The organism is Bariatricus sp. HCP28S3_A7 (assembly GCF_052066375.1).
Lineage (GTDB): Bacteria > Bacillota > Clostridia > Lachnospirales > Lachnospiraceae > Allocoprococcus.
Window position 1 is genome coordinate 173,014 of sequence record NZ_JBQHSG010000001.1, and the last position, 98,031, is coordinate 271,044.

The 98,031-nt window shown below is 44.8% G+C and carries 99 protein-coding genes, 1 tRNA gene, 3 pseudogenes and 1 riboswitch (1 of these 104 only partly in view); of the genes and pseudogenes, 91 read left to right on the top strand and 12 right to left on the bottom strand.

The window, feature by feature from the left end; translation table 11 throughout:
* The 26 genes and pseudogenes from ACTNA4_RS00855 to ACTNA4_RS00980 all read left to right on the top strand — a co-directional run.
* A protein-coding gene (locus ACTNA4_RS00855) for a peptidoglycan recognition protein family protein (RefSeq protein WP_427806384.1) crosses the window boundary here: on the top strand, positions 1-570 show its 3' portion. 156 nt of this gene lie to the left of the window's left edge; the window shows 570 of its 726 coding nt (coding positions 157-726); the start codon falls outside the window, past its left edge; the stop codon is at positions 568-570.
* Between the two features lie 85 nt (positions 571-655).
* Positions 656-1,213: pseudogene (locus tag ACTNA4_RS00860) on the top strand (shikimate kinase); the annotation flags it as partial.
* The gene (locus ACTNA4_RS00865) at positions 1,206-1,712 is read left to right on the top strand and encodes a YqeG family HAD IIIA-type phosphatase (protein WP_441028225.1); all 507 of its coding nucleotides are present in this window, start codon (positions 1,206-1,208) and stop codon (positions 1,710-1,712) included. The pseudogene ACTNA4_RS00860 and the gene ACTNA4_RS00865, both read left to right, overlap by 8 nt.
* A 326-nt stretch (positions 1,713-2,038) precedes the next feature.
* Entirely contained in the window at positions 2,039-2,935 is an 897-nt protein-coding gene (locus ACTNA4_RS00870) for a LysR family transcriptional regulator (protein ID WP_441015949.1), read from the top strand.
* A 64-nt stretch (positions 2,936-2,999) separates the two neighbouring features.
* A complete protein-coding gene (aroD, locus tag ACTNA4_RS00875) occupies positions 3,000-3,761 on the top strand; it encodes a type I 3-dehydroquinate dehydratase (protein WP_427806382.1) in 762 nt (253 codons plus the stop codon).
* A 132-nt stretch (positions 3,762-3,893) separates the two neighbouring features.
* Positions 3,894-4,457, top strand: coding sequence for an elongation factor P (gene efp / locus ACTNA4_RS00880; protein WP_427806381.1), 564 nt, complete (start codon positions 3,894-3,896; stop codon positions 4,455-4,457).
* Positions 4,458-4,720: 263 nt separating this feature from the next.
* Positions 4,721-5,551: a DUF5688 family protein gene (locus tag ACTNA4_RS00885; protein WP_427806380.1), complete on the top strand. Its 831-nt coding sequence runs from the start codon at positions 4,721-4,723 to the stop codon at positions 5,549-5,551.
* An 87-nt stretch (positions 5,552-5,638) separates the two neighbouring features.
* Positions 5,639-5,710: transfer RNA gene (locus tag ACTNA4_RS00890), tRNA-Arg, on the top strand.
* Between the two features lie 160 nt (positions 5,711-5,870).
* Entirely contained in the window at positions 5,871-6,473 is a 603-nt protein-coding gene (locus tag ACTNA4_RS00895; RefSeq protein WP_427806379.1) for a hypothetical protein, read from the top strand.
* Positions 6,474-6,553: 80 nt separating this feature from the next.
* Entirely contained in the window at positions 6,554-8,320 is a 1,767-nt protein-coding gene (gene argS, locus ACTNA4_RS00900) for an arginine--tRNA ligase (RefSeq protein WP_427806378.1), read from the top strand.
* 61 nt (positions 8,321-8,381) lie between these two features.
* A complete protein-coding gene (locus ACTNA4_RS00905; protein ID WP_427806484.1) occupies positions 8,382-9,536 on the top strand; it encodes an alanyl-tRNA editing protein in 1,155 nt (384 codons plus the stop codon).
* A gap of 108 nt (positions 9,537-9,644) precedes the next feature.
* Entirely contained in the window at positions 9,645-14,180 is a 4,536-nt protein-coding gene (gene gltB, locus ACTNA4_RS00910; RefSeq protein ID WP_441028158.1) for a glutamate synthase large subunit, read from the top strand.
* Between the two features lie 12 nt (positions 14,181-14,192).
* Positions 14,193-15,692 (top strand): glutamate synthase subunit beta, encoded by a 1,500-nt coding sequence (locus ACTNA4_RS00915; protein ID WP_441015958.1) that lies wholly within the window; start codon positions 14,193-14,195, stop codon positions 15,690-15,692.
* 263 nt (positions 15,693-15,955) lie between these two features.
* Complete coding sequence (locus ACTNA4_RS00920) at positions 15,956-17,113, top strand: NlpC/P60 family protein (RefSeq protein ID WP_441015961.1); 1,158 nt, start codon at positions 15,956-15,958, stop codon at positions 17,111-17,113.
* Positions 17,114-17,230: 117 nt separating this feature from the next.
* On the top strand, positions 17,231-18,106 hold the full coding sequence (gene ispH / locus ACTNA4_RS00925; protein WP_427806374.1) for a 4-hydroxy-3-methylbut-2-enyl diphosphate reductase: 876 nt from the start codon (positions 17,231-17,233) through the stop codon (positions 18,104-18,106).
* Positions 18,087-19,175, top strand: a complete 1,089-nt coding sequence (gene rpsA / locus ACTNA4_RS00930; protein ID WP_427819218.1) for a 30S ribosomal protein S1 — start codon at positions 18,087-18,089, stop codon at positions 19,173-19,175. Before ispH ends, rpsA begins: the two co-directional genes overlap by 20 nt.
* Before the next feature lie 211 nt (positions 19,176-19,386).
* Positions 19,387-20,706 carry an electron transport complex subunit RsxC gene (gene rsxC / locus ACTNA4_RS00935; protein ID WP_427806372.1) on the top strand — a complete coding sequence of 440 codons (1,320 nt, stop codon included), beginning with the start codon at positions 19,387-19,389 and terminating at the stop codon, positions 20,704-20,706.
* A 30-nt stretch (positions 20,707-20,736) separates the two neighbouring features.
* Positions 20,737-21,708 (top strand): RnfABCDGE type electron transport complex subunit D, encoded by a 972-nt coding sequence (locus ACTNA4_RS00940; RefSeq protein ID WP_427819219.1) that lies wholly within the window; start codon positions 20,737-20,739, stop codon positions 21,706-21,708.
* Positions 21,708-22,310 carry an RnfABCDGE type electron transport complex subunit G gene (locus ACTNA4_RS00945; RefSeq protein ID WP_427806370.1) on the top strand — a complete coding sequence of 201 codons (603 nt, stop codon included), beginning with the start codon at positions 21,708-21,710 and terminating at the stop codon, positions 22,308-22,310. Before ACTNA4_RS00940 ends, ACTNA4_RS00945 begins: the two co-directional genes overlap by 1 nt.
* Positions 22,303-23,004 (top strand): electron transport complex subunit RsxE, encoded by a 702-nt coding sequence (gene rsxE / locus ACTNA4_RS00950; RefSeq protein WP_427806369.1) that lies wholly within the window; start codon positions 22,303-22,305, stop codon positions 23,002-23,004. Before ACTNA4_RS00945 ends, rsxE begins: the two co-directional genes overlap by 8 nt.
* Before the next feature lie 12 nt (positions 23,005-23,016).
* Entirely contained in the window at positions 23,017-23,592 is a 576-nt protein-coding gene (gene rsxA, locus ACTNA4_RS00955) for an electron transport complex subunit RsxA (RefSeq protein WP_427806368.1), read from the top strand.
* A gap of 12 nt (positions 23,593-23,604) precedes the next feature.
* Complete coding sequence (locus ACTNA4_RS00960; RefSeq protein ID WP_441028161.1) at positions 23,605-24,396, top strand: RnfABCDGE type electron transport complex subunit B; 792 nt, start codon at positions 23,605-23,607, stop codon at positions 24,394-24,396.
* 1 nt (position 24,397) lies between these two features.
* Positions 24,398-24,871, top strand: coding sequence for a DUF2752 domain-containing protein (locus ACTNA4_RS00965; RefSeq protein ID WP_441028163.1), 474 nt, complete (start codon positions 24,398-24,400; stop codon positions 24,869-24,871).
* 116 nt (positions 24,872-24,987) lie between these two features.
* Positions 24,988-25,740, top strand: coding sequence for a hypothetical protein (locus tag ACTNA4_RS00970; RefSeq protein WP_441028165.1), 753 nt, complete (start codon positions 24,988-24,990; stop codon positions 25,738-25,740).
* Between the two features lie 350 nt (positions 25,741-26,090).
* Positions 26,091-26,798 carry a response regulator transcription factor gene (locus ACTNA4_RS00975; RefSeq protein WP_427806483.1) on the top strand — a complete coding sequence of 236 codons (708 nt, stop codon included), beginning with the start codon at positions 26,091-26,093 and terminating at the stop codon, positions 26,796-26,798.
* On the top strand, positions 26,770-28,914 hold the full coding sequence (locus tag ACTNA4_RS00980) for a sensor histidine kinase (RefSeq protein ID WP_441028167.1): 2,145 nt from the start codon (positions 26,770-26,772) through the stop codon (positions 28,912-28,914). Before ACTNA4_RS00975 ends, ACTNA4_RS00980 begins: the two co-directional genes overlap by 29 nt.
* Positions 28,915-28,944: 30 nt before the next feature.
* Here the strand turns inward: ACTNA4_RS00980 and ACTNA4_RS00985 are convergent, their stop codons facing one another.
* Complete coding sequence (locus ACTNA4_RS00985) at positions 28,945-29,925, bottom strand: FAD:protein FMN transferase (protein ID WP_441028169.1); 981 nt, start codon at positions 29,923-29,925, stop codon at positions 28,945-28,947.
* Positions 29,926-30,045: 120 nt separating this feature from the next.
* Between ACTNA4_RS00985 and ACTNA4_RS00990 the strand changes: the two genes are divergently transcribed.
* The 19 genes from ACTNA4_RS00990 to ACTNA4_RS01080 all read left to right on the top strand — a co-directional run bounded on the left by ACTNA4_RS00990 (position 30,046) and on the right by ACTNA4_RS01080 (position 47,136).
* Positions 30,046-30,423 (top strand): NusG domain II-containing protein, encoded by a 378-nt coding sequence (locus ACTNA4_RS00990; protein WP_427806362.1) that lies wholly within the window; start codon positions 30,046-30,048, stop codon positions 30,421-30,423.
* Between the two features lie 11 nt (positions 30,424-30,434).
* Positions 30,435-30,950 carry a Gx transporter family protein gene (locus tag ACTNA4_RS00995; protein WP_427806361.1) on the top strand — a complete coding sequence of 172 codons (516 nt, stop codon included), beginning with the start codon at positions 30,435-30,437 and terminating at the stop codon, positions 30,948-30,950.
* Positions 30,947-31,558: a Holliday junction branch migration protein RuvA gene (gene ruvA, locus ACTNA4_RS01000; RefSeq protein WP_441015973.1), complete on the top strand. Its 612-nt coding sequence runs from the start codon at positions 30,947-30,949 to the stop codon at positions 31,556-31,558. Before ACTNA4_RS00995 ends, ruvA begins: the two co-directional genes overlap by 4 nt.
* 10 nt (positions 31,559-31,568) lie before the next feature.
* On the top strand, positions 31,569-32,558 hold the full coding sequence (ruvB, locus tag ACTNA4_RS01005; protein ID WP_427806359.1) for a Holliday junction branch migration DNA helicase RuvB: 990 nt from the start codon (positions 31,569-31,571) through the stop codon (positions 32,556-32,558).
* 115 nt (positions 32,559-32,673) lie between these two features.
* The gene (gene zapA / locus ACTNA4_RS01010) at positions 32,674-33,087 is read left to right on the top strand and encodes a cell division protein ZapA (RefSeq protein ID WP_427806358.1); all 414 of its coding nucleotides are present in this window, start codon (positions 32,674-32,676) and stop codon (positions 33,085-33,087) included.
* Between the two features lie 41 nt (positions 33,088-33,128).
* The gene (locus tag ACTNA4_RS01015) at positions 33,129-35,561 is read left to right on the top strand and encodes a peptidase U32 family protein (RefSeq protein ID WP_441028171.1); all 2,433 of its coding nucleotides are present in this window, start codon (positions 33,129-33,131) and stop codon (positions 35,559-35,561) included.
* Positions 35,562-35,569: 8 nt separating this feature from the next.
* Positions 35,570-37,129, top strand: a complete 1,560-nt coding sequence (locus ACTNA4_RS01020; protein WP_427819231.1) for an FtsW/RodA/SpoVE family cell cycle protein — start codon at positions 35,570-35,572, stop codon at positions 37,127-37,129.
* A 43-nt stretch (positions 37,130-37,172) separates the two neighbouring features.
* Positions 37,173-38,540, top strand: a complete 1,368-nt coding sequence (locus tag ACTNA4_RS01025) for a peptidoglycan D,D-transpeptidase FtsI family protein (RefSeq protein WP_427806482.1) — start codon at positions 37,173-37,175, stop codon at positions 38,538-38,540.
* A gap of 32 nt (positions 38,541-38,572) precedes the next feature.
* Positions 38,573-38,893 carry a hypothetical protein gene (locus ACTNA4_RS01030; protein ID WP_427806355.1) on the top strand — a complete coding sequence of 107 codons (321 nt, stop codon included), beginning with the start codon at positions 38,573-38,575 and terminating at the stop codon, positions 38,891-38,893.
* Positions 38,894-38,917: 24 nt separating this feature from the next.
* Positions 38,918-39,943, top strand: coding sequence for a DUF2953 domain-containing protein (locus ACTNA4_RS01035; protein ID WP_441028173.1), 1,026 nt, complete (start codon positions 38,918-38,920; stop codon positions 39,941-39,943).
* 46 nt (positions 39,944-39,989) lie between these two features.
* Entirely contained in the window at positions 39,990-40,400 is a 411-nt protein-coding gene (locus ACTNA4_RS01040; protein WP_427806353.1) for a GerW family sporulation protein, read from the top strand.
* 411 nt (positions 40,401-40,811) lie between these two features.
* Positions 40,812-41,564: a 30S ribosomal protein S2 gene (gene rpsB, locus ACTNA4_RS01045; protein WP_427806352.1), complete on the top strand. Its 753-nt coding sequence runs from the start codon at positions 40,812-40,814 to the stop codon at positions 41,562-41,564.
* A gap of 52 nt (positions 41,565-41,616) precedes the next feature.
* Positions 41,617-42,552, top strand: a complete 936-nt coding sequence (tsf, locus tag ACTNA4_RS01050) for a translation elongation factor Ts (protein ID WP_427806351.1) — start codon at positions 41,617-41,619, stop codon at positions 42,550-42,552.
* A gap of 252 nt (positions 42,553-42,804) precedes the next feature.
* Positions 42,805-43,383, top strand: a complete 579-nt coding sequence (locus ACTNA4_RS01055; protein WP_427819237.1) for a CDP-alcohol phosphatidyltransferase family protein — start codon at positions 42,805-42,807, stop codon at positions 43,381-43,383.
* Positions 43,384-43,425: 42 nt separating this feature from the next.
* Positions 43,426-43,965 (top strand): DUF1697 domain-containing protein, encoded by a 540-nt coding sequence (locus ACTNA4_RS01060; RefSeq protein WP_427806349.1) that lies wholly within the window; start codon positions 43,426-43,428, stop codon positions 43,963-43,965.
* 158 nt (positions 43,966-44,123) lie between these two features.
* Complete coding sequence (locus ACTNA4_RS01065) at positions 44,124-44,756, top strand: TetR/AcrR family transcriptional regulator (RefSeq protein WP_427806348.1); 633 nt, start codon at positions 44,124-44,126, stop codon at positions 44,754-44,756.
* The gene (gene rsgA / locus ACTNA4_RS01070) at positions 44,753-45,814 is read left to right on the top strand and encodes a ribosome small subunit-dependent GTPase A (RefSeq protein WP_427819239.1); all 1,062 of its coding nucleotides are present in this window, start codon (positions 44,753-44,755) and stop codon (positions 45,812-45,814) included. Before ACTNA4_RS01065 ends, rsgA begins: the two co-directional genes overlap by 4 nt.
* A 7-nt stretch (positions 45,815-45,821) precedes the next feature.
* Positions 45,822-46,172 carry a hypothetical protein gene (locus ACTNA4_RS01075; RefSeq protein WP_441028176.1) on the top strand — a complete coding sequence of 117 codons (351 nt, stop codon included), beginning with the start codon at positions 45,822-45,824 and terminating at the stop codon, positions 46,170-46,172.
* Between the two features lie 544 nt (positions 46,173-46,716).
* Positions 46,717-47,136 carry a hypothetical protein gene (locus ACTNA4_RS01080; RefSeq protein ID WP_441028178.1) on the top strand — a complete coding sequence of 140 codons (420 nt, stop codon included), beginning with the start codon at positions 46,717-46,719 and terminating at the stop codon, positions 47,134-47,136.
* A gap of 1 nt (position 47,137) precedes the next feature.
* Here ACTNA4_RS01080 and ACTNA4_RS01085 read toward each other — a convergent pair whose 3' ends face one another.
* Positions 47,138-47,980, bottom strand: a complete 843-nt coding sequence (locus tag ACTNA4_RS01085; RefSeq protein ID WP_427806344.1) for a PocR ligand-binding domain-containing protein — start codon at positions 47,978-47,980, stop codon at positions 47,138-47,140.
* 136 nt (positions 47,981-48,116) lie between these two features.
* Here ACTNA4_RS01085 and ACTNA4_RS01090 point away from each other — a divergent pair, with 136 nt between their 5' ends.
* Genes ACTNA4_RS01090 through ACTNA4_RS01105 form a run of 4 tightly spaced genes read left to right on the top strand, consistent with a single transcriptional unit; the run spans position 48,117 to position 52,928 of the window.
* A complete protein-coding gene (locus ACTNA4_RS01090; protein WP_441028180.1) occupies positions 48,117-48,983 on the top strand; it encodes a class II fructose-bisphosphate aldolase in 867 nt (288 codons plus the stop codon).
* Positions 48,984-49,001: 18 nt separating this feature from the next.
* Complete coding sequence (locus ACTNA4_RS01095; protein ID WP_394283481.1) at positions 49,002-50,405, top strand: L-fucose/L-arabinose isomerase family protein; 1,404 nt, start codon at positions 49,002-49,004, stop codon at positions 50,403-50,405.
* Positions 50,406-50,417: 12 nt separating this feature from the next.
* Complete coding sequence (locus ACTNA4_RS01100) at positions 50,418-51,917, top strand: FGGY-family carbohydrate kinase (protein WP_441028182.1); 1,500 nt, start codon at positions 50,418-50,420, stop codon at positions 51,915-51,917.
* A gap of 33 nt (positions 51,918-51,950) precedes the next feature.
* The gene (locus ACTNA4_RS01105) at positions 51,951-52,928 is read left to right on the top strand and encodes an aldose 1-epimerase family protein (RefSeq protein WP_427819246.1); all 978 of its coding nucleotides are present in this window, start codon (positions 51,951-51,953) and stop codon (positions 52,926-52,928) included.
* A gap of 55 nt (positions 52,929-52,983) precedes the next feature.
* Here ACTNA4_RS01105 and ACTNA4_RS01110 read toward each other — a convergent pair whose 3' ends face one another.
* The 3 genes from ACTNA4_RS01110 to ACTNA4_RS01120 form a co-directional block, all read right to left on the bottom strand.
* Entirely contained in the window at positions 52,984-53,322 is a 339-nt protein-coding gene (locus tag ACTNA4_RS01110; RefSeq protein ID WP_441028184.1) for a helix-turn-helix domain-containing protein, read from the bottom strand.
* A 23-nt stretch (positions 53,323-53,345) separates the two neighbouring features.
* On the bottom strand, positions 53,346-53,690 hold the full coding sequence (locus ACTNA4_RS01115) for an arsenic resistance protein (RefSeq protein WP_427806340.1): 345 nt from the start codon (positions 53,688-53,690) through the stop codon (positions 53,346-53,348).
* Between the two features lie 186 nt (positions 53,691-53,876).
* The gene (locus ACTNA4_RS01120) at positions 53,877-54,212 is read right to left on the bottom strand and encodes an ArsR/SmtB family transcription factor (protein ID WP_427819252.1); all 336 of its coding nucleotides are present in this window, start codon (positions 54,210-54,212) and stop codon (positions 53,877-53,879) included.
* Between the two features lie 179 nt (positions 54,213-54,391).
* Here ACTNA4_RS01120 and ACTNA4_RS01125 point away from each other — a divergent pair, with 179 nt between their 5' ends.
* Together ACTNA4_RS01125 and ACTNA4_RS01130 are read left to right on the top strand one after the other, a co-directional pair.
* Positions 54,392-54,709 (top strand): ArsR/SmtB family transcription factor, encoded by a 318-nt coding sequence (locus ACTNA4_RS01125; RefSeq protein WP_427806338.1) that lies wholly within the window; start codon positions 54,392-54,394, stop codon positions 54,707-54,709.
* Positions 54,710-54,788: 79 nt separating this feature from the next.
* Complete coding sequence (locus tag ACTNA4_RS01130; protein ID WP_427806337.1) at positions 54,789-55,790, top strand: permease; 1,002 nt, start codon at positions 54,789-54,791, stop codon at positions 55,788-55,790.
* Between the two features lie 141 nt (positions 55,791-55,931).
* Here ACTNA4_RS01130 and ACTNA4_RS01135 read toward each other — a convergent pair whose 3' ends face one another.
* Complete coding sequence (locus ACTNA4_RS01135) at positions 55,932-56,150, bottom strand: hypothetical protein (protein WP_441028187.1); 219 nt, start codon at positions 56,148-56,150, stop codon at positions 55,932-55,934.
* Positions 56,151-56,240: 90 nt separating this feature from the next.
* Positions 56,241-56,471 carry a hypothetical protein gene (locus tag ACTNA4_RS01140; protein WP_441028189.1) on the bottom strand — a complete coding sequence of 77 codons (231 nt, stop codon included), beginning with the start codon at positions 56,469-56,471 and terminating at the stop codon, positions 56,241-56,243.
* 277 nt (positions 56,472-56,748) lie between these two features.
* On the opposite strand from ACTNA4_RS01140, the pseudogene ACTNA4_RS01145 reads away from it, so the two are divergent.
* Positions 56,749-57,105 (top strand): annotated as a pseudogene (locus ACTNA4_RS01145) (DapH/DapD/GlmU-related protein); the annotation flags it as partial.
* A 43-nt stretch (positions 57,106-57,148) separates the two neighbouring features.
* Here ACTNA4_RS01145 and truA read toward each other — a convergent pair.
* Positions 57,149-57,892: a tRNA pseudouridine(38-40) synthase TruA gene (gene truA / locus ACTNA4_RS01150; RefSeq protein WP_441028191.1), complete on the bottom strand. Its 744-nt coding sequence runs from the start codon at positions 57,890-57,892 to the stop codon at positions 57,149-57,151.
* Positions 57,893-58,086: 194 nt separating this feature from the next.
* Here truA and ACTNA4_RS01155 point away from each other — a divergent pair, with 194 nt between their 5' ends.
* The 6 genes from ACTNA4_RS01155 (at position 58,087) to ACTNA4_RS01180 (ending at position 64,423) form a co-directional block, all read left to right on the top strand.
* Complete coding sequence (locus ACTNA4_RS01155) at positions 58,087-59,421, top strand: MATE family efflux transporter (protein WP_441028193.1); 1,335 nt, start codon at positions 58,087-58,089, stop codon at positions 59,419-59,421.
* Between the two features lie 81 nt (positions 59,422-59,502).
* Positions 59,503-60,120, top strand: coding sequence for a flavodoxin family protein (locus tag ACTNA4_RS01160; protein ID WP_427807108.1), 618 nt, complete (start codon positions 59,503-59,505; stop codon positions 60,118-60,120).
* A gap of 192 nt (positions 60,121-60,312) precedes the next feature.
* The gene (locus ACTNA4_RS01165) at positions 60,313-60,585 is read left to right on the top strand and encodes a co-chaperone GroES (protein ID WP_427807107.1); all 273 of its coding nucleotides are present in this window, start codon (positions 60,313-60,315) and stop codon (positions 60,583-60,585) included.
* A 53-nt stretch (positions 60,586-60,638) separates the two neighbouring features.
* Positions 60,639-62,252, top strand: coding sequence for a chaperonin GroEL (groL, locus tag ACTNA4_RS01170; protein ID WP_427807106.1), 1,614 nt, complete (start codon positions 60,639-60,641; stop codon positions 62,250-62,252).
* Between the two features lie 223 nt (positions 62,253-62,475).
* A complete protein-coding gene (locus tag ACTNA4_RS01175; RefSeq protein ID WP_441017351.1) occupies positions 62,476-63,594 on the top strand; it encodes a hypothetical protein in 1,119 nt (372 codons plus the stop codon).
* Positions 63,595-63,610: 16 nt separating this feature from the next.
* Positions 63,611-64,423 (top strand): TPM domain-containing protein, encoded by an 813-nt coding sequence (locus ACTNA4_RS01180; protein WP_441028195.1) that lies wholly within the window; start codon positions 63,611-63,613, stop codon positions 64,421-64,423.
* 126 nt (positions 64,424-64,549) lie between these two features.
* On the opposite strand, the gene ACTNA4_RS01185 is transcribed toward ACTNA4_RS01180, so the two are convergent.
* Positions 64,550-65,134 (bottom strand): manganese efflux pump MntP family protein, encoded by a 585-nt coding sequence (locus ACTNA4_RS01185; RefSeq protein ID WP_427807102.1) that lies wholly within the window; start codon positions 65,132-65,134, stop codon positions 64,550-64,552.
* Positions 65,135-65,801: 667 nt separating this feature from the next.
* Here ACTNA4_RS01185 and hdhA point away from each other — a divergent pair.
* From hdhA to ACTNA4_RS01305, 24 genes and pseudogenes are all read left to right on the top strand, one after another.
* Entirely contained in the window at positions 65,802-66,599 is a 798-nt protein-coding gene (gene hdhA / locus ACTNA4_RS01190; RefSeq protein ID WP_427807101.1) for a 7alpha-hydroxysteroid dehydrogenase, read from the top strand.
* 391 nt (positions 66,600-66,990) lie between these two features.
* The gene (locus ACTNA4_RS01195) at positions 66,991-67,824 is read left to right on the top strand and encodes a helix-turn-helix domain-containing protein (protein WP_441028197.1); all 834 of its coding nucleotides are present in this window, start codon (positions 66,991-66,993) and stop codon (positions 67,822-67,824) included.
* A 26-nt stretch (positions 67,825-67,850) separates the two neighbouring features.
* Positions 67,851-68,054 carry a PLDc N-terminal domain-containing protein gene (locus ACTNA4_RS01200; protein WP_441017345.1) on the top strand — a complete coding sequence of 68 codons (204 nt, stop codon included), beginning with the start codon at positions 67,851-67,853 and terminating at the stop codon, positions 68,052-68,054.
* Positions 68,055-68,768, top strand: a pseudogene (locus ACTNA4_RS01205) (ABC transporter ATP-binding protein); the annotation flags it as partial.
* A 29-nt stretch (positions 68,769-68,797) separates the two neighbouring features.
* A complete protein-coding gene (locus ACTNA4_RS01210; RefSeq protein ID WP_441028199.1) occupies positions 68,798-69,172 on the top strand; it encodes an ABC transporter permease subunit in 375 nt (124 codons plus the stop codon).
* The gene (locus tag ACTNA4_RS01215; protein ID WP_441028201.1) at positions 69,133-69,567 is read left to right on the top strand and encodes a hypothetical protein; all 435 of its coding nucleotides are present in this window, start codon (positions 69,133-69,135) and stop codon (positions 69,565-69,567) included. Before ACTNA4_RS01210 ends, ACTNA4_RS01215 begins: the two co-directional genes overlap by 40 nt.
* A gap of 127 nt (positions 69,568-69,694) precedes the next feature.
* The gene (locus ACTNA4_RS01220; RefSeq protein ID WP_427819268.1) at positions 69,695-69,829 is read left to right on the top strand and encodes a hypothetical protein; all 135 of its coding nucleotides are present in this window, start codon (positions 69,695-69,697) and stop codon (positions 69,827-69,829) included.
* Positions 69,830-69,988: 159 nt separating this feature from the next.
* The gene (locus tag ACTNA4_RS01225; RefSeq protein WP_441017339.1) at positions 69,989-70,765 is read left to right on the top strand and encodes a GTP pyrophosphokinase; all 777 of its coding nucleotides are present in this window, start codon (positions 69,989-69,991) and stop codon (positions 70,763-70,765) included.
* A 34-nt stretch (positions 70,766-70,799) separates the two neighbouring features.
* The gene (gene tsaA, locus ACTNA4_RS01230) at positions 70,800-71,483 is read left to right on the top strand and encodes a tRNA (N6-threonylcarbamoyladenosine(37)-N6)-methyltransferase TrmO (RefSeq protein ID WP_427819759.1); all 684 of its coding nucleotides are present in this window, start codon (positions 70,800-70,802) and stop codon (positions 71,481-71,483) included.
* Positions 71,480-72,421, top strand: coding sequence for a tRNA dihydrouridine synthase (locus tag ACTNA4_RS01235; RefSeq protein ID WP_427819760.1), 942 nt, complete (start codon positions 71,480-71,482; stop codon positions 72,419-72,421). The genes tsaA and ACTNA4_RS01235 overlap by 4 nt, the downstream gene beginning before the upstream one ends.
* Before the next feature lie 131 nt (positions 72,422-72,552).
* Entirely contained in the window at positions 72,553-73,311 is a 759-nt protein-coding gene (locus tag ACTNA4_RS01240; RefSeq protein ID WP_427819761.1) for an amino acid kinase family protein, read from the top strand.
* A 53-nt stretch (positions 73,312-73,364) separates the two neighbouring features.
* Positions 73,365-74,279, top strand: a complete 915-nt coding sequence (locus ACTNA4_RS01245; protein ID WP_441024831.1) for a DMT family transporter — start codon at positions 73,365-73,367, stop codon at positions 74,277-74,279.
* Positions 74,280-74,405: 126 nt separating this feature from the next.
* The gene (gene pyrH / locus ACTNA4_RS01250) at positions 74,406-75,101 is read left to right on the top strand and encodes a UMP kinase (protein ID WP_427807091.1); all 696 of its coding nucleotides are present in this window, start codon (positions 74,406-74,408) and stop codon (positions 75,099-75,101) included.
* A gap of 28 nt (positions 75,102-75,129) precedes the next feature.
* Positions 75,130-75,681 (top strand): ribosome recycling factor, encoded by a 552-nt coding sequence (gene frr, locus ACTNA4_RS01255; protein WP_427807090.1) that lies wholly within the window; start codon positions 75,130-75,132, stop codon positions 75,679-75,681.
* A 112-nt stretch (positions 75,682-75,793) separates the two neighbouring features.
* The gene (locus tag ACTNA4_RS01260) at positions 75,794-76,510 is read left to right on the top strand and encodes an isoprenyl transferase (RefSeq protein ID WP_427819763.1); all 717 of its coding nucleotides are present in this window, start codon (positions 75,794-75,796) and stop codon (positions 76,508-76,510) included.
* Positions 76,503-77,306, top strand: coding sequence for a phosphatidate cytidylyltransferase (locus tag ACTNA4_RS01265; RefSeq protein WP_441028203.1), 804 nt, complete (start codon positions 76,503-76,505; stop codon positions 77,304-77,306). The genes ACTNA4_RS01260 and ACTNA4_RS01265 overlap by 8 nt, the downstream gene beginning before the upstream one ends.
* 60 nt (positions 77,307-77,366) lie before the next feature.
* Positions 77,367-78,509, top strand: a complete 1,143-nt coding sequence (gene dxr, locus ACTNA4_RS01270; protein WP_427807087.1) for a 1-deoxy-D-xylulose-5-phosphate reductoisomerase — start codon at positions 77,367-77,369, stop codon at positions 78,507-78,509.
* A gap of 3 nt (positions 78,510-78,512) precedes the next feature.
* Positions 78,513-79,541: an RIP metalloprotease RseP gene (rseP, locus tag ACTNA4_RS01275; protein WP_427807085.1), complete on the top strand. Its 1,029-nt coding sequence runs from the start codon at positions 78,513-78,515 to the stop codon at positions 79,539-79,541.
* 153 nt (positions 79,542-79,694) lie between these two features.
* The gene (greA, locus tag ACTNA4_RS01280; protein ID WP_427807084.1) at positions 79,695-80,198 is read left to right on the top strand and encodes a transcription elongation factor GreA; all 504 of its coding nucleotides are present in this window, start codon (positions 79,695-79,697) and stop codon (positions 80,196-80,198) included.
* Positions 80,199-80,286: 88 nt separating this feature from the next.
* Complete coding sequence (locus tag ACTNA4_RS01285; RefSeq protein ID WP_441028206.1) at positions 80,287-80,685, top strand: hypothetical protein; 399 nt, start codon at positions 80,287-80,289, stop codon at positions 80,683-80,685.
* Positions 80,686-80,823: 138 nt separating this feature from the next.
* Positions 80,824-80,868, top strand: a riboswitch (PreQ1 riboswitch).
* Between the two features lie 124 nt (positions 80,869-80,992).
* Positions 80,993-81,967, top strand: coding sequence for a nucleoside hydrolase (locus ACTNA4_RS01290; RefSeq protein WP_441028208.1), 975 nt, complete (start codon positions 80,993-80,995; stop codon positions 81,965-81,967).
* A gap of 13 nt (positions 81,968-81,980) precedes the next feature.
* Positions 81,981-82,541: an ECF transporter S component gene (locus ACTNA4_RS01295; protein ID WP_441028210.1), complete on the top strand. Its 561-nt coding sequence runs from the start codon at positions 81,981-81,983 to the stop codon at positions 82,539-82,541.
* Positions 82,542-82,543: 2 nt separating this feature from the next.
* Positions 82,544-83,197 carry an SDR family NAD(P)-dependent oxidoreductase gene (locus ACTNA4_RS01300; protein WP_441024837.1) on the top strand — a complete coding sequence of 218 codons (654 nt, stop codon included), beginning with the start codon at positions 82,544-82,546 and terminating at the stop codon, positions 83,195-83,197.
* A gap of 129 nt (positions 83,198-83,326) precedes the next feature.
* Positions 83,327-84,415, top strand: coding sequence for a phosphotransferase enzyme family protein (locus tag ACTNA4_RS01305; protein ID WP_441028212.1), 1,089 nt, complete (start codon positions 83,327-83,329; stop codon positions 84,413-84,415).
* Between the two features lie 2 nt (positions 84,416-84,417).
* On the opposite strand, the gene ACTNA4_RS01310 is transcribed toward ACTNA4_RS01305, so the two are convergent.
* Positions 84,418-85,485 (bottom strand): AAA family ATPase, encoded by a 1,068-nt coding sequence (locus tag ACTNA4_RS01310; RefSeq protein ID WP_441028213.1) that lies wholly within the window; start codon positions 85,483-85,485, stop codon positions 84,418-84,420.
* A gap of 232 nt (positions 85,486-85,717) precedes the next feature.
* Here ACTNA4_RS01310 and ACTNA4_RS01315 point away from each other — a divergent pair, with 232 nt between their 5' ends.
* Positions 85,718-86,059: a hypothetical protein gene (locus ACTNA4_RS01315; protein ID WP_441028214.1), complete on the top strand. Its 342-nt coding sequence runs from the start codon at positions 85,718-85,720 to the stop codon at positions 86,057-86,059.
* A 45-nt stretch (positions 86,060-86,104) separates the two neighbouring features.
* On the opposite strand, the gene ACTNA4_RS01320 is transcribed toward ACTNA4_RS01315, so the two are convergent.
* Entirely contained in the window at positions 86,105-86,902 is a 798-nt protein-coding gene (locus ACTNA4_RS01320) for an ABC transporter permease (protein WP_441028215.1), read from the bottom strand.
* Positions 86,895-87,662: an ABC transporter ATP-binding protein gene (locus tag ACTNA4_RS01325; RefSeq protein ID WP_427807074.1), complete on the bottom strand. Its 768-nt coding sequence runs from the start codon at positions 87,660-87,662 to the stop codon at positions 86,895-86,897. Before ACTNA4_RS01325 ends, ACTNA4_RS01320 begins: the two co-directional genes overlap by 8 nt.
* A gap of 179 nt (positions 87,663-87,841) precedes the next feature.
* On the opposite strand from ACTNA4_RS01325, the gene ACTNA4_RS01330 reads away from it, so the two are divergent.
* From ACTNA4_RS01330 to ACTNA4_RS01365, 8 genes are all read left to right on the top strand, one after another.
* Positions 87,842-88,447: an epoxyqueuosine reductase QueH gene (locus ACTNA4_RS01330; protein ID WP_441028227.1), complete on the top strand. Its 606-nt coding sequence runs from the start codon at positions 87,842-87,844 to the stop codon at positions 88,445-88,447.
* Positions 88,448-88,510: 63 nt separating this feature from the next.
* Positions 88,511-89,890: an argininosuccinate lyase gene (gene argH, locus ACTNA4_RS01335; protein WP_441028217.1), complete on the top strand. Its 1,380-nt coding sequence runs from the start codon at positions 88,511-88,513 to the stop codon at positions 89,888-89,890.
* A 183-nt stretch (positions 89,891-90,073) separates the two neighbouring features.
* Entirely contained in the window at positions 90,074-91,159 is a 1,086-nt protein-coding gene (asd, locus tag ACTNA4_RS01340) for an aspartate-semialdehyde dehydrogenase (RefSeq protein WP_427807071.1), read from the top strand.
* A 109-nt stretch (positions 91,160-91,268) separates the two neighbouring features.
* Positions 91,269-93,383, top strand: a complete 2,115-nt coding sequence (ppk1, locus tag ACTNA4_RS01345; RefSeq protein WP_427807070.1) for a polyphosphate kinase 1 — start codon at positions 91,269-91,271, stop codon at positions 93,381-93,383.
* Between the two features lie 27 nt (positions 93,384-93,410).
* Positions 93,411-95,489 carry a DNA topoisomerase gene (locus ACTNA4_RS01350; RefSeq protein WP_427819778.1) on the top strand — a complete coding sequence of 693 codons (2,079 nt, stop codon included), beginning with the start codon at positions 93,411-93,413 and terminating at the stop codon, positions 95,487-95,489.
* A complete protein-coding gene (locus ACTNA4_RS01355; protein WP_427807068.1) occupies positions 95,486-96,151 on the top strand; it encodes a UDP-N-acetylglucosamine pyrophosphorylase in 666 nt (221 codons plus the stop codon). Before ACTNA4_RS01350 ends, ACTNA4_RS01355 begins: the two co-directional genes overlap by 4 nt.
* A 34-nt stretch (positions 96,152-96,185) precedes the next feature.
* Positions 96,186-97,061, top strand: a complete 876-nt coding sequence (locus ACTNA4_RS01360) for an HAD family hydrolase (RefSeq protein ID WP_441028219.1) — start codon at positions 96,186-96,188, stop codon at positions 97,059-97,061.
* Positions 97,058-97,942, top strand: coding sequence for an NAD(P)-dependent oxidoreductase (locus ACTNA4_RS01365; RefSeq protein ID WP_441028221.1), 885 nt, complete (start codon positions 97,058-97,060; stop codon positions 97,940-97,942). Before ACTNA4_RS01360 ends, ACTNA4_RS01365 begins: the two co-directional genes overlap by 4 nt.
* The last annotated feature ends 89 nt before the right edge of the window (positions 97,943-98,031 follow it).

Genomic DNA, 98,031 nt, shown 5'->3' on the forward strand with positions numbered 1-98,031 from the left:
ATTGCAGGATGTATCCGCTCCGGGAAGTACTGGGAAAAAGAGGATGCAAAAATCGATGCGACAAAACCGGATATTGATGTGGAACTTTTGACTGTAAATGAATACTCCAGACCGGGGACGGAGACGGGAGAGATCCAGGGAATTGTGATCCACTATACGGCAAATCCCGGTGCAACGGCCATGCAGAACAGAGACTATTTTGAGGGCCTCAAAGATACGCATACCACGAAGGCAAGCAGTCATTTCATCGTTGGATTGGATGGAGAAATCGTGCAGTGTATCCCGACCTGGGAAGTGGCTTATGCCTCGAATTCGCGAAATGCAGATACAGTTTCGATCGAATGCTGCCATCCCGATGAGAGCGGGATGTTCAATGAGAAGACATATCGTTCCATGGTACAGCTCACGGCGTGGCTCTGCGAGAAGTTCGGGTTGGATGAAAATGACGTGATCCGACATTATGATGTGACCGGGAAAAACTGTCCGAAATATTTTGTGGAAAATGAAGATGCATGGGAACAGTTTAAGCTTGATGTGAAGACTGCGCTTGCAACTCCGAAAGAAGAATAATAAGATATTTGGGTTGATAAGAAATAATAAATTCTGTTATACTGAATCCATACATATGTACAGTGGTACAAGACAGGAAATGAGGAATACAATGAAGAATATGAATAAAAAAATGTTGGATTATAATATTGTTTTGATTGGATTTATGGGCGCAGGGAAAAGTACAGTTTCCGCTTACCTGAATAAAGAGTATGGTATGGAAGTGATCGAGATGGATCAGGTGATCGCAGAGCGTGAGAAGATGAGTATATCCGATATTTTTGCCGTACACGGAGAAGAATATTTTCGCAATCTGGAGACGAATCTTCTGATTGAGATGCAGTCTCAGACGAACAAAGTTATTTCTTGTGGCGGCGGTGTTGCCATGAAAGACCGCAACGTGAAAGAGATGAAGAAAAATGGAAGAGTTGTTCTACTTACGGCAGCCCCGGAGACGATTCTGGAGCGCGTGAAAGACAGTGATGACCGTCCCCTTTTGAATGGGCACAAAGATGTAGATTATATCGGCGGCCTGATGGAAGTGCGAAGACCCAAATACGAAGCAGCTTCAGATATCGTTGTAAGCACGGACCAGAAACGTGTTTCAGAGATCTGTGAAGAGATGATGCAGAAATTGAAGGAAATGGATGAGAAAGATGTTTAATATGTTTTACCCGGATGATTATGTGGCATCCACTTATGTGATTGATTTTGACAAGTTATATACAGAGGGTTACCGGGGGCTGGTTTTTGATATTGATAACACACTGGTTCCTCACGGCGCACCGGCCGATCAGCGAGCTATCCGACTGTTTGAAATGCTGAGAAGGATTGGATTTGATACTTGTCTGATTTCGAATAATCAAGAGCCGAGAGTGAAGCCTTTTGCGGAGAAAGTGGGAAGTAAATATGTCTATAATGCGCATAAACCTTCTACAAAGAATTACAAGAAAGCAATGGAACTGATGAGCACGGATGAGAAGAATACAATTTTCATCGGAGATCAGTTATTTACAGATGTATGGGGAGCAAAACGCACCGGAATCGAAAGCATACTTGTGAAGCCGATACATCCAAAAGAAGAAATTCAGATTGTTCTGAAACGTTATCTTGAAAAAATTGTTCTATATTTTTATAAAAGAGACAAAAAAAGAAACAGATAATAGAAAACAGCAAAGGAGTCTGCAGGAAGCAGGCTCTTTTGTTTTGTGTGTGTCCAGCGAAGCTGGACCACACTTGCCGGTGCAAGTCCGGTCACGGTAATCGCCAGTGAGCCGTGTAGCTAAACTCGGTGCGTTGTAGTAATACAGGGTGCTAAATGAGGGGCGGATGAAAGGTTCATCCGCCTACTCTACCAGAACTGAAGTTTCACCGGATAAAATACGGCCTTCGTATGTTACAAAAATAATATAGACAATATGTATAATTTTTATAGTATTTTTCTATAATTTATGTTATTGTAAAATAAAAAGGAAAGGTGGTAGGGTTTATGAATTTAAATCAGTTGTATTATTTTGCAACTCTGGCTCAAGTGGAACACTACACAAAGGCAGCTGAGATGCTTTCCATTACGCAGCCGAGTTTAAGCCATGCCATCAGTATGCTGGAACAGGAACTGGGAACCACTCTTTTTGAAAAGCGCGGAAGAAATGTTGCCCTGACAAAGTATGGAAAAGTATTTCGCGAATATGTGCAGGAATCGCTTTCTATTCTGGATTCAGGAGTCAAAAAGATGAAGGCTCTCACAAGTGAAACGAGTGGAATGATTGATTTGGCGTACATTTATACACTTGGAAGTGTTTTTGTACCACAGCTGGTCGGAGGTTTTTTAAATCAGCATGAAGGATGGGATGTGGAGTTCCATTTTCATGCAGGCAGTACGACAGATATTATCAAGGGACTAAAAGAAGAAAAGTATGATCTTGCACTTTGCTCGGGTAAAGAAGATGAACCGGAAGTTGTTTTCATACCTGTAGGTATGGAAAAATTAGTGGTTGTTGTACCCAAAGATCATGAATTGGCCGGCAGAGGAGCGATCACACTGGCAGAGACAGTGAAATATCCGCATATCTGTTTCCCGAAATCCTGTGGACTTCGTCTGATTATTGATGATCTTTTTGAAAAATCGAGTGGAATGCCGGAGATAGCTTACGAAATACTGGAAGACAATTCTATGGCAGGTCTTGTGGCACAGGGATTTGGAATTGCTGTAATGCCGGAAATACCGCTTTTAAAAAGTCTGGCTGTGGATGTATTGGAAATCAAAGAACCTTCTTACGAACGGTTTGTTTATATGGCGATAATGAAGAACAAGTATTTAGCTCCTATTGTAAAGCATTTTGCAGATTATGTGGAGAAATGCTACAAAGAGGAGGTTTCCAAGTGAGTGAGAGTTAGGTTGCCCGAATTGTCATTCTGTGATATATTTGTGTGTGACAGGAGGGAGAAGAATGAAGCCGCTTGAAATCAGAAATATAAGAATCGGAGAAGGAATCCCTAAAATATGTGTGCCGATCGTCGGGAAAACGAAGGAGGAGATACTGGGTGAAGCCGGAAAGCTTTCAGAAGTCCCGGCAGATATCGCGGAGTGGAGAGCAGACTGGTATGAGGACGTATTTGATGTGGAGAAGGTGAAAGAAGTTTTGAAGGAACTTCGTGCAATACTGAACGAAACACCGCTCCTTTTTACAATACGAACAGCAAAAGAAGGAGGAGAGAAGGATATCACACCGGAAATGTATGCGATGCTGAATTCAGAAGCAGCAAAAACGAAAGATGCAGATCTGATCGATGTGGAAGCGTTTCTGGACGCAGATCTGGTTCCGGGCCTGATTGAAGAAATTCACCGGTGTCATGGAAAGGTTATTGCATCCAACCATGATTTCGAAAAGACACCAAAGAAGGATGAGATCGTTCGGAGACTCTGTGCCATGCAGGAAGCGGGAGCAGATATCCTGAAGATCGCTGTTATGCCACAAAGCAGGGGAGATGTTATGACCCTTATGGAAGCAACGGTTGAGATGCACGAAAAGTATGCCGATCGTCCGATCGTTTCGATGTCCATGGGAGGCATAGGTGGTATCAGCCGGATCTGCGGAGAAATGTCCGGTTCAGCTATGACATTCGGTACAGCAGGAAAGGCATCGGCACCCGGGCAGATGAACGCAAGGGATCTGAGTAAAATTCTGAAAGTACTGCATGAAAATATGTAAAAGTTGCAACTGTTCATAAAAATACAAAAGTTTCGGTTGAAAAATACAGAGATTTATTATAGAATTATTAAAGTGAATGATTTAAGATGAAAAAGGAATGCCGTAGAGCATATATTAAGGAGGAAGTATACAATGGCAGTAAAATCAGCTGGTGAATTCAGAAATGGTATGACGCTGGAAATTGAAGGCAATGTATATCAGGTACTTGAGTTCTTACATGTAAAACCAGGAAAAGGTGCAGCTTTCGTTCGTACGAAGCTTAAAAACATCATCAATGGCGGTGTGGTAGAAAGAACATTCCGTCCGACAGAGACATTTGAGGAAGCATTTATCGAGAGAAAGAATATGCAGTATCTCTACAACGACGGAGATTTGTATTATTTTATGGACAACGAGACCTATGATCAGATTGCCATTAACGCAGAAACTGTTGGCGATTCCATGAAGTTTGTGAAAGAGAATGAGAACGTTACGATCAGCTCTTATCAGGGAAGTCCTTTCGCAATTGAGCCGCCGTTTACTGTAGAACTTGAGATTACAGAGACAGAGCCAGGCGTAAAGGGAAATACTGCTACGGGTGCTACGAAACCGGCTACTGTTGAGACTGGTGCACAGGTTATGGTTCCGTTGTTTGTCGATCAGGGTGAAAGAATTAAGATTGATACTCGTACAGGAGAGTATTTATCCAGAGCATAGGTTGAAGGATAGAAAGTACAGATATGAGTGTCTGGCATTTTTCACAAAAATCATAAGAATGTATATGCCGGAATTACGGATAAATCCCGTAGTTCCGGCATTTTTTCTTGTCAAAGCCTTTGGGGCTCATGAAAAATAGTACTTGAAAAAGGAAGAAAGGAAACGTATAATCAACTCACATACCTGTAAATCAGGTATTCTCATTCAGATGATGTTTTCTTTGACGGCTGCGCAGAGTTTCAGATTTTAGGAAAGGAGAACGTATGGAATATACGGATTTTGTAAAAGCAATGCACAGAGAAGTCAGAGGACAGATGGAGCCGGATGTGGCGGTGGAGATTCACACAGCAATTAAGAATAACAGTGCCCTAAGAACCGGGCTTGTGTTTATAAAAAAAGATGTCAACATTGCTCCGACGATCTATCTGGAAGAATTCTATGAACAGTATCTCGAAGGTGCCTCAGTCCAGGAAATGGCACAGACAATTCACTCAATCTATGAAAAAATCAGTTTGAAAAATTCCTATCCATATAACAATATTTTAAAATTTGAGAATATAAAAGACAAAATTGTTTATAAACTGATTCATAAGGAATCCAATCTGGAACTGCTTCGAGAGATTCCTTATGAGGAATATCTGGATCTTGCAGTTGTTTTTTATATTCTTCTGGATCATACCGGATTCGGACCGGCAACGATTCTGATTCGCAGTGAGCATATGCTTCGGTGGAATGTCACGAAGGAAGAAATCAGCCGGCTTGCGAAAGAGAACACGCCGAAACTGCTTCCGATGGATCTTGGTATTCTTGCGGACACCATGTACGTAGTGACGAACCAGACACGCAATCTTGGTGCAGCAGTCATGTTGTATCCGGACACCTGGGAGAAAGTTGCTGCTCTTATCGGAGAAGACTTCTATATCCTTCCCAGCAGTATTCATGAACTGATTGTAGTTCCGGAAAGCATTGGAATGAATCGGCTTCAGCTTGAGAATATGGTTGAGGAGATCAATCAGACGGAAGTGGAACAAGAAGAGATACTGTCCAATACGGTCTATCGATATATTCGTAAAGAAAAGAGGGTCATTTTCTAACGAAATATAAGATAACTGTGAATCTGGTCAGAATAGATTATGATTTTTCACTTGATTTTTAGAGATAATAGTGCTATATTAATTATTGTCTCTGTAGCTCAGTGGATAGAGCACCGCCCTCCGGAGGCGGGTGCGTCAGTTCGATTCTGATCAGGGACGTATAAGAGAACGGCAGGAGTACATGATTTGTTCCATGTATTTCTGCTGTTTTTTGTAATAGTGATGCCGCATTTTTGCATCTGACAAAACTTTCAATTTTTCGCTATTGACGCAGAAAATCTGCCGCGTTATCATGGGGGAGAACAAGGAGGTTTCTGATATGGCGGAAAAAGTGAGGAATCTCTGTCTCTGGTACTGGAAGCATCAGCGGGCGAATGTGATCGTTGGGATATTGCTTCTTGGACTGGCAGGGATGATGACCGTGTTTTTTCTGACGTATGAGGAAGAACCGCAGGTGATTCCGGTTCCCGCGATCGTGAGCGTTCAAGGATGCGAAGAGATGGAGACGAATCCACTTCGTGAGAGCAGGATGGAAGATGTGAATCAGGCGGTGGAAAAGTACTATGCCCGGATTGGAGAAAATGCAGATTATGTCGAGAATTACGAGAACCTTTATCTGTATATGAAAAACGGGCAATATGAAAATACCTATGTGGTATATGCGACCTATGAGATGAAGATCCGAGATATCTATACGCCGGTTCCGGGGCTGGGAACGCTCTATATAGAGAGGGAAGAGGACGGAACAATTAAAATCAGTGCAAGCGTAGATGAAGAGATCCAGAAATACATCGCACATATCACGCAGCATGAAGATGTACGGGGACTATTCAGGCAGATCGAAGAATCTTACGCCCGTGCTGTACATTCGGATGAAATGCTGGCGCAGGCACTGGGGGATTTACAAAGCGTGCTGAAATAAAATATTGCGCACGGGAGAAGATTCCCTTATAATAAAAACTGGTTTTGAAACAGATTTGAAAGACAGAGAGGAAGAAGAGTATGAAGAAAATCCTGGATCTTATAACAGAGGAACTGGAACAGGCGTTTGAGGAGGCCGGATATGAAAAAGAACTGGCGAAAGTGACGCTGTCCAATCGGCCGGATCTTTGCGAATACCAGTGCAACGGGGCGATGGCCGGAGCTAAAAAGTACCACAAAGCACCGATCATGATCGCGGAAGAGGTTGTGGCAAAGATTACAGGTGATGGAAGCATTCGCGAGGCAGAGGCTGTGAAGCCGGGATTTATTAATCTGAAAACGAATCCGGATTATATTGCCGGATATTTGAATGAAATGGCAAAAGATGATAAATTTGGCGTGGAAGAAGAGAAAAATCCGAAGACGATCCTGATCGATTACGGCGGACCGAATGTAGCAAAACCGCTGCATGTAGGACATCTTCGTTCTGCGATCATCGGCGAAAGTATTAAGAGAATTACCCGCTTCATGGGGAATCGTGTGACCGGAGATATTCACCTTGGCGACTGGGGATATCAGATGGGATTGATTATTACAGAGCTTAGAAAGCGTCAGCCAAATCTGCCGTATTTTGACGATGCGTTTACCGGAGAATATCCGGAAGAACCGCCGTTTACGATCGGTGATCTGGAGGAAATCTATCCTGCTGCATCCGCATATGCCAAGGAGCATGAAGACTATCGTGAGGAGGCTCTGGAGGCTACTTTCCAGCTGCAGAACGGGAAAAGAGGATACCGTGCAATCTGGAATCATATTATGAATGTATCTGTAGCAGATCTTAAGAAGAATTATGCGAATCTGAACGTGGAATTTGACCTGTGGAAGGGCGAGGCAGATGCGCAGAAATATATTCCGGATATGGTGCAGCGCCTGAAGGATGAAGGATATGCACATCTGGATGAGGGAGCACTTGTGGTGGACGTAAAGGAAGAGACGGATACGAAGGAGATCCCTCCGTGTATGATTCTGAAATCAGACGGTGCCGCGCTTTATGATACCACAGACCTTGCAACGCTGGTTGAAAGAGAAGAACTTTATCATCCGGATGAAGTGATCTATGTGGTTGACAAGCGTCAGGAACTTCATTTTATCCAGGTATTCCGCTGCGCGAAGAAGACCGGAATCGTGCGCGAGGATACAAAGCTTACGTTCCTTGGCTTCGGAACGATGAACGGAAAAGATGGAAAGCCGTTCAAGACCAGAGAAGGCGGCGTGATGCGTCTGGAACATCTGATCAAAGATATTACGGATAAGATGTATGAGAAGATTACCGACAATCGTACTGTTGCAGAAGAGGAAGCGGAGAAAACAGCGAAGATCGTGGGAATGTCTGCGATTAAATACGGAGATCTTTCCAATCAGGCTGCGAAGGATTATATTTTTGACGTGGATCGTTTCACTTCATTTGAAGGAAATACCGGTCCGTACATTCTCTATACGATCGTCCGGATCAAGTCGATTTTAAATAAATACAAAGAAAATGGAAATACGCTGGATGATACGAGGATTCTTGGCGCCGGAAGTGAGAGTGAGAAGGCTCTGATGCTGGAGGCTGCCAAATTTGGAAGTGTGATGGAAACAGCATATCAGGAGCTTGCGCCGCATAAGATCTGCGCGTATATCTATGATTTGGCAAATGCATTTAATCGTTTCTACCATGAAACAAAAATTCTGGCAGAAGAGGATAAGGCAAAACAGAAGAGTTATATTGGGCTTTTGAAACTGACAAGAGATATTCTGAATACCTGTATCGATCTGCTGGGATTTGAAGCACCGGAGAGGATGTAAAATAGAATAAAACTATTCGTAAGGTGGCTTGAATAAATACGAAAGAAGGAACATAAGGATGATGACAGAGAGATTATATTATGAAGACAGTCATATGGCTGAATTTGATGCGAAGGTCATTTCCTGCGAAAAGTCCGGGGAAAATTATGAGGTGGTTCTTGACAGAACTGCCTTTTTTCCTGAGGGAGGCGGACAGTCTGCCGATACCGGATTTTTGGAAGATATAAGAATCGTAGATGTTCAGGAAAAAAACGGAAGCATTTTTCATAAAGCTGAAGGCTACATTGAGCCGGGCAGTGAAGTAAAGGGAAGGATTGACTGGAAACAGAGGTTCACCAGGATGCAGCAGCATACAGGGGAGCATATTCTGTCCGGTTTGATCCATAAAAGATTTGGATATGATAATGTGGGATTTCACCTCAGTGATGAGATATGTACGCTGGATCTGAATGGCCCAATGACAAAGGAAGAAGTCAGAGAGATTGAAAATGCGGCGAATGAGGCTGTATTTGCCTGCATTCCGGTCGAGGTGTTATACCCGTCAAAAGATGAGCTTGCATCTTTGGAATACCGGAGCAAGATCGAGATCGAGGGTCAGGTCCGTATTGTGCGAATACCGGGGTATGATGTGTGTGCCTGCTGCGCACCGCATGTGGATAATACCGGTGAGATCGGTCTGATCAAACTGATTAGTGTCCAGAACTACAAAGGAGGAGTTCGGCTTACGGTGGTTTGCGGAAGACGTGCACTGGCAGATTATCAGGCGAAAGAAGACAGTGTAAAAGCGATCATGTTCAGCTTGTCCTCCAAGGAGGAATTGATAGCAGATGCAGTTGAGAAGTTGAAAGAAGAGACGAATGCATGGAAGATGAAACTGATAGAAGCCAGACGGGAGATGCTTGCAGGGAAAGTAACCGGCATAGAAGAAGGAAAAGCGTGTGTCTGCCTTTTTGAATCTGGTCTGGAGGGCAGTGAACCGCGTGAACTGATGAATCTGGTTCTGGACCGCAATGTGAAAGTATGCGGAGTATTTGCCGGGACAGATGATGTTGGATACCGCTATGTGATCGGAAGCCGCACGGAGGATGTCCGGCCTCTTGGAAAAGAGCTGAATCAGGCATTTGAAGGAAGAGGCGGAGGAAAACCGGAGATGGTTCAAGGGTCATTAAAAGGGGCTGCATCCGAAATAAAGGAGTACTTTATGAAAGTGCAGTAATGAAATTCTCATGAATTTCCTATTTACTTTTTGAAATAAATGTTGTATAGTGGTGAAATATAAAATGTAACCAGAAAAAGTAACATGATTTCAGAAAGGGCAGGATATATGAGTAGTCAAAAAATGAATATGCAGGATGGTTTGTACAGCCCGGATTTTGAGCATGACAACTGCGGAATTGGAGCAGTTGTGAATATCAAGGGAAGGAAAAGCTATGAGACAGTCGCCAATGCGCTGAAGATAGTTGAAAACCTAGAACATAGAGCTGGCAAGGATGCCGAAGGGAAGACCGGAGACGGAGTTGGAATTCTGTTACAGATTTCACATAAGTTTTTCTCCAAGGTCTGTGAACCCCTCGGCATCTTTTTAGGTTCTGAGAGAGATTATGGTGTAGGTATGTTTTTCTTCCCTCAGGATGAACTGAAGAGAAACCAGGCAAAGAATATTTTTGAAGTCATTGCAAGAAGAGAAGGCCTGAAGTTTCTTGGATGGAGAGAGGTCCCGATTCATCAGGAAATTCTCGGGAAAAAGGCAGTTGAGTGTATGCCGTGCATTATGCAGGGGTTCATTGAGCGCCCGGAGAAGATTGAGAAAGGTCTGGACTTTGACCGCCGTCTGTATGTGGTAAGGCGTGTGTTTGAGCAGAGCAGTGATGATACATATGTGGCATCCCTTTCCAGCAGGACGATCGTCTACAAAGGAATGTTCCTGGTCAAACAGCTGCGGCGATTCTTTGAAGATCTTCAGGATCCGGATTATGAATCTGCGATCGCGGTGGTACATTCCCGTTTCAGTACCAATACGAATCCGAGCTGGGAGCGGGCACATCCGAACCGATTCATAGTGCATAACGGAGAGATCAACACGATACGTGGAAATGCAGATAAGATGCGCGCCAGAGAAGAAAATATGGAATCTGAATACCTCAAAGGAGAGCTCTATAAGGTTCTTCCTGCGATCAATATTGCGGGATCAGATTCTGCCATGTTAGATAACGCTTTGGAGTTCATGGTAATGAGCGGGATGCCTCTCCCGCTTGCGGTTATGATCTCGATTCCGGAGCCATGGGCGAACAACCGAACGATGTCTCAGAAAAAGAAGGATTTTTATCAATATTATGCGACGATGATGGAACCTTGGGACGGACCTGCATCGATCCTTTTCTCCGATGGAGACTGTATGGGTGCGGTTTTGGATAGAAATGGACTTAGACCATCCCGATACTATATCACCGATGATGATACGCTGATCCTTTCTTCTGAAGTTGGCGTGCTGGATATCCCGCCGGAGAAGATCGTAGTCAAGGAGCGAATCCATCCTGGTAAAATGCTACTTGTAGATACGGTTCAGGGTAAAGTGATCGATGACGATGAACTGAAAGAAGGATATGCAGCATCACAGCCTTATGGTGAATGGCTTGACAATAATCTTGTTTGTCTGAAAGATCTGAAGATTCCAAATCTGAAGGTTCCGGAATATACGAAAGAAGAATGCCAGAAGCTTCAGAAAGCATTTGGATATTCTTATGAAGAAGTAAATTCTTCTGTGCTGAATATGGCGAAAAACGGAAGTGAAAGTATCGGTGCAATGGGAATTGATGCACCACTGGCAGTCCTCTCCGAGAAACATCAGTCCTTGTTTGGATATTTTAAACAGATTTTTGCACAGGTAACCAATCCGCCGATTGATGCGATCCGCGAAAAAGTAGTGACATCAACCAGCGTCTATGTCGGCAGGGACGGGAACCTTCTGGAAGAGAAGGAAGAAAACTGTCATGTCCTGAAGATCAATGATCCGATCCTCACAAATACGGATCTTCTGAAAATTAAAAATATGAAAGTGGAAGGCTTTAAAGTGGTGGAAATCTCGACCACGTATTTTAAAAATTCCAGCCTGGAAAAAGCGATTGATTATTTGTTTATCCAGGTGGATCGTGCAATCCGTGACGGCGCGAATATCCTGATCTTAAGTGATCGTGGTGTAGATGAATACCATATTGCTATGCCTTCACTTTTGGCTACTTCCGCAGTGCATCAGCATCTGGTGCGTACTAAGAAGCGTACGAGTGTTGCTGTAATCATGGAAACCGGTGAGCCGAGAGAGGTACATCATTTTGCAACCCTGCTGGGTTATGGAGCCTCTGCAATCAATCCGTATCTTGCCCATGAATCGATCCGCCAGCTGATTGACGAAGGAATGCTTCAGAAAGATTATTATGCTGCGGTAAATGATTATAATGAGGCAGTGATCAGCGGTATTATCAAGATTGCGTCTAAGATGGGAATCTCTACGATCCAGTCTTACCAGGGATCTATGATCTTTGAGGCAATCGGTCTGAAGTCGCAGTTCATTGATAAATATTTTACCGGAACTGTCAGCCGTGTGGGCGGTATCGGAATTGAAGAAATCGCGCAGGATTATATGGCAAGACACTTTGCTGCATTTGATCCATTGGGGCTGGATGTAGATCTGACTCTGAACAGTGTAGGACAGCATAAATCCAAGAGCGGAGGGGAGAAGCATCTGTATAATCCACGCACGATTCATATGCTGCAGCAGTCCACAAAACGTGGAGACTATCAGATGTTCAAGCAGTATACAGAAATGGTAGACGAAGAGTCACGTGGTATCACCTTACGTGGACAGATGGATTTTAATTTCCCAAAGAAAGGAGTTCCGCTGGAAGAAGTAGAAAGTGTGGATGAAATCGTGAAGCGCTTTAAGACCGGTGCGATGTCCTATGGATCCATTTCCAAAGAAGCACATGAGACGCTGGCACTTGCTATGAACGCTCTTCATGGTAAATCAAACAGTGGAGAAGGCGGAGAAGATATCGAACGTCTGGACAGCGATAAATGTTCTGCAATCAAGCAGGTCGCAAGTGGAAGGTTCGGTGTAACTTCCCGTTATCTGGTCAGCGCCAAAGAAATTCAGATCAAGATGGCACAGGGGGCAAAACCTGGAGAAGGCGGACATCTTCCGGGTGGAAAAGTATATCCGTGGATTGCCAAAACCAGGCATTCTACACCGGGAGTGGGACTGATCTCACCGCCGCCGCATCATGATATATATTCCATCGAGGATCTGGCACAGCTTATTTATGACTGTAAAAATGCCAATAAGGATGCGAGAATTTCTGTAAAACTGGTATCCGAAGCAGGGGTAGGTACGGTCGCTGCCGGCGTTGCAAAAGCGGGAGCAGGGCTGATCCTGATTTCCGGATATGACGGAGGAACCGGAGCGGCGCCGAGAAGTTCCATCCATAATGCAGGACTTCCGTGGGAACTGGGACTCGCAGAAACACATCAGACCCTGATCCAGAACGGTCTTCGTGAACGTGTACGGATTGAGACAGACGGAAAATTAATGAGCGGGCGTGATGTGGCGATCGCAGCACTTCTTGGTGCTGAAGAATTCGGATTTGCAACGGCACCGCTGGTAACAATGGGATGCGTTATGATGAGAGTATGTAACCTGGATACCTGTCCGGTCGGCATTGCAACCCAGAATCCGGAGTTGCGGAAACGATTCGCAGGAAAGCCGGAGTATGTGATCAATTTCATGCGTTTCATCGCGGAAGAGCTTCGGGAATACATGGCAAAACTGGGAGTGCGTAAAGTAGATGAACTGGTAGGACGCACCGATCTCCTGAAAGTAAGAGACGTTCCCACTTCTGCGCGTGCGGCTACGCTGGATCTGTCAAGGATCCTTTACAATCCATACGCGAAAGAAAAAAGCGGCATGATCTTCAATCCGAAGAAAAAGTACGACTTTGAACTGGAAAAGACGATGGATATGAAGGTGCTTGTAAAAGAACTTCTGCCGTCTCTGGAAAAGAAGGAAAAGAGAACCCTGGAACTTGAAGTGTCCAATGTAAACCGTACCTTTGGAACCATTTTTGGCTCAGAGATCACCAGACGTTATCCGGAGGGACTCCCGGAAGACAGTTATGTAATCAAGTGTCACGGAGCCGGCGGACAGTCATTTGGCGCATTTATACCGTCAGGGCTGACGCTTCAGTTGACTGGTGACAGTAATGATTATTTTGGAAAAGGGCTGTCCGGAGGTAAACTGATCGTTTATCCACCGAAGGAAGCGAAGTTCAAGGCAAATGAGAATATTATAATAGGTAACGTTGCACTTTATGGTGCCACCAGTGGAAAAGCATTTATAAACGGACTTGCGGGAGAACGTTTCTGCGTAAGAAATTCCGGTGCAACTGCAGTGGTAGAAGGTGTCGGTGATCATGGATGTGAATACATGACCGGCGGACGTGTGGTGATTCTTGGACAGACCGGAAAGAATTTTGCGGCCGGCATGAGCGGTGGTGTGGCATATGTATTGGATGAAAACAGTGACCTTTACACCAAAGTAAATAAAGAGATGGTAAATATTGAGCATATTACCTCGAAAGCAGATGTTTCTGAACTCAAGGAAATGATCGAGGAGCATGTGGCAAATACAAATTCGGAAATGGGAAGAAAGATTCTGGAGCATTTTAAAGAATATCTTCCGAAATTTAAGAAAGTCATTCCACATGATTATGAAAAGATGCTGACTATGATTCTCCAGATGGAAGAAAAAGGATTCAGCAGTGAACAGGCAAAAATTGAAGCATTTTATGCGATTAAAAATGGAAGATAGGGGGCGAAAACAGTGGGAAAAGCAACAGGATTTATGGATTATGAGAGATGCGACCAGAAATGTGAGTCGCCGATGAGCAGAATCAAACATTTTTGTGAGTTCCACACGCCTCTGTCTAAGGAGGAACAGGAAATTCAGGGAGCAAGATGCATGTCATGCGGCGTTCCTTTCTGCCAGTCAGGGCAGATGATCATGGGGATGGCAAGTGGATGTCCGCTTCATAATCTGGTGCCGGAATGGAATGATCTGATCTATCACGGGAACTGGGAGAAAGCATATTATCGATTGGTGAAAACCAATAATTTCCCGGAATTTACATCCAGAGTGTGTCCGGCACTTTGTGAGGCGGCATGTACCTGCGGCCTTCATGGAGATGCAGTAACTACGAAAGCAAATGAATATGGAATCATTGAAAATGCCTATGAAAAGGGATACGCAAAAGCGCGCCCGCCGAAAGTACGTACCGGGAAAAAGGTGGCTGTGATCGGTTCGGGGCCTTCCGGACTTGCGGTTGCGGATCAGCTGAACCGTCGCGGTCATACCGTTACCGTATTTGAAAGAGAAGATAAAATAGGCGGTTTGCTTCGTTATGGAATTCCGAATATGAAACTGGAAAAGCAGGTGATTGATCGAAAGGTCGCAGTGATGGAAGAGGAAGGCGTCATTTTCAAAACGGGATGCGATGTGGGAAAAACAGTGAAAGCATCTGAGATTTTGAAAAATTATGACCGCATTGTACTTGCCTGTGGAGCTTCAAATCCAAGAGATATCAAAGTGCCGGGAAGAGATGCAAAAGGAATTTATTTTGCTGTAGATTTCCTGAAATCCACAACGAAATGCCTGTGGAATCATGGTATGAAGCTGAAAGAGGGAGAATACATTTCTGCAAAGGGAAAGAAAGTTATGGTCATTGGCGGCGGGGATACCGGAAATGACTGTGTTGGTACTGCTGTGCGCCATGGCGCCAAATCCGTGCTTCAGGTCGAGATGATGCCGAAACTCCCGGATGAGAGAGCGGAGAGTAATCCGTGGCCGGAGTGGCCGAGAATCTGCAAGACGGATTACGGTCAGGAGGAGGCTGCAGCTGTCTGGGGAAATGATCCGAGAATCTATCAGACAACAGTCAAAGAATTTATTAAAGATAAAAACGGAAATCTTTGTAAAGCTGTTCTTGTAAAGCTGGAAAGCAAAAAAGATGAAAAGACCGGGCGGATGATGATGGCGGAGGTCGCAGGAAGTGAATACACGGTTGAAGTAGATCTTGTCCTGATCGCGGCAGGATTTCTGGGGAGCCAGGATTACGTAACCAAAGCATTTGGCGTCGAAGTCAATGAAAGAACGAATGTCAAGACTGAGCCGGGAGAATACAAAACGAATGTGAAAAATGTATTTACAGCTGGAGATATGCATCGCGGGCAGTCTCTGGTTGTCTGGGCAATCCGGGAAGGCCGCGAAGCGGCCTGCCAGGTGGATCTGGATCTGATGCGATATACGAATCTTTATGTACAATAAAATAGGAGAGAGACTTGAGTAAAAACAGGTCTCTCTTTTTCTTTATATAAATGCTTTATAAAAATGTTACATAAATGTTAAAAAATATTGCAAATCTTTGAGAGCTGCTATATAATAGTTTTGATTAAAAGAATAATTAAGGAAGTTTTAAGAAACTGAGATACTCTGATACGAAAAGCCTTGAAAATATGTGTCGTTTAGTGTATGCTTAATTCGTATGGGGTATAAATTTTAGATTTTAATAGAATAAGGTGGGTAACAATATGAAGAATAAATTTTTTCGTACACTCGTAGCATCGCTTGTTGTGAGTTCTTGTATTGTAACAACCGTGGGCGCTGCTCCGGATGCGGATACGATTAAGGAACAGAGAGATTCGGTACAGAGTCAGGTCAATTCTCTTCAGAGCCAGTTGACTGAAGTGCTTACAGAGATTAATGATCTGGAACGCCAGCTGATTGCAACCGGAGAACAGATCACACAGGCGACCGAAGATCTGGCGGAAGCTGAGGAAAAAGAGAAAGAACAGTATGAGGCCATGAAGCTTCGTATCAAGTATATGTACGAAGAAGGCAATAATACAGTGCTGGAGAAGATATTTACTTCCGGAAGCATCGGTGAGATGCTGAGTCAGGCTGAGTATATTCAGAATGTACATAAATATGACAGAGATCAGCTCAATGAATATGTTGAGACAAAAGAAAAGATTGCTGATTTGAAGGAACAGCTTGAAGAAGAGCAGAAGGAGCTCGAGGCGACACAGGAAGAATTTACGGCTAAGAAGGAATCCTTGAATGCGACTCTGGAAGAGAAGAAAGAAGAGGTTGCAGATCTCGATGCGCAATTCCAGGCGGCAGTAGAAGCTGCGGCTAAGGAAGCAGAAGAAAAGGCACGCAAAGAACGTGAGGCGGCGGAAGCAGCAGCTGCTGCTGAGAAGAATAACAGCAACAAGAATAACAGTAATAATAATACGAACAATAATAATAGTAACAATAATAGTAACAATAATAGTAACAATAATACTTCGAAGCCGAGTACCCCGTCGAACAATGGCGGAAGCAGCAGTACAAGCGGAGGCGGAACGGGCGATACCAGTGTGGCACAGGTAATCGTGAACGCGGCATACAGCCAGCTTGGAACGCCGTATGTGTGGGGCGGGACAAGCCCGGGTGTCGGCCTTGACTGTTCCGGACTTACCCAGTATTGCCACAGAGTAGCTGGAATCTCGATTCCAAGAGTATCAGGTGATCAGGGGGCAGGCGGCAAAGCGGTTTCCAGCCCGCTGCCGGGTGATATTGTATGTTATTCCGGACATGTTGGAATCTACATCGGTAACGGTCAGATGATTCATGCACCGGAACCGGGAGACGTAGTAAAAATCCAGAGTGTATACGGAAATCCATGGTACAGAAGATACTGGTAAAAAAACATTGAGAAAAAAGAGTCGGAATCCTGGCAGAACTATCTGTCAGGATTTTTAGTTACCATGCATATGAGAAAAAGCAGTTGTAATAATTCATGTAGAAAGGAAAATCGTCAGATGAGAGTAATAACAGCGAAGAGTGCCGGCTTCTGTTTTGGGGTAAAGCGGGCAGTGGAAACAGTATATAAACAGCTTGAACTGGAAACAGAAAAGCAGATATATACATATGGTCCGATTATCCATAATGAAGAAGTTGTGAAGGATTTGGAAGAACGCGGGGTAAAAGTAATACGAAGTGAGGAAGAACTGGAAAAACTGACAGAGGGTCTTGTAATCATACGATCACATGGTGTTCCCAAAAGAATTTGTGACATGCTGGAGAAGAGGGGAGTTTCATATGTGGATGCCACCTGTCCGTTTGTCAAAAGGATTCATAAAATTGTATCAGAAGAAAGTGAAAGAGGAAGCTATATTGTGATTGTCGGAGATCCAGAGCATCCGGAAGTGCAGGGAATCCGCGGATGGGCTAAGGATAATGTAAGCGTGATTCAGAATGCGGAGGAAGCACAAAAATTTTCGCTGAATTCTTGTGGGAATGCGATACCATGTAGACAGAAAGTCTGTGTAGTGGCACAAACGACATTTAATTACAATAAATTCAAAGATTTAGTTGAAATTATTTCAGAAAAGGGTTATGATATAAGTGTTTTAAATACGATTTGCAATGCTACGAAGGAGCGTCAGACAGAAGCCAGGAGCATTGCGGAAGAGGTGGATGCTATGATTGTAATTGGTGACAAGCATAGTTCCAATACCCAAAAGCTATTTGAAATATGCAAAAAAGCATGTAACAATACGTACTATATACAGACACTTGGCGATTTGGATACGAATCAATTAAGGTCCGTGGAAACAGTAGGTATTACAGCAGGGGCATCCACGCCCAACAATATAATTGAGGAGGTTCAAAATAATGTCAGAATTAACTTTTGAACAAATGTTAGAAGAATCATTTAAAACAATTCATAATGGAGAGGTTGTAGATGGCACTGTAATCGATGTGAAACCGGACGAGATTATTCTGAATATCGGATACAAGGCCGACGGTATCATCACCAGAAGTGAATACACGAATGAGTCAGGATTAGACCTTACAACAGTTGTATCTGTTGGAGACACAATGACTGTAAAAGTGCTGAAAGTAAATGATGGAGAAGGACAGGTTCTTCTTACATACAAGAGACTTGCAGCTGAGAAGGGCAATGAAAGATTAAAAGAAGCATTCGAGAACAAAGAAGTTCTGAAAGCAACCGTTACACAGATCCTTGGCGGCGGATTAAGTGTTGTTGTAGATGAAGCAAGAGTATTTATTCCTGCAAGTCTTGTGTCAGATACTTATGAGAAAGATTTATCAAAGTATCAGGATCAGGAGATTGAGTTTGTGATCAGCGAGTTCAATCCGAGAAGAAATCGTATCATCGGTGATAGAAGACAATTGCTCGTAGCAGAGAAGGCTGAGAAGCAGAAAGAGCTCTTTGCAAAGCTGAAAGTTGGCGATACGGTTGAGGGTACTGTTAAAAACGTGACAGACTTCGGCGCATTTATCGATCTCGGCGGAGTGGACGGACTGCTTCATATTTCTGAAATGTCATGGGGAAGAGTTGAGAATCCGAAGAAAGTATTTACAGTAGGTGAGACTCTGAAAGTACTTGTGAAAGATATTCGCGATACAAAGATCGCACTCAGCCTGAAGTTCCCGGAGACCAATCCGTGGGCAAACGCAGCAGAAGATTATGCTGTAGGCAAAGAAGTGACAGGAAAAGTGGCAAGAATGACTGATTTCGGTGCATTTGTAGAGCTGGCACCTGGTGTAGATGCATTACTTCACGTATCTCAGATTTCCAGAGCACATGTTGAGAAGCCGTCTGATGTTCTTTCTGTTGGTCAGGAGATTACAGCTAAGGTTGTAGATTTGAATGAAGCTGAGAAGAAGATCAGCCTTAGCATGAAAGCACTGGAGAATGCAGAAGTGCAGGCAGCGGAAGCACCGGTTGAAGAATAGAATTTTAGAAAATTCAAGTGAATATGATGGGATTTTTATACAAAAAGAGACTGGAAACAGTCTCTTTTTGCGTCTATAAAATGTTAAAAAAACATCAAGATGTTTCTCAAAATGTACAATAAATTTGTGCATTTTACTGGAATTGTTCTTGAGTTTTCGGTATAGTTAGAGCAAGTCAACAAGGAGAAATAAGGAAAGAAGGAAATTGATTATGGGACTTTTGACATTTAAAGGCGGAGTTCATCCGAATGACGGCAAAAGCCTTGCAAAGGACAAGGAAATTGTAGAACTGTTGCCGAAAGGCGATCTTGTGTATCCGCTTTCCCAGCACATCGGGGCGCCGGCAAGCCCGATTGTCAAAAAAGGCGATCATGTCCTGAAAGGGCAGATGATTGCCGAAGCGGGTGGATTTGTATCTGCGCCGATTTATGCGTCCGTGTCGGGAACTGTAAAAGCAATTGAGCCGCATGTGAACCCGACCGGTGCAAAAGTGAATTGCATTGTAATTGAAAATGATGGTCAGTATGAAGAGGTGGAATATCCTCCGGTAAAACCACTTTCAGAACTGACAAAAGAAGAGATTCTGAATATGATTGCGAATGCCGGTATTGTAGGTATGGGTGGGGCCGGATTCCCGACCCGTGTGAAGCTCTCACCGAAAGAACCGGACAAGATCGATTACATCATAGCGAACTGTGCAGAATGTGAACCGTATATCACGGCAGACTACAGAAGGATGATGGAGACTCCGGAACTTCTGGTAGAAGGCATGAAAGTTATTCTCAAGTTGTTTGACAATGCAAAAGGTATTTTTGGTGTGGAAGATAACAAACCGGATTGTATCGCAAAACTCAAAGAACTGGTTAAAGACGAACCGCGTATGGAAGTAAAGACATTGATGACAAAATATCCGCAGGGTGCAGAGCGTCAGCTGATCTATGCAACCACTGGACGCGCCATCAACTCTACGATGCTCCCGGCCGACGCAGGATGTGTGGTGGACAATGTAGAAACTGTCATCAGTATTTACAACGCGGTTGTGAAGGGAATCCCGTCTATGGAGCGTGTTGTGACCGTGAGTGGTGACGGCGTTGCAAATCCGGGTAATTATAAAGTCCTTTTTGGTACCAATCAGAGAGAATTGGTAGAAGCAGCAGGCGGATTGAAGGAAGGATGCGAAAAGGTGATTTCCGGCGGACCGATGATGGGATTTGCCATGTATACGCTTGACACACCGATTACGAAAACATCGTCTTCTATTCTCTGTCTTTCCAAAGACGAAGTATCTGCAAGTACGGCGACCGCATGTATCAACTGTGGAAGATGTGTGGAGGCCTGCCCAAGCCGAATCATACCGTCCAGACTTGCGGATCTTGCAGAACGTCATGATGAAGCAGGATTTGTCAAGATGAACGGACTGGAATGTGTGGAATGTGGTTCATGCAGTTATGTCTGTCCGGCAAAGCGCCATCTGAAGCAGGCAATCGGCTCCATGAGAAAGACTGCACTTGCAAATAAAAAGAAAAAATAGAACAGTACAGAGAGGAAGAGGTGAACAAAAGTGAGTGAACAATTGAAAATTTCATCTTCACCACATATTCGTTCCAAAGCGACGACCAGTAATATTATGATGTGGGTTGCAATCGCACTTCTGCCGGCGACCGCCTTTGGAATTTATAATTTCCGTGACACACATGAATGGCTTGTTGTGATCGTGACGACAGCAGCAGCAGTACTTACGGAATATATTTATGAGAAACTAATGCACAAACCGATCACGATCAAAGATTTCAGTGCAGTTGTCACAGGACTTCTGCTTGCACTGAACCTTCCGCCGACAGCACCACTTTGGATGGGAGTTCTCGGAAGCGTATTTGCAATCCTGGTCGTAAAGCAGCTGTTTGGAGGACTGGGACAGAACTTTATGAACCCGGCACTTGCTGCAAGATGTTTCCTGCTGATTTCTTTTACCGGCAGAATGACATCCTTTACATATGACGGGATTTCAGGTGCCACACCGCTTGCGGCTATCCGCGCAAATGTGGAAGCAGGCAACAGTGCACTGGCAGGAGTGAACAGCATGGATATGCTCCTTGGAAAGATCGGAGGAACGATCGGTGAGACTTCTGTGATCGCAATTATGATTGGCGCGATTATTCTGATTCTTATGGGAATTATCGATCTTCGTATTCCGGGAACTTATATCGTGACATTTGCATTATTCATTGGAATTTTCGGCGGATTTGTTGATGGAATCGGATTTTTCAACATTCCTTACATGACAGCACAGCTCTGCGGCGGCGGTCTGATGCTTGGAGCGTGGTTCATGGCAACCGATTACGTGACATCGCCGATTACGAAGAAGGGACAGATCGTATATGGAATCATTCTTGGTGTTCTGACCGGAATCTTCCGTTTGTTCGGAGGGTCCGCAGAGGGCGTATCCTACGCGATCATCTTCAGTAACCTTTTGGTTCCGCTGATTGAAAGAGTTACTCTTCCAAAACCATTCGGTAAAGGAGGAGAAAAATAATGAATAAAATATTAAAAAATACATTGATCCTTACCGCGATTACCGTGATTGCCGGTACGGCTCTCGGACTGGTATATGAAATAACAAAAGATCCGATTGCAAAGGCAGAAGCTGATGCAAAGCAGGAAGCCTGCCAGACGGTTTTCCCGGAAGCAGATACATTTGAAGAAGTGGAAGTTGATTCGGATGCGGCGGCGAAGGCGGTAGAAAGCATGGGAACCAATGCAACGGTCGATGAAGTGTATGTGGCAAAAATGGGCGGTGATGAAGCAGGATATGTGATCACTACAACAGATAAAGACGGATACGGTGGAAATATTCAGATTTCTGTTGGAATCATGAATGACGGAACCGTGAACGGTATCTCCATTCTGTCGATCGGTGAGACGGCAGGTCTCGGTATGCGTGCGACAGAGCCGGAATTCTATAATCAGTATGCAGAGAAGAAGACAGACAAGTTCTATGTTGCCAAGGATGGCGGAGAGAATGAGCCGATTGATGCACTCAGTGGTGCAACGATCACCAGCCGTGCCGTGACCGGAGCAGTCAACACAGCACTTGGTTATTTTCAGAATGCGTTAGGAGGTAGTGGAAATGAATAGTTGTACCGAAAGATTATATAATGGTTTAATTAAAGAAAATCCGACCTTCGTCATGATGCTTGGTATGTGTCCGACACTTGCGGTAACGACTTCTGCGATCAACGGTATCGGAATGGGACTTTCCACTACGGTTGTACTGGTACTCTCGAACATGCTGATTTCCATGCTCCGAAAAGTAATTCCGGATTCAGTCAGAATGCCTGCATTTATCGTAATTGTGGCATCATTTGTAACAATGGTGCAGTTCCTTCTGCAGGGCTTTGTTCCTTCACTGTATGATTCGCTTGGAATCTATATCCCGCTGATCGTAGTAAACTGTATCATTCTGGGACGTGCAGAAAGTTATGCTTCCAAGAATCCGGTACTTCCGTCTATCTTTGACGGTATCGGAATGGGACTTGGATTTACATTTGGTCTTACCTGTATCGCAATCGTGCGTGAACTGATCGGATCCGGAAAAATCTTCGGAATCCAGATCATGCCGAGTTTCTATGAGCCGGTCACCATCTTTATTCTTGCACCTGGTGCATTCCTGGTACTTGCGTTCCTTGTTGCAGCACGCAGCAAGATCATGAAGAAGATGGCAGCAAAAGGCAAAGAAGTTCCGAAAGCACAGAGATGTGCAGAAGGCGGATGTGCGTCATGCGGCGGCTGTGAAGGAAAAGTTTTCCCGACAGGCCAGGAAAAAGAATAGGAGGAATACGAGATGAAAGAATTACTTATTATTGCGATTGGTTCAGCACTTGTAAATAACGTAGTCCTCAGCCAGTTCCTGGGAATCTGTCCGTTCCTCGGAGTTTCCAAGAAGATCGAGACAGCTGCAGGTATGGGAGGAGCCGTTATCTTCGTTATTACGATTGCATCATTTATCACCAGTTTGATTTACCGTTTTATCTTGATGCCGACAGGGTTCGAATACCTTCAGACGATTGTATTTATCCTTGTCATCGCAGCACTGGTACAGTTTGTAGAAATGTTCCTGAAGAAAACGATGCCTCCGCTTTACAATGCACTTGGTGTGTATCTTCCGCTGATCACAACAAACTGTGCAGTACTTGGAGTTGCACTCACGAACGTACAGAAGGAATATACCATTCTGGAAGGTGTGGTAAATGGTTTTGCAACAGCACTTGGATTCACGATCGCCATCGTCATCATGGCCGGTGTTCGTGAGAAAATCGAATACAATGATATCAGCGAGTCTTTCCAGGGAACACCGATCGTACTGCTTACGGCAGCACTTATGTCCATCGCGTTCTTTGGATTCTCCGGAATCATATAGGAGGACCGGATTATGAGTATAACAGGAATTTTAGTTGCTGCACTCATCGTGGGCGGCACCGGCCTTTTCATCGGTGTCTTCCTCGGAGCTGCAGGTAAAAAATTTGCGGTAGAAGTTGATGAAACAGAACAGGCAATTCTGGAAGCACTGCCGGGCAATAACTGTGGCGGATGTGGATACGCGGGATGTTCAGGACTTGCGGCAGCCATTACGAAAGGTGAGGCACCACATAACCGCTGTCCGGTCGGAGGAGCTCCGGTAGCAGAAAAGATTGCCGCAATTCTCGGAACCGACGCAGGAGAAACGGTCCGTCAGACTGCATTTGTCAAATGTGCCGGAACCTGCGGCAAGGCAAAACAGGCCTATGACTATACAGGAATCGAGGACTGTGTCATGGCAAGCCAGATGCAGAACGGAGGTCCGAAAGGATGCAGCTTCGGATGCCTTGGATTTGGAAACTGTGTAAAAGCCTGCCAGTTTGATGCGATTCATGTGGTGGACGGTATTGCAGTGGTTGATTCGGAGAAATGTAAAGCCTGCGGAAGCTGCGTTGGCGCCTGTCCGAAACGCCTGATTGAGATCGTGCCATACGAACAGAAACATCTGGTTCAGTGCAGCTCCAAAGATAAAGGAAAAGATGTCATGAGCGTATGCTCTGTCGGATGTATCGGATGTAAGATGTGCGAGAAGGTCTGTGAATTCCAGGCAGTGACTGTGACAGGCAATATCGCTCACATTGACCCGGAAAAATGTACAAACTGCGGAAAATGTGCGGAAAAATGTCCGAAGAAGATTATTAAATAATATGAAGCATCAAATAAAAAAAGCAGCGAAGGTGATGGGAGAAGGACTCCTGCTCGTGTGGCAGGATGTCCGGAACCTGTGGCCTGTGCTGCTTGTTCTGGTATTGTATTTCCTTCTTGGAAAGTTTGTGCTTCACAGTCTCTGCCCCAGTGTGATCCTGACCGGATTTCCTTGCCCGGGCTGCGGCATGACGAGAGCGATGCTGTCAATCCTGAGAAGAGATTTCGCATCCGCATGGAGATTTCATCCGTTTTCCTACGTGCTTCTTATGTGGGCTGCGGCATTTGGAATACGAAGATACATCCTCCAGAAGGATGTCAAGATCCTGATGAAATGTCTGATCGTGATTCTGATCGGGATGCTGGTGTTTTATGTGTATCGGATGGTACGGTATTTTCCGGGAGAACCTCCGATGAGTTACGATGAGAGCAGCCGGCTGTATCGGTTATACAGACTTTGGAAAGGGAATGTATAAGCGTACATTTCCAGTGAAAGAGAAATGTGAAAGGTATGTGAAGAATGTTGTTTTTTAATATTTGCTGTGGTATTATGATACCAGTTTAAGTAGATGAATGACAGGAGGAATATACCATGGATAACGAGTTGGAGAACAAGGTATCGCAGGAAGAGAGCGTTTTAGATACACAGCCGGACTTGCAGCCGGAAGGGGCAGGTACTCCGGCGGAACTGACGGAGGCTGATGGAAGCTGTACTGTAGGAGCAGAAGAAGCACAAGTGAGCGAAGAACGACAGCTGTGCGAAGAAGCACAAGTGAGCGAAGAACCACAGATTACGGAAGACACATCGGTAACTGTACCACAGCAGGAGAAGCCTGTTTTGGAACAGACGGAGGTTAAACCGGATGAAGAGCCGGTTTACACGGATCCGAATGCGGACACAGTACATAAGCAGCAGACAGCGGGACATTATTCTTATGGAGATCCGAATATGGGATATTATGGAAATGCACAGCAGACAGGAGCGACGGGCAGTCAGTCGAACGGTGCGTCAGATCCCAATATGAATCAGAGCCAGAATGGTCAGAATTATAACACAAATTCTAATCAGGCACAGAAGATAAACTATAATCAGAATTACAACTTCCATCCTGGTCGTCAGACGAATGAAGCACCGCTTTCTATGGGCGAGTGGCTGCTTACTTTGCTGATCGGTGCAGTACCGTGCTTTGGAATCATCATTTACTGTATCTGGGCATTTGAGAAGAACGGCAATGTGAATCGTAGAAATTACTGCCGTGCATATCTGATTATGACTCTGATTGCTTTTGCAATTGTCATGATATTTGTTTTTGTTGCGATAATCGGAGCATTGCTTAGCTTCTAATTGAATAATAATTTTTATTGAAAAGGCCAGTCCGAGTGGGGAGTGGTCTTTTTCTTATTCTTAGAGGTTCCAAGTCTTGCCTGCCTGACGAGCACTATTTTTATAAACGAAAAAAGTTTGTATTTCTCCTGCAATTTCGTTCAATAAGAAACAGACAAAGTATTTGGAGAATAAACTTTAGAAAATCTTTAGCATTTTGTGCCGTGTTCTTTAAGAAGTCTCATCTATCCTATACGTAGAGCAAAAGAAAAACGTGTTTGCTTTACGGAGGTGAAAAAAGTGTATAATATGAAAGTGTGACCTGGTACATTAGGTGCACGCAATGAATGGAAGAGATGAGGGAAAAGAACATGGAAATGAATCATGTATTAATAGTAGAAGATGACAAAGAAATCCGGGAAGGTGTTGAGATTTATCTGAAAAACCAGGGGTATGAGGTATTCCAGGCCGCGGACGGTGTTGAAGGTCTTAAGATGATAGAAAGAGAAGAAATTCATCTTGCGATCGTAGATGTGATGATGCCGAGAATGGATGGGATCACAATGACAATGAAGCTTCGTGAGAAACATGATTTCCCAGTGATCATGCTGTCAGCCAAATCGGAAGAAGTGGATAAGATCATGGGACTGAACATCGGAGCAGATGATTATGTTACGAAACCATTTACACCGATGGAGCTTTTAGCCCGGGTAAATTCACAGCTTCGGCGCTACCGGAGATTTGCAGAAAAATTAAACAAACAGAACGAAGGGAAGAATATACATGTCGTCGGTGGTCTTGAACTGAATGAGGACACTGTGGAAGTAACCGTAGACGGAGAACCGGTCAAACTGACACCGATCGAATATAAGATTCTTTTACTATTAATGAAGAATCCCGGAAGAGTATTTTCTTCCGAAGAGATTTATGAAAGAGTCTGGAATGAACGGGCGATCAATACGGATACGATCATGGTGCATGTGCGGAATATCCGTGAGAAGATTGAGAGCTGCCCGAAAGAACCAAAATATTTGAAGGTGGTGTGGGGCGTTGGATACAAAATTGAAAAACAGGCATAAACTTGCGATCGTGCTTATTGTTGCTGCACTTGCAGTTGTAAGCATCATTATGGTAGAGAATTATGGGAAATTCTACCGCGCTATGGAAGAAAGGCAGGAACTGGAGCAGGATTATTATCAGGATAAAGAAGAACTGATAAAGGAGATGCTCATGAGCAGTTATGTGCTCTATTATGCACAAGGCAAAGGGGACGATGCCTATGGATATCTTCCCAGGTCTGAATATACTGGGGTTTATCAGGTGTTTGAAGGGCTGGCTCCTTATGTGAATTATCAGATGGAAATAGCAAAAGAGACTACGACAGAAGATTCTGCTTCAAAGGATTCTGCTGCAGAGGATACCAATGCAGATGATTCCAAAGCAACATCCGCTGAAACAGAGAACACAACCATTATTACGGATACGGAAGAAAACGATATTTTGAGAAAATGGGATCAATACGCATTTGGAGTTGCTTTTGGATATGATGAAAACGGAACGCCTTATTATCTTGACTGCATTGGGGACAGAGAAGAAGAGACAGAAAAAAGCATTCGCAGAATCATCGGCGAACTGACGGACTATCCGTTTTGTGACCCGATATTGGATAATGAACTTCCGGGAGCACCGGTTCATTCTGTATTCTACTTTGGAATGACGCAGGAAAATCTTGACTGCTATCTGGTGTCTCAGATCTATGTCAACGAGAGTGCACCGGATATCGAAGTATACACTTTCTTCGCTCTTGCCATGCTGATGATCCTTCTTGCCATGCTTCTGCCTCGCTTTAAGACGCTTCATACCGGGGAAGAACGCATATTCCACGCACCATTTGAAGCGGTTCTGATTATTGGATGCTGTACCGTGGCGTGGATTTTGGAACACTGCGGATGGCTGGTGGCACGTAATACGGGAAGAGGATACTACCCGGAAGATTTTCTGATCTGGATGGCAGTGTTTGCTGTTGCATACTGGATCGGAGGATGCACAAGGCAGATCTACACACTTGGTATCAAGGGGTACCTAGCACAACGGGTACTATGTGTAAAGCTTTGGGAAAAATCCGGGCTTCGTTTGAAAAGTATTTATGAATGGATCAAAGAAAAACTTCATCGGTTATACCACTCCTTTTATGATATCGATCTGAAAGAGAAGAATACCAAAGTGATCCTGAAGATCGTTGCGGTTAATTTTTGTATCCTTCTGATCTGTTGCATGATGTGGGTGTTCGGTATCTTTGCACTTTTAATCTATTCGCTCATTTTATTCTTTATCCTGCGGAAATGTTTTGATGATATCCGTACGAAATATGCGCTTCTGTTGGAAGCTACAGGAGAGATCGCAAAGGGCAATCTGGATGTGGAGATCAAGGAAGATCTGGGGATTTTCAGTCCGTTCCGCGAAGAGATACAGAAGATACAGAGTGGCTTCAAAAAAGCGGTCAAAGAAGAGGTGAAGAGCCAGCGTATGAAGACAGAGCTGATTACGAATGTGTCTCATGATCTGAAAACACCGCTCACGGCGATCATTACCTATGTGGATCTTTTGAAGGAAGAGACGGACGAAGAAAAGCGGAAATCCTATATCGATGTGCTGGATCAGAAATCCATGCGCCTGAAAGTACTGATCGAGGATCTGTTTGAGATCAGTAAAGCGAACAGCGACAATATTTCTCTGAATCTGGTTCAGGTCGATATTGTGAATCTGTTTAAACAGGTGGAACTGGAGCTGGATGAAAAAATCAAAGCGGCTGATCTGACACTGCGCACGGATTTTCCGGAAGAGAAAGTGAACATTCTGCTGGACAGTCAGAAGACTTACCGGATTTTTGAGAATCTGCTGGTCAATGTGGCAAAATATGCGCTTGGGGGCACCCGCGTTTATGTAGAGATCCGAAAAGAAGAGAAGGAGGCTGTGATCCGGATCAAAAATATTTCTGCTACGGAGCTGAATTTCAATCCGGATGAGATCACAGACCGTTTCGTACGTGGGGATGTTTCCAGAAATACGGAAGGCTCCGGTCTGGGGCTTGCCATCGTGAAAAGTTTTGTGGAACTCCAGAAGGGAACCTTCGTCATAGAGACCGAAGCAGATCTCTTCAAGGCAGAGATCCGCTGGCCGCTTGTTCTAAATTAATAATTGCAGCCGAAGTGCACTGTTTCAGGTTTATTTCTTATATCCGCTGGAATAGTGCATTTCGTAGTCTGAGGTTATGAATACCGCTTCGGCAGCAGGTGTATCTTCGATCAGCTTCATACCTGCTTTTAGACCGAGTGCAAAACAGGTCGTGCTCAGTGCATCTGCTTCGGCGGAAGAGTCACAGATGATCGTAACGCCCAGAAGGTTATTTTCATACGGATAGCCGGTGACCGGATTCAGAATGTGATGGTACTGGACCCCGTCCTGTTCAAAATACCTCTGGTAAATGCCGGAAGTGACGGCGGATTTATCTTTCAGTTTTACGGAAGAAATCGTGACGCCGGTCTCTTCAAACGGCTTCTGGATCCCGATATTGAAACTGGTTCCGTCCGGTTTCCCGCCGAGTGCAAGTACATTTCCGCCGAGACTGATCAGCGCGTGTTTGACTCCCTGTCCCTTGAGATATTCCTTGAGGCGGTCGGCGATGTAGCCTTTTGCGATGCCGCCAAGGTCTACGCCGGATTTGACATCGGCAAGGCGGACGGTGTTTCCTTCTATCTTGACGTTCTGATAGCCGATATGATTCTTTGCTTCCGCAATGGCGCTGTCTGACGGGACAGAAGGAGAATCACTGCGGAATCCCCAGGCATCGATCAGCGGCGCGATGGTAATATCGAATTTACCCTCCGTGAGCTGACTGTATTTCAGCCCGATCTCGATCGCCTCAATGGTTTCGCGGGAAAGCTCCACCGGCTGGCCTCCTGCATGATTCAGCTTGTATATCTCACTTTCTTCATTTGTCGGGCTGAAGAGAAGTTCGTATTTCTTACATAACTGCATACACTCGTCTAATATGTGGTCCGCATTTTTATCGTAGACCGTGATGGTGATCACTGTGTCAAAGAAGGTGGAAGTCCTGGAAGCAGGTTCATTTGAAATGCTGGAGCATCCGTTGACAAGGAGTATCGTAATGAGGAGCAGAATCCCCGGTAATTTCCATTTTTTCATAATTCCCTCCGAAGTGTTATAATAGTATCATTATAAGGTGACTGCAGAGAAAAATCAATCGAACGTTTGGTTGCACTCGGGGATATGTTGTGCTAGAATAAACGGAAGAGAGGTGGAGTCATGGAGAATAAGAAGAATTTGAGAAAGAACGACTTGCTCTTATTGCTAATCGTGGTAGTTGTTGCAGCAGCGATCTGTGCGCTGAGATTCTGGCTCGGGGACAAGCATCCGGGGTATGTGACTGTGCGGATAGACGGTGAGGTCGTGGCATCCTATGATCTGTCGGAAGATCAGGAAGTGGAATTGAACGGAGGAACGAATACGATGCGGATCGAGGACGGTACGGTGAAGATGATTCAGGCCGACTGCCCGGATAAGCTCTGTATGAAGCAGAAAGCGATTTCTAAGAATCGGGAAAATATTATCTGCCTTCCGAATAATATCGTGCTCCAGATCGCAAATCAGGATGAATCGGAGCTGGATGCGGTTACGAATTAGGAGGCGGCAAATTGAGAACAAAAGTGGCATATTTCGGAGTGTTCACTGCACTGGCGCTGATCTTCAGTTATGTGGAAAGTCTGATCCCTTTTCACATCGGAATTCCCGGAGTGAAGCTCGGACTGGCGAATTTGATTGTTGTGGTGGCTCTTTATAAGATGGGGACAGAGGAAGCATATGCACTGTCTGTTGCCCGAATCGTACTGTCCGGCTTCCTTTTTGCAAATCTTTTCAGTATCATTTACAGTCTGGCGGGAGGGATGCTCAGCCTTACGGTCATGGTTTTTCTGAAGAAGAAAGGCTGGTTCAGTGTATATGGTGTCAGCCTGGCGGGAGGAGTCATGCACAATGTGGGGCAGCTTCTGATCGCCATGCTGATCGTTGAGACATTCAGTGTTTCCTATTATCTTCCGGTGCTTCTGGTTGCGGGAGCAATCACCGGACTTGTGATAGGAATCCTGGCAGAGGCCATGCTGAAGAGGCTTGCGGGATTGGACATGGGAAGCAGGAAGGAGCAGAAGAGATGATTTCATATATTCGAGGAGAACTGGTCTATATCAGCGAAGATAAAGCAGTGGTTGATGTTGGAGGGGTGGGCTATGGCATTTTTATGCCGGCAAAGTCGTTGAGTCAGCTCCCGCCTACGGGGAAAGAAGTGAAGATTCATACATATCTGAATGTGAAGGAGGATGCGATGCAGCTCTACGGCTTCCTCACCCGGGATGCGCTGGAAGTATTCCGGCTTGTGATTGGGGTGAGTGGAATCGGGCCGAAGGGCGGACTCGGGATCCTCTCACAGCTGACGCCCGATGAACTGCGGTTTGCGGTGATGGCGAACGATGTGAAGGCCATATCGGCAGCCCCCGGTATCGGGAAGAAGACGGCAGAGAAGTTGATCCTGGAACTGAAAGACAAGCTGAGTATTGAAGATGTGCTGACGCATCAGATGGAGGGAGAAGGAACTGTTCAGAACGCTTCTTCCTGCGGACAGGAAGTACAGTCTGATGCGGTGCAGGCGCTGACCGCGCTTGGATACGGAGGCACGGAAGCACTCCGCGCGGTGCGTCAGGTAGAGACGGATGAGAATACAACGGTAGAAGAACTGCTGAAAAAAGCACTGAAGTTTTTGATGTAAGGGGCGGCATATGGCGAAGAGAATTATTACAACCGAGAATCTGGAAGAAGACAAGAAGATAGAGAATCATTTAAGGCCTCAGCTATTGAAGGATTATATCGGCCAGGAGAAGGCAAAGGAGACTCTGAAGATCTACATTGAAGCGGCGAAGTCCAGGGGGGAATCCCTGGATCATGTACTGTTTTACGGGCCTCCGGGACTGGGAAAGACGACACTTGCCGGTATCATTGCGAATGAGATGGGAGTCAATATGAAGATCACCTCGGGCCCGGCTATCGAGAAGCCGGGAGAGATGGCGGCAATCCTGAATAATCTCCAGGAAGGGGATGTGCTTTTTGTAGATGAGATCCACAGGCTGAACCGGCAGGTGGAGGAAGTGCTGTATCCTGCCATGGAGGACTACGCGATTGATATTATGATCGGGAAGGGGGCGTCCGCTCGCTCCATACGGCTTGACCTTCCGAAGTTTACACTGGTTGGAGCGACCACGCGTGCCGGAATGCTTACCGCACCTCTTCGCGATCGTTTCGGAGTGGTCAACCGTCTGGAATTCTATACGGAACAGGAACTGCAGACGATCATCATGCGTTCCGCGAACGTACTGGATGTGGAAATTGACAAAAAAGGAGCACTTGAGCTGGCAAGGCGTTCCAGAGGGACTCCGCGTCTTGCCAACCGCTTATTGAAGCGGGTAAGGGATTTCGCCCAGGTGAAATATGACGGGGTGATTACGGAAGAAGTAGCTTCTTACGCACTGGATCTTCTGGGAGTGGATCGTCAGGGACTGGATCATGTGGACCGGAATATTCTGCTGACGATGATCGAGAAATTTCAGGGAGGTCCGGTGGGACTTGATACGCTCGCCGCTTCGATCGGAGAGGATGCAGGAACGATTGAAGATGTTTATGAACCGTATCTTCTTAAAAATGGTCTGATTCAGAGAACACCGCGGGGAAGGGTCGTCACGGAGCTGGCATACCATCATCTGGGGCTGGAATAGACCTTAAAAACCAATGATTCGTTGAAATTTAGATAAAAAAATTGAAAAACAGTTGGTTTTTGTCTAAATATAGTATATAATGAAATGAGGAATTGAGCGGGTAAGGAGGTTCTTTATGGCATCGTCAAAAAATTACACAGAAGTTCTCATCGGTGGAAAGGTATTTACACTGAGCGGCTTTGAGAGCGAAGATTATCTACAGAAGGTGTCCACTTATCTGAACCATAAGATTGAAGAATGTACAAGCAGCGAGGGGTACCGCAAGCAGAGTGCGGAAGCCAGGAATGTACTTCTGGCACTTAACATTGCAGACGATTACTTCAAGGCCAAGAAGCAGGGTGGAGCCTTAGAGAGCGATATCGAAGCGAAAGACAAAGAGATGTACGACCTAAAGCATGAACTGATTTCCATTCAGATAAAGTATGAGAATGCTGAAAAGGCATTGGACAAGCTGAAAGAAGAGAACAGAGAATTACAGATGAAAATCGTACAGTTAGAAACTGAGATGAAAAATCACCGTAAGAAATAGACTGTCTTATGACAGTCTATTTTGCGCTATAGGAGGTTGGTATGAAGAAGCAAGTGGAGATTCTGGCACCTGCAGGGTCGATGGATAGTCTGAAAGCAGCTGTGGCTGCAGGAGCGGATGCGGTTTATACCGGAGGTATGATGTTCGGTGCCCGCGCATATGCGAATAATCTTTCGGAAGACGAACTTCTGGAAGCAATCGATTTTGTGCATCTGCACGGTAAGAAGCTCTATCTGACTGTTAATACACTTTTGAAGGAACAGGAGTTGGAAGAGAAGCTTTATGCGTATCTCTATCCCTATTACCGTCAGGGGCTGGATGCGGTGATCGTGCAGGACATCGGGGTACTCCGGTTTATCAGAAAGACATTTCCGGATCTTCCGGTCCATGCCAGTACACAGATGACGATCACCGGTGTGGATGGAGCGAAACTTCTGGAAAAGGAAGGCGTCACACGTGTGGTGACAGCCAGAGAGCTTGGTATAGAAGAAGTAAGAAAAATCGCAGAAGAGACCGATCTGGAGATTGAAAGCTTTGTGCATGGAGCACTCTGCTACTGCTATTCAGGTCAGTGCCTGTTCAGCAGTTTCCTTGGCGGGCGAAGCGGGAACCGTGGACAGTGTGCGCAGCCGTGCAGACTTCTGTATCAGGCTGAAGGAGACGACAAAAGCAGGTATCTGCTCAGTCTTAAGGATATCTGTACACTGGATCTGATCCCCGAGATGGTCGAAGCGGGGATAGATTCTTTTAAAATAGAAGGAAGAATGAAGAAACCGGAATATGTAGCGGCAGTCGCGCATTTATACCGCAAATATACGGATCTGTATCTGGAACTGCTTGAAAGAGCACCAGAAGGGACAGATCCGGAGGTGTTTGCCAAACAGAAGTTCCGGGTGGAAGAAGCGGATCGGAGTGTACTTCTGGATCTGTACAATCGGGGAGGATTTCACACCGGATATTATCACACACAGAACGGGAGAGAGATGGTTTCGCTGGACAGGCCGAACCATGCGGGGATCCCTGCGGTAAAGGTGCTGAAAAAATCCGGAAGGAATATGGAATGCCGTGCACTCATCGATTTGAATCCGCAGGATATCATTGAACTTCCCATGCGGAGAGGTAAGGAGAAAGCGGACAACTATACCTGTAAGACGGCAGTGAAAAAAGGTGCGTCACTGACCATTCCGGTATTTGCCGATACTCCGGCTGCGAAAGGAATGGTATTGAGCAGGATCAGGAACGAAGTGTTGATCCAGAAGCTTCATGAGCTGTATGTGGATAGAAAAATAAAAGAAAAAATTAAGGGAATTTTTATACTTTCCGTTGGAGATTCTGCTAAACTAACGGTATCATACGGCGATATTTGCTTTACGGTATGTTCGGATAAGGTTCAGGAAGCCATGAATCACCCAATCGATGTTGAACGTGTGAAAAAGCAATTAGAAAAGACGGGAAATACCCCGTTTGAATTCGAAGAACTTCAGATCGAGATCACAGGAAACGCGTTCGTTCCCATGCAAAAGCTCAATGAGATCCGAAGAGAGGCGTTGGACAAGCTGCAATGCGAAATAACAGAGAGGTACAGAAGAAAGGAAGCGGATGCGCAGGATATCAGGGAAACTGTCCCCGCTGTTATGGCGAATCCTATGATAGATTCCATGCCGACGCATCATAGATTTACCGCTTCTGCCCGGACGTTGGAGCAGATCCGCGTGCTGACAGGATCCGGAATGATTGAGCGGATCTATGCGGATTGTGCAGCGTTCCCGAAAATCTGGGAAAATGAGATGCTTCGGGAGGTCATTCGGGATGTGAAAGAATCCGGGAAAGAGATCTGGCTGATCATGCCGTATATTTTCCGGGAAACGACACGGAAACGGTATGATGCAGGCTATGACCATATCCTGAATGCCGGATGGGACGGCGTCATGATCCGGAATTATGAAAGCTATGGGTTCCTGAAGAAACGCGGGTTTGAAGGACGTATTATGACAGAATATAACCTCTATCAGTTTAACCGCGAGGGCTTGGCGTTCTGGAAGGAGAAGGGGATTTATGGGTTCACAGCTCCGCTGGAACTGACTGCCAGAGAATTGGAGTCACTTCCGATGCAGGACGGAGAACTGATTCTGTACGGACACCTTCCCATGATGGTATCTGCCGGATGTGTCCGCAAAACGCTGGGCAGATGTAAAAAAGAATCGTCCTGTATGACAATAACTGACAGATATCGAAAACAGTTTATGGTACAAAATGAGTGTGATTATTGTTATAATGTGATTTATAATCAGGTACCACTCTATCTTGCAGACCGGATGCAGGAGGCAGATCAGATTGGAGCAGGAGGCTTCCGCCTGATGTTTACAGTAGAGAATGCCCGGCAGACCGGCAGGATTCTGCAGCTTTATGAGGAGGAGGCAGTATACCCGGACGGAGAATTTACCCGGGGACACTGGAAGAAAGGAATAAAGTAGGTGAAGATTTGGTAAATATTGTTGTTGAGCTGTCGAAATATCTCATGATCATCATGATTGCAGTCTATACGTATGAGTGTTTTGCAGTTTTTGGCTTTTCAGATGAATATACGAAAAAGAGCATTCTTCGCCGCCAGAATGTATTAATGTTTCTCATGCATTTTACAGCGTTTCTGGTGCTGTATTTGCAGACGGAAGAGAAGAAGATGATTGGGTTCTATGGAATGCAGGTCGTGCTTCTGCTGACGATCATTCTTCTGTATACGAAAATCTACCCGAAGGTGTCGCGCCTAGTCGTGAACAATATGTGTATGCTTTTATCGATCGGGTTTATTATGATTACCAGATTATCCTATTCGCTGGCGGTGAAGCAGTTTATCATTGCAGCGGGAGCCGTGGCAATCAGTCTGATTGTTCCGATCATTATCCGTAAGGTGAAGGTACTCTCTGAATGGAGAAGGTTTTATGCAATAGCCGGTGTGATTATGCTGGCGGTGGTGTTGATTTTTGGTCCTGTAACCGGTGGAGCACTGCTTTCTATTCAGATCGGTGGTTTCGCCTTACAGCCGTCGGAGCTTGTGAAAATCATTTTCGTATTCTTTACGGCTGCGAGCCTGAAGATGGATACCAGTTTTAAAAATGTCGTGATTACGACTGTAGTTGCTGCTGTTCACGTGTTGATTCTGGTGGTTTCCAAGGATCTGGGGGCAGCACTGATCATTTTTGCCGTGTACCTGGTCATGCTCTATGTGGCGACGAGGCAGCCACTGTACGTATTTGCAGGGGTGGGTGCCGGAGGCGCAGCTTCCGTAGTAGCGTATTATCTGTTCAACCATGTGAGGGTACGTGTACTTGCATGGAAGGATCCGTTTGCGATTTACAATGAAGGCGGTTTGCAGCTGGCGCAGTCATTGATGGCAATTGGGACAGGAAGCTGGTTCGGCATGGGACTCATGCAGGGGGCTGCGGATAAGATTCCGGTTTCAGAGTCGGATTATATTTTTTCGGCAATCGCAGAGGAAATGGGATTGATATTTGCAATCTGTCTGACGATGATCTGCGTCAGTGTGTATATTATGTTTCTTAATATCGCCATGGAACTGCATGATCGTTTCTACAAGCTTGTGGCACTTGGACTTGGAACCTGTTACATATTCCAGGTATTTCTCACGATTGGCGGTGTGACAAAGTTCATTCCGTCCACCGGGGTGACGCTTCCGCTTGTGAGTTACGGAGGAAGCTCAGTTTTAAGCACTGTGATCATGTTTGGTATTATTCAGGGACTTTATATAGTAAGAGAAGACGAGGAAGAGGATATTGAAAGAAAAAAAGCACAGCAATTACGAAATGGACAGGCTGGACGAAGAGCTTCAGAACCTTCCCGACGAAAGAACGTATCAACCTCAAAAGCGGCAAAGCGGCCAGCGCAGCGAAGGGCAGAAGAAAGGGGAAGGACCGCGGGAAAACAACCGCAAAAAATCAGTTCAGGAAAAGCCGGTTCGGGAAAAGCCTCTGTCAGAACGACGGGCACGAAAAGAGCAGAAGGCGCGCGAAAAGGAAGAAGCTAAGAAAAAGAAGATGACCAACAAGGAATTTGCCAGAGTGACATATATGTTTGTAACATTGTTCCTTGTGATGATTGGATATATGGTATACTTCAATGTAGTGAAAAGCAAAGAAGTGATCAACAGCCCGTATAACGTACGTCAGGATCTTCTCGCCAAGCGTGTAGTCCGGGGAAAAATACTGGACTGTAACGGAGAAGTACTGGCACAGACTGTGACCGATGAAGACGGTACAGAGACCAGGGAATATCCGTATGACGATTTGTATGCGCATGTAGTTGGTTATTCTGTAAAAGGAAAATACGGGATCGAGTCGATTCAGAACTTTAATCTGCTGACTTCCAATGCATTTTTCCTTGAAAAGCTGGCAAAGGAATTCAAAGGAGAGAAAAATATAGGTGATAATGTGGTCACGACGCTGGATACGAAGCTGCAGCAGGCCGCGTATAACGCGCTGGGCAACAACAAGGGTGCCGTAGTGGTGATGGAAGCCAGCACAGGTAAGATTCTTGCTATGGTTTCCAAGCCGACATTCGATGCGAATACCGTAGCGGAGAATTGGGAAGCTTTGAACAACGATCCGGACAGTTCGCTCTTCAACCGAGCGACTATGGGACAGTATACGCCCGGTTCCACGTTCAAGATCGTCACGACTCTGGAATATTTAAGAGAACATCCCGATGCCGATGATGCCTATACACATTACTGCGAGGGATCTATCGAGGCGGACGGAACGACAATCCATTGCTACGGACAGACGGCTCACGGGCAGGAGGATCTTGCGGATTCTGTGGCAAATTCCTGCAATACATCATTTTCAAATATCGGGCTTCAGCTTGATAAAGATAAATGGAAGAAGACGACGGAGGACCTTCTGTTTGACAAAAAGCTTCCGTGTGATCTGTCTTATCGCGAGAGCAGTTTCCGACTGACCGGTGATTCGGACAGTGCTGAGACGATGATGACCGCGATAGGCCAGGGGAAAACGGTGGTAACACCATATCACATGGCTATGATCACCGCAGCAATCGCGAACGGAGGAACCTTAATGAAGCCTTATCTGGTGGATCAGATCACCAATTATACCGGAACAACTGTGAAAAAATACATGCCGGAGAAATATGCGGATCTGATGACCTCGGCGGAGGCGGCGCAGCTTACCGAATATATGACGGATGTTGTGAATTACGGTACCGGAACTGCCCTTTCCGGAGAATCTTATACTGTGGCGGGCAAGACAGGAACGGCGGAAGTAAGCGTAGATAAGCAGACGGTTCATTCCTGGTTTGTAGGATTTTCCAACGTGGACAATCCGGACATTGTAGTCAGTGCGGTCGTGGAAAATGCTGATACGGCAAGCATCACCGGAACAAGTGTTGCGAAAAAGATATTTAATGCGTATTACTATCAATAGATAGTTATTCGGACGCAGAACGGATGGGAAACATGAAGTTTTACAAACATCTGTATGTCAGTGAGGACATCGGGAAAAAGAAAGAAAAAATTATCCGGAATATGAAGTCGGGCAAATATCCGCTGACAACCTATCTTCTTGTCCTGATCGAAGAAGGTGAGAATCAGCTTGAGTTCTATTCTGCATCGCTTTTGCGACAGGGAATGCTGTATGAGGAGGATATTTTTGTGGTTGGTCTGGCATCCGGATATGAAGATGCGGTCTATCTGGTAGAGGAGATTATCAGAGAAGTCTATGAAAAGACCGGCGATGTGGATATACGTTCCTATATTAGGGACCAGGAAAAGAAATAATATAGCGTGGGGGAATAGAAAAAGATGCTCCATCTCATCGGACTGATATTGAAAATCATAGGGATTATACTGACTGTGATACTGGGAATTCTGGTATTGCTTGTTTGTATTGTCCTTCTGGTGCCGGTGTGGTACGCAGCCGACGTGGATTTTCCGGGAAATGTAAGTGAGATCAAAGCCCATGGAAGTGTCTCGTGGCTGATTCATCTCATACGCTTGAAGGTTTCGTTTGAAAATGGGAAGCTGAAGTGGAAGCTCGGATTGGTTTGGCTTAGATTTTCCAGTGAAGCAGAGAAAGATAAGGAAGCAGCCCCGAAAGAAAAGAGGGGAAAAAAGAATAAAGAAAAATCTGTGAACGTGCCGAAAACACAAAGAATAGAAGAGAAAGATGTATCGGAAAATGCAAAGGAGAAGAAGTCTGCAGAAACCGGTAAGGAAGAGCGGGCAGAAGTCAAATTGCAGAAAACCGAAGTTCAGGGCAAGGAAACACAGAATACAAAATCAAAGGACGCAAAAGCTCTGGATGCAGAACATTTAAAAAAGGAGTCTCAAGATACGAAGTCTCATAAAACAGAACCGGAGGAAATGTCCCGAATCGAAAAACTTTGCGAGCGATTCCGAAAGATATTTGAAAAGATCAAATATACATTCCGGCAAATCTGTGATAAAATAAAAGCAATCGGCGAAACAAAAGAACAGATTACGGTATTTCTTGAGAATGAGAGTCATCAGAGGGCATTTGCAAAATTGATGAAAGAGACAGTCTGGATCAGGCGCTTCCTGAGACCGAAAGAAATAACGGGGGATATTCATTTCGGTTTTGAGGATCCGTATTTAACCGGCAAGACGCTCGCACTGCTCAGTATGATTTATCCCTTTGTGGGGGAACATATGAACATAGAGCCTGATTTTGAAGAAAAAGTGCTGGAAGGAAGCGTTAAGATACGGGGCGGACTACGGCTGTTTCATCTGATAGCGCTTGTCTGGTGCCTGATCTGGAACAGAGATATCCGTATACTGATCAAAGATGTGCGTAAAAGAATGAAATAATAAAGAATCGTTCAGAATAGAAGAAAGAAAACAGGAGGAACAGATTATGGCAGAAGAAAATCGATTCAAGGACACAATGGATTCCTTATTCAAAGGAATGAATGGAGTGGTATCTTCCAAAACGGTAGTAGGAGATGCGATCCATATCGGAGATACAATCATTCTCCCGCTTGTCGACGTTTCCTTTGCAGTAGGCGCCGGTGCATTTAACGCGGATAAGAAAGAAAAGGGAGCCGGCGGACTTGGCGGAAAGATGACCCCGTGTGCCGTGCTTGTCATTCAGAACGGAACGACCCGTCTTGTCAATATCAAGAACCAGGATACGATGACCAAGATTCTCGATATGGTTCCGGATGTCATCGACAGACTGAAAGCACCGAAAACGGACAAAATGACCGAAGAGGATGTGGTGGATATCCTGGACGGAGCTGAGAAAGAAGCTGAGAAGAAAGCATAAACAGGCCGTCACGAATACTCCCGGGAAACATAACATACAATATAGAAAGAGACCGGAAGCAGGGATGGAAATAAAATGAAACGGATCATCGGATTTGCGCTGTTTTTTATCGCGGTCGGAATCATAATAATGATGTTTCTTCCCAATATTTTCGTGGGAATACTTATTGCTCTGCTGTGTATTTTATTCGGCTACCTGCTTTTTTGCAGCTGCTGAAAAAGAAAATGATATCACAGAAAACAGTCAAATAAAATAGTAAAGAAAAGCCTTGCAGATGCAGGGCTTTTATGATATAATTTGAGCGTTGCAAAAAAACACGTATGTGGTTCATCCCAATGGTGCCAACGCATCAGATGCACGGTTTTGGGACCTAAACATACGGAAGTAAAAAACCAAATGGAGGAAAGAAACATGAGCGTTATTTCAATGAAACAACTTTTAGAAGCAGGTGTTCATTTTGGACATCAGACCAGAAGATGGAACCCTAAAATGGCTGAGTACATCTACACAGAAAGAAACGGAATCTACATTATCGACTTACAGAAATCCGTTGGAAAAGTAGATGAAGCTTACCAGGCAGTTGCTGATATCGCAGCTGAAGGCGGAAAGATCCTGTTTGTAGGAACAAAGAAACAGGCTCAGGATGCTATCAAGACAGAAGCAGAACGCTGCGGAATGTTCTATGTAAATGAAAGATGGTTAGGTGGTATGCTTACCAACTTCAAGACAATCCAGAGCAGAATCGAACGTCTGAAAGAGATCGAGACAATGGCTGAAGACGGAACATTTGACGTACTGCCGAAGAAAGAAGTTATCGCTCTTAAGAAAGAATGGGAAAAACTGGAAAAGAACCTTGGCGGTATCAAGGAAATGAAGAACATCCCGGATGCAATCTTCGTAGTAGACCCGAAGAAAGAAAGAATCTGCGTTCAGGAAGCACACACTCTGGGAATCCCGCTGATCGGTATCGCAGACACAAACTGTGATCCGGAAGAACTTGATTATGTAATTCCAGGAAATGATGATGCTATCAGAGCCGTAAAACTGATCGTTTCCAAGATGGCAGACGCTGTTATCGAAGCAAATCAGGGAGCAGCTGAAGACGTTGTTTACGAAGGTGAAGACGTAGAAGCAGCTGAGGCTGAAGAAGCAGTAGAAGAATAAGAAATTTGATATAACAGATGATACACGAATATATCAGTTGGAGGAAAAAATCATGGCAATTACAGCAAGCATGGTAAAAGAATTAAGAGAAATGACAGGCGCCGGAATGATGGACTGCAAGAAAGCTCTGAGCGAAACAAACGGAGATATGGATGCAGCAATCGAATTCCTTAGAAAAAATGGTGAAGCAAAAGCTGTTAAGAAAGCCGGACGTATCGCAGCAGAAGGTATCGTAATGGCAGATGTTCAGGGTGATAACACAGCAGCAATCGTTGAAGTAAACTCTGAGACAGACTTCGTTGCTAAGAATGCTGATTTCCAGGCATTCGTTAAAGCAGTAGTTAACCAGGCATTAGCAACCGAGAACACTGAGATGGAAGCATTCATGGCAGAAGCTTGGAATGAAGACACAAGCAAGACTGTAAATGATGCATTAACAGAGAAGATCGCTATCATCGGAGAAAAACTCAGCATCAGAAGATTTGAAAAAGTATCTATCGACAATGGTGCAGTTGTATCCTACATCCACGGCGGCGGAAGAATCGGTGTTTTAGTTGTAGCTGAAACAGCAGTAGTTAACGATGCAGTAAAAGAAGCACTCAAGAACGTTGCAATGCAGGTTGCAGCATTAAATGCAAAATTTGTCAGCCAGGCAGAAGTTGATGCTGAATATCTTGCACATGAGAAAGAAATTCTTCTTGCTCAGATCATGAACGATCCGAAAGAATCTCAGAAACCGGAAAAGGTTATTCAGGGAATGATCAACGGACGTATCAACAAAGAAATGAAAGAAATCTGTCTGTTAGACCAGGTATATGTAAAAGCAGAAGACGGAAAACAGTCTGTTGCTAAATACCTTGAAGAAGTTGGAAAAGCTAACGGAACTACAATCAAGCTTCAGAAGTTCGTTCGTTTCGAGACTGGAGAAGGTCTTGAGAAGAAGAATGAAGACTTCGCGGCTGAAGTTGCAGCTCAGATCAACGGCTAATTAAATCAGATTTTTTAAGGGCTCTGAAAGCTTTATAAACACTTGATTCTAGTGGTTATAAGGTTTTCGGAGCTTTTTCTTTGAGAAAAGATAACTATCTGCAATCCCGAAAATTGACACATTTACATATAATAATAGTCTATTGAGAATAAAGATTATTTGGTATAATATAAGTAAAGTCCAGGGGAATAATATCCTAAGCGGCAGGTTACTGATAATCCGGTTCAATCATTAGTAAAAGGAAATTTGATTATGTACCATAAATTAAAAATCTCTCATAAATGGAATGTGGCGGATACAATTACCACCATGCGGATGGCAGCTACTGTTTTTCTGTTTTTTCTTCCGCTTACATCTACTTTGTTTGTTGTGATTTATACATTTGCGGGTATTACGGATGTATTAGATGGGTGGATTGCAAGAAAATCAGGAAAGGCAAGTGAATTCGGTGCCAGACTGGACAGCATTTCTGACTTGTTCTTTTACAGTGTTTTGCTGATTCGTCTTTTCCCGATTTTGTACCGGACACTTCCGGGAGAAATCTGGTATGTAGTATTGGCAATCATACTTGTACGTCTTGCAGCATACATCACAGCAGCAGTCAAATATCATCGCTTTGCGTCAATTCATACATGGATGAATAAGTTGACCGGTGCGTCGGTATTTCTGTTGCCTTATATTCTTTTGGTTTCGTCAGGTGTAGGGTATTGTTGGGCAGTATGTATGTTGGCATTTGCTGCGTCGGCAGAGGAACTTGCAATTCATCTTTTACGGAAAGAATATCTTGCGGACAGAAAGTCCTTTCTACAAAAAAATAGAGATGATATCTAAGTTGATAACGAAGAGGGAAGAAGTTAATGGGGAGGTAAGACTATGAAAAGGTATGTTGCCCTGCTAAGAGGCATCAATATAAGTGGAAAAAATAAAGTACCAATGTCTGAGTTAAAGAAATGCTTTGAAAAACTTGCATTTGAAGAAGTTAAGACATATTTGAACAGTGGTAATGTGATTTTTTCCAGTAATGAAGATAATACAGAGAAAATGACAGCACAAATTCAAATGATGATTCATAATCAGTTTGATTTAGATATTGCTGTTCTTGTCATATCAAAAGAAATGCTTGAAGATATTTTACAAAGTGCACCTGACTGGTGGGATAATGACAACAAAGAAATCTATGATAATCTGATTTTCATTATACCTCCGGCTAAATCTTCTGATGTATACAGTGAGATTGGAGAGCCTAAAAAAGGGTTAGAAAAGATAGAAGGTTATAAAGAAGTTATATTCTGGTCTTTTAGTCGTAAAGATTATCAAAAAACGAATTGGTGGTCTAAGACAGCAAGTGCAGGTATAGGAACTAAGCTAACGATAAGAACAGCGAATACTGTCAGAAAAATAGTTCAAATGTAAGCACTTTTATGATGGAGCTGGTATTCTGGCCAACGTATATCGAGAAATATCTTGACAAGTAAACGGTCGTTCACTATAATTGTGGTAAACGACCGTTTTCTTAATCGCCATGAATAAGAAAATGATTCAGTGAACCATTTTGAATGGAGAAAATAAAAATGTCTGATACAAGGGAACGAATATTGATGACTGCTCTTCACCTGTTTGCGAGGGATGGTTATGAGGCTGTACCGGTAAGCGCAATTGCAGGAGAATTGGGAATGACGAAGGGAGCTCTCTATAAGCATTATAAAAACAAACGTGATATTTTTGACAGTATCGTTGAGAGGATGTATCAAATTGATGCTGAACGGGCGCGGAAATATGAAGTACCGCAAGAGAAATATGAAATCCAGCCGAAAGCATATGAGAATCAGTCCGTGGAAAATGTGATTGAATTTACCATTGCTCAGTTTTTCTTCTGGACGGAAGATGATTTCGCATGCGATTTTCGCAAGATGCTGACACTGGAGCAATACCGCAATGAAGAAATGGCAGAACTTTACAGTCAGTGTATCGTAGCAGGACCGGTCGACTACATAGAAGACTTATTTCGAGGGCTGATCCGGGAAGGAGTATTGAAAGAGGAAAATCCCAGGCAGCTTGCGGTAGAATATTATGCGCCGCTTTTTCTTCTTATCAGTATGTCCGATCGGACACGGGGAAATGAGGATTATGCCACAATACTCCGTAATCATGCAGAACATTTTATGCAGAGTCATGGGAGAGACCCGGGAGAGAGAATACAATGAGAAACGAGATAGATATGAAGCAATACGGCCTGTCTGAAACGATTGAAAAAACAGCGGAATGTTTTGAAGATTTGATTGTTTCGCGGGTTATTTCACAGGAAAAGGGAATCTATCGGCTGGTATCTTCACAGGGAGAAAAATGGGGAGAAATATCGGGCAGGTTCCATTATGATGTCCAGGCAAAATCAGAATATCCGGCGGTGGGCGATTTCGTTATGGCTGACTGGAACAAAAGCGGCGGAAATGCAGTAATCCACCATGTTCTTCCAAGAAAAAGTTGCTTTATCCGAAAAGCTGCCGGTGAAAAAAATGAGGAGCAGATTGTTGCTGCCAATATCGATACTGTATTCTTGTGTATGTCTCTGAATAATGATTTTAATCTGCGGCGCCTGGAGCGTTATGTATCGATTGCATGGAACAGTGGAGCAATGCCGGTTGTTGTGTTGACAAAATCAGACCTGTGCAAGGATCTGGAACAAAAACTGTTCGAAGTATCTTCTGCAGCAGCGGGTGTGGATGTTTTAGTGACGAACACGATCGATCAAAACGGTTATGAGCAGATTTATCCGTATCTTACTGAAGAAAAGACAATCGCATTGATCGGTTCGTCCGGTGTCGGAAAGTCTACTTTAATCAATTGCCTGCTGGGTGAAAAGCATTTGGATACAAACGGACTGAGGAATGATGAGAAAGGACGGCACACGACAACCCATCGTGAACTGATTCTTCTGCCATCCGGCGGTATGGTGATTGATACACCGGGGATGCGTGAACTGGGAATGTGGGATGCCGGAGACGGAATCGATCAGACTTTTTCAGATATCGAGAAATTGGCGCTTAAATGCCGTTTCCGTGATTGTACTCATTCAGGCAGCGAACCGGGATGTGCAGTACAGGAGGCAGTAGAGCATGGTGAACTACCGATTGAACGGCTCCGCTCCTGGCAGAAGCTGATGAATGAGAATCGGTATGCAGAAGATACACAAGGTTATCTGGCTGAGAAAAAACAAAAATTTAAAAACATTGCAAAAATCAATAAAAAGAATCGAAAAGGATAAAGAAAAAATGAGCACCAGCAATATTTTAATACGTTTAGAGAGAAAAGAAGAATATCGGGAAGTAGAAAACTTAGTAAGAGAAAGTTTCTGGAATGTATATCGTCCGGGATGTTATGAGCATTATGTGCTGAATCAGCTCCGGAACGATCCGGCGTTTGTTCAGGAACTTGATTTTGTTATGTACCTCAGTACACAGGAAAATGCTCCGGTGGAGCATGCCGATGCGGAACAGGATGGTAAGCTGATTGGGCAGAACATGTTTATGAGAGCAAATATCAAAGCAGATGACGGCAGAACGATTCCTATCATGGCTTGGCTGAAGGCGAAGATGCCTCCTTCTTTTTATGTAAGGAATTGATTCCGGGATATTTAGATGGGATTACAGGTGAGTATGCACCGCCACAGGGATATTTTGCAGATGAAGCAGAGGTGGAAGCATTCGATAAAGAGTTTCCGGCAAAAGAAAAATTGAAACTTCCCGGGCAATTATTTTAGAACTGGAGGAGATTTATGAAAAATCAGGATGCAATACCATTTCCGGACGAACTTAAGCATCTTTTTGAGACGAATTTGGGAAGTCATTTCGTTTTTGGTCATATCTGTACGTGGCAGTTCGTCTTTGTACGAATATAATGACATGAATATATGACACATATCCTGTAATACATCTAATTCAAAACAATCTGAGAATACCTTATCTTTGGGTAAAAAATCGTCTGGGTTTTTCCGATGATATCCCTCCGTCCCATATTTTGATAAAAGCGTATATATGAAACAGTGTTGTTAAAAGATGCTGATGCCATTCAATATCCGGAGTGAAAATAATATATGGAAGGTCAGAATGATATAAAACTGACAACAGATATTTGTTGTAAATATCGCTGGTTATTGGTGCAATCAGGGTGCCGGAGAATAAAATATTCGGGCAAATGCAATCTGTCATTTCTGTTTTTGTTGATCCAGTGGCATGGCCGGCAATTTATGAAGAACTTGATCTACCGGTTTCTTATGTCAGCATAGTATCTATGCTGATTTCAGGAGGAACTGTCATTTCCAGTTTATTGAGTGTCAGGTTAGTAGCAAGGCTGGGACCGATCTTTCCAAATATGACATATCTAACTCCTAAATTATTTGGTGCGGAGGGCTCACAGTCAGTGATTGGAATACAAATGGCATCTTCCTATCTTAGTATAATGTTGACACCGGCATTTTTCGGTGTGCTGGCACAAAATATGGGTATCTGTTGTTCTGTACCATTTCTGAGTGTGATGTTTGTAATGATGGCGGGTATGATAATATATGTTAAATGCATAAAGTCTTAGTTTATTCACTTGTTGTTAGATTTTTGTATTTTTTGGGAGGAATACCCACTGTCTTTTTAAAAACGGTAATAAAATAATTATAGTCTTTAAAACCACATTGTGCTGATATTTCTGCCAAAGGCAATTCGGATTCCATTAACATTTTTTTTGCTTTTTGGATTCGAAGATTACGAATATGCTCAGCAATCCCGGTTCCGTAATTCTGACTTGCTATTTCATATAGCTGAGTTTTTCCAATTCCAAATTCATGTGCAATCTGCATGGCATCGATATCCTCTGTAAAGTGAGATTGAATATATTCATCAATTCGAACAGGGAGCTTCTGACTGCGAAGAGAGGCCATTCGTTCCAGACACAAATATGCTGCAACCGCTTCCAGAATATGAGAAGCGGAGGTAATATAACTCTCTGTTTTGAGTGGCTGCATGAAACAGGCTTTTTGTAAATCTGACATATTGATTTTGTAAATCTGACATCTTTTCTTTATTTCTTTCCAACCGATTTCGTGTGACTCATATGCAAATACATGACCAAAAAGAAGATATCCGATGATGATATTTCCCATGTAAAGCGGACGGATGCTTTCTGTTAACCCTGCATGACACTGATAGGTATATAATGAATGACGTTTAGCAGCAATTTTGCATGCATTTTCATCACAATGCTGGCATTCATTTCTGCCAGCTTCATCCGTTCGAATTATCTGGCAAAAAGGCGCAATATTTTCAGGATATGCAGCGAGTTCATGAAAATTCTCGTCAAATATTGTGATACGAATCTGTGTAAGGTTATAAAAATCTTTTAACAAAGCATTCAGCTTTGTAATGTCAAAAGTTGATATCATACTGAATCCCCATTCTTTTTTTTGATTCTAGCATATCTGCGAACAAATTCAAAGTAAAAAGAACATACTTCTATATAAAAACAGAAAAAAAGAGGATAGTATTTATAGTACTAAGAAGATAAGGAGGATAACGAATATGTTAGCAACATTAAACGACGTAATGAAGATTGCAGAGGAAAAAAAGATAGCTGTTGGATCTTTTAATACGCCAAACCTCGAAGCGCTTCAAGCAGTAATTGAAGCGGCGGAGGAACTGGATTTACCGGTTATCATTCAGTTTGCACAGTGTCACGAACCGTGGATTCCACTTGCTATGATTGGACCAATTATGGTTAATGCAGCGAAAAAATCCAAAGTTCCGGTATGTGTTCATCTGGATCATGGTGAGACCCTGGAATATTTGCAACAGGCACTTGATATGGGATTTACATCAATTATGTATGATGGATCCACACTTTCCTATGAAGAAAATCTGGAGAATACAAAAAGAGCAGTTGCCATGGCAACTAAGACAGGGGCTTCGGTAGAGGCAGAGCTTGGCTCTATGGGAAGAAGAGAGTCTGGTGCTGGGGATGACAGTGGTGAGAACGATGACACCAAGATCTATACAGACCCGCATCAGGCGAAAGTATTCGTTGAAGAGACAAGAATTGATGCGCTTGCCTGCTCTTTTGGTACAACACACGGCATTTACTTAACACAGCCGAAACTGGATTTTGATGTAGTAAAAAATGTACGTGCGCTGACAGAACAGATTCCGATTGTAATGCATGGAGGATCCGGAGTGAGCAGAGAGGATTATCGAAAAGCCATCGAAGCCGGGACAAGGAAAGTAAACTATTTTACTTATATGGACAAGTCCGGTGGTAATGCGGTAGCGGAATATGTAAACAGCGTAAAAGAAGGAGAACCATTGTTTTTCTCGTCTGCGTCCATGGCGGCAAGGGATGCAATGAAAGAAAATGTAAAAGCAGCAATGAAAATGTTTGCATTAATGGATTAAGAAAAAGGAGAAGCGAAAATGAGAAAAAAGATGACATTTGCACTAGCATTTTGTAACCGTGGATTTATGCCGGGAGAACTGATTTACGGAGCAAGAGAAGATATGATTAAGGCTGTCACGGATGCGGGGTATGACTACATTGCCATGGATGCGGAACTGACCAGGTATGGCGGGATCGAAACGAGAGATGAAGGACTTCTCTATGCAAAATGGTTAAAGGAACATGAGGGAGAATATGATGGAGTAATCTTTTCTATGCCGATTTTTGCAGATGAGAACGGGGCAATCACGGCACTGCAGGATGCGGGGGTTCCGATTCTGATGCAGGCTTATCCGGATGAAATTGGTAAGATGGATTTTGCTCACAGAAGAGATGCATACTGCGGAAAATTCTCTGTTACAGATGTATTTACCCAGTATAACGTACCTTTTACTGTTATGAAGCCGCATGTCGTACATCCGTTATCGAAAGCATTTGCACAGAATTTAAGAGACTTCGCGGCAATCTGTCGTGTGGTAAATGGAATGAAACGATTCAATGTGGGATGCATCGGAGCAAGAACGACTGCGTTTAAGACCGTTCGTTTCGATGAAATCACGTTACAGAAATACGGAATCAATGTGGAATCCTTTGATCTCTCCGAGTTGATCTATAAGGTAGAGCATAAGGCAGACGACGATGCGGCAGTTGCGGAAAAAATCAAAGTTCTGGAGAATTACACAGATTTTACAAGAGTGCCGGAAGCCAATAAACTAATGCTTGCAAAAATATCTGTTGTAATTGATGAATATATTGATGAATACCATCTGGATGCCCTGACTTTGCGCTGCTGGAATGAGATGGAGACCTATATGAGGGTATGTCCGTGTGTCCTGTTAAGTGAATTAAATGACAGAGGTATTGTTGCTTCCTGTGAGATTGATATGTGTTCCGCGCTGACCATGCGTGCCATGAATCTTGCAAGCGAAGAGCCGACCGCTGTACTGGATTGGAATAATAACTATGGTGATGATGAGAATAAGGTGATCTTATTCCACTGCGGACCAGTTGCCCAAAGCTTAATGACGGAAAAAGGAACAGTTACTGAGCATAAGATGTTTGCAAAAAGTGATCCGGGTTCCGGATGGGGATGTAACGAAGGAAGAATTAAGGCATTCCCAACTACTATCTCTAACTGCCAGACCAAGGACGGTAAAATTATTGTGTATGCAAGTGAGGCGCAGTTTACAGATGATCCGATTGAAGATGCATTCTTCGGCTGCGGCGGTGTCTGTGAAATTCCGGATTTGCAGAATAAGCTGATTAAACTTGCAAGGGGAGGTTTCAAACATCACACTTCGGTAGGTGTTGGTCACATGAAAGAAATCTTAAAAGAGGCATTTACCACCTATCTTGGATATGAATGGGTAGATATCGATTAGGAGGAATGTGGCATGAAAATTGCAGGATTGGATATCGGCACGACAGGCTGCAAATGTACGGTCTTTGATGAGGATGGGAAATATCTGGACAAGGCATATCGGGACTATCCGGTAAAGCGGACGGTTGGAGGGCATGAAATTGACATTTCTGCTGTGATGGACGGGGTCTATGCTTCCATTCGGGAGATGGCGGAAAAATACCCGGATATTGCGGGGATCGGTGTTACCAGTTTTGGAGAGACTTTTGTCTGTGTGGATGAGACGGGAGAACCGCTTCACCCGGCCATGCTTTATACGGATCCGAGGGGAAAGGAAGAGTGCCGGGATCTGGTTGAAAAGCTTGGAGAGCGGGAGATTGCGAATATTACCGGTCTCCGTCCGCATGAAATGTACAGCATTTCCAAAATTATGTGGATCAAGAAGAATCAGCCGGAGGTATATTCTTCTGCCCGTAAGATTTTTTTGATGGAAGATTATGTGGTCTATCATCTGACGGGAAATGCACAGATTGATTATTCCCTTGCCACCAGAACGATGGCATTTGATATCCGAAACCTCTGCTGGAGTCGAGAAATATTTGAGGCGGCAGGAATTGATATGGGACTGATGGCAAAGCCGGTATCGACCGGAACTGTTGCCGGGACGATCAGTCTGGCAGCAGTACAAAAGACGGGACTTTGCGGGGATACAAAAGTAGTTTCTGTGAGTCACGATCAGGTATCAGCAGCTGTAGGAGCAGGTGCTTTTGATGGCTCTGTAGCCGTGGATGGGGCCGGAACAGTAGAATGCCTTACTCCGGTGTATGATCAGATACCAGACATCGACGTGATGTATCAAGGATATTTTTCTGTAGTGCCTTACGTGATACCGGGAAAATATGTAGCATATGCATTTTCCTACACTGGGGGAGCCCTGATGCAGTGGTGTACGGAGACACTGGCAAAAAAAGAAATGCAGTTGGCGAAAGAACAGGGGATTTCTGTCAATGAGTATCTGGAACAGGCTTATGCGTCTCAGAAAGAAGAGATTCCAAGCGGGCTTCTGGTGCTGCCTCATTTTGCAGGCGCTGCAACCCCTTATATGGATACTGGTTCTAAAGGGGCTGTTTTGGGGCTTACAACGGCAACGACGACAGCTGATATTTATCGCGGTTGTATGGAAGGCGTTGTCTATGAAATGTATCTGAATATGCAAGCACTTCAGGGTTCAGGAATCCGGTTTGAAAAAATCCACGCCACCGGCGGTGGAGCCCATTCTGAAGAATGGATGCAGATGAAGGCAGATATGCTGAATGTGCCTATGGTTGCATTGAAAACTGTAGATGCAGGAACGGTAGGAAGTGCTATGCTTACTGGAATTGCGATAGGACTTTTTCACGATTTGCAGGATGCCGCGTTTCATATGGTGGAAGAAATTAAAACTTATGAACCAAGACCGGCAATGCATGAAAAGTATATGAGAATCTATGAAAAATATCAAAATGTATATCAGGCAGTCAGACCACTCATGTAGTGGTACAGTCTGTCCGGGAAAGGTGAAGAGAAAATGAATCCATATATAGGACATGACACACAGTTGTATGGAGTAGAAGAACATCGTCTTATAGGGGGAAAAGGTGACGGTATGCGTCTCTTTGAAGTGAATAATGGAAAGGGGCTTATGCTCACTATTTCGCCTGACAGATGCGGTGATATTACCAGATTGCGTTTTAAGGGAATCAATATGAGCTACCTGTCTCCTTGCGGATATGCAGCACCGGCTTATTATGACAGTATCGGAGTAAACTGGCTGAAGACCTTTACGGCTGGCTTTCTTACCACTTGCGGACTACAGGCAGTGGGCTCTCCATGCATGGATGAAGGAGAAGAACTTCCACTCCATGGTTCTATCGGTAATCAGCCCTGTGAGCAGGCCTACTGGACCGAAGACGAAGCCGGTCTTGTTATTCATACCGCAGTAAAAGATGAGACCATTTTTGGCAGAAAACTCCGGATGGAACGTAAAATTCAGGTTTCTACTAGGGAAAATTCCTTCGAGATCTGTGATACGATCTGCAATACAGGAGATAAAATAGAGCCTGTTGAGATTCTGTATCACATGAATATGGGATATCCATTGCTGGACGAAGACAGCATTGTGAAAATACCAGCGGCAGAGGTACTGCCAAGGGATGATCATGCCGCAGAGGACATAGAAAATTGGATGCATATGGAGAAACCGACAGTCGGATATCAGGAACGCTGTTATTATCATAAGTTTGCAGATGAGGCAGGAAGAGCTTCTATCTTTCAGCCGAAACTGGGAATAGGACTGAGTATTTCTTTTGACGCAACGGAACTGGACGGGTTTGTGGAATGGAAGATGATGGGAGTCAGAGATTATGTGCTTGGTCTGGAATGCGGCAACTGTTACCCGGACGGTCGCGATGTAATGAGAAAAGCCGGAATGTTGAAATTCCTGAGTCCTGGAGAAAAGAAAACATATAATGTAAAAATCACCATGATAGATTTATGTGAAAAATAAAAGTGATGAAAGATTGAAAAGCCATGTACAGGAATAAAAGTCCGTATATGGCTTTTTAGATGTCAAGGGTTTTGTTTCGTAGTTTTTCCCGATACTGTTTGGGAGTCATATGATAATACTGGTCGAAAACCTTATAGAAATGTGCCCGGTTGGAGAAATGCAGTTTCTCTGTAATTTGTGAGATACTCATTTGGGTACTGCATAACATGGTTTCAGCGGCAGCTATGGTAAAGGTCATACTGTATTTAAAAAGGCTTTTTCCTGTTGCTTTTTTCACTATTCTTCCGATGTATGAGCCATCATAATTAAGAATCTGTGCAAGCTCATGATTCGTAATCCGCCCGTTTCGTTCTTCCAGAATCTGGTCAATACGGGCCATAAGTAAGAAATCCATTCGTGCTCTGGTTGTGACATGTTCTACATGATAATAACGTGAATCGGATAAAATAAAAATGCAAATCCATACATTGTAAATGGTTTGATCAGCCAGTTGACAATCCATGTGACAAACAGACCTTTTGGGTTTTTACCGACGTTTTGTATACTCCGAAAATCTACTTTCAGCATCATGGGATAGATCATAACCCAGATTAGCACAGCCATTGGAATAGAAATTCTTGCATATTCAAATTTGTTTGAAAATGCAGGAAGTGCAGGGGCAAAATGTCCTAGAAGGACACCTACGATCATACAAAGGAACACCCACACTGTCAGGTAGCGTTGGAAAAAATTAATACCTGTATTTTTTTCTTCTTTTATCATGATTTTATACCTCCTCATCCAGCAATTGATTTTTCAGTGCAAGGACTTTTTATGAACGCATACAAAAGCGACTTTGGGTTTATGAGTCATATATGTGTTCCTCCTTTGATCGAATTATAGAAATTATTCTATTTGTTGTTTATATGAAAACCGATGCTGATTATTGCATTAAAAATAGCATCGGTCTCAATTGCAATCACAATTGCAATTACAATGACTGCTCTGATGGCATATACAGTCAGGTTTATCAGAAAAAACACGTCCAAGACTCTGATAAAATGAATCCAACTGTTCTTTGTTCAGCGAGTAGTAAGTATTTTTTCCATCTCTGCGATCAATTACGACATTTGCTTCGATTAAAACTCTCATATCATGAGATAAGGTGGGCTGGGTGATATGGAATGCTTCCAGAATTCGGCATGCACACAATTCACCACATGACAGCATATCAACAATTTTTAGACGTTTAGGATCTGAAATGGCTTTTAAAATCTTACCCAAATCTTTATAGCTCTGTTCCAAATTGTATTACCTCTTGTATATTTATAGAATTTCTTCTATATGTTATTATATGCCTTGATTAATAATGAGTCAATATCAAATTGAAGATATTCTATATTTGTATTGACAAATGGTTATATAAGTAATATTATTAATAATACATAGAAGATGTTCAATGTGTTGGCAAAAGGGAAAACATTATGGAGATAGATTATATACAGTATTCAAAAATATTTAAAGTTTTTTCTGATCCAAAGAGACTTAAGATTATTGATATGTTATCGAATGGAGAATTATGTGCGTGTAAAATACAGGAAGAATTTCACATTACACAGCCGACTTTATCACATGATATGAAACAGCTATGTGATGCTGGTGTTGTAAATTCCCGAAAAGAAGGAAAGTGGATGCATTATTCTTTGAATCTGGAAAAAATGAATGAAATTTATAAAGTGATAGGCAAATTAATGGTGCCGGATGAATTTCAGAAAATTGTAGATTGTGATTGTAATAAATAGATTATAACCGGCTTTATGCCGGTTAAAAAATACATAATAAATAGAAAAATTCGAATGCGTGAATGTGAGGAGAAAAAAGATGGAAGTTTTAAAATCGATAGGTCTGTTTATTCAGAATCAGATCTTAGGAATGAAATGGCTGAATGTGGTAATTCGGAATGGTTTATCTGCGATAGGAGTGGATGTTTCAACAAGGATAGGTGGCAGCATACTGTTTTTCATCTATGATATCATTAAGATTACTGTATTATTATGTTTTTTGATATTTATAATTTCTTATATCCAAAGTTATTTTCCACCGGAACGAAGCAGGAAAATTCTCGGGCAGTTTCATGGAATATGGGCAAATATGATTGCGGCTCTTCTCGGAACAGTTACACCATTTTGTTCCTGTTCTTCAATTCCGTTATTTATTGGTTTTACAAGTGCAGGACTTCCTTTGGGAGTTACTTTTTCATTTTTAATCTCCTCACCGATGGTCGATCTGGGAAGCCTCGTACTTCTTATGAGTATTTTTGGAGCAAAAGTTGCGGTTGCCTATGTGGTTGTGGGATTGATTATTGCTGTTCTTGGCGGTACATTAATTGAAAAAATGCACATGGAGAAATATGTGGAAGAATTTATTCGGAGTGCAAGTGGAGTAGATATTGAATTGCCTGATTTAACAATTACGGATCGTTTGATTTATGCAAAAGACCAGATGACAGGCACGTTCCGAAAAGTATTTCCGTACATTCTTATAGGTGTTGGAGTCGGTGCAATAATCCATAACTGGATACCGGAACATATCATTCAGACTGTTCTTGGTAATAACAATCCATTTGCAGTCATTCTGGCTGTTATAGTTGGAGTTCCAATGTATGCGGACATCTTTGGAACCATCCCGGTTGCGGAGGCATTACTGGCAAAAGGAGCTCAGCTTGGGACAATTCTCAGTTTTATGATGGCGGTTACGACACTGAGTCTGCCCTCAATTATTATGCTTAAAAAAGCGATAAAACCGAAATTATTAGGATTATTTGTTGGAATTTGTACGGGCGGCATTATTATTGTCGGATATTTGTTTAATATATTTCTGTAGGGACGTTTCTTTTGCCACGATGCTGGGGTCAAAAGCCCTGGCATCGAACGTCCTTTTTTTACTTTTTGTTGCTATTTATAAGTTTCTACCGTAGTTTTCGGTATATTTGGTGTCGATTGTAACTATACCCTTCCCATATTCTTATGCCAATAGAGGATTTTCTGCATAGTTCGAAGACCCTTTCACATAGTGAAAGAGTTTTCTAAAATTCAACGCTGCGATTTTACTTCCGAAGAAGAACTTTCCTCTTTGTTTTCCACGTGGAAGCTTTTCCAGATGATAGTTTCTTCGAAGAATTGAGGGAATCGTTTCTACTCCGTTTCGTATCCTGCGATACAGATTATATGTTTCACTAGACATTCTCTCCTCTAGTGCGAGGCGAATCAGGCTCTTTTTCTAGGTGTGTTTCCTGCCGGACACTTTATCACTTTTGTTTTTTCTTCGTCCATTTCAAATCCGGAAACATCTCGCCGATTCTTTTTGGCTGTCAATGCAGTAGGAAGTAGTTCGATGTTCTTTTATAAACTGTGAGTCTGAATGGATATTGGATTCATACTCATAGCTGGTTACAACAGAACCATTTTTCCCAACAGTTTCCTCTACGTTAGCCACATAGCCGCAATATTCTTTCCCTGCTTTCCTTCGGTATGTAGCCTCAGGATCAGTTGGATTTAACAGCATGGTTGAATTGCCGAGGTTGTCTTCCTTAGTAATCCAGCGACGTTTTCCCTGTTCGACAATGGACTGCTCTGAAAAACAGCGAATAAAAAGTTCATACTCAGAGACATCTTCGAATCCTGTTTTGGCGATTTCTTTATTATAGTTTTGGATGGCAGCTTTGTATAAATCAACTCCGTGAGTTTGTTCATAATCATAACATCTACGGCGAAAACTTTTGCCCAGGAATTTTCTAACGCTTTTTGCTCACGTGCAGTGAGGTTTAAAAAACTATCGAACAGAGGTTAAGATCGGAGACAATTGCATGATGGCTCCGAATGTGGCGATCTATACTGCCGGGCACCCAATCCATCCGGATACCAGAAATACGGCATACGAATACGGGATTGAGGTGAACATCGGAAATAATGTCTGGATCGGCGGAAATTCCGTGATTTGTCCGGGTGTCACAATCGGGGATAATGTCGTGATCGGAGCGGGAAGCGTGGTCACGAAAGACATTCCGGATTGGTCCGTTGCGGCCGGGAACCCGTGCAGAGTCATCCGAAAGATCACCGAAGCGGACAGAAAACTCTATTTCAAGGACAGAGAATTCGATGAGGAAGCCTGGGAGCAGGTCACCGGGCAGGAAAGATAATAAATTCAAATACGATTCGGCGTACTTGCTCCAAAGCGGCAATCTACTGATAATCCACTTTAACCAGGCATAGTCCGCAGGCCGGTGCCATAAATCCGGCTGCTTTGCGGCTGGCGGCATCCAGCACGTCGTTCATGTTTTCCGGCTGTCGCATTCCGAAACCCACTTCCAGAAGGGTTCCGGTCAGAATGCGGACCATGTTCTGGAGGAATCCGTCGCCGTGGTAAGTAAATATAATATAAGGTCCTTTCTGGACGATCTGAATAGAATCAACCGTGCGAACGGTTGATTTTTTAAATCTGGGATTTCCACAAAAGCTTTTGAAATTATGCTGACCGGTCAGATATGCGGCAGCCTTCTGCATGCTTCGAATATCCGGATTCCGGTCGAGTATATAGACATAGTTCCGGTCAAATACCGGCTTGGCAGGTCCGGCATAGCAGGTGTATTCATATGTTTTCCCGACAGCCATGTAGCGGCTGTGGAAGCGCGGTGATGCTTCATGGACTTCCAGTATACTGATGTCGGCGGGCAAATACTGATTCATGTATTTCCGAATCTGCGCAGTCGATAGATCCGTGTCCAATACAGCATTTGCGGTCATTTCTTTTGCGTGCACACCGGCATCGGTACGGCCTGCACCCGTTACTTCCACGGACGAGCCGGTCATTCTGGAAAGCACGGTTTCCAGCTTTCCCTGGATCGTTGCATCGGTATTGCCCTGACTCTGCCAGCCCGAATAGCGGGTCCCGTCGTAGGCTATGGTAAATTTATAATTCTGATTCATAAAAAATGTCTCCTATAACTTATTCTGAACAGACTAATTATACCAAAAAGAAGAATTTAGGAAAAGACTGTAAACCAAAGTTAATTGCAACAGTCTGGCGATAAGGAACGGAAGAAAGCTAAAATACGCAGTTCACAAATGGTATCAAAGCGTTTATAATCGTTTTGTATGATTACGAATGTGAGGTGCCCGAAATGGAAAAGAACTTGACAAACGGAAGCGTATTTAAAACGATCTTATCTTTTTCACTGCCCTTCCTGTTATCTTATTTTTTACAGACACTGTATGGAATGGCAGATTTATTTATCATAGGTCAATATAACGGTGTGGCCAGCACAACGGCGGTGTCCATCGGAAGCCAGGTCATGCATATGATCACAGTCATGATCGTAGGTCTTGCCATGGGCTCCACGGTCATGATCGGTAAAGCGGTCGGGGCCGGGAAGAGAGAGGAGGCGTCAATGGCGATCGGAAATACGATCACGCTCTTCATGGGAGTATCGGTGACACTCACCGTCATCCTGCTTCTTTTGGTCCGCTCGATTGTTGCGGTGATGTCCACGCCGGAAGAAGCGGTGCAGGGGACGATCCTCTATCTTACCATCTGCTTTATCGGGATCCCGTTCATCACAGCCTATAATATCATCAGTTCCATTTTCCGCGGGATGGGGGATTCCAGAAGCCCGATGTGCTTTGTGGCAGTCGCCTGTGTGGCAAATATCATTCTGGATTATCTGTTCATCGGTGGTCTGGAACTGGGACCGGCGGGAGCTGCACTTGGAACGACGATTTCCCAGACGATCAGTGTGATCGTATCCCTGTGTATCATTCGAAAGCGGCAGAGCGGTATTGTGATGAAGAAATCTTATTTTCGTCCGAAGAAACTGATCATGGAACAATTGCTTAAGATAGGAATTCCGGTTGCGCTGCAGGACGGTTTCATACAGATTTCTTTCATCATTATAACGATCATCGTGAATCAGCGAGGGTTAAATGATGCGGCTGCGGTGGGAATTGTGGAGAAGATCATTGGCTTTTTGTTCCTGGTTCCATCTTCCATGCTGTCAACCGTTTCGGCACTGGCGGCACAGAATATCGGTGCCGGAAAACATGACCGCGCGAAGAAGACATTGTGGTATGCCATCACGATGTGTGTTTCCTTTGGACTTGCCACAGTGGTTGTCATGCAGTTTGCCGCGGGATGGTTTGTAGGACTATTTGCAACAGATACCGAGGTAATCCGTCTCGGCAGCGAATATATGCACGGCTATGTGTGGGACTGCGTATTTGCCGGAATTCATTTCTGTTTCAGCGGATATTTCTGCGCATATGGACGTTCATCCTTTTCGTTCCTGCACAATTCGATCTCGATCGTATGTGCCCGGGTTCCGCTTGCCTATCTGGCATCCAGGTATTTCCCGAATACGTTGCTCCCGATGGGGCTGGCAACAGCGACCGGATCCCTGGTGTCGGTTGTGATCTGTGTTGTGGTGTACCTGTGGATGCAAAGAAATGAAAATCTTACATAGCCAAATCGTTCTGAAAACTGATATAATGGATTTAATGAACCGTATGTTAAAAAACAATAATCATAAAGGAGGAAATACAAAATGAAAGTGTTATTGATCAATGGAAGCCCGCGCAAAGAAGGAAATACATTTATCGCATTAAACGAGATGAAACATGTGTTTGAGCAGGAGGGCATCGAAGCGGAGATCGTGCAGGTCGGAAATCAGGCCATCCGCGGCTGTGCAGCTTGCGGCGGATGTTCCAAATTAGGAAAATGTGTATTTGATGACTGTGTTAACGAAATTGCACCGAAGTTTGCAGAGTGTGACGGACTTGTGATCGGAAGCCCTGTTTATTATGCGTCTGCCAACGGAACCCTGATCTCGTTCCTGGATCGTCTGTTCTACAGCACTCCGTTCGACAAGACCATGAAAGTAGGAGCCAGTGTCGTGGCAGCCAGAAGAGGAGGGCTCTCCTCCACATTTGATGAGCTGAATAAGTATTTCACGATCAGCGGAATGCCGGTAGCATCCGGTCAGTACTGGAACAGCATTCACGGACGCCTGCCGGGAGAAGCAGCAGGAGATGCAGAAGGACTCCAGAGCATGAGGACACTGGCACGCAACATGAGCTTCCTTATGAAATCTATTGCACTCGGAAAAGAAAAGTATGGTCTGCCGGAGAAAGAAGCAAAGCAGGCTACGAATTTTATTCGTTAGTTACATGAAATTTAAGTTATAAAAAATCTATAAACTCTGTTGACAAACAATAATTAAGTGCTATAATAATTCAAAAATAAATAGTTTAAAAATAAAATATATTACTTCGAAAAAGAAGTAATATATTTTTGGAAACGATCTAAGCACTCAACGCAAAAGAGTGCTAACAAAAAGGAAGGCAGGTTATTTTTTATGAGATTAAAACCATTAGGAAACAGAGTTGTTTTGAAACATCAGGAAGCAGAAGAGAAGACACAATCTGGAATCATCCTGCCAGACAGTGCCAAGGAAAAACCACAGACAGCAGTTGTCATTGCAGTCGGCCCCGGGACAGACGGAAAAGAGATGCAGGTCAAGGAAGGAGACAGAGTCATCTGTACCCAGTATGCGGGAACCGAGATCAAGGTGGACGACGAAGAATATGTGATCGTATCACAGAATGATATCATTGCAATCGTTGAATAAGAAAAGAATAAAATCAGATTGAATTTGAGAAAGTAAGAAAGAAGGAATAAATCATGGCAAAGGATATTACATATGACATTGATGCGAGAAAGAAAATGGAGACAGGTGTCAATAAACTGGCAGACACCGTAAAAGTAACACTTGGACCAAAAGGAAGGAATGTGGTTCTGGATCAGTCCTACGGTACACCACTGATTACGAATGACGGTGTTACTATTGCGAAGGAGATTGAACTGGAAGATCGTTATGAGAACATGGGAGCACAGCTGGTCAAAGAAGTTGCTACCAAGACGAACGATATCGCAGGAGACGGAACTACGACCGCAACAGTTCTCGCTCAGGCTTTGGTGAATCAGGGAATGAAAAATATCGCAGCAGGAGCTAACCCGATCATCCTTAGAAAAGGAATGAAGAAAGCTTCCGACGTGGCTGTCTCTGTTCTGGAAGAAATGAGCCGCCCGGTAACCGGCAAAGAACACATTGCAAAAGTTGCCGCCATTTCCGCAGGAAATGAAGAAGTCGGTGAAATGATTGCAGATGCAATGGAAAAAGTCGGTGAGAACGGTGTGATCACCATCGAAGAATCCAAAACAATGCAGACGGACATCGATGTAGTAGAAGGCATGCAGTTTGATAACGGATACCTTTCCGGATATATGTGTGACGACAAGGAAAAGATGGTCTGCAATATGGAAAATCCTTACATCCTGATGACAGACCGTAAGATTTCCAATATTCAGGATATCCTTCCGATTCTTGAAAATATTATGAGAGAAGGAAGAGAGCTCTTGATTCTTGCAGAAGATGTAGAAGGAGAAGCCCTTACGACATTGATCGTAAACCGTCTCAGAGGAACACTTAAAGTGGTTGCTGTGAAAGCTCCTGGTTATGGTGATAACCGGAAAGAAATGCTGCAGGATATCGCGGCGCTTACCGGCGGACAGGTTATCATGGAAGACATCGGAATCCAGCTTAAGGACGCAACAATGGATATGTTAGGCCGTGCAAAATCTGTAAAGGTAACAAAAGAAAATACAACGATCGTAGACGGCGCCGGAAATAAAACAGATGTAGAAGCTAGAATCGAAAATCTGAAGAGACGGATGGCAGAGACTACATCCGATTTCGATAAAGAGAAACTGATGGATCGTATCGCAAAAATGGGCGGCGGTGTTGCAGTGATCCGTGTCGGAGCGGCAACAGAAACCGAGATGAAAGAAGCAAAATATCGTATGGAAGATGCCATGAATGCCACAAGGGCAGCGGTAGCAGAAGGAGTTATTTTCGGAGGCGGTTCCGCATACATTCATGCACAGAAGAAAGTGGATGAATTTGCGGCAACACTGACCGGTGATGAGAAGACCGGAGCAGAAATCATTGCAAAAGCTCTGGAAGCGCCACTCTATGCGATCGTTGACAATGCCGGACTGGAAGGTGCAGTTGTGATCAACAAAGTGAAAGAAAGTGAAGTAGGAATCGGATTCGATGCGGTTCACGAAACCTATGTAGATATGATGGAAGCAGGAATCATTGATCCTGTCAAAGTAACCAAGAATGCACTTGCCAATGCGGTTAGTGTAGCAGCAACCCTTCTTACAACAGAAGCAGCAGTAGCAGACATTAAGGAACCGGCTCCGGCAGCACAGCCGTCACCGGATATGTACTAATTACATATGTACGAATTGCATATGATATATCCCTCTCTAAAACAAGATACCCGTCCCGTTTAAGGGGCGGGTGTTTTGTTGTAAAAAGGTTTCAAAGTGTTTCCGTAATTAGAAATTGCTTAATGCAAAAACTGGTGGTAAACTGAATATATAGGAAACGTCATAAAGCAAAAGACGTCCGGCAGATCCTCCCGGAGATGCCGCGTGAAAGGAGATGAGAACTATGTCTGATATGATGGAATACAAATGCCCGGCCTGCGGCGGTGCCATGGAATTCGACAGTAAGTCGCAGAAGATGAAGTGCCCCTACTGCGATACCGAAATCGCGGTGGAAGAATTTCAGAAAATGCAGGAAAACAAACAGCAGACAGCTTCAGATGGGGTATATAGCGAGAATCAAAGTGGAAGTCAGGACAAAGTAGACTGGCAGGCGGCCAACGACAATCAGTGGGCAGAAGGTGAGACCGATGGAATGCGGGTCTATGTATGTGAGTCCTGCGGCGGTGAGATCATTGCAGAAGAGACAACGGGAGCGACCACCTGTCCGTATTGCGGGAACCGGGTTGTCATGAAGGGACAATTTTCCGGTGATCAGAAGCCGGATTATGTCATTCCGTTTAAGAAAGATAAGAAAGCTGCAAAGGCGGCATATTACAGCCATCTGAAAGGCAAGCCGTTCCTTCCGAAGGTATTTAAGGATGAGAACCATATTGATGAGATCAAGGGCGTATACGTTCCGTTCTGGCTGTTTGATGCTGATACCAAGTCCCATTTTATGTATGATGCGAGAAATCTCCGTGTCTGGGAGAACGGCGACACCGAATATACGGAACATGAACATTATTTGGTAGAGCGCGGCGGCTCGGTCCGGTTCGAACGGATTCCGGCGGACGGTTCCGAGAAAATGGATGATACACTGATGGAATCCATTGAGCCATTTGATTTCTCCGAGGCGGTACCATTTACCCCGGCATATCTGGCGGGATTTGTGGCAGACCGCTACGATGTGGATATGGAAGAATGTTTGGAGCGTGCGAAAGAACGAATCACGAGCAGTGCGGAAACTGTTTTTGGAAATACTGTAACCGGATATCAGATGATTACGACGACAGGAAGCAATGTCAATATTTACAATGCAAAATATTTATATGCATTGTATCCGGTATGGATCCTTAATACAACATGGGAAGGAAAGAAATACACCTTCGCTATGAACGGACAGACCGGCAAGATGGTGGGTGATCTCCCGATGGATAAAAAAGCCTACTGGCGTTATGTGGCAACCCGAAGTGTGATCTTCGGAGTGATCATCAGTGTTTTGATGTGGATTTTCATGCTGTGATGGGAGGGGTGGACAAATGAAGAAACGATTTTTGGCAGTTATAATTACGATTCTTTTGGCAATGTCTGCGGTTCTTCCGGCATCAGCCGAGGGAGCGTATCTGAAGGAGGCACCGCTTGTGGCGGATCATGCTGACCTTTTAGATGACGATGAAGAGAGCAAATTAACAGAATTACTGGAAGAGATCAGCGAACGGCAGAGGTGTGATGTGGTCGTAGTCACGACGGATACATTGGAAGGCAAGAGTGCCATGGAGTATGCGGATGACTACTATGACTATAACGGATACGGATATGGCGAGGACCGTGACGGAATCCTGCTTCTCGTCAGCATGGAAGATCGTGACTACTGGATCAGTACCTGCGGCTTTGGAATTACAGCATTTACCGACGCGGGGATCGAATACATATCCGATGAATTTGTGCCGTATCTAAGTGATGGCGATTATGAGACAGCGTTTATAGAATATGCGTCACTCTGCGATAAATTTCTGACCCAGGCCTATGAAGAAGAGCCTTATGACGTGGGAAATATGCCGCGCAGATCCATGCCGATCTTCTGGATTTTCGGATCGTTTGTTGTCGGATTCATCATTGCACTTATCATGGCAAGTGCGAAAAAATCAGCACTTAAGACGGTGCGCAGAAAACCGGAGGCCAGAGACTATGAGGTTCCGGGCAGCTTTTCACTGTCCCTGCAGAAAGACCGGCTTGTCAACCGGTTTGTGACGACTCGAAAAATTGAACGGCAAAGCAGCAGTTCCGGCGGAAGCAGCACCCACACCAGCTCTTCCGGTTCAACACACGGCGGTGGCGGCGGCAAATTCTGATATTTCATAACAATTCCATAACAAATTGCGTATGAACATTCAGAGCTTTTGGACGAATAGGAGTAAAGTAAAACCGGAGGGAACGTATCTGTTCTCTCCGGTGAACTATTGTAAACGATATTGTATTTAGAAGACTCCGGTAATGAAAATCTCAAGTCCGATGAAAATCAGGATGACACCGCCAAGAATGGTTGCTTTCCCGGAAAGCTTCGTTCCGGCACCTTTCCCGATTACCAGCCCTCCCATACAAATGATAAAAGTAACAACTGCGATGATGAATGCACAAATCGCAGCAGAAAGAAGATCATAATCCGCAATCGTGAATCCAACGGAAAGTGCGTCGATAGAAGTTGCAATTCCCTGAATCATCAGCGCGGCAAATCCCACACCCGGTTTCTCGCAAGGTTCTTCTTTACTGGTAAGTCCCTCATGCAGCATCGATCCCCCGATATATCCAAGAAGGATGAGTGCGATCCACGGGATGAATTTCTCAAAAGACTGAAAATATTCCACGATCGTATGAACACAAATCCATCCAATCATCGGCATAACTGCCTGAAAAATCGCGAAAACCCCGGCAATCCGGCACATTTTTCTGGGTTTCATACAAGGTTCGTTCAATCCATTGGCAAGAGAGACAGAAAATGCATCCATGGCAAGTCCGACTCCCAGCAGAATACTGTTAAAAAAGAATACAAATCCAAGCATCATACATGATTCCTCCGTAATATAATGACTGCGCATTGGTAATAATAAAATGTGAAAATGTTAATTAAAAAATGAATAAAAACGGTCATAAAAAAACCAGATACGGTGAAAACCATACCTGGTGTCAGGACAAAAAAACAGACTCCATGTATAGCTTCACAGTTACACATGAGTCTCGCAATTTAAAACAAGCCAGGCCAGACGGCCAGTATGTTGACTTGCTACACAAAGGATTTGCGCTCGCTACTCCCTCACAACAGTTGTGATTTTATCATGTGGTGAAAAGATTGTCAATCGGTATTGAGAAAAAATGTCATTTTATAAAAAAGAGACCTATCTTGAAGAATTATGGCATTTAAAAGGGGAACAATGATATCGTGTAAATAGCATGTAACAAGTACCCGATATATAATGATTATGAAACATTCTGTTATTGAACAATTCATCCTTCATAAACTCTATAATGTATCAAATTAATAAAGGAACATATAAAGACGTGTATGTTACAAGATTATCAAAATGTTAAAATATACACAATAATGACAAAATAATAACATAAAAAAATATATAATACACAAAAAAGATATTTATTTTTCCTTAAATTGTGGTATCATAGTGTACAACGCTGTTGAATTACATAACAGCAATCGGAAAGGAGATTAGAATAGATATGAGATTAGATGGAAAAGTAGCAATCGTAACTGCAGCGACAAGAGGTATCGGACTGGCATGTGCACAGCGTCTGGCGCGCGAGGGCGCAGTCGTTTATATCGGCGCAAGAAATATGGAGAGGGCTGCTGAGCGTGCGGACGAGCTGAACAAGGAAGGCTGCAATGTTAAGACTGTTTATAATGATGCTTCCAAGAAGGAAACATATGCATCCATGGTGGAGGAAGTGATCAAGAATGAGGGCAAGATCGATATTCTGGTAAATAACTTCGGAACATCCAATCCGAAGAAGGATCTTGACATTAAGTCTACTGAATATGACGAGTATATTCGTACAATCGATATGAATCTTGCAAGTGTGTTCCTCAGTGCACAGGCAGTGATCCCACATATGGCAGCAAATGGCGGCGGAAGTATCATCAATATTTCTTCTGTAGGTGGCATCCGCCCGGATATTTCCCAGATTGCATACGGAACCAGCAAAGCAGCAATCAACTATCTGACCAAGCTGATTGCAACACAGTGTGCAAGAGACAATATCCGCTGCAACGCAGTGCTTCCGGGAATGACGGCAACCGAAGCTGTATCCGGAAATCTGACACCGGAATTCCAGGAATTTTTCCTGAAGCATACACCGATCCGCAGAATGGGTAAACCGGAAGAAATTGCAGGAACGGTACTGTATTTCGCAAGTGACGATGCAGCATACACAACGGGACAGATCGTGGATGTATCCGGAGGTTTCGGCATGCCGACACCGGTATTTGGCGACATGATTGAAATGAAGAACAGACGGTAGAATATGTAGTCGTATACAAATCGGTTAATTCATTGCAACTTAAATAAGTATAATCAGGCTGTGATACTTTGATGATTTTGATTCAATCAAGGTATTGCAGTCTTTTTTTGTGTGGTGAGTTTGAGGCCATTTGTTAACCATTTAATAGCATTTGGAGCCAGCTTAGCTCCATTTCCTCGATTCCAAAGCTCTGAATTTGAAAAAAGTATCGTGGCAGTTGATAAAAAATCGCAAAGTATCGTAAGCCTCCATTGTTTCTCATAGCATTTTCCAATAAAATGATATTAAACAAACCGGACTAAAGGAGGGAAAATATATTGAACACCTTACAGTTTGCCGATAATCTGACCAGGCTTCGGCGGGAGAATTTGCATCCAGACCATTTGAAGATGTGATAAAGGAGAGTGAAGAACTGGTACGGAAATACTATTCCTGTTATTCTTTTTTATATCAGATCTGCCTTTTGTGGCTGAACCATTTTATGCTGGCCGGTGATGAAAAGCGGGGTCAGGAGATTTTGAAAAAAGCGGATCAGTTGTGCGGTCATATACTGGATGACTGCAAAGACATACGAATCTGTAATGAAACGGTCATGATTCGTGCCGTCATTCGGCTGATGCAGGGAAGGGTAAATGAAGTGATCGAGCAGTTGGAAGAATTGGATCAGACACAGCGGATGGAAAGGACGGCGGATTCTTTGCTGATACAGGCTTATCAGATGGCCGGAGAGAAAGAGAAGGCGATCCGGCGTACACAGGTCAGTATGTTCACTCATCTTATGTTACTGATTGACGGGGCGACGTTATATCTGGATATTCAGAAAGAAGAGATGGAGCTTTGCAGTGAGATCATACGAAGAACGGATGAAATCTGCAAACTCTTTGATGTAGAACGTCTGGTTCCGAACTCTGCCGCACTCTTTCATCTGGAGGCCGCTATGGTGTATACCATGCATCATCATACGGAAGAAGCGCTGGAAAGAGTCAGACTGTATGGAACGGTCATCGACTGGATGTTGAAAGAAGAGAACCTGGAGCGGCACGGAGATGATTATTTTGACACCATTTCTAAATGGTATGACAGCTTCGATCTGGGAGGAAGAGCGCCCAGAGATAAGAAAACGATCCGCGACAGCGCAGTTCAGGGGCTTATGCATCCTGTGTTTGACGAAATCAGGGAACAGGAAATTTTCCGAAATACTATCCGAATATTGAAAGAAGAATAACATCCAAACAAGGAAGGAGAACCATTATGAATAATCTAAATGAAATGCTACCGTTTCTTATACCGCTTGTGATTGTCCAGTTCGGACTTCTGGGCTACACCATTTACCATATTCTTACACACAAGAACTATAAAAGAGGAAATCGGGCGATCTGGCTTGTCGTAACCATTATCGGAATGGAATTTATCGGTCCGGTGCTGTATTTCCTTCTGGGAAAAGAGGAGAGTTAGATGGATACACTGACAGTTTCGCACGTGAAAAAATCATTTGGTAGCCAGGAGATCATTCGCGATCTGAGTTTCCGGGTCCCGGAGCATTCGGTGTTCGGGTTTATCGGCGAGAATGGGGCCGGTAAAACGACGACTATGAAAATGATTCTGGGTCTGCTGCGGATGGACGGCGGGGAAATTCTGGTGGAGGGAGAGGCGGTGTGCTACGGGCAGACACGAACCAACCGGTATGTCGGCTATCTGCCGGATGTCCCGGAATATTATGGATTTATGACTCCGCGAGAATATTTGAGGCTCTGCGCTGAAGTGTCCGGGATCACCCGGAAAGAAGCGGACAAAAGAGCGGATGAGCTGCTGGAGATGGTCGGACTGACGAAAGCTGATAAAAGGATACACGGATTTTCAAGAGGGATGAAGCAAAGGCTTGGGATTGCACAGGCACTGCTTGGAAAACCGAAGCTCTTGATCTGCGATGAGCCGACCTCTGCTCTGGACCCACTGGGGCGCAAGGAAATACTGGACATCCTGTCTGCCGTCAGGGAGAGCACGACTGTTTTGTTTTCCACGCATATCTTGTCTGATGTGGAGCGGATCTGCGATCAGATTGCGCTGCTTCATCATGGAGAAATTGCGCTCCAGGGAACCATGGACGACATTCATGCGATGCACAAAGGCGTCGGTTTCGAGATTGAATTTCACAGGAAAGAGGATCTGGAAGCATTATTTATGGAGGTGATCGGGAAATGAGCGCATTTACAGCATTTATAAAGAAAGAATTTCTCGGACTATTCCGGAGCGGGAAAGCGGTTATTCTTCTGCTGATCTCGGTTTTGTTCGGAATCATGAATCCGGCCATCGCCAAACTGACACCCTGGATGATGGAAAGTATGGCAGATAGTATGGCGGAAACCGGGCTTGTAGTGACCGCGGTGGAAGTGGATGCTATGACTTCATGGACACAATTTTACAAAAATGCACCCATGGCGCTGATCGTATTTCTCCTGATGTTTGCAGGAATCCTCACGTCTGAATATCAGAGCGGAACGCTGATCGGCATGGTGACAAAAGGAATTTCCAGATGGAAAATACTCGCCGCAAAAAAATCATGGTTCTCATAGTCTGGACAGTTTTCTTTTGGCTGATGTACGGGATCACATTTGGATATAACCAGTATTTCTGGGATCAAAGCAAGATCGAACATCCGCTGTTTGCTGCAGGTTGCTTCTATATTTTAGGTGTGTGGCTGGTAAGCCTAATCTTCCTCAGTTCCGTACTTGCCCGGACAAACACGGCTGTACTGGGAATGACAGGTGGCGTTTTCCTCATTTCCTATCTTCTGGGAATGTATCACGGCATCAGCAAATATCTTCCCACCGAACTTCTCGGGGTTACGAATGTTTTAACGAAATCTGCAGAAATCAAAGATTACCAGGCATCACTCATTGTGATTACGTTTCTGATCCTGATTCAGACCATCGCAGCAGTGACCGGATTCAATAAAAAAGCACTGTAAAATGCTGGAAAGTCTAAAGAATTTGGTCATAATATTAAAAAACCCTAAAGTCCATTGACATTCGCATTTTAAATTTTATAATTAATTTCAGCGTTTATAATGGAGGATGCGAAAGAAGAGGTGGAATATGCGGGATTGGTTAAAAAAGGCGGGGCAGTTGCTGGTGAATATTCTGATTTCACCGATTACATTAGTACTTTCATTGATTATGGGGATCAACCTATTAAAGAACGAAATAAAGAAACGGAAAGACAGGGCATAGCATGAAAATGTTGTGCCTTTTATCTTGAAAAAAATTTAAGCTTTTGGCATTGCGAATACAACAGTTTACAAAAAACTGCTTTCTTTGTATAATAAAACCAACAGAAAAAGAGCAAAGGGCGCTCCTCGTGGCAAAAGGAACGTCCTTAAGGAGCGATAAATGATAGATAAAAAAGAATTTTTGGAAACATATAATCTGTCCGAGAAGGAGTTCCGGGAAGCGCAGATTTCATGGGAAGAGCTGACTGCGATCTACGAGGATTATCAGGGAATCGAGGGACATTTGCGCGATATCGGCAAAGATTTTGTGGACGATTATTTATATGATATTGAAAAAGCGGGAATCCATTCATACCGATACCGTACCAAGGAGCCGGGGCATCTTCTGGAGAAGATCATCCGGAAACGGAGAGAAAACATGGGGAAATTCTCCCGCCTGGACCGGACGAACTACCACAAGTTTATTACGGATTTGATTGGGATTCGGGTGTTTTTCCTGTACCGGGAAGATTGGGTGTATTTCCACAATTATTTGACCAGTGTGTTTGAAAATAAACCGGAGCAGTATGTTGAAAATCGAATTGAGGATTTTGATGACGACATCAATCATTATTATATCGCGGAACGCCCGAAAGTCTATAAGCGTTCCGGAGACACAAAGATTTATGACCGGAATCTGATCGAGATCCGGGCAGACGGGATTTACCGTTCACTCCACTATATTGTGAAATATAAAGGCTATTATGTAGAAATTCAGGGAAGAACGCTCTTCGAGGAAGGCTGGAGCGAGATCGACCATGACATTGTCTATCCTTATTATAAAGACGATGAGATGCTGACCGACTTCTCGAAACTTCTGAACCGGCTGTCGGGCATGGCGGATGAGATGAGTTCCTATTTCCGGCGCATGAAAGAGGAGCGGGAGGAGAAGGAATAGAAATGGGAATGGGAATGGGAGGGATAGGTGTGAAATGGAATTGAAGAAAATAGCCGTGATCCATACGGATTTCCCAGAGAAATTCGGGATTCCGAGGCAGAGTAATTTGGCGGACACGCGCGGAAGAATTGTTTTAGAAGAAGAATACCGAAGAGAAGAGGCGGTCCGGGGGCTGGAAGACTATTCATATCTTTGGCTGATATGGGAATTCTCCGAAGGAAAACGGGAAGAATGGAGTCCTACCGTACGTCCACCGCGGCTCGGAGGAAACTGCCGGATGGGAGTCTTTGCGACCAGATCACCTTTTCGCCCGAATCCCCTCGGGCTTTCCAGTGTGAAACTTGATCGAATTGAAGTAACAGAAAAGGAAGGCCCTGTTCTTTATGTGACCGGAGCCGATCTGCTTGACGGGACGCCGATTTACGATATCAAGCCTTATTTGCCATATGTGGACAGCCATCCGGAAGCGAAAAGCGGATTCGCCGGGAAAGTGCAGGACTATGCTCTTTCCGTGTGTGATGAAAATGGAGTGTTGGATGGAATCGGAGAAGAAGATAGAAAGGTGCTTTTTCAGATTCTTGAACAGGATCCGCGGCCATCTTATCAGAATGATCCGGAGCGGATCTATGGAATGGCTTACGCGGGGATGAATGTGAAGTTTCGTGTGGAGGGGGAGAAATTGTTTATCGTTGGGGTGGAAAGTGAGGACACCATATGAAATACTATATGGCACCACTGGAAGGAATCACGGGATACATTTACCGGAGAACATACCATGAATTGTTCGAACCGGCTGACAAATACTTCATTCCCTTTCTGACACCGAATCAGAAAGGGAAATTCAGTTCCAGGGAGCTGAATGATATTTTGCCGGAGCATAATAAAGGAATGTATACTGTTCCGCAGATTCTGACGAATCGGTCGGAAGAGTTTATTTTTTGTGCGCAGAAACTGGAGGAGGAATTCGGATATCAGGAAGTGAATCTTAATCTGGGTTGTCCGTCCAAAACAGTGGTATCCCGATACCGCGGATCGGGTTTCCTGATCAAAACGGATGACCTGGAACGCTTCCTGGATGAAATATTTGAAGCGCTGGATATGAGGATTTCCGTCAAGACCAGGATCGGAAAATGGGATGAGGAAGAGTTTGATGAACTGCTTCGGATCTACAATCGTTTTCCAATGGAAGAACTGATCGTTCATCCGAGGCTCCAACAGGATTATTATAAGAATACTCCGAATCTGGAAGCTTTCGAAAAAGCGACAGAAGAGAGCGCAAACCGGCTTTGTTATAACGGCGATATTTTTACGGTTGAAGATTATGCAAAATGGAAAGAACGATTTCCGCGGACGGAAATGCTTATGATGGGGCGGGGGATTTTAAGAAATCCCGGACTGATCGGAATGATAAAAGGTAAAGGGGCTCCGGAAAAAGAAAGAATTCATGAGTTTCACGACCGCCTTTTGAAAGAATATATAGAAGTGAACTCCGGGGATACGCCGGTTCTATTTAAAATGAAAGAACTCTGGGCATACATGGGAGAAATGTTTCCGGATTCCGGTAAATATCTGAAGAAAATAAAAAAGGCACAGAAGGTGGAGATTTATGAGAAGGCTGTAGACGAATTGTTTCTGGCGTGCGATATGAAGATCTGAGAAAAGAAAACATGAGTTGAGAAATTCTGAGATAAGGAAATATGAAATAAGAAATTCTTTGTGTATGGGAAGAGTTTATGATATGATAGTCCTGATTGTGAAATTTAAAGAATAAAAGTGAGGTGTCACAAATGGATAAATACTTAGAAGAAGTGGAGAAGAAGGCGGCGATTCTGATCGATGCGCTTCCGTATATCCGCGATTTCAGCCAGAAAATTATCGTGATCGAATACGGCTGCAGCGAGTGGCTGAGCGGGATGGAAGAACAGCAGTTGATGAAGGACATCGTTCTTCTTAAAAGCGTAGGCATGTATCCGGTCGTTGTGCATGACACGCGAATGGGAATGGACAAGTTCCGTGAGAACAAGCGGATCGCAAAGCTCTTGGAACTCTGTGGAGTGAAGGCAATCGGCGTTTGCGGAATCGACGTGCAGACGTTACATATGATTCTGGATAACGATTACATTCCGGTCATCGTTCCGAATGATATTGATAATGAATCCGAGTATATTGACCCGAAGGAGACGGCATTGGAAATTGCAGTCCGGCTTGGGGCAGATAAGCTGATCTATCTTTCTAAATATCCCGGAATCTATATAGATGAAAGCCGCAAGGAGGTCTATCCGCGCCTTACCGTGCCGGCAGTGCGTTCGCTGGAAAAAGAAAGAAATTTCCCGGAGGGACTCAGGAAAATTCTGGACTTTGCATTGCTTGCGACAGAACAGGGAGTTAACCGGGTACATATGCTGGACGGCAGGATCCGCCATGTGCTTCTTCTGGAATTTTTCAGCGTTGCAGGTGCGGGAACGATCATCATCAAAGATGAAAACAAACTCTATGATCACGAGCTGAAGAATAAGAATATCATTGAGTATAAAGAAAAAGAGTAACTGGATCGTTACGGGAAAAAATAGAATCTAAAGGATACACAAGGTAACTAATCATGAAGAAAATGAGTTTGAAAAATATTACAATGCTGTTTCTGACGGCATTTATCTGGGGCGTCGCGTTCGTGGCGCAGAGCGTGGGGATGAATTACATCGGGCCATTCACGTTCAGCTGCGTGCGGTCGATCCTGGGAGGAATCGTGCTGATTCCGTGCATCTGGTTTCTGGATCGTTTGAAAATGAAAGAAGAAGGGGTAACGGAAAAGCGCACGATGTCAGAAAAAGAGAAGAAGACCCTTCTCATAGGAGGAATTTGCTGTGGGATTGCGTTGTGTGTGGCATCCAATCTGCAGCAGTTTGGTGTGAAATACACGACCGTCGGAAAGGCAGGTTTTATCACCGCATTATACATCGTGCTGGTGCCGATCTTTGGAATTTTCCTGAAGAAAAAAGTAGGAGTGAAGGTGTGGATCAGCGTGGCAATCTCAGTCGTGGGACTGTACCTGCTCTGCATGACCGAGAAACTTTCTATCAGCAAAGGTGATTTTCTGGTACTTCTATGTGCCATTGTATTTTCCATCCATATCCTAGTGATCGATCATTTCTCACCGCTGGTGGACGGCGTGCGTATGTCCTGCATCCAGTTCTGGATTACGGGAATTCTCTCCGCGATCCCGATGTTTCTCTTTGAAAAGCCATCACTGTCCGCCATTTTTGCGGCTGCGGTTCCGCTGCTTTATGCAGGTGTGATGTCCAGTGGAGTTGCCTATACACTTCAGATCGTGGCCCAGAAAGATGCGGACCCGACGGTGGCTTCCCTGATCCTGAGTCTTGAATCCGTGTTCTCCGTGCTGGCCGGATGGGTGGTACTCGGACAGGTGATGAGCATGCGAGAAATCTGCGGATGCGTGCTGATGTTTGCCGCGATCATACTTGCACAGCTTCCGGAAAGAAAAACAGTTCAGCCGTAAGGATGAATCGGTGACTGGAAAGAGAACCAGGAAAGAAATAGAACTTCCATTTTAAAAACAGGTATGATATACTATTTACATAGTGCGAGCTATATGCAAACTGAAAAGACAGGAGCAAGAAGACAGATGAAGAGAGTACTTTTAAAATTAAGCGGAGAAGCGCTTGCAGGTGATAAGAAGACAGGGTTTGACGAAGCAACATGTATCGGGGTTGCCGAGCAGGTGAAGAAGATTGTGGACCAGGGCATTCAGGTGGCGATCGTGACCGGAGGAGGTAACTTCTGGAGAGGAAGAACCAGTGAGACGATCGACAGAACGAAGGCAGACCAGATTGGTATGTTGGCAACGGTCATGAACTGTATCTATGTATCCGATATTTTCCGTCATGTGGGTATGAAGACAGAAGTATTTACCCCGTTCGTCTGCGGTGCATTTACCACATTATTTTCCAAGGATGCCGCAGTAGAAGCACTGAACGAAGGAAAGGTTGTTTTCTTCGCGGGAGGAACGGGACATCCGTATTTTTCAACGGATACAGGAGCAGTATTAAGAGCAATCGAGATCGAAGCGGATGCGATGCTCCTTGCAAAGGCAATTGACGGAATCTATGACAGTGATCCGAAGGTAAACCCAGAGGCGAAGAAGTACGATGAGATTTCCATTCAGGAGATCATCGATAAGAAGCTGATGGCAGTGGATCTGACCGCATCCATTATGTGTCTTGAGAATAAGATGCCGATGCTGGTATTCGGACTGAACGAAGAAAATAGTATTGTTGAGACTATGAGCGGACACTTTACCGGCACGAAAGTTACGGTATAGGACGCTTGAATTAGAGGAGGAAGAAACCATGAATGAAAGATGTAAAGTATACGAGGAGAAGATGCAGAAGACACTGAAGAATCTGGATGGAGAGCTTGCATCAATCCGTGCAGGAAGAGCGAATCCGAATATTTTGAATAAACTGACGGTTGATTATTACGGAACACCGACTCCGATTCAGCAGGTAGCGAACATCTCCGTACCGGAAGCACGTTTGATCCAGATCCAGCCATGGGAGAAGAAGCTGATCCGTGAAATTGAGAAGGCAATCCAGATGTCAGACATCGGAATCAACCCGACAAACGACGGCAGTGTGATTCGCCTGGTATTTCCAGAACTGACCGAGGAACGAAGAAAAGAACTCGTGAAGGATGTTAAGAAGAAAGGTGAGGCAGCTAAAGTGGCAGTCCGCAATATCCGCCGCGACGGCAACGATGCATTTAAGAAATTAAAAGGCACCGAAGTTTCAGAGGATGAGATCAAGGATATGGAAGAAGATCTGCAGAAACTGACCGATAAATATATCAAGGAAGTTGATAAATCTGTAGAAGCGAAATCCAAGGAAGTTATGACTGTATAACAAGTTGTGATAGAAAGAGGAGGGGCAGCAAAGAAACCTGCAGCCCCTTTATTCTGTTTTATAGAAAGTGCATAGGACGGAATTTTATCTGGAATGCACGGGAGGAAAAAGTATGAACGTACCACAGCATATCGCAATTATCCTGGATGGCAACGGCCGCTGGGCGAAGTCGAAAGGGATGCCGAGAAATTACGGTCATGCTCAGGGGAGTAAGAATGTAGAGAAGATCTGTGAAGTGGCATATAAGATGGGAGTCAAATATCTGACCGTCTATGCATTTTCCACAGAGAACTGGAACCGTCCGCAAAGTGAAGTGGACGCACTGATGACACTGCTTCGCAATTATATGAAGACCTGTCTGAAAACGGCGGAGAAGAACCGCATGAAGGTACGGGTGATCGGAGACAAGACCCGTCTGGATGACGATATCCGTACCCGGATCGAAGAACTGGAAGAGGCATCGAAGAATAACGACGGGCTGAATTTTCAGATTGCGATCAACTACGGCAGCCGCGACGAGATGGTCCGTGCCATGCGGAAAATGATGAAAGACTGTGAGGCAGGAAAGATCACTTCCGATGAAGTGACCGAAGAAGTATTTGAAAGCTATCTGGACACCCACGGAATTCCGGACCCGGATCTGCTGATCCGGACCAGCGGCGAACTCAGATTATCCAATTATCTGTTATGGCAGCTGGCTTATACCGAATTCTATTTCACCGACGTTCCGTGGCCGGATTTCACAAAAGAAGAATTAGAAAAGGCTATTATGCAATATAATAACAGAGACAGACGTTACGGTAAGATAAAGGAGGAAGAAGATGTTTAAGACAAGACTTCTCAGCGGAATTGTACTGGTCATCATCGCATTTCTGACCATTTATAGCGGAGGATATGTGTTATGGACTACACTGGCTCTGGTCAGCCTGATCGGACTCAGAGAACTCTATCAGGTCGTCAAATGTGAGAAGAATCCGCTTGGAATCGCAGGATATCTGGCATCGATCGCCTATTATGTGGTGCTCCTTGCCGCACCGGGTAATTTTCAGCTTCAGGTTATGGTATTTATCGCAGCACTGGTTGGTGTGATGGCGGTCTATGTATTTTCATTTCCGAAATTCAAATCGGATCAGGTCACGACGGTATACTTCGGGATCCTCTATGTGGCAGTCATGCTGTCTTTCATTTTTCAGACGAGAAATCTGGAAGACGGACTGTTTCTCGTGGGACTCGTGTTCCTCTGCTCCTGGGGATGTGACACCTGTGCTTATTGCGTCGGTGTGCTGATTGGAAAGCATAAAATGGCTCCGAAGCTGAGCCCGAAGAAATCCATCGAAGGAGCAGTCGGCGGACTTGCAGGAGCTGCACTTCTAGGCGCACTTTACGCACTTGCCATCAACAGATGGGGCGGCACGACGGTCAGTCCGGCCGAATTTGCACTGATCTGTTTCGTGGGAGGTATGATCTCCATGATCGGAGATCTGGCAGCGTCAGCGATCAAACGAGACCACGATATTAAAGATTACGGAAAACTGATCCCGGGACACGGCGGTATCCTGGATCGATTTGACAGCGTGATTTTCACAGCACCTGTTATTTACTTTATGGCAATGGCAATCATGTAGTGCTGCACGGCGGACCGTAACAAGTTTGGAAATAGAAAGCCATACAGGCAGGAGGCGCAAATGAAAAAAATAGCAATACTTGGATCTACAGGGTCGATCGGAACACAGACCCTGGAAGTCGTAAGAGAGAATAAAGATATCGAAGTGCTTGCTCTTGCAGCCGGAAATAATATCACATTGCTGGAGCAGCAGATCCGCGAATTCCATCCCAGACTCGTCGGCGTATGGGCCGAGGAGAAAGCCGAAGAACTGAAAAGCCGGATCCGCGACACCGGTACAAAGGTCGTAAGCGGAATGGACGGACTTCTGGAAATCGCACAGATCGAAGGAAGCGAGATACTGGTCACGGCGATCGTCGGAATGATCGGCATCCGGCCTACGATCGCAGCCATCGAAGCGGGCAAGGATATCGCACTGGCAAATAAAGAAACACTGGTAACGGCAGGGCACATCATCATGCCGCTGGCTAAGAAAATGGGTGTGAAGATCCTTCCGGTGGACAGCGAACACAGCGCGATCTTCCAATCCCTGCAGGGAAGCAGACGGAGCGAAGTGAAGAAAATCCTTCTGACCGCATCAGGCGGACCGTTCCGCGGAAAGAAACAGGAGGATCTGCTGAATATCCGCGTTGAAGATGCACTGAAGCATCCGAACTGGGCAATGGGACGCAAGATCACCATCGATTCTTCTACCATGGTCAACAAAGGACTCGAAGTGATGGAGGCAAAATGGCTTTTCGATGTCGATATCGATGATGTACAGGTGGTCGTTCAGCCACAGAGCGTAATCCATTCCATGGTTGAATTCGTAGACGGCGCGGTGATCGCACAGCTCGGCACGCCCGATATGAAGCTGCCGATCCAGTACGCACTTTATTATCCGGAGAGACGATACCTTCCCGGAGACCGAGTCGATTTCTGGAAGATCGGACATCTGGATTTCGAAGAACCGGATATGGATACGTTTTATGGTCTGGAACTCGCCTACGAGGCAGGACGGACAGGGGGAACACTGCCGACCGTATTTAACGCGGCAAATGAGCTGGCAGTCAGCCAGTTTTTGAACCGGGAGATCAAATACCTGGAAATTATAGAGATTATCGAGGATTGTATGAGAGCGCATAAGACGATTGAAAACCCGACTGTGGAACAAATACTGGAAACAGAAGCGGCAACCTATGAAAGAATCAGAAGCAGGAGGTAGTAAATGGGAATCGTACTTGCGATTTTTATCTTTGGTTTTATCGTGTTCTTCCATGAACTGGGACATTTTATCCTGGCCAGAAAGAACGGAATCGACGTAGATGAGTTCTGGATCGGAATGGGTCCGACTCTTCTGCACAAAAAAATCGGCAATACCGATTATTGTCTGAAACTCCTTCCCATCGGAGGCGCATGTATGATGGGAGAAGATGAAGTCGATGATTTGAGCGAGGGAAGCTTCAACAGCAAATCCCCGTGGCGGCGGATCTCCGTCATTGCGGCAGGTCCTGTATTTAACTTCATACTTGCATTCATCTGCAGTATTATTTTCATCGGCATCGTCGGTGTTGATAAGCCGATTATTGGAAGCGTAACCGAAGGAAGCCAGGCCTATGAAGCAGGAATAGAAGCGGGAGATAAGATCGTGAAGATTGGCGGTAAACATATCTTTATTTTCCGCGACATTTTCGTCTACGAGCAGATTCACGCCGGAGAAGAACAGGAAATCGTTTATCTCCGTGACGGCGAAAAACATTCGGTTGTTCTCACCCCCGAAAAAACCGAAGACGGATACTATATAATTGGAATCACAAGCACCGGATACGAGAAAGCCGGTATCGTTGATATGCTCAAATACAGTGTTTTCGAGGTACGTTACTGGATCGATTCCACGATCAGCGGCCTTCGGATGCTGTTCACCGGCAAAGTAGGAGTGAGCGAACTCTCCGGACCGGTGGGAGTTGTCAGCATCGTAGATAATACCTACAAACAGACCAAATCAGGTGGTGCTTTACTCGTATTCGCCAACATGCTGAGACTTGCCATACTCCTCTCAGCCAATCTGGGCGTCATGAACCTGCTGCCGATCCCGGCACTGGACGGAGGAAGACTGGCGTTCCTGATCGTCGAAATCATACGAGGCAAACGGATTCCACCGGAAAAAGAAGGATATGTACATCTGACAGGAATGGTATTCCTGCTGGGGCTCATGGCATTTGTCATGTTCAATGATGTAAGGAAGATCTTCTTCTAAAAAGAAATTCGATGATGTGTGAAGTAAACAAGGCCACGCAGCATCGGATTTTCTATTTGCGGTAACGTGTGGATGGAAAATAGAATTAACTTTTTAACTTTACATGTGAATTTAAAAAAGTTAAACATGTTATAATAGGAGGGAAGAGATATCATGCGAGAGCAGCTGACAGAAAGTGATGTAAAAAAAATTCAGGAGGAAATCGAATACCGTAAACTTGTTGTCCGAAAGGAAGCGATAGAAGCAGTAAAAGAAGCAAGAGCACACGGGGATTTAAGCGAGAATTTCGAATATCATGCGGCCAAGAAAGATAAAAACCGAAATGAAAGCCGTATCCGTTATCTGGAAAGAATGCTGAAAACGGCAGTGATCGTATCGGATCGATCCGAGGACGGAGTGGCCGGAATCAATAACCGAATCACCGTTTATTTCCCGGAAGATGACGAAGAGGAAACATTCAAACTGGTTACTTCCATTCGAGGAAATTCTCTGAACGGATATATCAGCACCGAATCTCCGATCGGAAAAGCTATATTCGGACATAAGGTTGGAGATACCGTATCGGTGAAAGTCAGTGACGACTATTCTTATGATATAAAGATTGTTAAAATTGAGAATACGACGGATGATGAAGCGGATAGGATTCGGGCGTATTAGTTGTGGTAGTGATCGCTTGTATAGTTCAGGTGCCTGTCACTGTAAAAAAAACATAAACTGATGTTGACTAAAAACAGGATGTGGAAAAATGGACAATACAAGATTATGTGAACAAAGGAAGGAAACGTTGCATGCGCTACAAGAGTGCAGTTCTGAAGAGAATCTCTGGAACTGTATCGTTGCGTATCAGGATTATCCGTTTTATACCAGTACCGGGCTTTCATTTCGATATACATTGAAAATCGGGCGTAATGGAGAATATACAAAAGAATTATTTATCGATCGAAGGGAGAACAGTAAGTCGTTGTCGTGGAGTTCGGTGAGAATTGCATTTGGAAAAGCGGTTGGGAAGAAAGGGTATGTATTTAAACGTCCGAAAGAGATCGCTGATGTGCGGGGAATCAGTTATGTTTATAGTCTGCTGTGGCGTTTTGGGGTTATAATGGTACCGGAAGATGTGGAAAGGAAGCTGCGAGGGAGTGTATGAGCCATGAACTCAGACATCAAGAATAAACAAGATCAAAAGGACGATGAGGTCACCAGTTAGAATATGGCAGAGAAAGGAAGTAGATAAAGGATAGAAATTATGGATTGCCATAAATGGGAAACTGTGGTACACTATTTCTCGAAACTGGTTCGAAAACCTCCCAGTATAAAAAACTAGGCAAAGTAAATCAGAATATATTCAGGCTGCAGGAAAGCAGCCTGGTTCATGATGCTTTTGTTTATGGAGGTTTCTGTAAACAAAAGCTATTTTTTTGCCTTTGAAAATAATAAGGAAAGGGAAAAAGAAGATGGAACGAAGAAAAGTGATTATTGACTGTGATCCTGGAATTGATGACAGTCTTGCGATCATGCTGGCGCTTAAATCAGAAGAGATCGAAGTGATCGGAATTACGATCGTGTGTGGAAATGCTCCTGTGGAGATGGGATTTGGAAATGCAAAGAAGGTCCTGCGGCAGATGGGCAGACTGGATGTACCGATTTTTGTCGGGGAAAAGAGACCGGTCAGGCGGGAATATGTGAATGCGCTTGACACCCATGGAGAAGATGGACTTGGTGAAAGCTATTTGTCGGAAGTGGATGGCTATGAACAGCAGATGGATGCTGTTGATTTTATGGCATCGGTGCTGAAAGCGGAGAAGGTTTCGGTGATCGCGTTGGGGCCGATGACGAATCTTGCAGTGTTGATTGATCGGGCTATGGATGCATTTCTCAACATAGAAGAGCTGGTGTCCATGGGCGGAACGTTTAAAAGTCATGGAAACTGTTCGCCGGTGGCGGAATATAACTACTGGTGTGATCCGGATGCGGCGGCGCTTGTGTACGATACAATGTATGAAAACGGCAAAAAGATTCATATGATAGGTCTTGATGTGACGCGGAAAATTGTTCTGACACCGACGATTTTGGAATATATTTGCCGGCTGAATCCTGAAACGGGTGATTTTATCAGGAAGATTACAAAGTTTTATTTTGATTTTCACTGGCAGTGGGAGCATATCATCGGGTGTGTGATCAATGATCCGCTTGCAGTGGCGTATTTTATCGATCGAAAGATCTGCCAGGGGTTTGACTCTTATGTACAGATCGAAACGCAGGGCATTTCGCTGGGGCAGTCTGTGGTAGATTCGATGAATTTCTACAGAAAAGAGGCCAATGCAAAAGTGATGACAGAAGTAGATGTCCTGCGCTTTTTCCGGTTATTCCTTTCCAGAATTCTGGACGTGAAGCCGGAAGAACTGGATATTTTGCAGGATATCATATAGGAGGATTTGTGATATGAGTGAAAAAATTAGAAAAACTTCGGCATATAAGATTTGTCTGATTGCATTTGCTATCTGCATCAATTTGATCGGAGGCCAGATCGCGCTGTTTCTGAAACTTCCGATTTATCTGGACAGTATTGGAACTGTTTTGATTGCTTCGGTTATGGGGCCATTCTATGGAATGCTCCCGAATCTGATCAGTGGACTGCTTATGGGAATAACGGTTGATATTTATTCCCTGTATTATGCACCGGTTGGGATCATACTTGGGTTTGTGACCGGCCTTGTATACAGGAAATACCATCCGAAGAAGTGGTGGATTCTGGTGGCGGCGCTTGTAATCACCATTCCGTCTACGATTGCAAGTTCTTGCATTACGGCGTTTTTGTTTGGCGGAATTACGTCTTCGGGTTCCACGATCCTTGTTCAGGTGCTGGCCAGAACACCGCTTGGACTGGTGGGAAGCTGTTTTGTTGTGCAATTTATTACGGATTATATCGACCGAGTGATTTGTTTGTACGTTGTTGCGATCCTGAACAAGGCATTGAAGAAATATTTGAAGGAGAGTTTGTAAAGATGAATGTATTGATTACCGGGACCGGCTCCGGGATTGGGAAAGGGTGTGCGGAATATTTCTTAAAGGAAGGGCATCGCGTGTTTGGATTTGACAGGAAGGAGTCTGCAATTGTGGATGAGAATTATACCCATTATTGCCTGGATATCCGAGAAGAATCTGCCTATCCGGAACTTCCGGAGATTCAGGTGCTGATCAACAATGCCGGTGTCCAGAATGACAATGATATTGACGTGAATCTAAAGGGAACGATATCGATAACCGAGCATTATGGGATTCAGCCGGAGATTCGCTCGATTGTCATGATCGGATCGGCAAGCGGGCATACCGGTTCGGAATTTCCGGAATATGCGGCAAGCAAGGGAGGCGTCCTTGCTTATACCAAGAATGTAGCTATGCGGATCGCAGCGTATCAGGCTACTTGCAACAGCCTGGATTTCGGAGGGGTTATGACCGAATTGAACAGACCGGTGATGGAAGATGAAACACTGTGGAATGAGATTATGGAACTGACTCCTCTGAAGCGGTGGATGACGGTGGAAGAAGCGGCGGAATGGATCTATTTTATGGCGGTTACGAACCGGTTTTGCACCGGGCAGAATATTTTGATCGATGGGCTGGAAGCGGGAAACTGCAATTTTGTCTGGCCAAAGTGACATATCGCTTGTTTATAGAAAAGAATGATTGCGAATCATGGCTTCGTGTGATAACATTATCCTAAAGTGGATAGATTTCATGTATGGCAGATAGGGGAAGGCTACCCTGCCACCTGAGGAGGAAATGATATGTTTGAAACACTGAAGATTGTCGGAGAGAAGTTCCGGCTTCCCGGCGAGCTGTATTCTTACCATGTGATTGCAATGGGAAATATTAATTCTACTTATAAAGTAACTTATACGAATGAGAAGACGTTCAAGTCTTATCTGTTCCAGAAAGTCAATACGAATGTATTTAAGAGTCCGGTTGAGATTATGGAGAATATCGATCATGTGACGTCGTTCATCCGCGCGAAGTATCCGGATCAGATCACCCTTCATTTTCATCATACGAATGAGGGGACGAATTATTATATTGATGGGGATGATGCGTTCTGGCGTGTGATCAATTATGTGGATTCGGTGACGTTTAATGCTTCGGATGATCTGCATGTGATCGAGGCGACGGGGAAGGCGTTTGGTAATTTTCAGACACAGCTTTCGGATTTTGACGGTTCGATTCTGCATGAGACGATTCCGGATTTTCATAATACGAAAAAGCGGTTGGATACGCTGTTTGCGGATGTGGAAATGGATGAATGTGGCCGTGTGAAGGAAGTATCTGAGGAGATCGCGTATATTGAGTCGGTCAGAGAGCAGGCGGCGGAGCTTAGTGTGAGATTTGAAAATGGTGAGATCCCGAAGCGTGTCACGCACAATGACACGAAATGTAATAATGTGCTGTTTGACAGTGTGACGAAAGAGCCTATCGTGGTGATCGATTTGGATACGATCATGCCGGGTATGTCGATGTATGATTTCGCGGATGCGGTCCGGTTTATTGCCAATACGGCGGTGGAGGATGAGCCGGATACTTCGAAGGTGTTCTTTGATACAGCGAAATTCCGTGCGTTTGCAAATGGTTTTATCGGGGCAACGAAGGACTCTCTTACGGAGATTGAGATTGAAAATCTTGTGAAGGCGACGTTTTCGATTACGATCGAGCTTGCGTCCAGATTCCTGGATGATTACATTACCGGGGATAAATATTTCCGGTGTGAGTACCCGAAACATAATCTGGTCCGGACCCGCTGTCAGTTGCAGTTGGCGAAGAATATTGCGCGGAAGACGGATGAGCTGGAATGGATCATCCGGGATGTTCTGGAGAAACGTTCCTAAGTTTATTTATAATAAATTTTTCCAAGCAGACGATCCAGATTGTCTGTATTAATCTGTTCGATCAGTTCGCCTTGTGCGTAATAAATACTGATCACGGATTCGCATAAGGTCCGGCAGATGCGTTCCAGATCGCGGACGCCGTCTTCCGGGCAGAGGCGGATCAGTTCTTTTATCGCATCTTCTTTCAGTTCAAGGCCCTGTGGATGTGCCAGCTCATTTTCCAGAGGATCACAGAGATAATCCAGAGAGTCCAGATGATATTCGGTGATCAGCTTCGGCCAGACGTAGCCTTCCACGATTCGTTCTTTATCAAACGGTGTGTAGGATGGAAGCTCCACGATATCAAGCCGGTCTTTCAGGACCGGAGAGAGCGGCTCAAGGCTGTTGGCTGTCGCGATGAAAATTGCATTGGACAGATCCAGCGGAAATCCGAGATAGTTGTCCACAAACCGAGAACGGTCGCTGTCCAGAAGGTCGAGCAGTACATTCTCTGGGCAGCCGTGTTCCAGTGAATCCCCCATTTTATCGATTTCATCGAGAAGAATCACCGGGCAGAAGCTCTTGGAGCGGATCAATGCATCCACGATCCGTCCAGGTCTTGCGTTATGGAAAATGGTCTGGGTGCCGCGAAGAAACAGCGCATCGGAGATCCCTGCCAGGGAAATCTTGACGCATGGCCTTCCCATTGCCCTTGCGATGGAGGCGGCGATGGAGGTTTTTCCGACGCCCGGAGCCCCTGCGAGAAGTAGAACGGCACCATAATTCTTGCCAAGATGCTTCTGGCAGGCCATGTAGCGGAGGATTTTCTCCTTCACATCCGTCATGGCATAGTGGGAGCAGTCCAGAATCCGTTTCGCCTGTGTCAGATTAATATCCGGGACTTTGTCACCTGCCTGCCACGGAATCTTCAGCATCGTGGTAAGGTAGGCTTCTTTTATATCAGCCGGATCCAGTTCAATAAGAAAATTCTGTATTTCTTCCGGCATACATTCAAATAACTCCGGCGCGATCCGGTTCCGAAGGCGGTATTTCAGTTGGTTGTGACGGGAGAGCGTTTCTGTTTCATTCATGATCTTGTACTCCAATTTTATCTGCATTTGTTTGTTGGATGTATTATAATATATTTGTAGGGATTTTTTCAATAGGATGGAAGTTAATAATGGGGAGAATAGGGGGAGTTTCATTTTCAATTACAGATTCATTGAAAAATGATATTGTGTATGCTAACATAACGGAAACGGAATACTTTGAAACAGGAATTGTGCTTGGAATAGAATCATATGAATCAGGAGCGAAGAAATTGTGGCAGAAAGAATCATAGAAATTATAAAAATCATACTTACGAACGTACTGACAGCATTGTACCAGCCGCTTGGCTTTGCAATGATATTAGCAGTGCTATTTATGTTCCTATATTTATATGCGCGGGAGCACGGGTGGAAGGAGGCGGCCGGAATGTGGTGGAATGCGTTCAAAGCGGATTCCTTTTTCCGCAAGCTGTTTGTGCTGGCATTTTACACGGCGATGCTTCTTTTTCGGACGCTGCTGAACCGGGATATCTGGGCGAATCCGCTTTCGAATGTGATCGGAGGGGCGATTTGCTGGATTGGATATAAAGTGAAGTCTAATAACAAACCGCTGTAACCTTAAAAAGCCTACAGCGGTTCCAGGTTCTGGTGCATTGGTGCGCTAGCGTTTCTTCAGGCAATACTTTTCAACGGCACTGATGATCCCATAAAGTCCCAGAGCGATGAAACACAGGATACAGATCGAAAGAATGAGAAGATCCAGTTTGAATACCTGGCTTCCGTAGATGATCATGTATCCCAGTCCTTCCCGCCCGCCGATAAATTCGCCGATGACGACGCCGACCAGGCAGAGGCCGATGTTGACTTTCATGGTGCTGATGATGGCGGGGATGCAGCTTGGGATGACAACTTTGGTCAGGGCATGAAAACGATTGCCGTGCAGGGTGTAGATCAGGGTGAGTTTATCGGGATCGACGGTGACGAAGTTGGCGTAAAGATTTAAGATGCTGCCGAAGATGGCAACGGACATTCCCGCGACGATGATCGTGGTCTTGTTGGCACCGAGCCATACGATGAGCAGGGGAGCCAATGCGGATTTGGGCAGGCTGTTCAGAATGACCAGGTAAGGATCGAGAACCTCGGAAAGCCCCGGGCTGAACCAGAGCAGGATTGCGATGATGAGGCTCAGGATGATTACAAGGGCGAAGCTCAGGAGCGTTTCATAAAGGGTCACGCCGATGTGCAGGAAAATGCTTCCGTCCAGAATCATGTCCCTGAGACAGAGGGCGATGCGGGAGGGACTGCTGAAAATGAAGGAGTCGATGATTCCGGTATTGGCCGTGAATTCCCACAGAAACAGGAATCCGAGCAGGATGGCGGCGCGGGAGAAACGGACGATCTTCCTGCGGCGGCGCTGTTTGTTCAGGTAATAGATCTGGCCTTGGGAAAGTTCATTCATTGGGATTTAACTCCTTCCATATGAGATTGAAATAGGATTTGAATTCCGGGGCATTGCGCCGTTTCAGAGGTGTTAGATCCGGCTCCTGGAATGTGATGGGGACGGTCTGTAGTATGGTGGCGGGGCGGGCGGTGAGGACGATCACGCGATCGGCAAGGCTGATGGCTTCCGCCAGATCGTGTGTGACCAGAATTGCGCTTTTTTTCTCTTTTCGGATGATCTGGCCGATGTCGTCCCCGACCGTCAGTCTTGTCTGGTAGTCGAGCGCCGAGAAAGGTTCATCCAGCAGGAGAAGATCCGGCTCCATAACCAGTGTGCGCACGAGGGCGGCCCTCTGCCGCATTCCTCCGGAGAGTTCCGAAGGGCGGGAATTAGCGAATTGATCCAGTCCGTAGATGTCCAGCAGTTCGCGTGCTTTTTCTTTGGCACGGGCGGTCATGCTGTGCTGGATTTCCAGACCGAGGAGTACGTTGTGATAGACGGTGCGCCATTCCAGAAGTTCATCCTTCTGAAGCATATAGCCGATGTTGGTGGCGCTGCCGCGTAAGTATTTTCCATTTAGCAGGATCAGCCCTTTTTCGGGTTCCAGAAGACCTGCAATCAGGTGTAAGAGTGTGGATTTTCCACAGCCGGACGGACCGACGATGGCGAGAAAGTCGCCTTCTTTCATAGAGAACGAAATGTGTTCCAGCGCTTTGGTTTCGCCGTCCATGTTGTGATAGGCATAATTGATATCTTTGACTTCCAGCAGATATTCCATAGGTAACCTCCAGTCTCATGAATGATACGGGGAAAGATTCTATATATTATTTTATGAAAAGATACACATATCTGTTCGGAAACGGTAATATTTGATAAGAAATACGAAGAAACATATAAGATCCGGGAAGGAAAGAAGAGAGGAGTAGGGAAGAAGTGAACAGGAATTATCAGAAGGAGATGGAGAAGGTGATCGGATGCCTGGAAGAGGAAGAAAAGGTCCCGAAGCTTCTGCTCCACAGCTGTTGTGCACCGTGCAGCAGTTATGTACTGGAATATTTATCGCAGTATTTTGAGATCACGGTGTTTTACTATAATCCGAATATTTTTCCGGAAGAGGAATTCTATAAGAGAATCCGGGAACAGGAGCGGCTGATCCGGGAAATGCCTGCGAAGTATCCGGTTCATTTCCTTGCGGGAAATTATGACAGTGAGAAATTTTATGCCATGGCAAAAGGGCTGGAGCAGGTGCCGGAGGGCGGCGAGCGCTGTTTTAAATGTTATGAGCTGAGACTCAGGGAAGCGGCAAAGGTGGCGGCAGCGGGCGGATTTGACTATTTTACCACGACGCTCAGCATCAGTCCGCTGAAAAATGCCGCAAAGCTCAATGAAATCGGTGAGCGTCTGGCGGCGGAATATCAGGTTGCGTATCTTCCGTCTGATTTTAAAAAGAAGAACGGATATAAGCGTTCTATCGAGCTCTCCAGAGAGTATGGATTATACAGGCAGGATTACTGTGGCTGTATTTTCTCGAAAAAAGAGCGGATGGAAACTTTACAGAAGTAGGAAAACTGTGGTACACTCAAAAAGGTTTACTAAGTGATGAAAAGGCAGAAAAGAGGGAAAGCGATGGCACAGTTATGGGGAGGACGCTTTACGAAGGAGACGGATCAGCTCGTTTATAACTTTAATGCGTCCATTTCATTCGACAAACGGTTTTACGAACAGGATATTAAGGGAAGTATCGCCCATGTGATGATGCTTTGTAAGCAGGGAATCCTGTTTGAGGAAGAGAAGAAAGAAATTATTGCAGGTCTGGAAAGTATTCTCCGCGATGTGGAGAGCGGCAGACTTGAGATTACAGATAAATATGAAGATATACACAGTTTTGTGGAGGCGAATCTGATCGAGCGGATCGGGGATGTGGGTAAGATGCTCCACACCGGGCGCAGCAGGAATGACCAGGTGGCACTGGATATGAAGATGTATATCCGGAGTGAGATTATTTCCCTGCAGGGACTGGTGGTGGATCTTTTGCGGGAGCTTCTGGAGATCATGAAGCAGAACGTTGATACGATCATGCCGGGATTTACACATATGCAGAAAGCGCAGCCGACGACGCTGGCGCATCATATGGGAGCTTATTTTGAAATGTTCAAGCGGGATCATTCGCGTTTGAAGGATATTTATAAACGGATGAACACCTGTCCGCTGGGAGCAGGAGCGCTTGCGGGAACGACTTATCCGCTGGATCGGAACTATACGGCAGAGCTTCTTGGATTTGACGGGCCGACGCTCAACAGTATGGATTCCGTTTCCGACCGGGATTATCTGATCGAACTGATGAGTGCGCTTTCCACGATCATGATGCATCTGAGCCGGTTTTCGGAAGAGGTGATCATCTGGAATTCGAATGAGTACCAGTTTGTCGAGATTGATGACAGCTACAGTACGGGAAGCAGCATCATGCCGCAGAAGAAGAATCCGGACATTGCCGAGCTGGTGCGCGGTAAGACGGGACGTGTCTACGGTGCATTGATGTCGATTCTGACAACGATGAAAGGAATCCCTTTGGCATATAATAAGGATATGCAGGAGGATAAGGAACTGATCTTTGATGCGATCGACACGGCGAAGGGCTGTCTGGCCCTATTTACCGGAATGATCTCTACAATGAAGTTCAACAAAGAGCGGATGAACGAGAGTTCACGCCACGGTTTCACCAATGCCACAGATGCGGCGGATTACCTGGTGAATCATGGAGTGCCGTTCAGGGATGCACACGGGATCGTAGGTCAGTTGGTTCTCTACTGTATCGATAAGGGAATTGCGCTGGATGATATGTCTCTGGAAGAATACAAAGCGATCTCACCGGTATTTGGGGAAGACATCTATGACTCAATCAGCATGGAGACCTGTGTGAACAAGCGGAAGACGATCGGAGCACCGGGACCGGATGCGATGCGTAAGGTCATTGAGATCTATACGAAATATCTGGAAGAGTGCTAATATAGTTACTGTTCACACAGTAGCCAGCATTTACTGCTGGCTACGTGTCAACAGCGTACATGGCACGCGGATTTGGAATGGAAAATAGCTTGCATTTCTTATGGAAATGGGTTATTATACTCGGGACACGTACAAATGTGTTTCGACTAAAGACAAAATAGAGAAAAGAAATGAGGAAAAGCGATGAAAAAGAAATTAAAAGTTGGGATTCTTGGAGCGACCGGAATGGTTGGACAGCGTTTTATCGCCCTTCTGGAGAATCACCCATGGTTTGAGGTTGTCACTGTAGCAGCAAGCCCGCGTTCTGCAGGCAAAACATATGAAGAGGCAGTTGGAGACCGTTGGAAAATGGACACTCCGATGCCGAAGAAAGTAAAGAAACTGATCGTACATAATATTAATGAAGTAGAGGAAGTTGCATCTACTGTTGATTTTGTTTTCAGTGCGGTCGATATGACGAAAGAAGAGATCCGTGCGATCGAAGATGCTTATGCTAAGGCAGAGACACCGGTTGTTTCCAATAACAGTGCACATCGCTGGACACCGGATGTACCGATGGTTGTACCGGAGATCAACCCGGAGCATTTTGAAGTGATTGAGGCTCAGAGAAAACGTCTCGGAACAAAACGCGGATTCGTAGCCGTAAAACCGAACTGCTCGATCCAGAGCTATGCACCGGTGCTTACCGCCTGGAAAGAATTCCAACCGACCGAAGTTGTAGCTACAACGTATCAGGCAATTTCAGGAGCCGGAAAAACCTTTAAAGACTGGCCGGAAATGGTAGAGAATATTATTCCGTATATCGGCGGCGAAGAAGAGAAGAGTGAACAGGAACCGCTTCGTCTCTGGGGCAGAGTGGAAAACGGACAGATCGTGAAAGCGAAAGAGCCTGTGATCACGACCCAGTGTATCCGTGTTCCGGTTCTGAACGGACATACCGCAGCGGTATTTGTAAACTTTGCAAAGAGCCCGACAAAAGAAGAGCTTCTTGAAAAACTGGAAAACTTTAAGGGTCTTCCGCAGGAACTGGAGCTTCCAAGTGCGCCGAAGCAGTTTATCCGTTATCTCGAAGAAGATAACCGTCCGCAGGTAAAACTGGATGTGGATTATGAGAATGGAATGGGAATCACGGTCGGACGTCTGAGAGAAGACACATTGTTTGACTGGAAATTCGTAGGACTTTCCCACAACACAGTACGTGGAGCGGCAGGCGGAGCAATCCTGTGTGCAGAGACACTTGTTGCGAAGGAATATATCAAGGCAAAATAAGAGAACATCTGATAGGCCGTTTCATTTGAACAAATGTTACGGCCTTTTTAAACTTATTTTATAGGGGAAGATATTTGCCACGGTATCAGGCAAGACAGGGGGAAGGATTATGGACAAAGAAATGCTGAATTATACACAGAACAGAGAGCTTTCCTGGCTGAAATTCAATCACCGGGTTCTGGAAGAGGCACAGGATCCGACGGTTCCGCTTCTGGAGCGGATGAAATTTGTTGCGATCTTTACCAGCAATCTGGATGAGTTCTTTATGATCCGTGTTGGGAGCCTGTATGACATGGCCCAGACGGATCATACGGCGGTTGACAGTCGTTCGGGCATGACGCCGAAAGAACAGCTGGATGCGATTTTTGCGGCAGTGGCACCGCTATATAAGGAGCGCGACAAGACATACTCTGAGATTAAAAAGCTGCTGAGCCCGTATGGTGTCTGCGGGCTTTCCATAAAGGAACTGGAAGCACAGGAAAAGAAGTACGTTAAGAAGTATTTTAAAGATCAGATTCTGCCGATCCTTTCGCCACAGATCGTGGACGCGAATCATCCGTTTCCTCATCTTCTGAATAAAGCCTTGTATGTAATCGCCAATCTGAAGCAGGACAACAAGTCCATGCTGGGAATCGTGCCGGTACCGCAGTTTGTATCCGACATTCTGTATTTGCCGGGGCATGACATCCGTTATATCCGGATGGAGAAGGTGCTGATGGAATATTTGAATCTGATCTTTGAAAAATACGAGGTTACAGACCGGAACTATATCTGCGTGACGAGAAATGCGGATATTTCCCCGGATGACGAATCCCTGGAGATCAACGATGATTTCCGGTTTCGTATGCAGGAGACGCTTCATAAACGTCGCAGAATGGCGGTCGTTCGTCTGGAGACGGCAGAGCCGCTTCCAAAAGATGCGGAAAAGTATTTCTGTGATAAATTTAAGATCACCCCGGCTCAGATCTTCCGGACCAAAATGCCGATGAAGCTGGATTACATTTTCTCGATTATGGATAAAGTGCCGTCTTCCATGAAGCGTCCGCTGGTGGATGAACCGTTCACCCCGCAGCCGTGCCGTTACCTGACCGACGACAGTGTGATGAAGCAGGTAAAAAAGAAGGATGTTCTTTTATCCTTTCCATATGAGAGTATGGATCCGTTTCTGCGTCTGATTAAAGAGGCTTCTCAGGACCCGTCGGTTCTAACAATCAAGATCACGATCTACCGTCTTGCAAAGAAAGCAAGACTGGTGGAATATCTCTGTGCGGCGGCTGAAAACGGGAAGGAGGTCACGGTACTGATCGAGCTTCGTGCACGGTTCGACGAGCAGAATAACATTGACTGGTCGGAACGGCTTGAGGAGGCAGGCTGCAGGGTGATCTATGGATTTGATGGTTACAAGGTGCATTCGAAAATCTGTCTGATCACATACCGGAACAAGAATGAAATTCAGTATATCACGCAGGTGGGTACGGGAAATTACAACGAGAAGACGGCTGCAATGTACACCGATGTTTCACTGATTACGGCAAATAAGAGCATCGGAAATGATGCGTCCGTATTTTTCAAAAATATGTCGATCGGCAATCTGAACGGGAGCTATGAGAATCTGATCGTATCGCCGACAAGCCTGAAACCGAAGATCCTGCATCTCATAGATGAGGAAATCAAAAAGGGTGCCTCCGGGCGGATCGTCATGAAAATGAATTCGGTGACGGATGTGGATTTTATCCGCAAAATATCGGAAGCGTCTCAGGCCGGAGTGAAGATCGATCTGATCGTCCGGGGAATCTGCTGTATCCTTCCGGGCGTGCCGGGTTATACGGAAAATCTGAAAGTAACCAGCATTGTTGGACGTTTTCTGGAACATCCCAGGATTTTCTGTTTTGGAGAAGGACCGGATCAGAAGGTATACATCGGCTCAGCGGACATGATGACGAGAAATACCGAAAAACGTGTGGAAGTGGCCTGCCCGGTTTACGACAGCCGGATCAAAGACCAGCTGGTACATATGCTGGAAATCATGCTGGAGGATAACCAGAAAGCACGTGAGCTGCAAAGTGACGGCAGCTATAAAAAGAAAGAAAAAGGGACCAAAAAAGTCTGTGCTCAGGAGTATTTCATGAAGGAAGCGCTTACGGTAAAGAGACCGAAAAAGGCGGATGAAGCAGGTCTGTGGGTGCGGATTCTAAAATGGTTCTTTGGAAAACAACATCGATAGGACGGACAGGAGTATTTGTAATTATTTATGGGTAAAAAATCAGTTTATATAGCCGAAAAACCGAGTGTTGCGCAGGAATTTGCCAAGGCGCTGCACCTGAATTTAAAAAGAAAGGACGGGTATCTGGAGGCGGATGAAGCCATCGTAACCTGGTGTGTGGGGCATCTGGTGACCATGAGTTATCCGGAAGCTTATGATGAGAAATACAAACGCTGGAGCCTTCAGACGCTCCCTTTTATTCCTAAGGAATATAAATATGAAGTAATCCCGGCTGTGAAGAAACAGTTTGAGATTGTGAAAGGTGTGCTCACCCGGGAAGATGTGGAGCGGATCTATGTCTGTACCGACTCCGGACGGGAAGGAGAATATATTTACCGGCTGGTGGAGCAGATGGCTCATGTGAAAGGAAAAGAACGCCGCAGGGTCTGGATTGATTCCCAGACGGAGGAAGAGATCCTGAGAGGGATCCGGGAGGCGAAGGATCTGTCCGAGTATGACAATCTTTCGGCTTCCGCTTATCTTCGGGCCAAGGAAGATTATCTGATGGGAATTAATTTTTCCCGACTTCTTACACTCAAATACGGGAACAGCATTTCCGGTTATCTGGGAAATAACTACACCGTCATTTCCGTAGGACGCGTGATGACCTGTGTACTGGGGATGGTGGTGCGCCGCGAGCGTGAGATCCGTGAATTCGTCAAAACTCCGTTCTACCGTGTCCTGCAGAGTGTGGATGTGGACGGGCACAGCTTTGACGGTGAGTGGAGAGCGGTGAAGGACTCCCTATATTTTGAATCGCCGAAACTGTATAAAGAAAATGGATTTAAGAAGCGGGAGGATGCCGAGAACCTGATCGCACACCTAAATGAAGGGCCTGCGGAGACGAAGATCCTTTCCATCGAAAAGAAAAAAGAAAAGAAGAATCCGCCTCTTTTATTTAACCTGGCAGAGCTGCAGAATGAATGTTCCAAACGGTTCAAGATCAGTCCCGACGAAACGCTGCGCATTGTGCAGGAATTATATGAGAAGAAGCTGGTGACTTATCCGAGAACGGATGCCCGTGTGCTTTCCACTGCGGTTGCGAAGGAAATCACGAAGAATCTGAACGGGCTGAGCAAATATCCTGTGGCGGCGCCTTATATGCAGGACATTCTGAATTTCGGCAGCTACAAGAATCTCGCGAAGACACGGTATGTCAATGATAAACAGATTACGGACCATTATGCGATCATTCCCACCGGACAGGGGCTGCCGGCTTTGAATTCGGTTGCGCCGGTGGCGAAAAACGTATATGATGTAATTGTACGGAGATTTCTCAGTATTTTCTATCCGCCTGCAGTATATCAGAAAGTGGCTGTGACGACACAGATGCAGGAAGAACAGTTTTTTGCAAGCTTCCGTGTGCTGGCTGAAGAGGGATATCTGAAGGTGGCAGGGATCCCGGGGAAGAAAGCGGCATCGCCAAAGGGAACTGCCGTCGATGCGGAGTCTTCTGAAAATCCGGCTTCGGATGGGGAGAATGAAACACAGGATCTGGATGCGGCGTTTTTTGAATGTATTCAGAAGCTGAAAAAGGGAATGGTTCTTCCTGTGAAAGGCCTTGCGATCAAGGAAGGAGAAACCTCTCCTCCGAAACGATATAATTCGGGTTCTATGATCCTTGCGATGGAAAATGCGGGGCAGTTGATCGAGGATGAAGAGCTGCGCGCACAGATCAAAGGTAGCGGAATCGGTACCAGTGCCACACGCGCGGAGATCCTGAAGAAATTATTTAACATCAAATACCTGGCGCTGAACAAGAAGACACAGGTGATCACACCGACACTTCTCGGCGAGATGATCTATGATGTGGTGGACCATTCTATCAAGTCACTTTTGAATCCGGAACTGACTGCGAGCTGGGAAAAGGGGCTCACATATGTTGCAGACGGTGATATCACGCCGGATGAATATATGAGAAAGCTGGAGCAGTTCATTATAACCCGTACAAACGGCGTGCTGGGTTTAAATAACCAATATCAACTGAGAGGCTGTTATGACAAGGCGGCTGAGTTTTATAAAAAACCTGTGAAGAACACAGAAAAAGGGAAAGGGAAAAAAGAATGAAAGAAATGACTGTAAAAGAAATGTACACATTGGAAGAGACGATTGCGAAGGACATTTTTGAAGGTGTTACCTATCCATGGGAAGTACTGCCGAAGATCAGCAGCTTTATTTTAGAACTGGGTGCCACACTTCCGGAGGAAGAATATGAAAAGCGCGGTGAAAATGTGTGGGTGGCAAAGTCCGCAAAGGTGGCTCCGACTGCATTTATCGGCGGCCCGGCGATCATCGGAAAGGAAGCGGAGATCCGTCATTGTGCATTTATCCGCGGAAATGCGATTGTAGGGGAAGGCGCTGTTGTGGGAAATTCCACTGAGCTTAAGAATGTCATTCTTTTCAACAAAGTGCAGGTTCCACATTATAATTACGTCGGTGATTCGGTTCTCGGATATAAATCCCACATGGGTGCCGGTTCGATTACGTCCAATGTGAAATCTGATAAGAAGCTGGTTGTGATCAAGACTCCGGAGGGAGGTATTGAGACCGGTATGAAGAAATTCGGCGCGATGCTGGGAGATAATGTGGAAGTCGGATGCGGAACGGTTCTGAATCCGGGAAGCGTGGTTGGAAAAGGAACGAATATTTATCCACTTTCCATGGTAAGAGGCTATGTTCCGGCAAACAGTATTTATAAAAAGCAGGGCGAGGTCGTAGAAAAGAGATAATTTCTTCGGTTTCCGGGAAGTTTGGAGAAACAAGATGAGATACAAATGTGTAGTTTCCGATCTGGATAAAACGCTTCTGAATGAGGAGAGTACGCTTTCTGCGACGACGCGGGATGCGCTTGAACGGCTGATCGAGGCGGGAATCCTGGTGGTCCCGGCAAGCGGGAGGCCGTTTGGGGCATTTCCGGAGTGCATCACGAAAATGGACGGGATCCGGTATGCGATCACTTCCAACGGCGTGGTACTGATGGATGTCGAGAAACGGGAACAGATCTGGTCCCTGAAGCTTCAAAGCCAGGTGGTCAGGAGTGTGTTTGCACTTTTAGAACATTATTCTGTGACTTACGAGGCATTCATCGACGGAAAGGCGTACACCGGTCAGGACTATTTTGACTGCCCTGAGATGTTTGGTGTACGGCCTGAGATTCGCGGTTACATTCAAAGTACCCGTCATGCAGTACCGGATATCCGGAGCTTTCTCAAGGAGCATGAGAAGGAACTGGACTGCATGGATGTGATCGTAAATCCAAAAGAAAAAGACGAGATCCTGAAGCTGGTTCGGGAAACGATTCCCGGAATCTATGTGACGACCAGTGCCCCGCATCTGATCGAAATATCGGACGAGGCGGCGGGTAAACATGCCGGACTTAAGAAACTTCTGGAAATGCTGAAGATCGACCCGTCGGAGGCCATCGCGTTCGGTGACGGAGACAATGACAGCGAAATGCTTCGGGAAGCAGGACTTGGAGTAGCGGTATCTAATGCGGGTGAGCTTTGCAGGGCGGCTGCCGATATGATCACAGCTTCCAATGAGGAAGATGGTGTGGCAGAGGCGCTTTATCGGGTTTTCCCGGAAATATTCGGGAGTAAAACAGGCGGAATCGGGAAAAGGAAAGGAATCAAGAAATGAGAAAAGTAGGATTTATCGGTGTAGGGATCATGGGAAAATCCATGGTGCGTAATTTGATGAAGGCAGGATTTGAACTGCATATTTATGCGAGAAATCGTGCAAAGGTGGAAGATGTAATCGGGGAAGGAGCCCTGTTTCATGACTCAATTGCTGCCTGCGTAAAGGGATGCGAGACGGTCATTACGATCGTTGGTTTTCCGCAGGATGTGGAAGAAGTATACTTCGATGAAGGAGGCATTCTGGAATCTGCAGATGCCGGTGCTTATCTGATTGATATGACGACGACCAGTCCACAGATTTCTGTGAAGATTAGTAAAGAAGGGGAAGAAAAAGGATTTCATGTGCTGGATGCGCCGGTCACCGGAGGGGATACCGGGGCGAAGGCCGGAACCTTATCCATTCTGGTCGGCGGAAAGGAAGAAGATTTCGAGGCATGTATGCCACTTTTTGAGGCCATGGGAACCAATATCAACTATCAGGGTGAAGCAGGCTGCGGCCAGCATGCGAAGCTTGCCAACCAGATTATGATCGCGGGAACCCTTACAGGAGTCTGCGAGGCTCTGAGCTATGCGAAAGCGAAAGGTCTGGATATGCCGACTTTATTAAAATCGGTTTCCGCAGGAGCAGCGGGAAGCAAACAGCTCGACACCTTCGGACCGAAGATCCTGGAGGAGGATTATGCACCGGGATTCTTTATGAAGCATTTCATCAAAGATATGAAGCTGGCGCTGGTGGAGGCAAATATCAGCGGACTCAGTCTGGAGATGCTCAGTCTTGTTCTTGCAAATTACGAGGAGCTTGAGGCAGAAGGGCTGGGAGATCTCGGAACTCAGGCACTGATGAAGTACTACGAAGTACAGGTAGTGTCAAGTAATCTATGAAAAACTGGGCCGAAAAAAACAGGCTCAAACGAACCTTGAAAATTGCAAATATATAAGACGGAAGGCCCTCCGGGGGCTCAGGGCGCTGC

Excerpts from the sequence above, each read along its gene's own strand:
- ACTNA4_RS01035 (WP_441028173.1), top strand. The coding sequence starts at position 38,918 with ATGCTCCATCTCATCGGACTGATATTGAAAATCATAGGGATTATACTG.
- ACTNA4_RS00870 (WP_441015949.1), top strand. The coding sequence starts at position 2,039 with ATGAATTTAAATCAGTTGTATTATTTTGCAACTCTGGCTCAAGTGGAA.
- ACTNA4_RS00985 (WP_441028169.1), bottom strand. The coding sequence starts at position 29,925 with ATGAAAAAATGGAAATTACCGGGGATTCTGCTCCTCATTACGATACTC.
- ACTNA4_RS01360 (WP_441028219.1), top strand. The coding sequence starts at position 96,186 with ATGAGATACAAATGTGTAGTTTCCGATCTGGATAAAACGCTTCTGAAT.
- rpsA (WP_427819218.1), top strand. The coding sequence starts at position 18,087 with ATGTCAGAATTAACTTTTGAACAAATGTTAGAAGAATCATTTAAAACA.
- ACTNA4_RS00975 (WP_427806483.1), top strand. The coding sequence starts at position 26,091 with ATGGAAATGAATCATGTATTAATAGTAGAAGATGACAAAGAAATCCGG.
- frr (WP_427807090.1), top strand. The coding sequence starts at position 75,130 with ATGAATGAAAGATGTAAAGTATACGAGGAGAAGATGCAGAAGACACTG.
- ACTNA4_RS01090 (WP_441028180.1), top strand. The coding sequence starts at position 48,117 with ATGTTAGCAACATTAAACGACGTAATGAAGATTGCAGAGGAAAAAAAG.
- ACTNA4_RS01140 (WP_441028189.1), bottom strand. The coding sequence starts at position 56,471 with ATGCTGTTAAATCCAACTGATCCTGAGGCTACATACCGAAGGAAAGCA.
- ACTNA4_RS01105 (WP_427819246.1), top strand. The coding sequence starts at position 51,951 with ATGAATCCATATATAGGACATGACACACAGTTGTATGGAGTAGAAGAA.
- ACTNA4_RS01025 (WP_427806482.1), top strand. The coding sequence starts at position 37,173 with ATGTTTGTAACATTGTTCCTTGTGATGATTGGATATATGGTATACTTC.
- ACTNA4_RS00945 (WP_427806370.1), top strand. The coding sequence starts at position 21,708 with ATGAATAAAATATTAAAAAATACATTGATCCTTACCGCGATTACCGTG.
- asd (WP_427807071.1), top strand. The coding sequence starts at position 90,074 with ATGAAAAAGAAATTAAAAGTTGGGATTCTTGGAGCGACCGGAATGGTT.
- argS (WP_427806378.1), top strand. The coding sequence starts at position 6,554 with ATGAAGAAAATCCTGGATCTTATAACAGAGGAACTGGAACAGGCGTTT.
- ACTNA4_RS01180 (WP_441028195.1), top strand. The coding sequence starts at position 63,611 with ATGAAGAAACGATTTTTGGCAGTTATAATTACGATTCTTTTGGCAATG.
- ACTNA4_RS01040 (WP_427806353.1), top strand. The coding sequence starts at position 39,990 with ATGGCAGAAGAAAATCGATTCAAGGACACAATGGATTCCTTATTCAAA.
- groL (WP_427807106.1), top strand. The coding sequence starts at position 60,639 with ATGGCAAAGGATATTACATATGACATTGATGCGAGAAAGAAAATGGAG.
- gltB (WP_441028158.1), top strand. The coding sequence starts at position 9,645 with ATGAGTAGTCAAAAAATGAATATGCAGGATGGTTTGTACAGCCCGGAT.
- ACTNA4_RS00905 (WP_427806484.1), top strand. The coding sequence starts at position 8,382 with ATGACAGAGAGATTATATTATGAAGACAGTCATATGGCTGAATTTGAT.
- ACTNA4_RS01110 (WP_441028184.1), bottom strand. The coding sequence starts at position 53,322 with ATGGATTTCTTACTTATGGCCCGTATTGACCAGATTCTGGAAGAACGA.
- ppk1 (WP_427807070.1), top strand. The coding sequence starts at position 91,269 with ATGGACAAAGAAATGCTGAATTATACACAGAACAGAGAGCTTTCCTGG.
- ACTNA4_RS01185 (WP_427807102.1), bottom strand. The coding sequence starts at position 65,134 with ATGATGCTTGGATTTGTATTCTTTTTTAACAGTATTCTGCTGGGAGTC.
- ACTNA4_RS00920 (WP_441015961.1), top strand. The coding sequence starts at position 15,956 with ATGAAGAATAAATTTTTTCGTACACTCGTAGCATCGCTTGTTGTGAGT.
- ACTNA4_RS00960 (WP_441028161.1), top strand. The coding sequence starts at position 23,605 with ATGAGTATAACAGGAATTTTAGTTGCTGCACTCATCGTGGGCGGCACC.
- ACTNA4_RS01210 (WP_441028199.1), top strand. The coding sequence starts at position 68,798 with ATGAGCGCATTTACAGCATTTATAAAGAAAGAATTTCTCGGACTATTC.
- ACTNA4_RS00895 (WP_427806379.1), top strand. The coding sequence starts at position 5,871 with ATGGCGGAAAAAGTGAGGAATCTCTGTCTCTGGTACTGGAAGCATCAG.
- ACTNA4_RS01260 (WP_427819763.1), top strand. The coding sequence starts at position 75,794 with ATGAACGTACCACAGCATATCGCAATTATCCTGGATGGCAACGGCCGC.
- rseP (WP_427807085.1), top strand. The coding sequence starts at position 78,513 with ATGGGAATCGTACTTGCGATTTTTATCTTTGGTTTTATCGTGTTCTTC.
- ACTNA4_RS01135 (WP_441028187.1), bottom strand. The coding sequence starts at position 56,150 with ATGTCTAGTGAAACATATAATCTGTATCGCAGGATACGAAACGGAGTA.
- ACTNA4_RS01295 (WP_441028210.1), top strand. The coding sequence starts at position 81,981 with ATGAGTGAAAAAATTAGAAAAACTTCGGCATATAAGATTTGTCTGATT.
- ACTNA4_RS01330 (WP_441028227.1), top strand. The coding sequence starts at position 87,842 with ATGGAGAAGGTGATCGGATGCCTGGAAGAGGAAGAAAAGGTCCCGAAG.
- ACTNA4_RS01320 (WP_441028215.1), bottom strand. The coding sequence starts at position 86,902 with ATGAATGAACTTTCCCAAGGCCAGATCTATTACCTGAACAAACAGCGC.
- ACTNA4_RS01225 (WP_441017339.1), top strand. The coding sequence starts at position 69,989 with ATGATAGATAAAAAAGAATTTTTGGAAACATATAATCTGTCCGAGAAG.
- ACTNA4_RS01125 (WP_427806338.1), top strand. The coding sequence starts at position 54,392 with ATGGAGATAGATTATATACAGTATTCAAAAATATTTAAAGTTTTTTCT.
- truA (WP_441028191.1), bottom strand. The coding sequence starts at position 57,892 with ATGAATCAGAATTATAAATTTACCATAGCCTACGACGGGACCCGCTAT.
- ACTNA4_RS01285 (WP_441028206.1), top strand. The coding sequence starts at position 80,287 with ATGGACAATACAAGATTATGTGAACAAAGGAAGGAAACGTTGCATGCG.
- ACTNA4_RS00970 (WP_441028165.1), top strand. The coding sequence starts at position 24,988 with ATGGATAACGAGTTGGAGAACAAGGTATCGCAGGAAGAGAGCGTTTTA.
- rsxA (WP_427806368.1), top strand. The coding sequence starts at position 23,017 with ATGAAAGAATTACTTATTATTGCGATTGGTTCAGCACTTGTAAATAAC.
- ACTNA4_RS01075 (WP_441028176.1), top strand. The coding sequence starts at position 45,822 with ATGAGCACCAGCAATATTTTAATACGTTTAGAGAGAAAAGAAGAATAT.
- ACTNA4_RS01365 (WP_441028221.1), top strand. The coding sequence starts at position 97,058 with ATGAGAAAAGTAGGATTTATCGGTGTAGGGATCATGGGAAAATCCATG.
- tsf (WP_427806351.1), top strand. The coding sequence starts at position 41,617 with ATGGCAATTACAGCAAGCATGGTAAAAGAATTAAGAGAAATGACAGGC.
- dxr (WP_427807087.1), top strand. The coding sequence starts at position 77,367 with ATGAAAAAAATAGCAATACTTGGATCTACAGGGTCGATCGGAACACAG.
- ACTNA4_RS01220 (WP_427819268.1), top strand. The coding sequence starts at position 69,695 with ATGCGGGATTGGTTAAAAAAGGCGGGGCAGTTGCTGGTGAATATTCTG.
- efp (WP_427806381.1), top strand. The coding sequence starts at position 3,894 with ATGGCAGTAAAATCAGCTGGTGAATTCAGAAATGGTATGACGCTGGAA.
- rsgA (WP_427819239.1), top strand. The coding sequence starts at position 44,753 with ATGAGAAACGAGATAGATATGAAGCAATACGGCCTGTCTGAAACGATT.
- ACTNA4_RS01065 (WP_427806348.1), top strand. The coding sequence starts at position 44,124 with ATGTCTGATACAAGGGAACGAATATTGATGACTGCTCTTCACCTGTTT.
- ACTNA4_RS01305 (WP_441028212.1), top strand. The coding sequence starts at position 83,327 with ATGTTTGAAACACTGAAGATTGTCGGAGAGAAGTTCCGGCTTCCCGGC.
- ACTNA4_RS01175 (WP_441017351.1), top strand. The coding sequence starts at position 62,476 with ATGTCTGATATGATGGAATACAAATGCCCGGCCTGCGGCGGTGCCATG.
- ACTNA4_RS01215 (WP_441028201.1), top strand. The coding sequence starts at position 69,133 with ATGGAAAATACTCGCCGCAAAAAAATCATGGTTCTCATAGTCTGGACA.
- ACTNA4_RS01055 (WP_427819237.1), top strand. The coding sequence starts at position 42,805 with ATGTACCATAAATTAAAAATCTCTCATAAATGGAATGTGGCGGATACA.
- ACTNA4_RS01240 (WP_427819761.1), top strand. The coding sequence starts at position 72,553 with ATGGATAAATACTTAGAAGAAGTGGAGAAGAAGGCGGCGATTCTGATC.
- tsaA (WP_427819759.1), top strand. The coding sequence starts at position 70,800 with ATGGAATTGAAGAAAATAGCCGTGATCCATACGGATTTCCCAGAGAAA.
- rsxC (WP_427806372.1), top strand. The coding sequence starts at position 19,387 with ATGGGACTTTTGACATTTAAAGGCGGAGTTCATCCGAATGACGGCAAA.
- ACTNA4_RS01350 (WP_427819778.1), top strand. The coding sequence starts at position 93,411 with ATGGGTAAAAAATCAGTTTATATAGCCGAAAAACCGAGTGTTGCGCAG.
- greA (WP_427807084.1), top strand. The coding sequence starts at position 79,695 with ATGCGAGAGCAGCTGACAGAAAGTGATGTAAAAAAAATTCAGGAGGAA.
- zapA (WP_427806358.1), top strand. The coding sequence starts at position 32,674 with ATGGCATCGTCAAAAAATTACACAGAAGTTCTCATCGGTGGAAAGGTA.
- ACTNA4_RS01200 (WP_441017345.1), top strand. The coding sequence starts at position 67,851 with ATGAATAATCTAAATGAAATGCTACCGTTTCTTATACCGCTTGTGATT.
- ruvB (WP_427806359.1), top strand. The coding sequence starts at position 31,569 with ATGGCGAAGAGAATTATTACAACCGAGAATCTGGAAGAAGACAAGAAG.
- ACTNA4_RS01155 (WP_441028193.1), top strand. The coding sequence starts at position 58,087 with ATGGAAAAGAACTTGACAAACGGAAGCGTATTTAAAACGATCTTATCT.
- hdhA (WP_427807101.1), top strand. The coding sequence starts at position 65,802 with ATGAGATTAGATGGAAAAGTAGCAATCGTAACTGCAGCGACAAGAGGT.
- ACTNA4_RS01300 (WP_441024837.1), top strand. The coding sequence starts at position 82,544 with ATGAATGTATTGATTACCGGGACCGGCTCCGGGATTGGGAAAGGGTGT.
- ACTNA4_RS01265 (WP_441028203.1), top strand. The coding sequence starts at position 76,503 with ATGTTTAAGACAAGACTTCTCAGCGGAATTGTACTGGTCATCATCGCA.
- ACTNA4_RS01060 (WP_427806349.1), top strand. The coding sequence starts at position 43,426 with ATGAAAAGGTATGTTGCCCTGCTAAGAGGCATCAATATAAGTGGAAAA.
- ACTNA4_RS01310 (WP_441028213.1), bottom strand. The coding sequence starts at position 85,485 with ATGAATGAAACAGAAACGCTCTCCCGTCACAACCAACTGAAATACCGC.
- ACTNA4_RS01165 (WP_427807107.1), top strand. The coding sequence starts at position 60,313 with ATGAGATTAAAACCATTAGGAAACAGAGTTGTTTTGAAACATCAGGAA.
- rpsB (WP_427806352.1), top strand. The coding sequence starts at position 40,812 with ATGAGCGTTATTTCAATGAAACAACTTTTAGAAGCAGGTGTTCATTTT.
- ACTNA4_RS00865 (WP_441028225.1), top strand. The coding sequence starts at position 1,206 with ATGTTTAATATGTTTTACCCGGATGATTATGTGGCATCCACTTATGTG.
- ACTNA4_RS01235 (WP_427819760.1), top strand. The coding sequence starts at position 71,480 with ATGAAATACTATATGGCACCACTGGAAGGAATCACGGGATACATTTAC.
- aroD (WP_427806382.1), top strand. The coding sequence starts at position 3,000 with ATGAAGCCGCTTGAAATCAGAAATATAAGAATCGGAGAAGGAATCCCT.
- ACTNA4_RS01130 (WP_427806337.1), top strand. The coding sequence starts at position 54,789 with ATGGAAGTTTTAAAATCGATAGGTCTGTTTATTCAGAATCAGATCTTA.
- ACTNA4_RS01085 (WP_427806344.1), bottom strand. The coding sequence starts at position 47,980 with ATGATATCAACTTTTGACATTACAAAGCTGAATGCTTTGTTAAAAGAT.
- ACTNA4_RS00990 (WP_427806362.1), top strand. The coding sequence starts at position 30,046 with ATGGAGAATAAGAAGAATTTGAGAAAGAACGACTTGCTCTTATTGCTA.
- ACTNA4_RS01100 (WP_441028182.1), top strand. The coding sequence starts at position 50,418 with ATGAAAATTGCAGGATTGGATATCGGCACGACAGGCTGCAAATGTACG.
- ACTNA4_RS01030 (WP_427806355.1), top strand. The coding sequence starts at position 38,573 with ATGAAGTTTTACAAACATCTGTATGTCAGTGAGGACATCGGGAAAAAG.
- ACTNA4_RS01355 (WP_427807068.1), top strand. The coding sequence starts at position 95,486 with ATGAAAGAAATGACTGTAAAAGAAATGTACACATTGGAAGAGACGATT.
- ACTNA4_RS00885 (WP_427806380.1), top strand. The coding sequence starts at position 4,721 with ATGGAATATACGGATTTTGTAAAAGCAATGCACAGAGAAGTCAGAGGA.
- ACTNA4_RS01015 (WP_441028171.1), top strand. The coding sequence starts at position 33,129 with ATGAAGAAGCAAGTGGAGATTCTGGCACCTGCAGGGTCGATGGATAGT.
- ACTNA4_RS01245 (WP_441024831.1), top strand. The coding sequence starts at position 73,365 with ATGAAGAAAATGAGTTTGAAAAATATTACAATGCTGTTTCTGACGGCA.
- rsxE (WP_427806369.1), top strand. The coding sequence starts at position 22,303 with ATGAATAGTTGTACCGAAAGATTATATAATGGTTTAATTAAAGAAAAT.
- ACTNA4_RS01290 (WP_441028208.1), top strand. The coding sequence starts at position 80,993 with ATGGAACGAAGAAAAGTGATTATTGACTGTGATCCTGGAATTGATGAC.
- ACTNA4_RS00965 (WP_441028163.1), top strand. The coding sequence starts at position 24,398 with ATGAAGCATCAAATAAAAAAAGCAGCGAAGGTGATGGGAGAAGGACTC.
- ACTNA4_RS01115 (WP_427806340.1), bottom strand. The coding sequence starts at position 53,690 with ATGATAAAAGAAGAAAAAAATACAGGTATTAATTTTTTCCAACGCTAC.
- pyrH (WP_427807091.1), top strand. The coding sequence starts at position 74,406 with ATGAAGAGAGTACTTTTAAAATTAAGCGGAGAAGCGCTTGCAGGTGAT.
- argH (WP_441028217.1), top strand. The coding sequence starts at position 88,511 with ATGGCACAGTTATGGGGAGGACGCTTTACGAAGGAGACGGATCAGCTC.
- ACTNA4_RS01160 (WP_427807108.1), top strand. The coding sequence starts at position 59,503 with ATGAAAGTGTTATTGATCAATGGAAGCCCGCGCAAAGAAGGAAATACA.
- ACTNA4_RS01325 (WP_427807074.1), bottom strand. The coding sequence starts at position 87,662 with ATGGAATATCTGCTGGAAGTCAAAGATATCAATTATGCCTATCACAAC.
- ACTNA4_RS01095 (WP_394283481.1), top strand. The coding sequence starts at position 49,002 with ATGAGAAAAAAGATGACATTTGCACTAGCATTTTGTAACCGTGGATTT.
- ispH (WP_427806374.1), top strand. The coding sequence starts at position 17,231 with ATGAGAGTAATAACAGCGAAGAGTGCCGGCTTCTGTTTTGGGGTAAAG.
- ruvA (WP_441015973.1), top strand. The coding sequence starts at position 30,947 with ATGATTTCATATATTCGAGGAGAACTGGTCTATATCAGCGAAGATAAA.